Source organism: Halomonas sp. LMYGS-3, from assembly GCF_059509875.1.
In genome coordinates, this window is record NZ_JCAKFQ010000001.1 from 223,570 (window position 1) to 337,390 (window position 113,821).

Below are 113,821 nucleotides of genomic sequence, written 5' to 3' on the forward strand. Positions count from 1 at the left end.
TGGCGCTGATGGACGGCTTCCGGCTGCTGTTCGGGACCCGCCACCCGGCGCTGACCCTGGCCCGCAACCTGGGCATGTCCGGCGTCGACCGGCTAGGGCCGCTCAAGCGCCTGCTGATGCAGCAGGCGACCGGCCATCGGGGCAGGTTGCCGGCCTCCTGCCGGTAACCCGCCTGCGGTGCGGCGCTACCGGTCCCGCTGGCCGAGCACGTTCAACGCCTTGAGCAGGTTGAGCGCCTCGCCGAGCTGGTAGTCCTCGCGCAGGCGGTCGGCCAGCTCGCTGCGGGCGCGGGGCTCGTCGCGTGAGCGCAGGTGGCCCTCGAGGTCGGCTTCGCGCACCTGGCGGCCGCTCTCGGTCACCTCGACCCGGCCGCGAACGACCTGCACGTCGGGCTCGATGCCCTGGGCCTGGATCGAGCGTCCGCTCGGCGTGAAGTAGAGGGCCGTCGTCAGCTTGAGCCCCTCGCCGTTGCCCAGCGGCATGATCTGCTGCACCGAGCCCTTGCCGAAGCTCTCGGTGCCCATCACCACGCCGCGGCGCTGGTCCTGCAGGGCGCCGGCGACGATCTCCGCCGCCGAGGCGCTGCCACCGTTGATCAGCACCACCAGGGGCACGTCCGGGGCGGCCGTCTCGGTGCCGGCCGAGAAGCGCATCGCGGTGTCCGGCAGGCGGCCCTCGGTGTAGACGACCAGGCCGCTGTCGAGGAAGACATCGGCCACCGCCACCGCCGCCTGCAGCACGCCACCGGGGTTGTTGCGCAGGTCGAGCACCAGGCCGTCGAGGGCCCCGTCGCGCTCCAGGGAGGCGATGGCACTGCGCACCTGGTCGCCGGTGCGGGTCTGGAACTGGCTGACCCGCAGGTAGCCGTAGCCGGGCTCGAGGAGTTCGCTGCGCACGCTCTCGGTGCGGATCACCTCGCGGGTCAGGGTGACGGTACGCGGCGCGTCATCGCCCTGGCTCATGATGGTCAGGTCGATCTCGGTCCCCGGTTCCCCACGCATCAGGTTGACCGCCTCCTGGAGCGAGAGGCGGTCGGTGGGGGTGTCGTCGATGCGCAGGATGACGTCACGGGACTGCAGGCCGGCCCGCGAGGCCGGGGTGTCATCGATGGGGGTGATCACCGTCAGCTGGCCATCCTGCAGGCCGACCTCGATGCCCACGCCACCGAACTCGCCCTCGGTGGACTCGCGCAGGCTCTGGAACTCCTCGCGATCGAGATAAGCCGAGTGGGGGTCGAGTTCGCTGAGCATCCCGCGCATGGCGTTGCGCAGCAGGGTGCTGTCGTCGACCTCCTCGACATAGGCACGCTTGATGCGCTCGAACACCTCGGCGAAGGTCTGGATGTCCTCCACCGGCAGGTCGTTGGCCGAGGGAGTGGCGATGGCCGGCAGGGGCAGGGCCAGCAGGGCGACGGGCAGAAGCATCGCCATCAGACGCCGTGGCGAGACGGCAAGGCCGGCGAGACGTGGATGCATGCGATCTCCGCTGTTCCATGACGGGCAGGTCAGCATAGCCCGTGGGTGACGCTGTGGGAAAGGGGCCGGGCTCATCGCGAGGCCATCCAGGCCTGCGGGTCGATCGGCTCGCCGCCGCGGCGGACCTCGAAATAGAGCGCCGGACTGCCGTGGCCACCGCTCGCCCCCACGGCGCCCAGGGTGTCGCCGCGGGAGACGGCCTGGCCGACGTCGACGCCGAAGTGCTGCAGGTGGGCGTGGAGGGTCATCACCTGGTCGCCGTGGTCGACGATCAGCAGGTTGCCGAAGCCGCGCATCCAGTCGGCGAACACCACCCGGCCGGCGTGGACGGCTCGCACCGGGGTGCCTTCGGCGGCACGGATCAGCATGCCGTTGCGGTGTACGCCGTCGCCGCGCCGGAAGCGCGAGGCGACCTGCCCCTGCACCGGCCAGGGCAGGTCGCCCCGGGTCTGTTCGATGGCCGTGGACGGCGGCGGGCGCTGCAGCCGGGCGAGCTCCTCCTGCACCTCGCGCAGCACTCGCTCGGCGTGGGCACGATCCTGGTTGAGGTCCTCCATGCGTGCCTGTTCGCTGGCGTAGCGATTGTCGAGTTCGGCGACCAGGGCGGCACGCTCCGCCATGCGCCGGGCCAGCTCGGCGCTGCGGTCGGCGAGCTCCGCGGCCAGGGCCTCGAGGCGCGCACCGCGGGCCTCGAGCTCGCGATGGTTGTCGGCCAGCGCCGCGTCGAGGCGCGAGAGTTCGTCGAGGCGCTCGTTGCGGGCCCTGGCCAGGTGGTTGAGGTAGTGCTGCAGGCGGTCGAGCCGGGCCGGGTCGTCCTGGTTGAGCAGTAGCTTGAGCTGGGGGGTGAGGCCGAGGCGGTAGAGAGCGTCGAGCTGGGCGTTAAGCGCCTCGACCTGGTCGGCGCGTTCGGCCTCGAGGCCGCCACGCCGGCTCTCGAGGGCATCGATCTCGCCGGTGAGCTCGCGGCGCTCGGCCTGCAGGGCGTCGAGGCGACGATGGGTCTCGGCCAGCGCCGTTTCCACCTCGCGCAACGCGCGACCGGCGTCGTCACGAGCCTCGCGGGTGGTGGTCAGGCGCCGGGAGAGGCCCTGGATCTCCTCGCCGATGGCGTCGAGCCGCTCCCGGGCGGCTTGCTCGCTGGGCCGGGCGGCCAACGGCGAGGCCAGGCAGAGCGCCAGCAGCAGTACGCCGAGTGTCGCGACACCTCTTGCCATCCGCTGGCCTCCCGTCGCGTGGTATCAGCCGAAGTCGATCAGCACCCGGCCGGTCATCTCCTCGGGAATCGGCTGGTCCATCAGGGTCAGCAGGGTGGGGGCGATGTCGCACAGGCGGCCGTCGTCATGGAGCCGCGCCGGACGGGGGCCGACATAGATCAGCGGCACGTCGAAGGTGGTATGGGCGGTCTGGGCGACGCCGGTCTCGGGGTTGACCATCTGCTCGGCGTTGCCGTGGTCGGCGGTGACCAGGCAGGCGCCGCCGGCACGCTGGATCGCCTCCACCACCCGGCCGACGCAGGCATCGACGGCCTCGATGGCGGCCACCGCGGCGTCGAACTTGCCGGTATGGCCGACCATGTCACCGTTGGCATAGTTGCAGACGATCAGGTCGTAGGCGCCCGAGTCGATCGCCTCGACCAGGCGGTCGGTCACCTCGACGGCGCTCATCTCCGGCTTCTCGTCGTAGGTCTTCACCTCCTGGGGCGAGGGCACCAGCACCCGGGTCTCGCCATCGTACTCGGCCTCGCGGCCGCCGGAGAAGAAGAAGGTGACGTGGGCGTACTTCTCGGTCTCGGCAATGCGCAGCTGGGTCAGGCCGCGCTTCTCCATCACCTCGCCCAGGGTGTTGGTCAACTCGGCCGGGGGGAAGGCGGACGGGGCGGGGATGTCGGCGGCGTACTGGGTCAGCGTCACCAGGCCATCGGCGGCGAGGCGTGGGCGGGCCCGGCGCTCGAAGCCGCTGAAGTCGTCCTCGACGAAGGCCCGTGTCAACTCGCGGGCGCGGTCGGCGCGGAAGTTCATGAAGATGGCGGCGTCACCGTCCTCCATCGCCACCGGCACGCCGTTCGGGCGGATGCTGGTGGCGGTGACGAACTCGTCGGTCTCGTCCCGCTCGTAGGCGGCGCGCAGGCCGACCTCGGCGCTCATCGCCTCGAACTCGCCGGTGCCTTCGGTGATCAGGCGGTAGGCCTTCTCGACGCGGTCCCAACGGTTGTCGCGGTCCATGGCGAAGTAGCGGCCGATGAGCGAGGCGACAAAGCCGTTGTCGGCGCCGACCAGTTCGGCGAGGCGCTCGTTGACGCGCTCGATGGAGGCCAGGGCGCTCTTGGGCGGCATGTCGCGGCCGTCGAGGAAGCCGTGGACGACGATGCGCCGGGCGCCGCGGCGGGCGGCCAGCTCGGCCATGGCGAGGAAGTGCTCCTCGTGGCTGTGCACGCCGCCCGGCGAGAGCAGGCCCAGCAGGTGCACTGCCTTGCCGGCCGCCACGGCGGCATCGATGGGCGAGGTGAGGGCCTCGATGGCGTCCAGCTCGCCGTCCTCGATCGCCTTGGTGATACGGGTGAAGTCCTGATAGACGATGCGTCCGGCGCCCAGGTTCATGTGACCGACTTCCGAGTTGCCCATCTGGCCGTCCGGGAGCCCCACGTAGCGGCCGTCGGTGTGGATCAGGGTGGCGGGGTGCTCCTGCTGCAGGCGGTCCATCACCGGAGTGCGGGCGGCCAGCACGGCGTTGTGCTCGGCGTCGGGGTTGTGGCCGTAGCCGTCGAGGATGATCAGCGCCACCGGGCGGGGAGCGGAGGTCGAAGCGTCGGTCATGGGGGGAGGGCCTCTTGTTGGATGGCGACGCCGCGACGATCGCGGAGGCAATCATCGGGGTCGCGACTTGGTTCTGCTTGCGGCATCATATCGTACGGCGGCGCCGGACGTCATGGTCGCCGCCCGCCGGCCGCGGCTTCGTGTATACTGGGCGCCGCCCGACGGCAGGCCCGCGCGCCATGCCGGTTTCCACCCCATCATGCACCGAGAAAGAGTGTTCCGGACCCATGATCGATCAGCTGTTCGAATTCGTGCAGAATCACCCGCTGCTGGTGGGTGCCTTCCTGCTGGTGTTGACCGCCTGGATCGCCTACGAGGTCCGCAACAGCGCCGCCAGCGGCGTGACCTCCAGCCAGGCCACCCAGCTGATCAACCGTGAGGATGCGGTGGTGCTCGACATCCGTGAAGCGGGTGATTTCAAGGCCGGCCATATCGCCGGCGCGCGCAACATTCCCCAGAGCAAGCTCGACAACCGCCTGGGCGAGCTCGACAAGTTCAAGGACAAGCCGATCATCGTGGCCTGCAAGCATGGCCAGAGTTCCGGCATCGCCCTGGCCAAGCTGACCAAGGCCGGTTTCGAGCGGGCGGTCAAACTCAAGGGTGGCATGGCGCAGTGGCAGGCCGACGGCCTCCCCGTGGTCAAGAAGTAACCACGCCACCCACCTTTCTTCCTTCGTTCACCGTTTCAGAGGACCTTTCCCATGGCGGAAGAGAACAACCAGAACGCCGGCGCGGCCGCCGGCCAGCAGGACAAGCCGCAGCTGCAGTTCGCCCTGCAGCGCATCTATGTCAAGGACATCTCCTTCGAGGCCCCCAATTCACCGACGGTGTTCCAGCAGCCGTTCAAACCCAAGGTCGGCCTCGACCTGAACACCTCCAGCCAGCAGGTCGGTGACGGCCTCTACGAGGTGGTGGTCAAGGTCACTGCGCAGGTGACCCACAGCGAGGAGGGTACCACCTCCTTCCTGGCCGAGATCGAACAGGCCGGCCTGTTCCGCATTTCCGGCATCGAGGGAGCGCAGCTCGACCACACCCTGGGCGCCTTCTGCCCCAACGTGCTCTTCCCGTATGCCCGCGAGTGCATCGACAACCTGGTCAACCGCGGTGGCTTCCCGCCGCTGATGCTGGCGCCGGTCAACTTCGAGGCGATCTACGCTCAGAAGAAGAAGCGCGAGGCCGAGCAGGCCCAGCAGTCGGGTGAGCAGGCGACCCAGTAAGGGCAAGGGCGGCTGTCGATGAAGAGCGAGGCCAAGGCCTTGGCAAGAGCCCCGCGCATCCATGTCGCCGCCGACCTCATCGTCGACGGCGACGTGGTCCTGCCCGATGGTCCCGCCCATCACGTGGCCCGGGTGCTGCGGCTGGGCGAGGGCGCGCCGCTGGTGCTCTTCGATGGCCGCGGCCGCGAGGCCAGGGCGGTGCTGGTCGAAGCCGGGCGCAAGCGGGTGGTGGCGCGCGTCGAGGCCATCGAGGCCGGTCGCGGCGAGTCGCCGCTGACGGTGCACCTGGGCCAGGCGATCTCCAAGGGCGATCGCATGGACTACGCCATCCAGAAGGCCGTGGAGCTGGGCGTGGCAGGGATCACCCCGCTCTACACCGAGCACGGTGACGTACGCCTCAAGGGCGTGCGCGAGACGAAGAAGCTCGCCCACTGGCAGGCGGTGGCCGCCAGCGCCTGCGAGCAGTGCGGTCGCGCCACCCTGCCGCCGGTCCACCCCCCCCTCGTCCTGACCGACTGGCTCGCCGATCGCGCCGAGGCCCTGCGCCTGGTGCTGCACCCCGGTACCGCCGGCGCCCTGGAGCGCGCCGACACCCCCACCAGCGCCGCCCTGCTGATCGGCCCCGAGGGCGGCCTGTCCGCTGCCGAGGTCGAGGCCGCCCTGGCCACCGGCTTCTCCCCCCTCTCGCTGGGCCCGCGCATCCTGCGCACCGAAACCGCCCCGGTGGTGGCGCTCTCGCTGCTGCAGCATCGCTTCGGGGATCTGTGACAGTCAGAAGGTGATGAACTCACCGGGCGGCTTTCCGATGCGGTTGCAACCGCCGGAGCAAGGCGTGAGCGGTGGGTCAACTCCGGGACGGCTCCATCGCGGCCTCGTCGAAGCGGTCGACCCGCCGCAGCGGGGCGAAGACCCGCAGCCACACGCCGACCACCGCCAGGGTGCCGAGCCCGCCGATCACCGCCGCCGGCACCACGCCGACCCAGGCCGCCATGCTGCCGGCGCGAAACTCGCCGAGCTCGTTGGAGGAGCCGATGAACAGCATGTTGACGGCGTTGACCCGGCCGCGCATCTCGTCCGGGGTGGCCAGCTGGATCAGGGTCATGCGCACGTAGACGCTGATCATGTCGGCGGCGCCGGCGACCAGCATCGCGGCCAGCGACACCCAGAACAGCGTCGATAGGGCGAACACCAGGTTGGCGACGCCGAACACCGCCACCGCAGCGAACATCACCGCCCCGGCGTGGCGCCGGATGCCACGCACCCCCAGGTAGAGCCCCATCAGCAGGGCGCCGACGGCGATGGCGCTGCGCAGCGCGCCCAGGCCCTCGGGGCCCACGTGCAGCACCTCCTGAGCGTAGATCGGCAGCAGCGCCACCACGCCGCCGAGCAGCACCGCGAACAGGTCCAGCGAGATGGCGCCGAGGATGATCGGCTGGTGGCGGATATAGCCGATGCCGGCGGTGAAGCGTCGCCAGGCGGTGGCCTCGAGCGTTCTGGCGGCCTCGACATGGTGGATCGGCACCGCTACCAGCAGCGCCAGGGCCGCCACGAAGCCCCCCAGGCACACTCCATAGGCCAGGCTGCCGCCCACCGCGTAGAGAATGCCCCCGAGCAGCGGGCCGCCGATCACCGCGATCTTCATGATCGAGCTGTTGAGCGCGATGGCCTGGGCGAGCTGCGCGCGGGGTACGATGTTCGGCAGCAGGCTCTGCAGGGTCGGCCCGGTGAAGGCCCGGGCGCAGCCGAACAGCGCCAGCACGGCATAGTAGAGTGTCACCTCGCCGCAGGCGGCCGAGAGTGCCAGCAGCAGGGCGCTGCACAGCCCCTGCACGGCCCAACTGAGCTGCAGGATACGCCGGCGCGGGAAGCGGTCGACCAGATCGCCGGCGGGCAGCAGCAACAGCACCATGGGCAGGAACTGCGCCAGGCCCACATAGGCCAGCGACATGGGATCGCGGGTGATGGCGTAGACCTGCCAGGCCACCACCACGGCCTGGATCTGCATGGCGAAGACCGCCGCCAGCCGCGACAGCAGGAAGCTCAGGAAGCCGGGCTGGCGGTGCAGCGGGACGAGGCCGTTGGCGGAGCCTTGGGAGGTGGCGTCGGATCGCATGGGCCTGCCGGATGACGAATCGAAGTTCGATTCTAGCCGCTCGGCATGCCATCTTCATTCGGCTAATGAGTAGCCCGCTAAAAAAATCGCTCCGCGGGCGTTGCGGTCATTGCTCGGCGAGGACCTTGGCCTTGGTGGTGCGGTAGACGCTGTCGAGGTGGGCGAGCATGGCGCGCTCGGCGGCATCGGGGTCACCGCGTTTCAATGCCTCGACGATATGTCGATGCTCCTGATAGCTGCGCTCGATGGCGCCCTCCTCCACCATGACCTGGCGACGGATGTTCAGGCCATAGGCGTAGAGCTCCTCGGCATAGCGCAGCAGGATCTCGTTGCCGGCGTACTCCGAGATCAGCTTGTGGAAGTTCTGGTCGGAGAGCTGGAAGTGCACCGGTGAGTCGAACAGCCGACTCTGCGCCTCGAGCAGGCGCTCCAGTCCGTCGATGCCCTTGGCGTCGATGTTGATAGCGGCGCGCCGGGCAATGGCCGCCTCCACCACGATGCGACTCTCGAAGACGCTGTCCACGTCGAAGCGATTCATCTCGCGAGTGGCGCCTTCCGAATGAGCGGAACGAAACCGCGTCAGCGCCGCTTCGTCAGCGCGGATGCGCGTCTTGCTGCCATGCGACACGCTGATCAGTCCATAGGCAGTGAGCTGGGAGAGTGCCCCACGCACGGTCTCCCGGCTGACCCCGAACAGCTGGGCCAGCTCACGCTCGCTGGGCAGCTCATCTCCGTCCCGCAGCAGTCCGGTAAGGATCATATCGGTCAGCTTGTCGGACAAGATGTCCTTCTTGGTCCGGTTCTTGAGCGTCTTCTCGAAGGCGAATGCCGGGTTGTTCATGGCCCACTCCTTTGCTACTGGTCTAGATAATAGACCAAAACAGCGCCAGACTCCATATACGGCACCGGCCGCTTACGACAAAGGTCTAGCCTGCCCAGTTCTGACTTGACGCCGCGTCTCAGTGGAGACTAAGTTCTGACTCTACTGGTACGGTTAACCAACCACCAGACCAGTGAACCACCACCGATTACAATCAAGGAGTGCATCATGCTCAAGAAGCTGCTCGGCCTTTCCGCCCTCTCACTGGCCATCGCCAGCACCCATGCGCAAGCGGACAAGATCGTCTTCGCGATCGGCGGCACACCCAACAGCCTGCAGGGGCAGACCGCCCAGGAGTTTAGTGATCGCCTTCAGGAACGCCTCGGCGATGCACATCAGGTGGAGTACTACCACAGTGGCCAGCTGGGTGACGAGCGGCAGCTCATCCAGAAGCTGCGACTGGGGACCGTAGACCTCGCCGCCATCTCCTCGATCATGTCCTCCGTCTCCCCCGAATTCGCCCTGTTCGATATGCCGTTCCTGGTCAAGGATCGTGACCACCTGAAGCGCATTGATCGCGAGATCATCATGCAGGACCTCGCCCAGAGCGCCGATGAGAAAGGGTTGAACATCATTTCCACCTGGGAGAATGGCTTTCGCCATATCACCAACAGCAAGAGACCGATCAGTGTGCCGGCCGACCTGGAAGGCCTGAAGCTCCGCACGCCGCAGAGCGAGTGGCGCACACTGATGTTCGAGACCTGGGGCGCCAACCCGACGCCCATGGCCTTCTCCGAGGTCTTCGTCGGCCTGCAGACCGGCGTGGTCGATGGCCAGGAGAACCCGCTCAGCAATATCAACGGGGCCAAGTTCCAGGAAGTCCAGGACTACCTCTCGCTGTCCAACCACGTCTATTCGCCGATCTGGCTGACCGCCGGCAAGAGCGGCTGGGGGAAACTGCCCGAAGAGGTCCGTACCGCCATCGCCGAGGTCGCCGCGGAGACCCAGGACTGGGCACTGGCCAAGGGCGCGGAACTCGATGACTCGCTCCTCGAAACCATGCGCGGGGAAGGCATGGAGGTCAATCGGGTGGATCGAGATGCCTTCGTCGAGGCCAGCAACCCCGTCTACGCAGAATTCGCCGAAAAGGTAGAGGGAGGCCAGGAACTCGTCGACCGCGCCATGGCACTGGCCGAGGAGTAACACAAGATGTCATCCCGTTCGGGCGCCGTCGAGGCGCCCTTCCCCACGAAATCGCAGGAGGACCACGCCATGAGCTCACTGGCTCGTGTCAATCTGCTGCTGGAACGGCTGTTGGAGGTGCTGACCGTGTTCCTCCTGCTGGCGTTGACCACCATCGTCATCTCCGCGGTGGGCTTTCGCATGGTGGGCAACTCGTTCTCCTGGTACGACGAGGTCGCCTCCATCGGCCTGGCTTGGCTGAGTTTCTATGGAGCGAACCTGGCCGCCCTCAAACGGAACCACATGGGCTTTCCCGGCCTGGTCAGCCGCGCGCCGGCTGTCCTTCGCACCACCTTGTTTATCTTCTCGGAAGTCATTGTGATCGGCTTCTTCCTGGTCATCGCCTACTACGGCTACCTCGTCCTCGACATCCTGGCCTGGGACAGTCTGGTTTCCCTGCCTTGGATCGGACTCGAAGTGACCCAGTCGGTGATCCCGATCAGTGCCGTGCTGTTCATCCTCTGTGAACTGCTCAGCATGCCCATGGCCTGGCGCAAGATGCGCGGCGGTGTGAACAGCGAAGCGGAAGAGATCGAAGCCGCCATCCGGCAAGCCGAGGCAGACCTCAAGGAGCACCGCGCATGACTCTCCTGATCATCATCGCCGCTCTCTTCGCCCTGGTATTGATCAACGTCCCGATCGCCGTTGCTATCGGCGTGGTGGGCGTGGTCGGCGTCTACCTGAACATGGGCCCCGACGCCTTGGTCAATGTGCCGCTGACGCTGTTCAACGGTGCCACCAAGTTTCCCCTGATCGCCATTCCGCTCTTTATCTTCGCCGGGGCGCTGATGAACACCTCGGGCATCTCCATTCGCCTGATCAATCTGGTCACCGCTATCGTCGGCTTCGTGCGGGGCGGGTTGGCAATGGTCAATGTCGGGGTCTCGCTGTTCTTCGCCGAGATCTCCGGCTCGGCCGTCGCCGACGTGGCGGCTACTGGCTCGGTGCTGATCCCGGAGATGAAGCGCCGCAAGTACAACCCGAACTTCACTGCCGCCATCACCTCTTCCTCGGCGTCGCTGGCGATCATCATCCCGCCGTCGCTGTCGATGATCCTGTACGGCGCCATCGCCGACACGTCCATCGTCAAGCTGTTCGTCGCCGGCATCGTGCCCGGGCTGATCGGCGCTGCCGGTCTGGCCGGCGCCTGCTACTACTACGCGGTGAAGTATGACCTGCCCCGTGAGGATTCCTTCTCGCTCAGCACCCTGCGCAAGGCATTCAGGGAAGCCTTCTGGGCACTGCTGCTGCCGGTGATCATCCTAGGCGGGATCTTCGGTGGCTTCGTCACCGCCACCGAAGGTGCGGGTATCGCGGTACTGGCCGCCCTGCTGATCGGGGGCCTCGTCTACCGCGAACTGAACGTCAAGATCCTCTATCGTGCGGTGATCGAGGGTGTCATCCAGACCGCGGTGGTGATGCTGCTCGTGGCCACCTCTGCAGTACTCGGTCTCTTCCTGACCGAGATGCAACTTCCCCAGCAGCTGGCCAGCGAAATCACCGCCATCACCGAGGATCCGGTCCTGGTGCTGGCCCTGCTCAACGTCCTGCTGCTGCTGCTGGGCATGTTCCTGCACGGGGCCGCGGCCATCATCCTGGTCGTCCCCATCGTCATGCCCCTGGTGCACCAGATCGGCATCGACCCGATCCACTTCGGCCTGATCCTGACCCTCAACCTGGCCATCGGCCAGCAGACGCCGCCGGTCGCCTCGGTGCTGGCCACCTCCTGCTCCATCGCCAAGACCGACATGTGGGAAACCACCAAGACCAACCTGCCGATGATCCTGGTGCTGTTCGTGGTGCTGATGCTGGTCACCTATGTCCCGGCCATTCCCATGACCCTCGTCAACCTCTTCTACTGATATGGAGCCCGAGATGACAGATTCACGCCCCCTGGTCGCCGTCACTCTGGGAGACCCCGCCGGTATCGGCCCGGAGCTGATCGCCAAACTGTTCGCCGAGCCCGCGCTGTTCGATGGCGTCCATACCGTGCTGGTGGGCGACCCCTGGCTGTGGCAGGAAGGTCAACGCGTGGCCGGCCAGTCCCACGACCTGCCCGAAGTCGAGAGCTTTGCCGACGCACGTCAGCATGACGGACCGGTCTTCCTGCCGGTCGACAGCGTGGCCGAAGGCGCCGTCGGCTATGCCGAGGAGACCGCCGCCGCCGGCGCCTCCGTGCTCTCGGTCCTGTCGCGCTGCCTGGACGCTGCCCAGGCCGGCGAGGTCGATGCCATCTGCTTCGCCCCGCTCAACAAGTTCTCGATGAAGAAGGGCGGCCTGGCCCACGAGGACGAGCTGCACTTCTTCGCCGAGCGGCTCGGCGTGACGGGGTACTTCTGCGAGTTCAACACCCTGGGCAACCTCTGGACCTCGCGGATCTCCTCGCATATTCCGCTCAAGGACGCCGCGAGCTACGTGACCCAGGAGCGTATCGTCGCCGCCAGCCGGCTCATTCACGACTCGCTGCAGCTCGCCGGAAATGCCTCGCCGCGGGTCGCGGTGGCGGCCTTCAACCCCCACGGCGGCGAGGGCGGTACCTGCGGCCGCGAGGAGATCGACGTCATCGAGCCCGCCGTGGCGGCCTGCCGGGAGCAGGGCTATCCCATCGACGGGCCCTTCCCCGCCGACACCATCTTCCTCAAGGCCCGCGACGGCGAGTACGACGCCATCGTCACCATGTACCACGACCAGGGCCAGATCGCCATCAAGCTGCTCGGCTTCAAGGAGGGCGTCACCGTCCAGGGTGGCCTGCCGATCCCCATGACCACCCCGGCCCACGGCACCGCCTTCGATATCGCCGGCCAGGGCAAGGCCGACGTCGGCCCGACCCGCAACGCCTTCACCATCGCCCGTCGCATGGGCGAGACCCTCCGCCGACAGCGCCTCGACGCCACCTCTTGACCGACAGTCATTGCAAGGAATCGAACATGAAAATCACCAATGTCCGCACCCGCGTCTTCGAATGGAAGGGCCACACCGTGCCCGCCCAGCCCCACTTCTGCTCCAATGCCATGGACGAGCTGTGGGACAAGAGCGACTCCATGGGCACCTTCCGCTTCCATGGCTGGACCACCGTCGAAATCGAAACCGATAGCGGCCTCGTCGGCCTCGGTAACGTGGCCCTGGCCCCGCGCATCGCCAAGGTGATCATCGACCAGTACCTGGCACCGCTGGTGATCGGACAGGATCCCTTCGACTACGAGTACCTGTGGCAGCGCATGTACCGCGCCACCCACGCCTGGGGCCGCAAGGGCATCGGCATGGCGGCGATCTCCGGCGTCGATATCGCGATCTGGGACGTCATGGGCAAGGCGGTGGGCAAGCCGGTCTTCAAGCTGCTCGGTGGACGTACCAAGGAGAAGATCCCCTGCTACGCCTCCAAGCTGTATCGCACCGACCTGAAATCCATGCAGGAAGAGGCCCAGTCCTACCTCGACCAGGGCTTCACGGCGATGAAGATGCGCTTCGGCTATGGCCCCAAGGACGGCCCGGCCGGCATGCGCGAGAACCTCGACAGCGTCGCCGCGGTGCGCGAGGTGATCGGCGACGACATCGACCTGATGCTCGAGTGCTACATGGGTTGGAACCTGGAGTACGCCAAGCGCATGCTGCCCCGCCTGGAACACTTCCAGCCGCGCTGGCTGGAGGAGCCGGTGCTCGCCGACGACATCGACGGCTACGCCGAGCTCAACCGGCTGACCAGCATCCCGATCTCCGGCGGCGAGCACGAGTTCACCCACTACGGCTTCCGCCAACTGCTGGAGAAGCGCGCCGTGTCGGTGGTGCAGTACGACACCAACCGGGTCGGCGGTATCACCGCCGCGCGCAAGATCAACGCCATCGCCGAATCGTTCAGCGTCCCCGTCATTCCCCATGCCGGCCAGATGCACAACTACCACCTGACCATGTCGACCCTGGCCTCGCCGATGTCGGAATTCTTCCCGGTCCACGACGTGGAGATCGGCAACGAGCTCTTCTACTACCTGTTCAAGGGCGACCCCGAGCCGGAGAACGGCTTCCTCGATCTGGATGATGAGGTGCCGGGGCTCGGCCTGTCGCTCAACGAAGACTACTTCGACCAGTTCCATATCATCGAGTGAGGCCGGACATGCGACTGATCCAGTATCTCGAGGAGGGGCAGCCGCGCGCTGCCCTGGTGGAGAGCGATGTGGCCGTGCGGCCGATTCGCCTCGATGGCGGCATCTACGCCCTGGCGCGCCTGGCCATCGCCAGTGGCCAGACGCTCTCGGCGGTGATCGAGGTTCGCCTCGACGACGTCCCGATCGGCTACCAGTCGCTGATCGACGAACGCCGCCTGCTGCCGCCCTTGACCCACCCCGATCCGGCCCACTGCCGGGTCACCGGTACCGGCCTGACCCACCTGGGCAGTGCCGATACCCGCGACGCCATGCATCAGCAGCAGGCCGCCGCCGAGGAGAGCGAGCTCACCGATTCCATGCGCATGTTCCGGCTCGGCATGGAGGGCGGCAAGCCCGCCCAAGGCCAGGTCGGCGCCCAGCCGGAGTGGTTCTACAAGGGCGACGGCGACTGCGTGGTCGCCCCCGAGGCGGAGATTCCCGTGCCCCATTTCGCCGAGGATGCCGGCGAGGAGCCCGAGCTCGCCGGCCTCTACGTGATCGGTGACGACGGCACTCCCTGGCGGGTCGGTTACGCCATCGGCAACGAGTTCTCCGACCACCTCACCGAGCGCTTCAACTACCTGTGGCTGGCCCACTCCAAGCTGCGCGCCTGCAGCTTCGGCCCGGAGCTGCTCATCGGCGAGCTGCCCGCGCACCTGGAAGGCACCAGCCGTATCGTGCGCGACGGCGAGACGCTGTGGGAGAAGCCCTTCCTCACCGGCGAGGCCAACATGGCCCATAGCCTGGCCAACCTGGAGCACCACCACTTCAAGTATTCGGGTTTCCGTCGCCCCGGCGACGTGCATGTGCACTTCTTCGGCACCGCGACGCTGAGCTTCGCCGACGGCATCCAGACCCGCCACGGCGACCGCTTCGAGATCGCCTTGCCCGCCTTCGGCCGGCCCCTGCGCAATCCGCTGTGTTTCGAAACGAACGAGCCCTCCCCCCGGGTCGAGGCCCTCTGACAGGAGACACCGATGACACTGCAAGGCACTTCCCTGATCGGCCAAGCCGCCGTCACCGGCACCCAGGCCGAGATCCGTGCCATCAATCCCGCGACGGGAGAGCCCCTGCCCCCCGTCTATCGCGGCCTCGGTGAGGCCGAGGTCGCCCAGGCCTGCCAGCTCGCCGAGGAAGCTTATGCCACCTACCGCGAGACCTCGCTGGAGGTGCGCGCCGCTTTCCTCGAGGCCATCGCCGCCGAGATCGAGGCGCTCGGCGATGACCTGATCGAGCGCGCCATGGCCGAGACCGGCCTGCCCCGGGCGCGCCTGGAGGGCGAGCGCGGCCGCACCTGCGGCCAACTGCGCCTGTTCGCCAGCGTGGTGCGCGCCGGCGAGTGGCTCGACGTGCGCCTCGACCCGGCGCTGCCCGAGCGTCAGCCGCTGCCGCGGGTCGACCTGCGCCAGCGCCACGTGGCCCTGGGGCCCGTCGCCGTGTTCGGCGCCTCGAACTTCCCGCTGGCCTTCAGCGTGGCCGGCGGTGATAGCGCCTCGGCGCTGGCCGCCGGCTGCCCGGTGGTGGTCAAGGCCCACTCCGCCCACCCCGGTACCTCCGAGCTGGTGGGCCGCGCCGTGCAGGCCGCGGTGGCCGACTGCGGCCTGGCCGAGGGCGTCTTCTCGGTGCTGTTCGGCTCGGGCAACGAGATCGGCCAGGCGCTGGTCGCCGACCCGCGCATCCAGGCGGTGGGCTTCACCGGCTCGCGGCGCGGCGGCACCGCGCTGATGCAGACGGCGCAGGCCCGTCCCCAGCCGATCCCGGTGTACGCCGAGATGAGCTCCATCAACCCGGTATTTCTGCTGCCGGAAGCCTTGGCAACGCGAGGTGCCGACATCGCCGAGGGCTTCGTCGCCTCGCTCACCCTGGGCGCCGGGCAGTTCTGCACCAACCCGGGCCTGGTGATCGGCGTCAAGGGCGCGACGCTGGACGCCTTCCTCAAAGCCGCCGGCGAGGCGGTCCAGGGCAGTGCCGCCCAGACCATGCTCACCCCGGGCATCCACGCCGCCTATCAGGACGGCGTCGGCGCCCTGGCGGCCAACGCCCACGTCAGGGAGATCGCCCGTGGCCCGGCCGGCGACGGCCCGCACACCTGCCAGGCGGCGCTGTTCGCCGCCGCGGCCAGCGACTTCCTGCGGGATGAGGCGCTGCAGGCCGAAGTGTTCGGCGCCAGCGCCCTGGTGGTCGAATGCGCCGACCTCGACCAGGTCAAGGCCGTGGCCGAGCACCTGGAGGGCCAGCTCACCGCCACCCTGCAGCTCGACGACGGCGACCTCGAGGCCGCGCGCACCCTGCTCCCGGTGCTCGAGCGCCAGGCGGGGCGGGTGCTGGCCAACGGCTGGCCCACCGGCGTCGAGGTGTGCCACGCCATGGTCCATGGCGGGCCCTTCCCGGCCACCTCGGACGCGCGCAGCACCTCGGTGGGCAGCGCCGCCATCCAGCGCTTCCTGCGCCCGGTGTGCTACCAGGCCCTGCCCGCGGGCCTGTTGCCCGAGGCGCTGCGGGACGGCAACCCGCTGGGGGTGACCCGGCTGGTGGACGGCAAGCGCGAGCCCTGAGGCATTGTCGCCCGGTTGAGACAAGCAAGCAGTACCCTTCGGCGGCCCGCGTGGCCGCCATTTTTGTCATAATGGCCGCACACTTCTGCCGGAAATCGCGCCATGCCTGACTCTCGAGACCGCCGAGCCGCCCCGTCCCGCGCCATCCCGCGTCCCGAGCGTCGTTACCGCGCACCGAAGACGGCGATGGGCGAGGTCGCCTACCTGGAGGTGATCACGGTCAACGACACCGGCGCTTTTCTCGACTGGGGGCAGCCGAAGGACCTGCTGCTGCCCTACGGCGAGCAGCGCTTTCGTCCCACGCCCGGCAAGCGGGTGCTGGTGAGGATCTACGAGGATCAGCAGGGGCGCCCGGTGGCCTCGCAGAAGCTCGATCGCTTCCTCGAGGACGGGGCCACGGGCCTGGCGCCGGGCGACGAGGTCACGCTGGTGATCGCCGACCAGACCGACCTCGGTTACAAGGCGGTGGTGAACCACCGCTTCTGGGGGCTGCTCTACCGTGACGACGTGACCCGCCCGCTGCGCCGCGGGCAGCGCGTTACCGGTTATATCAAACGCCTGCGCGACGATGGCCGGCTCGACCTGTCGCTGCTGCCCCCGGGGGCGGCGCGTCTCGACGTGGTGGGGGAGCGGGTGCTCGAGGCGCTGCGTGTGAGCGGCGGCTACCTGCCGCTCTCCGACAAGAGTCCGGCGGCCGAGGTCAAGGGCCGGCTGGGAGTGAGCAAGAACGCCTTCAAGCAGGCGATCGGGCGGCTCTACAAGCGGCGGCTGATCGCCATCGAGGCGGGCGGTATCCGGCTGGTGCCTGGCGGGGGAGCGGGCACGGAGCCGGCCGGGAAGTGAGCGCCTTGGTGTTGCCGGTGGCCCTGCGGCATACTGGCTCCATTCGATTCCTCCCATGTGGAAGCCTCAGCTTTTATGAACAAGCCGACGCGTGAACGCGCCCTCAAGGTGGGTGTGGTGATGGATACCATCGCCGACATCGCCTACAAGAAGGACACCACCATGGCCATGCTGTGGGCGGCCCGGGACCGTGGCTGGTTGCTTTACTACCTGGAGCAGGAGGATCTCTTCCTGCGTGACGGTCGCGCCTTCGGCCGGCTGCGCGACCTCGAGGTGTACCGCGACCCGACCCACTGGTTCGATCTGGGGCAGCCCGAGGCGCGGCCGCTGGCGGAGCTCGACGTGATCCTGATGCGCAAGGATCCGCCGGTGGACGCCCATTTCCTCAATGCCGTGCATCTGCTGGGCTTCGCCGAGCGCGAGGGCGTGCTGGTGGTCAATCCCACCCGGGCGCTGCTCGAGTGCAACGAGAAGCTGTTCGCCCAGCAGTTCCCGCAGTGCTGCACGCCGACCCTGGTCTCCTGCAGCGAGCCGGTGCTGCGCGCCTTCCACGCCGAGCACCGGGACGTGATCTTCAAGCCGCTGGACGGCATGGGTGGCAGCGGGATCTTCCACGTGCAGCCGGAGGGCCGCAACCTCGGCGCCATCATCGAGACCCTCACCGAGCGCGGCCGGCGCCAGATCATGGCCCAGCGCTACATTCCCGAGATCAGCGACGGCGACACCCGTATCCTGCTGGTCGACGGCGAGCCGGTGCCCTTCGGCCTCGCCCGGCTGCCCATGGCCGGCGAGACCCGCGGCAACCTGGCCGCCGGCGGCACCGGCATCAGCCGCGAGCTCACCGCGCGCGACCACTGGCTGGTCGAGCAGGTGCAGCCGATGATCCGCGAGAAGGGGCTGATGTTCGTCGGCCTCGACGTGATCGGCGACTACATCACCGAGATCAACGTGACGAGCCCCACCTGCGTGCGTGAGATCGACGACCAGCGTGGCACCGACATCGCCGGCCTGCTGTTGGACGCCATCGAGCGCCGCCTGGGGTAAGCCATGTCGGTTCCTGTCAGCGACCCCATCCAGTACGCTCCGGTCACCCGGCCGCATCGCCGCTGGCTGGCCTGGTCGCTGGCGCTGCTGCTGCACCTGGCGGTGATCGGCATCGTGGCGAGCTGGCAGTTCGCGCCGGCCCCGAGTGAGCGCAGAAGCCTCGATGTGGTGCTGGTGACCCGCTCCACGGAGAAGCCCGTCGATGCCGAGGCGATCGCCGAGGCCGACCAACAGGCGCGGGGCGAGCAGCAGGAGGAGGCGCCCGCGGAGTCCCGTGCCGCACCCATGGATGACCTGCCGGTACTCCAGGAGACGGAGAGTGCGGTGGACCCGGCCACGCCTGCCGAGCCCGAGGTGTCGGCTCGGATCGAACCCGAGGCGGTGCCCGACGCGGCCGCGCCGCCGACAGCCGAGGCACCGAGCGAGGCCGAGACCCCGCCCGAGCCGCGCGAAAGCGCTCCCCGGGCGGCGGAGGCGCCGGCGGTGCCCTCCGCGGCGGCCCCCTCGGCCTCCGGTCGCGACCTGCTGGCCCAGGCCACCACCAGCATCCGCGAGCAGGGCTTCGCTCCCGAGACGAGAGGGCCCGAGGGCGATGCCAGCCAGCAGGCCGCGCGGCGTGCCGCCGAGGCCCGCTACATCGACGACTGGACCCGCCGGGTCGAGGACTACGGCAACCGGGTGCACCCGGCGCCGCGCCACCTGCATGGCCAGTTGCGTATCCGGGTGGTGATCGGCCGTGATGGTCAGCTACTTCAGGCAGAGGTGGTACAATCCTCGGGACACGCCGAACTCGACCGGGCGGCACTGGAGACCGTGCACGGCGCGGCGCCCTACCGGCCCTTCGATGGGGGCATGGGTGAGCTCGACAGCCTGTCCATCACCCGCGTCTGGCGGTTCGGCCAAGGCAATCATTACGGCGTGCGTTAGGACCGCCGGGGAGTCCCATGCAAAGCTTGAAGAATCACTTCCTGATGGCGATGCCGCACCTGGAAGATCCCAACTTCGCGGGCAGCCTCAGTTATCTCTGCGACCATGACGACAACGGCACCATGGGCGTGATCGTCAACCGGCCGCTGGAGTTGACCCTGGACGCCCTGTTCGAGCAGCTGGAGCTGGGTGGCGAGGCGAGCCCGCATCGCAATGCCCCGGTCTACTACGGTGGCCCGGTGCACAAGGATCGGGGCTTCATCCTGCACCGCGGCACGAGCGATGCCTGGGATTCCAGCATCCAGGTGGCCGAGGAGATCGCCCTGACCACCTCCATGGACATGCTCCAGGCGCTGGCGGCCGGCGAGGGGCCGGAGCAGTTCCTCGTCTGTCTCGGCTGCGCCGGATGGGAGTCCGGCCAGCTCGAGGCCGAGCTGATGGACAACGCCTGGCTCACCGTGGAGGGGCGTGCCGACATCCTCTTCGAGGTGCCGCCGGAGCAGCGCCTCTCCGCCGCCGCCGGCATCCTCGGCATCGACCTGAACCTGATGACTCGCGAAGCCGGGCACTCGTGATGGCCAGGGAGTGAGCAAGATGACCGGCCAACGGCTGATCCTGGCCTTCGATTTCGGCACCCGGCGTATCGGCGTGGCGGTGGGCAACGAACTGCTCGCCAGCGCCCGGCCGCTCGACCCGCTGCCGGCCCGCGACGGTATTCCCGACTGGGAGGTGGTCACGCGGCTGGTGGACGAGTGGCGGCCCGGTCTCTTCGTGGTGGGACTGCCGCTGGAAGTGGACGGCAGCGAGGCGGAGATGTGCATCCGCGCCCGCAAGTTCGGCAAGCGCCTGTTCGGCCGCTACGGTATCCCCTGCGAGATGGTCGATGAGCGCGGCTCGACCCGCGAGGCCAAGACCATCGCCCGGGCGGCGGGCCATCGCGGCAACTATCGCGACGAGGGCGTCGATGGCATCAGCGCGGTGCTGATCCTCGAGAGCTGGTTCGCCCGCGGTGAAGGCCTGCCGTCGCGTTGAGGCCAGCGGCGTCCGAGCCTAGGTCGGGCTGGCGCCATTGCTGGAGTACTTGTCGGCGAAGTCGCGCACCGAGATACAGGTGAACTTCTCGATGAAGAACGCCAGGGTCGCCGGGCAGCGGAAGCGCTCCTCGAACCTTTCCACTTCCGCGTCGTACTGGCGTACGACGCTGGCGCGGTATTCGTTGCCGGCCTTCTGCACCCTGACGGTCGCCTGGCGGTCCTCGTCCTGCTTCTCCACCGTCAGCTCGCGCTGTGCCTCCAGCAGCTCGCCCAGCAGCTTGCCGCCTTCGAGCTCCTCGGGCGAGGCCCAGAGCGCCTGGTCCCGGTTGCCGTACTGGAACAGCATGACCACCAGCAGCAGCGAGAAGATGGCGCTGGTCAATAGCCAGGTGATCTCGACGCCGGACGGCGACGCGGCGAAGACCAGAAACAGCTGCACGACCGCCGCGACGCCCAGCAGGCAGGCGAAGGGGCGCCACATGCGCGGGTTCATGAACCCCTTCTGCAGGATATAGCCCCATAGCCCGATCACCCCCAGGGCGCCCAGGACGAGGAGCGGCAGGGCCAGCAGGGTGCCGCCGCCGGCGAGCAGGGCGATCACTCCGATCAGGATCAGCAGGCTATAGAAAGCCGCCAGCAGAACATAGGCGCGATGCAGGGTCATGGGGGTAGTGCCTCCCTTCATTGTCGGTCGCCGGGGTCGGCAACACGTCTTGTTGTCAGCGGGGTCGGCGGCCCTGTCGTGGGCCGCCTGCTCAGCTTCGCATATTCCTCGGCGCACATCAGCATAGGCGATGGACGACACCCCCAGCGTGATTACAGGGAGGGATCGTCAACGCCCAGCCTGTCGGGCACGAACCAGCGTACCGGACGCCGGTCCTTGTCGATCAGCTCGTCCACCTTCAGCAGGCTGGCGAAGATCGCCATGCGTACCGGGATGCCGTTGTCGGTCTGGCGGAAGATCGCCAGGCGTGGATCCCCGTTGAGGTCCACGTCCAGGTCGTTGGCGTCGGGGCGACTGTCCCGGGGCAGGGGATGCATGACGATGGTCGAGCGACTGCAGTGCTCGTCGAGGAAGGCCTTGTGCACGGTGAAGTCCCGGGACAGGTTGAAGCCCTCGCTCATCTCGGCGGTGAAGCGCTCCTTCTGGATCCGCGTGGTGTAGACCACGTCCACGTCGGAGAAATCGCCGCCGAGACTCTCGCGGATCTCCACGTCGAGGCCTTGTTTGCCGACCCGCTCGATCAGGTGCTGGGGCATCTCCAGGCCGGGCGGTGCCACCAGGGTGATGCGCATCGGCGCATAGAGCGACAGCAGCTTGATCAGCGAGTGCACGGTGCGGCCGTACTTGAGATCGCCGGTCATCAGCACATGGGCACCCTCGAGCGACTTGCCCTGGCGGGCGAACTCCTTGTCGATGGTGTAGAAGTCCAGCAGGGCCTGGCTGGGGTGCTCCCCGGGGCCGTCGCCGGCGTTGATCACCGGTACCTTGGTGGCGCTGGCGAATTCCGCCACCGAGCCCTGGTCGGGATGGCGCATGACGATGGCGTCGCAATAGCCACTCATCACCCGACTGGTGTCATAGAGCGATTCGCCCTTGGCCATGGAGGAGAAGGTGAAGCCGGTGGTGTCGCAGACGCTGCCCCCGAGCCGACAGAAGGCCGCATGGAAGCTGACCCGGGTTCGGGTACTGGCCTCGAAGAAGAGGTTGCCGAGCACCGCGCCCTCCAGCACCCGGGTGACCTGGCGGCGTTGTGCGATGGGCTCCATGCGCGCGGCGAGGCGCATCAGGTGGTCGACGTGGTCGCGGGACAGGGAATCGATGGAGAGCAGGTGGGGGCTCATCACGGGCCTCGGCTGGCAGCGGGAACTGGGCGCTAGTGTAACTCCCCGGGACGCTCGCTTCACGGCCTACCCGTGGCCAGGCCGGTCGCGACAATGGGGTGCCGTCATTTGGTTTCATGTGAAACAAATTTGACGCGGGTCAAGGCGGCATCCCTCCCGGTGGACGACACTCTGGTCAAATCACCATCAAGGGAGATCGACTCATGGCCCGCACCGACATTACCCAAAGCCGCACGTCCTGGTGGGAGCGCTTTGGTGAGCACTGCTACCGGGTGTCGACCCCCCAGCTGGTAAGGGACATGCAGAACGAAGCGTCCCTGACGTTCGGGGAGTTGATCGACGACCTCGAAGCGCCGCTGGATGCCACTTTCGAGCGTGAAGTGGCCCGGCAGATGAACCAGGGCGCCTACCTTGCCTTCGTGCCAGCCGAGACGTTGATGCCGGTGATGATGCAGCGCTTCGGCCTCGAGGCCTCGCGCGTTGCCGAGGAGAGCGACTACAGGGCAATGCGCCGGACCTGCAACGCCTGCCCGGTGGCCGGCCACTGCTGGCGCGCCATGCGCCGCGATGCCGGCGTCGAGGAGTGTCGAGGCTTCTGCCCCAACGCCGAGGCGTTCGACCGGGCGGCCGTGGCCTGAGCCGCCAGGACCTCGAGCCCTGGCTTGCGCGAGCCGAAGCGGTGTCGATGACGCCGCTCGTTCAGCGGATCACCACCCGCGTGCCGACATCGAGCCAGCGTTCCAGCATCAGGATTTCCGTGTTGGTGACGGCGATGCAGCCCTCGGTCCAGTCGCGCAGCTGGTGGAGGTTGGCGGGACGATGGCCGAGACCGTGGATACCGATGTGGCCGCCCAGCGGGGTGTGGGCCGGGGTGCGACCGTTGCGGCGCCGGTAGCTGCGGTAATCGTGGTAGTCCCGATCGCTGAGGATACCGCTCTGCCAGGCCTCGTGGGCGATTTCCGGGGTCGGGTAATCGATCCCGAAGAACAGCCGGAAGCGACTCTGGCGGTTGATCCTGTCGATGCGAAAGTCACCGATGGGCGTCTGGCTGCTGCCTTGCAGGCGGATGCGGTTGGCCCCGGCCGTGCCGAACGCCAGGTAAGGAATCGTCAGCATGCGTTGCTCGCCCCGGAGCACCGCCAGCTCGCGCCGCGTCAGGTCGATGCTCACCCAGACCTCGTCGGGGGCCACCGCGGGGAGTTCGATGGCGGCCAGCTCGGACCATAGCGAGACCGATCTCTCGGTCGTCGTAGTCACGTTCGCGACCCAAGGGGCATGGCTAGGCAGGCCGGCCTGCGTGCTCGTCGCGATCAGCAGAAGGGCGGCGGCCAGCACCACCCGCAGGGACTTGGGCATGAGTGACCCCCGAGGCTTGTCATCGACTCGCCTCGATTGTCACGGATTCCCGAGTGTCGCCATCGCGACGGTTGCGCAATTTTTAACCGCCAATTCCTCGCTTTGGTGCCGCGCCCTGACCGACCCCCGGCAGGCGGCCGGTCGGCGCCGACCGCCGCTCCCGCCAGCCCGGGAGACGATCAGTGACCCAGGGCCTCGAGCACCGCCGCCCGGGAAGCCCGCTCGCGTTCGGCGTAGAGGGCCAGTTCGTCGGTGACGCTGCCGATCGCGCGCCCTGCCTCGGTCAACCGGTAGTCGAAGAAGGCCAGCCCTTCGCGACGCAGCACCTCATCGTTATCGGGGAAGTCCTTGAAGGCTTCGGCCAGTACGCGCTGATGCCCGGTATTGTCCAGGCCGGAGGAACGACGGCGCGCCTCGCCGAGCAGGTCGTCGTAGAGGGCCCGGCCCCTGGCGGTCAGCGCCATGCCGCGCTGCTCGATCTCGCCGAAGCGTGCGGTGTGGGTGCCCTGCCGCTCGCCGGCGAAGCGGATCCCCTCCTCCAGGGCCCTGAAGCTGGTCTGGCGCAGCAGGATCGGGCAGGCACGGCGGGGTGGGCCCTCGATCACCGCCTTGGGGGTCATGCCGGCCGCCGCCATGCGCCGCTGCACCTCGTCGATGTCCAGGGTGCGTGGGGTCAGGTGGTTGATATGCGGGCCGCGGAAGCAGACCACGTCGGCGATCAGGCGGTGCTCGGCGTGCAGCGCCTCGTAGGTCGCCAGGTCCACCGTGGCGTCGCGGTGCCAGCGGAAGGTCTCCAGGGCCTCGGCCACGAAACGTTCCGCCTGCGCCTCGGTGAGCCCCCCCCTGGGCTTCATGGCGTGCGATCGAGTCGCGACAGCCGTCGGTGAAGATGTCGCGCCGGGTCAGAATGGCCTCGGCGCGTTGCCGCAGCGCCTCGCTCTCGATCAGCTCGAGGCGCAGCAGCGAGGTGAAGATACGGAAGGGGTTGCGTGCCAGGGCCCCGTCGCCGACGGGGCGGAAGGCGGTGGAATGCACCGGTACGCCGGCCCGGGAGAGGTCGTAGTAGCCCACCGGCTGCATGCCCATGACGGCGAACAGGCGGCGCAGCATGGCCAGCTCGCCGGCGGTGCCCACCCGGATGGCGCCGTGACGCTCGACGCCGAGGCGCTCCAGCTCGCCCTGGGCGGCGAGGCGCCTGGCCAGCGCCGGATCGCGTTCCAGGGTCTCGCGGTTCACCCGGTCGACCAGCTCGAGCAGCGTCGTGTACTGGGGGACCTCGGCCTGGTACATGGCCGACATGGCCCGGGAGAAGCGGTCACGGATCTCGTCGGAGGAGAGATAGCGGGGCTTGGTCATCGAATCGGTTCTCGCTAGTGTCGAGTGAATGAGGCTGGGTCGGATTCATCCAGGGGCGTCTGCCCTCGGGCCGGGCGCTCAGGAACGCAGCGTCCCCAGGGCCCGTTCGAGCCTGACGAACCCTTCCCGCATCACCTCGGGTTCCGCGGTCAGCGGCGGCAACAGGCGCAGCACATTGCGACGGCGGCCGCTGGGCATGAGCAGCACGCCCGCTTCCCGGCCGGCGGTCAGCAGCGCCGCCAGGTGCTCGCCGCCGCCGGCCTCGGGGGTGTCGTCGAAGACGATGCCGCGCATGGCACCGACGCCGGTCAGCTCCCCGAGCATCGGGAAGCGGCCGCTGGCATGCCAGGCGCGGTGGGCCTCGAGGATCAGCGTCTCTTGCTGCTCACCCCACCGGCGCAGGTTGGTCTCGCTCATCAGCGCCATGACGGCCCTGGCCGCCGCACAGGCCACGGCGTTGCCCGAATAGGTGCCGCCCAAGCCCCCCTTGGGCAGGGCATCCATGAGTTCGGCCCTGCCGGCCACCGCCGCCAGCGGCAGCCCCGCCGCCATGCTCTTGCCCATCAGCAGCAGGTCGGGCTCGACGCCGAGGTGGGAGAAGGCGAAACGGCGGCCCGTGCGGCCGAAACCGGACTGGATCTCGTCGAAGATCAGCACGATGCCGTGCTCATCGCACAGCGACCGGAGGCGTGCCGCGAAGTCGGCGCAGAGCAGCCGGAAGCCGCCCTCGCCCTGGACCGGCTCGACGACGATGCAGGCCACTTCGTCGGCGGGGATCTCGACCTCGAAGAGCCGCTCCAGGGCCGCCATGGCCCGGTCGGCGTCGACGTCGCTATCGCGGCTCGGGAAAGGCAGGTGGTGGACCGGTCCCGGCAGGGCGGCGAGCCGGTTCTTGTAGGGCTTGACCTTGCCGTTGAGGTTGAGCGCGGCGAGCGTACGGCCATGGAAGCCGTCGTCGAAGGCGATCGCCGCCTGACGGCCCGTGGCGGCACGCGCCACCTTGAGGGCGTTCTCGGTCGCCTCGGCCCCGCTGTTGGTCAGCATGCAGGAGAGCGGATAGGAGACCGGTACGAAGGCATCCAGGGCCTTGGCCACCTCGAGGTAGCCACGATGCGGCAAGGCGTTGAAGGCGGAGTGCATCAGCGTCTCGAGCTGGCCCCTGACGGCTTCGACCACGACCGGGTGGCCATGGCCCAGATTGAGCACGCCGATGCCGCCGATGAAGTCGACGTAATGCCTGCCCTGTTCGTCCCAGACCTCGGCGTTGCGCCCCCGCTCGATGCAGATGGGGTGAACGATACCCAGCGAGCCGCTGACGTGCGGAAGCTCCATGTCGCGTACCTGTCACTCGTCGTTCGAGAATGTGCGAGCATCAGAACAGAGCCGGGCGCGCCCCTTCAAACGAAAAAAACCGGGCTATACATTCCAAAAAGTATTGGACCGGCCGGCAGGTCCGCAGGGCGGGACGAGAGGGGGCGGGCAACAGGGCCGGGATCGCGGCATCGCAGGAAGGCGCGTCAAGCGCGGTGCTCGAGGATCCACTCGATGAACCCCTTCACCTTGGCCTGCTCGGCCTTGTACTCGGGGTAGGCCAGGTAGTAGGCATCGCGACTGGTCAGCGAGAACGCCCAGGGAATGATCAGCTGGCCCGCCGCCAGCTCCTCCTCGGCGAGGAAGCGTGGCACCAGCGCCACGCCGCAGCCCGCCCGGGCGGCGCGCAGCGTCATGGAGTAGGTGTCGAAGCGTGGGCCGTGATAGCTGTGCTCGGTGTAGAGGTCCTGGGCCTCGAACCAGTCGTGCCAGGCCTCCGGGCGTGTCGCGCTCTGCAGCAGCACCAGTGCGGTCAGCGCAAGGGGGTCCTGGATGCCGCCCTCCGGCACCACCGTGGGCGCACAGACCGCCACCACTTCCTCGTCGAGCAGCTTGATGCACTCGGCCCCGGGCCAGGCGCCGTGGCCGAAGAAGAAGGCCACGTCGACGCGCTCCTCCTCGAGGTCGAAGGGCTCGACGCGGTTGCTGATGTTCAGGTAGACGTTGGGGTGGCGGAAGCGGAAGCCATTGAGCCGGGGGATCAGCCAGCGAGCACCGAAGGTCGGCAGGGTGGTGACGTTGAGCACCTCGCTCTGGCCGCCGTAGGAGCGCATGTAGCGGGTGGACATCTCGACCTGGGCGAGGATCTTGCGCACCTCGGTCAGGTACAGCGACCCCTCCGGCGTGACCTGGAGGCGCTTGCGGACCCGTCGGAACAGTGGGTGCTCGAGCACCGACTCGAGCTGGGCCACCTGCTTGCTGACCGCGCTCTGGGTCAGGTTCAGTTCGTCGGCGGCGCGCGTGAAACTGAGATGGCGGGCCGAGGCCTCGAAGCACTGCATGGCGCTCAGGGTCGGCAGGTGGCGGCGGTTCACGTCTGGCCTCGATTCAAGAAAAAATAGAATGACCTCCGTATAAATCATCGTTTGAGGCAGGTCAATCCCGACGGCAATACTGCCCGTGATCTTCATGTTCAAAACAAGTAGCAGGAGGAGGAAGAATGATCGATGACGTCATGAGGCGCCTCGGTGTGCCCGAGGCCCTGTACCGCCAGGGCGACTTCCCCGTCACCTCTCCCACCGATGGCGCCGAGATCGGCCGCATCGCGCTCGAGGGCGCGGATGCGGTCGAGTCCCGTATCGCCCGCGCCCGGCAGGCCTTCGAACAGTGGAGCCGGGTGCCGGCGCCCCGCCGCGGCGAGCTGGTCCGCCTGTTCGGCGAGCAGCTGCGTCGCCACAAGGAAGACCTCGGTACCCTGGTGACCCTGGAGTGCGGCAAGATCCTCCAGGAAGGCCTCGGCGAGGTGCAGGAGATGATCGACATCTGCGACCTGGCGGTCGGTCAGTCGCGTCAGCTCTACGGCTTGACCATTGCCTCCGAGCGCCCGGGCCACCATATGCGTGAGACCTGGCATCCGCTGGGGCCGGTCGGCCTGATCACCGCCTTCAACTTCCCGGTCGCCCCCTGGGCCTGGAACGCCGCCCTGGCCCTGGTGTGCGGCGACAGCCTGCTGTGGAAGCCCTCCGAGAAGACCCCGCTCAGCGCGCTGGCCTGCCAGGCCCTGCTCGAGCGCGCCATGGCCGAGTTCGGCGACGAGGCCCCGGCGGACCTCAGCCAGGTCATCCTCGGCGACCGCGAGGCCGGTGAGCGCCTGGCCGACGACCCCCGCGTACCGCTGATCAGCGCCACCGGCAGCACCCGCATGGGGCGTGACGTGGCGCCGCGCGTCGCCGCCCGCTTCGGTCGCAGCATCCTCGAGCTCGGCGGCAACAACGCCATGATCCTGGCGCCCAGCGCCGATCTGGACATGGCGGTGCGTGCCATCCTGTTCTCGGCGGTGGGTACCGCCGGCCAGCGCTGCACCACCCTGCGCCGCCTGATCGTCCATGAGTCCATTCGCGACGAGGTACTCGAGCGGGTGAAGACGGCCTACACGGGCATCAGCATCGGCGACCCCATGGCGGGGCACCTCGTCGGTCCGCTGATCGACGCCCAGGCCTATGACCAGATGCAGTCCGCCCTGGATCGGGCCCGCCAGCAGGGTGCCCGGGTGTTCGGCGGCGAACGCCGGCTGGCCGAGACCTACCCCAACGGCTACTACGTCGCCCCGGCCATCGTCGAGGTCGAACGCCAGGACGAGCTGGTCAGGAACGAGACCTTCGCCCCGATTCTCTACGTCATGAGCTACCGCGACCTGGACGAGGCGCTGGCGCTGAACAACGACGTGCCCCAGGGCCTGTCGTCGTGCATCTTCACCACCGACGTGCGCGAGGCCGAGACCTTCGTCTCCGACCAGGGCAGCGACTGCGGGATCGCCAACGTCAACATCGGGCCGAGCGGTGCCGAGATCGGTGGCGCCTTCGGCGGCGAGAAGGAGACCGGCGGCGGCCGCGAGTCCGGCTCGGACGTCTGGAAGAGCTACATGCGCCGTCAGACCAACACCGTGAACTACTCCCGCGAGCTGCCCCTGGCGCAGGGTATCCGCTTCGACTGACCCCGGCGGCGTCCACCCGGCCTCGGCACGGCGGCTCGCCGAGGCCTTCACACTCGGTCCCAGCACGGGAGGCACCATGAAGGAGCGTTGTCTCTGGCACGACACGTCGCCGGAACCGTCCTTGAACCTGGATGCGCTGCAGGGCGACCACGGCGCCGATGTGGTGGTCGTCGGTGGGGGTATCACCGGACTCAGCACCGCTCTGCACCTCGCCGAGGCCGGCGTCGGCGTGACCCTGATCGAGGCGGGCGACGTGCCCAGCGGCGGTTCGGGGCGCAATGTCGGCCTGGTCAACGCGGGGCTGTGGATCCCGCCGGATGACATTCTCGAGGTCCTGGGCGAGGAGGTCGGTGAGCGTGCCAACGAGATCCTCGGTGGCGCCCCCACGGTGGTCTTTTCGCTGATCGAGCGTCACGGCATCGAGTGTCAGGCGGCCCGCACCGGGACCCTGCACCTGGCCCACAATGGCCGGGGCGAGCAGGAACTGGCGCGGCGCGCGGAACAGTTTCAACGCCGCGGAGCCCCCGTGGAACTCCTCGAGGCAGACGCCTGCCGACAGCACCTGGGCACCCGGCGCATCCGCCGCGCCCTGCTCGACCGTCGCGCCGGCACTCTGAACCCCACCGCCTATACCCGGGGCCTGGCGCGTGCCGCCAAGGCGGCCGGCGCACGGCTGCACACCCACAGCGCCGCCACCGGCGTCGCCAGAGTGAAGGGCGACTGGCGGGTGACGACCCACCGCGGCAGCGTCACGGCCCCGCGGCTGGTGCTCGCCACCAACGCCTACACCGAGGATCGCTGGAACGAGGTCCGGCGCCACTTCTTTCCCGGCCACTTCTTCCAGGTCGCCTCCCGGCCGCTGCCCGCAGCACTCGCCGGCGACATCCTGCCCGAGCGCCAGGGCGCCTGGGATACCCGCCTGGTGTTGAGCAGCATGCGCCGCGACGCAGAGGGCCGGCTGATCCTCGGCAGCCTGGGCAAAGGGGAGGGCAGGCCTGCGGCGTACCTGCGCTGCTGGGCCAACCGCATACAGCGTCATTACTTTCCCCAGTTGGGCCGCGTCGAGTGGGAGTGCACCTGGACGGGACGCATCGCCTTCACACCCGATCACACGCTGCGCCTGTTCGAGGTCGCGCCCGGCGTCCTGGGGGTATCCGGCTACAACGGACGCGGCGTCACCACCGGTACCGTGGTGGGCAAGGGCTTTGCCAGATACCTGATCACCGGCGATGACGCCTCCTTGCCCCTGCCGATCCGCTCCCCCAGACCGATCCGGGCCAGGTCCCTGCGCAGCTCAGGCTACGAAGGGGGCTTCACCCTCTACCACACGGGGCAGTGCCTGCGGGTCTTGAGCTGAGACTGGCCCATGGCATCTCGAGATCTGGATGAGCGGGCTCGATCAGGGGAGGGGATCGATGGGAACCGGCACCGTCACTTCGTCTTTCACGAGCTCCATCACGACGAAGGAGTGCGTCTGGTGGACATTCGGCAGCCGGCCGATCTGCTGGACGAGCACGGCACGATAGTGCGAGATATCGTGAGTCCTTACCTTGAGCAGGTAATCGAAGTTCCCCGCCACCATGTAGCAGCCCTGCACTTCGGGAATAAGCCGCACGGCCTCGTTGAATCGATCCAGGGCGTCCTCGCTCGTCTTCTCCATCGTCACCAGCACCACCAGGACATGACCCGCACCGAGTTGCCCCGGGTCCAGGTCGGCACGGTAGCCGCGGATGATGCCGGCCTGCTCGAGTCGGCGTACGCGCTGGGCACAGGGCGTCTTGGTGAGGTTCACCCGACTCGCCAACTCCACGATGGGGAGGCGCCCATGCTCCTGCAGCTGGTGCAGGATGCGGCGGTCTATGCGATCTAACTTATTAGCCATAATGACTACCTGTGATCTTTTATAAGGACAAAGGTAAATGAATTCAGCGTTATTTGGAGCCAATTCCTAGACAAATTGGCTAACAATGAGTCTAGAGGGCTGGTGAATAAAACACTATGGCCAGATCTGGCAATGCGGCTGTCCTCGGCACACCGATCACGGTGATGTTGCAGCCCTCCGGGCAGGTCTTGCGATTTCTGGCGCCAACAGGACGGGGAGGAATACCTGACAACAGCTATCAAGCGAACCCAGCTGCCGACCTCTATCGATCGGTTCTTGGTCGATAAGGCTCGGAATGCTGCGTATTGCTTAATAAGACAAAGCAAGAACAACACACATCAACCCCAAGGTAATCGACATGACAAGTCCAAAGGATTCAATAGCCTATAAACGGCCGAGTCTGATGCTGGCGCTCACCCCCGTCGTCCTGACGTTGCTGGTATTGGGCGTGCAGCTGTTCTATTTCGGCGATTTCACGCCCCATATCCCCCTCGCCATCGGCCTGGCGATCACGGCGCTGGTGGGGGTCAAGCTCGGCTTCCGCTGGAAACAGATCGAGGAAGGCATCTTCCACGTCATCCACGTGTCGCTGCCCTCCGTCTCGGTATTGATCTGCGTCGGCATGATCATCGGGGTGTGGATCGCCAGCGGCACCGTGCCGACCTTGATCTACTACGGCCTGACGATCCTCTCGCCGGGCATCTTCCTGGCGGCGGCCATGCTGCTCTGCTCGATCGTCTCGCTGGCGTTGGGCACCTCCTGGGGCACGGTCGGCACGGTGGGCCTGGCACTGATGGGCATCGGCGCGGGCTTCGATATTCCCATGTACTGGACCGCCGGCGCAGTGGTCTCGGGCGCCTTCTTCGGCGACAAGGTCTCGCCGCTGTCGGATACCACGAACCTCGCCCCGGCGGTCACCGGCACGGACGTCTTCTCGCATATCAAGAACATGATGCCGACGACGATCCCGGCGATGCTGATCGCTTTCGTCATCTACCTGGTGGCAGGCTTCACCCTGATCGAGGACGGCAACGCCTCCTTCGAGCGGATCGAGGCCATCACCGCCGCGCTGCAGGCCAACTTCACCATCTCGGCCTGGCTGCTGCTGCCGGCGGTGCTGGTCATCGCGCTCGCGGTCAAGCGCATGCCGCCCATTCCCTCGCTGTTCGCCGGCGCCCTGGCCGGGGCGGTCACCGCCATGCTCGTGCAGGGGGTCGGCGTGCATGACGTGCTGACCTATGCCAACAGCGGCTATTCGATCGACACCGGCGTCGCCGCCATCGACAGCCTGCTCAACCGCGGCGGCATCCAGTCGATGATGTGGACCATCTCGCTGGTGCTGATCGCGCTGGGCTTCGGCGGCGCGCTGGAGAAGACCGGCTGCCTGCAGGCGATCATCAGCGCGATCATGACCAAGGTGCGCAGCTTCAAGGGGGTACAGACCTCGGCGGTGTTGACCTCGGTGTCCACCAACCTGGTCGCCGGCGACCCCTACCTCTCCATCGCCTTGCCCGGTCGCATGTACGCCCCCACCTACCGCGGCATGGGGTACTCGACCCTGAACCTGTCGCGGGCCATCGAGGAGGGTGGGACGCTCATCTCGCCCCTCATTCCCTGGAACGCCGGCGGCGCCTTCGTGATCAGCGCCCTGGCGCTCGGGATCGCCGACGGCAATGTCGAGAACCTGCTCTATATCCCGCTGGCCTTCGCCTGTTGGCTGTCGCCGGTGATCGGCCTGCTCTATGCCCAGACCGGCCTGTTCTCCCCGCGGGCCACCGAGGAGGAACGGCAACTCTGGCAGGAACAGGGCGAAGCCATCGCCACCGACCTCGGTGCCGCCGGCCCGGCCGCCGAAGCGCCCGCCGTCAGTCCGCGACCATCGAGCTGACAGCCTCGCCTGACCTCCCCGCCCCGTCATGCGACGGGGCCTCGAGAGTACGCCCCGCCCGGCACCTGCCGGGCGGGGCGTCGATCTTATGCCTCCACCCGATGCCTGAGTTCCTCGCGGTGGCTCTCCCGCACCCGATCCGGCTGCTGTCGACTGCCTTGCATGTCTCTAGAGAGCGGGTATGGGTGGCCGGTAACGTTTTCACCGCCGCCGGCAAAGCGCCACCAGGCGCGCCTTGGACGGCACGCCGAGCTTGGCGTAGGCGCGCTTGCGGTAGGTCTCGGCGGTGGACAGGGCGATATCGAGCTCGGCGGCGGCGGTCTTGAGGGTATGGCCACGTAGCAGGAAGAGGCAGAGCTGGCGTTCGCGCTCGGAGAGCGGGGCGAGCACCGCGTTTTCCTCGGCGCTAGGCCGCTGGGATGCCGGGCGGGCGTCGCCCTGGTGGGGAATATGGTGGCGATAGTGGCGGCGTATCAGACTGGCGAGCAGCGGTGCCAGGCTGTCCAGGCAGGCCAGGTCATCCTCGGTGAAAGGCCCCGCGGCCACGCCACAATAGAGGTTGAGGTAATAGATGCTGTCCTGCCCCGGGATGGTCAGGGAGACCTTGTCGACCAGGTCGGGAAAGGCGAACAGATGGCTCTGATAGGCCGGCGACATGGCCTCAGGCTGCATCGTCGTCAGCTCGGCGGCGGCGAGCTTGCCCTCATCGTCGATCAGCTGCCGCAGGCGCTGGTAGTTGGGGTCCTGGCGGAACAGGCCACCGGCGTAGAGCTCGGCCAGGCGATTGGCGACCCGCGGCTGGCGCTCGTTGGCGGCCAGCAGGCAGTCGATCTCGTCGCTGCTGTCGTAGGCGAAGATCATGCACTGCTCGATACGCACCGCGCGGCGCAGCAGCTCGAGCAGCGCCTCATCGAAGCCTTCGCTGCCCATGGCATCGACGCAGGCGGCCATCGCCGGAACCAGCGATGGCCAACTGGATGCGTGCCTGTCTTCGCGCTTATCTGCCATGCTGGCCTCGATCATGGATATCGCCTGTCCCCTCTTTTGCAGGACAGTGGCCCTGCCTGCTTCAGGATAGGCTGTCGTCAGGCTCGACAATAACCCTGACAGGAGAGTGCCCCATGCGACCCGCCGGCAAGGGCGAGCACGACTCGCTCTACTTCGAGTATCCCCGTTTCCCCTTCGTGCGTCCCCCCGAACTCGCGGGCGAGGCGGTGCGCCACCGGGTGGCCATCGTCGGCGCCGGCCCGGTCGGCACGACCGCCGCCCTGGAGCTGGCTCGCCACGGTGTCGCCTCGGTGGTGCTCGACGACAAGGCCACCGTCAACGACGGCTCGCGGGCGATCTGCATCTCCCGCCACAGCCTCGAGATCCTCCAGCAGCTCGGCGTCGACGAACGCTTCACGGCGAAGGGGCTGGGCTGGACCCGGGGCCGTACCTATTTCCGCGACCGCGAGATCTATCGCTTCGAGATGCCGCATTCCGACCAGGAGCGCTTCTACCCGATGGTCAACCTGCAGCAGCAGTATATCGAGCAGTTCTTGATCGACAAGGCCGCCGAGAGCGACCTCGTCGAGCTGCGCTGGCAGAGCGCGGTGACCGGTGTAAGCCAGGACGACCGGGGCGTGACCCTGGAGGTGGCCACGCCGGAGGGCGACTACCGGCTCGAGGCCGACTACCTGCTGGCCGCCGACGGGGCGCGCAGCGTGGTGCGCAAGGCCTTCGACCTGTCGCTGCACGGCGAGGCCTACGAGGGACGCTACGTGATCGCCGACGTGCGAATGAAATCGGACTTCCCCACCGAGCGCCGCGCCTTCTTCCACTCCTCGGCGCTGCCCGACTCCACCCTGCTGGTGCACAAGCAACCCGACGACATCTGGCGCATCGACTACCAGCTCGGCCCCGACGAGGATCCCGAGCAGGCGGTGGAGGAGGCCAGCATCCGCGAGCGGGTCGCCACCATCATCGCCATGCTCGGCGAAGAGGGCGACTGGGAGCTGGAGTGGTGGAGCCTCTACAAGGCCCACACCCTGGCGCTCGACGACTATCGCCATGGCCGGGTGCTGTTCATCGGTGACAGCGCCCATCTGGTGCCGATCTTCGGCGTGCGCGGGCTCAACAACGGCCTGGCCGATGCGGCCAACGCCGGCTGGAAGCTGGCCCGGGTGCTCCAGGGGCTGGCCCCCGAGCGGCTGCTCGATAGCTACAGCCCCGAGCGGCGCGGCGCCACCCTGGACGTGTTCGCCAATGCCGGCAGGAGCACCCGCTTCATGACGCCGCCGAGCCGCGGTTACCGGCTGATGCGCGATGCCGCCCTGTCGCTGGCCGTGCACCACGACTACGCCAGCCCCTTCGCCGACCCGCGCCAGGTCACCCCCTATACCTATGCCGAGAGCCCCCTGACCCTGGCCGACAGCGACACCTTCGCTGCCGGCCCCGTGCCCGGTGCCCCGCTGATCAACCGCCGGCTGGGCGAAGACGACTTCCTGCTCGACCATCTCGGCCGCGGCTTCACGCTGCTGCTGTTCAGCGAGGACGGCCGCCTGCCGGACGACCTGGACGAGCGTCTGGTGGATCTGCGGGCCCGCGACCCCGAGTTCACGGTCGTGATCCTCAGCCGCCAGGCGGCTGAGGAGGGCCCGGGTTCCATCCTGCCGGACCCCGACGGCGATCACTTCGCCGCCTATGGGGCCACGAACGGTACGGCCTATCTGGTACGCCCCGACCGCCATGTGGCGGCGCGCTGGACGACCCTCGACCCCGCCGCCCTCGAGGCGGCCCTGGTGACCGCCCTGGGAGGAGAATGATCATGACCACACCGACACTGCCCTTCGCCGACCTGGAGAGGGTCTACGAGCAACTGGCCACCACCCTGGATGCCCTGCCCGAGGCGCAGGAGCGCCTGTTCCTCGCCCAGCTGGCGCTGGCCCTGGCGCACCGGGTGCCCGATGTCGCTCAGGTGATGGCCGCCATCGAGGAGGCGCGGCGCGGCACCGAGACCGCCACCGGCTGACGCCCGGCACGTCGCGCCGCTGGCAGGGGCCTCGCGGGCACCCGCCCGGGCGAGTGCTCGCTTCGCCTGCGTCCGGCATGATATCGGTCAAGGCGGAGGTGGAACGGGAGGGCGATACTGAGGAATGAATCGGCAGAGGAGAGCGCTGATGACCTCCCCCGTGCACCTCATCGACCCCACGTCCCCGTCCGCCGGCAAGGAGCGCATCAGCGACTACCTCGAGGGCCAGCGTGCCCTGCTCGAGCTCAAGTGCTGTGCCCCGAGAGCGCTGAGTGTGCTGATCCATGACCTGTCACAGCCGATGAGCCGCTCCCTGGAGCAGGCGCTGGCGCGCAGCCTGGTTGCCGGCGAGATCCCGGGCTTTCGGCCTACCGATACCCTGATGCCGCCGATGATGGAGCGCTTCGGGCTCCCCCCGGCGGCCCTCGCCAAGGACCCGGCCATCCACGCCCTGCGCACCACCTGCAATACCTGTGCGAGGGTGGGAACCTGCTGGCTGGCCCTGCGTCACGGGGCGTCGCGGGAGGAGTGCCGCGCTTTCTGCCCCAATGCCGAGGCCTTCGAGCGCCGGTCGCCACCCGCCGTGAGCGACGAGTCCGGGTAGGTCCGTGCCGGCATGCATGGGCGCTAATGCACGATTGCGGTTAGACTGGCACTCCCATGTCCAGGCCAAGGCGTCGCCGTGTTGACCCTGCTCGCCGAGCGTGTCGCCCGACATCTCGAAGACTCGCCCCGTACCCCCAAGTACCTCTGTCTGCGCGATGCCCTGATCGAGCTGATCGTCGAGGGTGAATTGGCCGAGGGCACCCGCCTGCCCACCGAGCAGGAGCTGGCCGCGGCCCTGCCGCTGAGCCTGGGCACCGTGCAGAAGGCGCTGCGCGACCTGGTCGAGAGCGGTGAGTTGTATCGCCGGAGGCGGCTCGGCACCTTCGTCGCCGACGGCAACCACCGTCGCGAGATCGCTACCCCCGCCTTTGGCTTCCTGCGTCCGGATGGCACCCGTGTCCGGATGGTCTTCATCCGCCTGATCAAGCGCGAAATGTTGCAGCGCCGAGGGGCCTGGATCGAGGTGCTCGGTGAGTGCGCGGCGGGGTATGTGCACCTGGTGCGCCAGGATCGTATCGATGGCGCCTTCGACTGCTACACCGAGATCTACCTGCGCGCCGACGTGGCCAGCGAACTGCTCGACCTGCCCGCCGAGGCCCTGGAGCACGAGAGCGTGCTGCCGCTGCTGGCGGCCCAGGGCCATGAGGTCAGCACGGCGGAGAACCGGATCAGCCTGGGGCGCCTGCCCCGGGCCGCGGCCCGGGCCATCGTGCCGGACCTCGCCGAGGCCCCGCCACCGGGCATTCGCCTGGAGACCCGCTATCTGGATGCCGAGGCCGGGGTGCTGGCCTGGCAGATCATGTACATCCCGCCCAGTGACTACCGGCTCACCCTGATCACCGAGCCGCGCTGATCCCCTCTGGTCAGCGTCCTGCCTCCTAGACCCTGCCTTGCCCTGCCGATGGTGTACCTCGGCCGGAACCTCCGAGCACCGGCGCGATCAATACTATATAGTATTGACAGGTGAGATGGCTTGGCTATACTCGCCATAGGATCAAATAATAAATCATGTTTCAAATATGATTCGATTCATGGATGACCCCCATACCCCGTGATGAGGACCGCCCCTATGAGTTGGACCACCGTCTGCAAGACCGACCAGGTACAGGAAGACTTTCCCTACTCCGCCAAGCTGGGCGACAAGGAGATCGGCGTCTATGTGCTGGACGGCGAGTACTACGCCCTCGAGGACGTCTGCCCCCACGCCTACGCGTTGCTCTCCCAGGGGTTCGTCGAGGATGGCCAGGTGGAGTGCCCGCTCCACGAGGCGGTCTTCGACATCAGGACCGGCAAGTGCCTGCGCGAACCCGCCGACCGCGACCTGCACGTCTACCCGGTACGCATCATCGACGACACCATCCAGCTGAACGTCACCGAGGAGGCCTGAGCACCATGTCCGCATCCGATTTCCCCATCGATCACAACCCCGAGCTCAAGACCTGGGCTCGCATCATTCCCTCCTCCGAGCCGGGTCAGGGCCGCATCGAGCGCCCCGGGGGCTTCGACAACCGGGTCTGGCAGAACCGTCAGCGGGCACCGGAGCCCTTCGAGCTCGACCTGGTGGCGGCCCTGGAAGCGGTCTTCGCGGAGGGTGCCACCGCGCTCGACGAGGTGGTGGCCGGGCTCAACGCCCGCCACAGCCAGGATCGCCAGGGCCAGCCCTGGAGCGAAGCCTCCTTCCTGCAAGAGATGGCGGTGCTGGGCCAGTAAGGCCCGGGCCACGCAACGAACAACGACGAGGTCGAGAGAGATGACGACAGCAGCTTCCGTGGACGGCACCGTTCAGGACTACCTGGACACCGGCCTGCGCTCCCTCTGGTACCCGGTGGTGGCCTGCTGGGAGGTGGGCAGCAACCCCCTGGGCATCACCCGGCTGGGCGAGAACCTGGCCCTGTGGCGCGACCATGACGGCGTGGTACACGCCATCGAGGACCGCTGCCCCCATCGTGGCGCGCGCCTCTCCAAGGGCTGGAACCTGGGCAACCGCCTGGCCTGCTGGTACCACGGCGTCGAGGTCGACGGCCAGGGCACGGTGTGCGACGTGCCGGCGATCAGCAACAGCCCGCTGGTGGGTACCGCCTGCGTGCGCCACTACCCGGTGCAGGAGGCCCACGGCGCCATCTTCGTCTTCTTCGGCACCACCGCCGACGAAGCGCCGCCGGCCCTGGAGCTGCCCGAGCAGCTCACCGACGAGGCCACTTATGGTCACTTCCTGTGCACCGCCACCTGGCAGTGCAACTACCAGTATGCGGTGGACAACGTCATGGACCCCATGCACGGCACCTACCTGCATGCCGACTCCCACTCCATGGCCGAGGGCGACCGCCAGGCCGAGATGGTGCTGGAGCCCACCGAGACCGGTTTCATCTTCAAGAAGACCGGCCAGACCGGGGTCAACTTCGACTGGGTGGAGTACGGCAACAGCGGCGCCCTCTGGCTGCGTCTGTCGATCCCCTACCAGAAGCGCTTCGGGCCGGGCGGTCCCTTCTGGATCGTCGGCATGGCGGTGCCCGAGGACCAGGACAACTGCCGCGTCTTCTTCTGGCGGGTGCGCAAGGTGGACGGCTGGCAGCGCCAGGTGTGGCGCTTCTTCTATCGCACCAAGCTCGAGGGGCTGCACTGGGACGTGCTGGAGCAGGACCGGATCATCCTCGAGAACCTGGCCCCGGACGCCCGCCACCACGAGAACCTCTACCAACACGACGTCGGTCTCTCGCGGCTGCGCCGGGTGATGCTGAAGATGGCCAAGGCGCAGCTGGCCAAGCGCCAGGAGGCGGCCTGAGATGGCCGCTCATGGCCTGGCCGGCAAGCGGCTGATGATCACCGGGGCGGCCCGTGGCCTGGGCCGCAGCATCGCCGAGGCCGCCGCCGCCGAGGGTGCCCGCCTGGTGATCAGCGACATCCTCGAGGCGGAGCTGGAGCAGACCGCCGCGGCGCTGCGCGATGCCGGTGCCGAGGTGGAGGCGCTAGTGATCGACCAGGCCGACGCCGTGGCCATCGAGGCGGGGATGGCGCGGGTCGCCGAGGGTGGCCATCTGGATGGCCTGGTCAATAACGCCGCCATCGCCACCAATGTGGGCGGCAAGACCCTGGACGAGTACGACCCCGAGCTGTGGGACCGGGTGATGGCGGTGAACGTGCGCGGGGTCTGGCAGATGACCCGGGCGGCGCGGCCGCTGCTGGCCGAGGCCGAGCACGGCAAGGTGGTCAATGTGGCCTCTGACACCGCCCTCTGGGGGGCGCCGCGGCTGATGGCCTATGTGGCCAGCAAGGGCGCGGTGATCTCGATGACCCGGGCCATGGCCCGGGAGCTGGGCGAGCAGGGCATCTGCATCAATGCCATCGCCCCAGGATTGACCCACTGCGAGGCCACCGAGTACGTGCCAGCGGAGCGTTACGCCTTCTATGCCGCCGGGCGCGCCCTCAAGGAGGAGCAGCATCCCCGGGACATTGATGGCACCGTGCTCTACCTGCTCTCGGACTGGTCGAACTACGTCACCGGCCAGCTGATCCCCATCAACGGCGGTTTCGTCTTCAACTAGGGGGAAGGATCATGTCCAGCGAAGAGATTTCCCGCATCGTGGTGATCGGCGGCGGCCAGGCCGGCGGCTACGCCTGCAAGGCGCTGCGCGGCGAGGGTTATACCGGCCGTCTCACCGTGGTGGCCGATGAGCCCCACGACTTCTACGAGCGCCCGCCGCTCTCCAAGGGGGTGGTTACCGCGGGCGAGCCGCTGCCGCGACTCTTCCCCGAGGCGAGCCTCGCCGCCCTGGCGCTCGACTGGCAACGGCCCAAGCGGGCCACCGCCATCGACCGCCAGGCCCGGGAGGTGGTGCTCGACGATGGCCAGCGCCTGCCCTACGATCGCCTGCTGATCGCCACCGGCAGCCGACCCCGCATGCCGGTGCCCGAGTGGGCGGCGATCAGCAATGTCATGACTCTGCGGACCTGGGACGATGCCTCTCGGCTCAAGGAACAGCTCGAGAAGAGCCGTCGCATCGGCATCATCGGTGGGGGCTGGATCGGCCTCGAGGTGGCCTCCAGCGCCCGCAAGCTGGGCCTCGAGGTGGCGGTCTTCGAGCGCGCCCCGGCACTGTGCGGCCGCAGCGTGGGGCCGGAGGTGGCCGAGGCCATCCGCGAGCTCCACGAGCGCAACGGCGTGGGCCTGGAGCTGAACCGCCAGGATATCCGGCTGAGCGAGGAGGTCGACGGCCGGGTGTCGATCACCGTCGATGGCGAGTCCCACGAGCCCGTCGACCTGGTGGTGGTCGGTACCGGGGTCGAGTTCAATCTGGAACTGGCCCGGGACGCCGGCCTGGCCATCGAGCAGGGCATCGTGGTGGACGCCGGCGGGCGCACCTCCGACCCCCATGTCTTCGCCGCCGGCGACGTGGCTCAGCATCCCCAACTGGGGCTCTGCCTGCAGTCCTGGGCCTATGCCCAGAATCAGGCGCGGGTGGTGGCCGAGACGATGCTGGGCCTGGAGGCCCACTACGACGAGCCCGCCTGGCTCTGGTCCGACCAGCACGGGGTCAATATCCAGATCCTCGGCGTGCCGAGCGGCGAGCTCCACTGCGTGGTGCGCCGGGAAGCCCAGGGCCCGGTGTTCTTCTACCTGGACGATGCTCGGCGCCTGGTGCAGATGGTGGCCTTCGACCAGCCCCGGGCCATCAAGCTGGGCAAGCGCTGGATCGCCGCCGAGCGGGTGCTGGACGCGGCGCAACTGGCCGACCCCGACTTCAACCTGATGTCGCTGCGCTGAGGCATCGCGCCCGCCGCGGTCATTCCGGCCGGGCCCCGGCGCTGCCGTGGTGGGGCCCGCGAGTCCGTTTCGGAGTCCTCCATGCTCTTTCCTCCACGCTATGCCCCCCTGGTGGTCTCGGTGTTGATGACCACCTATATGGCCGGCCTGATGACCCTGGCCATCACCCTGGTGAACACCGGCCTGGATGCCGGCTTCCCGTGGCGCTGGGCGCGCGCCTTCCTGATCTCTTGGCCGATCGCCTTCGCCCTGATCACGGTGGGGCGACCGCTGGTGCTGCGCCTGGCGGCCAAGCTGATCCGGGCTTCCTGAATCCCGCCGCTTCGTCGCTTTCCCGGCGTTTCCCTCGGCCATGGCTGCCTGCCGGGCCTGCGGTCGTGATGGCACGCGCCTGCGGGAGGACTGCCATGCGGCTTTCGGGGGCGTCGCACTTTTCGACTTTCGAGGGGTTTGACAAAGCCCGGCGCTCGACCTACAGTCTGGCTATCAAATAATAAACTCTGTTTCATATGTTAAAACAACAGCACGAGCCGAGAGACGGGTGGGGTATGACAAGACTCAAGATTGGTATCTGTGGTGGTGGTGTGGGCGGCCTCTGTGCGGCCATCGCCTTGCGTGAGGCCGGCCACGAGGCGATCGTCTTCGAGCAGGCCAGGCAGTTCCTGCGCATCGGCGCCGACGTGAATCTCACTCCCAACGCGGTGCGTGCCCTGGACCGCCTGGGCGTCGGCGAGGCGCTGCGCCGTACCGCCGCGCGACCCACCCATCGCCTGAGCCGGACCTGGGACAGCGGCGAGATCACCTCCAGGCTGCCCATGAGCGATGCCGCCGAAGAGAAGTATGGCGCCCCTCAGCTGACCATCCACCGCGGCGACCTGCTCAAGGCCCTGGAGGCGAAGCTGCCGGAAGCGGCGATCCGCCTGGGCAGCAAGGTGGCTCGTGTCGAAGCCGAGGGGGAGCGCCCCGTCATCCATTTCGAGGACGGTAGCCAGGAGAGCGTCGATGTGGTGATCGGTGCCGATGGCATCCACTCCGCGGTGCGCCGTTCGCTGTTCGGCGACGACCACCCCGAGTTCACCGGCCTGGTCTCCTACCGGGCGGTGGTGCCGCGCTCGGCGGTACCGGAGGTGGAGAACCTCGACGCCTTCACCAAGTGGTGGGGGGCTACCGCCGACAGCCAGGTGGTGGTCTTCCCGCTGACCCGCGGCGAGGAGGTGTTCATCTTCGCCACCACGCCCCAGGAGGGCTGGCGCGAGGAGTCCTGGACCCTGCCCGGCGACGTCGAGGAGCTGCGCGAGGTCTACCAGGCGTTTCATCCCGACGTGCGCGCCCTGCTGGCCGCCTGCGACAGCGTCACCAAGTCGGCCCTCTACGTGCGCGAGCCCATGACCCAGTGGTCGCAGGGGCAGGTGACCATCCTCGGTGATGCCGCCCACCCCATGGTGCCCTTCATGGCCCAGGGGGCCTGCATGGCCATCGAGGATGCCGTGGTGCTGTCGCGCTGTCTGGCCGACGCCGATCATGACCGGATCCCGGCGGCCCTGGCTCGCTACGAGAATGCCCGCCAGGAGCGCACCGCCAAGGTGCAGCGCGGCTCCCGCGCCAACGACTGGCTGAAGGGCGAAGGCAATGCCGACTGGGTCTACGGCTACGATGCCTGGGGCGTGGCCCTGGGCTGATGTTCCCTGGATCCCGACCAGAACTTCACAACCACAAGAGCTAGATAAGCCATGAAAACCTCCATCCTGACGAAACTCGCCGTCGGCCTGTCGCTGGCCGGTCTCTCCTTCACCGCCGCCGCCGATGAGGTGAACCTCAACGTGGTGACCTTCACCCCCAAGACCGCCGCGGTCTCCGCCGGCTTCGAGAAGTTCATCGAGGCGGTCAACGAGGAGTTCGAGGGACGCCTGTCGCTCAACTGGCGCGGTGGGCCCGAGGTGCTGCCGCCGTTCCGCCTGGCCGACGCGGTGCGCAACAACGCCATCGACATGGCACTGCTCAGCCCCAGCTACTACTCCGGGCTGGTGCCGTCCTCCACCACCTCCAACCTGTCGTTCAAGAACTACGAGGAGATCCTCGCGAGCGGCTACTACGATCGCATGAGCGAGATCCACGCCGAGCGTGGCCTGGTCTATCTGGGCGAGATCCCCGCCACCGACGTCAAGTTCTACCTCTTCTTCAAGGACGCCGTGGCGGACCTCGATGACCTCAAGGGCAAGCGCATCCGGGTCTTTCCCACCGGCCTGCCGTTCATCGAGGCGCTGGAGGCCAATGGCGTGGTGCTGCCCATCGGCGAGATCTACACCGCTATGGAGCGCGGCGCCATCGACGGCTTCATGCAGGGCAACCTGGGCTGGGCGGAGCAGTACGAGGACGTGGTCAACTACTACATCACCCCGCCCTTCTATCGCGCCGGTTTCAGCGTCCTGGTCAGCCAGCGGGCCTGGGGTCGTCTTCCCGAGGAACTGCGCGAGGAGCTGCAGGCGTACGTGCGCGACACCCTGGGGCCCGAGCTCGACCAGAGCTGGGGTGACGTCATCGCCGCCGGCAATGCCGAGGTGCAGGCCGCCGGCTTCCAGGAGATCGCCCTCAACGGCGAGGAGGCCGACCAGTACCTGCAGACCGCCATCGACGCCGCCTGGGAGCATATGGCAAGCCAGATCGAGGATGACGACCTGACCGCCGAGCTGCGCGGCATGCTGGTCGACTGATCCGCCGCCGATGGCCGCGCGCCTCGCCCGAGCCGGGCGGGCGCGCCGAACTTCCTCTTCCGGGTAGCGCATCATGCAATCGTCAGACTCCCGAGGCTCGCCGCGCCCGGCGCGCCCCACTCCTCTCAGGTGGTTCGACATGCGACAACCACACTCCCGCGGCACCTCTCTCCCGGCACTCTTGATGCAGGGCGTGAGCCGCCTGAACCTGCTGCTGGCGGCATTCAGCGCGGTGGTGCTGCTCGCCGCCACCGGCGCCGTCTTCGCCGAGATCCTGTCGCGTTTCTTCTTCGGCAAGTCGCTGGTCTGGGTGGTCGAGCTCAGCGGCTATGCGTTGCTCTACATGACCTTCCTGGGGGCGCCCTATCTGCTGGAGAAGAACCGGCACGTGGCCATCGATATCGTCACCGAGCACCTGCGGCCGCGCTGGAAGGCCCCGCTGGCCTTCGCGGTGGCGCTGTTCGGTGCCGCCGTCTGCCTCTATGCCGCCTGGTACGGCCTGGCGGTGACCATCGACCAGTACCAGTTCGGCAGCCGCGAGACCACCGTGCTGGCGCCGCGCAGCTACCTGCTCACCTGGGTCTTTCCGCTGGGCATGTTCCTGCTCGCCATTCAGTTCGTCGCCCAGGCCGTGGCTTCCCTGAAGCGCTGACCCGGGTCCCCCTGGAGGTATGTTATGGATTGGTGGCTGACGCTATCGCTCATTCTCGGTGCCCTGCTGGTGTTGATGATGCTGGGGCTGCCGGTGGCCTTCTCGTTCCTGGCGGTCAACCTGGTGGGCGCCTTCCTCTTTCTCGGCGGTACCTCGGGCATCGAACAGCTGGTGATCAACACCACCGATGCCCTGACCAGCTTCACCCTGGTGCCCATCGCCATGTTCATGATCATGGGCGAGGTGATGTTCCGCTCCGGCATCGCCAACGACCTGATGGACACCCTGGACAAGTGGTTCGGGAAACTTCGGGGACGGCTGGCCTTCATGGCGGTGGGCGGCGGCGTGCTCTTCTCCACCCTCACCGGCAACAGCATGGGCTCCATCGCCCTGCTGGGCTCCAGCCTGACCCCGGAGATGGAGCGCCGCGGCTACAAGAAGCCCATGTCGCTGGGGCCCATCATCGGTTCCGCGGGGCTGGCCATCATGATTCCGCCCAGTGCCCTGGCGGTGGTGCTCGGCGTGGTGGCCGAGCTCTCCATCGGCCGGCTGCTGATTGCCATCATCCTGCCGGGCCTGCTGATGGCGGTGCTCTACGCCCTCTACATCTGGGGCCGCTGCGTCCTGCAGCCCGACGTGGCGCCCTCCTTCGACGTGCCGTCCACGCCGCTCAAGACCAAGGTCACGGCGGGCATCCGCAATATCCTGCCCATCGGCTTCATTGTCTTCGCCGTGGTGGGGGTGATCTTCCTGGGGCTCGCCACGCCCACCGAGGCGGCGGCCTCCGGGGCGGTGGCGACCATCCTGCTGGCGCTGTTCAAGGGGCGGCTGACGGTGGATAACTTCTCCCGCTCGATGTTCGAGAGCGCCAACATCTCGGTGATGGTGCTGCTGATCGTCGCCGGCGCCGTGGCGTTCAGCCAGCTGCTGGCCTTCACCGGCACCACCTTCGGCATGATGGACGCGGTGCTGGGGCTGCCGGTCAACGACCACATGATCGTGCTGGCCATGGTGTTCACCGTGGTGCTGCTCGGGATGTTCATGGGGCCGTTGCCGATCATGCTGATCACCCTGCCGATCTTCGTGCCGGTGGTGGATCAGTTGGGCTTCGACACCATCTGGTTCGCGGTGCTCTTCCTGCTGGCCATCGAGACCGGCTCCACCTCGCCCCCTCTGGGCGCGGCGCTGTTCGTGATGAAGGCGGTGGCGCCCCAGGGCACCACCATGGGCAGCATCTACAAGGCCGCCATCCCCTTCCTGATCTGCGACTTCCTGGCCATCGGCATCATCTTCGCCTTCCCGCAGATCGTCACCGTGCCGGTCGGCTGGATGTTCGGCTGAGCGCCGGTGAAGGAGGCCCGAGAACATGCGACGTCCCAACTTCGTGATCTTCATCACCGACCAGCAGCGCGCCGACCACCTCGGCTGCTATGGCAACCCGACGGTGAAGACACCCCATCTCGACGGCCTGGCCGCGCGCGGGGTGCGCTTCACGCGCTTCCACGTGGCCACGCCGATCTGCCAGCCCAACCGGGCGGCGCTGGTCACCGGCCAGATGCCCTCGGTCAACGGGGTGCGCCAGAACGGCATTCCCCTGGGGCTCGACAGCCTCACCTTCGCCGAGGTACTGCGCCAGGCCGGCTACCGCACCGGCTATATCGGCAAGGCGCATTTCCAGAATGTCACCGATATCCCGGCGCCGCCGCGGGCCCTCGGCGGCGAGGGGGAGGCGCCCCCGGCCGGCGCGAGCCTGTCCCGCCGCCGCCAGCGCGACGGGCCCGACTACGGCTGGGAGGTGCGCCGCCGCTGGGCCGAGCAGCCCGGCCTCGACCTGCCCACGCCCTACTACGGTTTCGAGCATGCCCGGCTGTGCATCGGTCATGGCGACCTGGTGGACGGCCACTACACCGCCTGGCTGCGCGAGCGTCATCCCGACCCGGCCTCGCTGCGCGGGCCCGCCAACGCCCTGCCGTCGGCCGTCACCGCGCCCCAGTGCTGGCGCACGGCGGTGCCCGAGGCGCTCTATCCGACCACCTACGTGAAGGAGCAGGCCTGCGACTTCCTGGCCGGGCAGGACACCGCGACGCCCTTCGTGCTGGTGGTCTCCTTTCCCGACCCGCATCACCCCTTCACCCCGCCGGGGCGCTACTGGTCGCTCTACGACCCCGACGACGTTGAGTTGCCGGCCTCCTTCCACCACCCGGTGGAGGCGATCCGCGGCCCTCCCGCGGTCGCCCTGGAGGCCTACCGCTGGGGCGCCGAGGATCCCGACAGCCACTGGCCCTTCGCGGTCAGCGAGCGCCAGGCGCGGGAGATCATTGCCCTGAACTACGGCAGTATCAGCATGGTGGACGACGCCGTGGGCGAGGTCCTGGCCACTCTCGCGGCACAGGGCCTGGCGGACGATACCGTGGTCGCCTTCACCTCCGATCACGGCGACTACATGGGCGATCACGGCTGCGTGCTCAAGATGGGCCTGCACTTCCAGAGCGTGCTGCGGGTGCCGCTGCTCTGGCACGACCCCCGGGCACCGGGGGGAGGACGGCTGTCATCGCGGCTGGGCAGCGCCATCGACCTGGCGCCGACCCTGCTGCAGCGCGCCGGCTTCCAGGTGCCGGTGGGCATGCACGGGCAGGACCTGTTCGGCCGCGAACCGGCGGCGGACGTGCTGGTGGAGGATCCGGGTATCCAGGTGTTCCGCGACAGCGAGGCCCGCTCGAGCATCCTCAGCCTGGTCACCGAGCGCTGGCGGTTGAGCCTCTTCGAGGGCCGCGAGGGCGGCGAGCTCTACGACCTGGAGGCCGATCCCCATGAGCTTGACAACCGCTGGGACGACCCAGCCTGCCGCGAGGTGCGCCTCGAGCTGCAGCAGCGGCTCAGCCATCGGCTGGTGGCCTTGCGCGACCGCAGCCTGATCGCCACCGCCCGGGCCTGAGCCAGAGCGTCCCCGTGTGCTCGCTGGTGTCGCCGAGGCCTCGGTGGCATCGGAGATTATTCATGAAAAACAGTGGGTTAAATATCATTTCGAAAGGCGGATTCGGTCTTGACAAGGGTCTTGTGACCCCCTATCTTGATCGTATCAAATAAGAAATAAGTTTTAATATTTGAAACGATGAGAAGAGAAACCTCAGCGGCCCTCCACCACGGCCAGGGATGCCTCGGGACGCGAGTCGCACACCAGGACACCGGCGACGGCATCATCTGCCGCGGACCCCAGGGCAAGGGTATGCTGGTGCCTGGAACGGCCATCACCGGAGAGGACGCCTTATGAGTGACAAAGACGCGCGCAAATACCTGATCCCCGGCCTGGAGCGTGGCCTGACGATCCTGATGGAGCTGAGCCGCAACCATCGCGAGATGAGCTTCGCCGAGATCGCCAAGCGGGTGGACATTCCCAAGGCGACTGCCTATCGAGCGATCCAGACCCTGGAGTACATGGGCTTCCTGCGCCGCCATCCGACCACCGGGCTCTACTCCCTGGGGGTCAATGTCCTGCGGCTCGGCTTCGAGTACGTCGCCTCCCTGGACGTGGTGCAGGTGGGCCAGCCGGTGATCGAATCGCTGCGCGACGCCACCGGCTGCTCGAGCCATATCGCCATCCGCGATGGTCGGGACGTCATCTACGTGGCGCGGGTCAGTGCCGCCAATGCCACCATCCGCCGGGTCAGCGTGGGTACCCGGTTACCGGTGCACCGCACCTCGTTGGGGCGGATGCTGCTGACCGGCCTGAGCCGGGCGGAGTTCGAGGCGCTCTATCCCGACGAGACGCTGCCCGATGCCCAGCCGGGGGCCCCGGCCAGCCGGGAGGCGCTGTGGGAGCTGATCCAGGAGGATCGCCAGCGCGGCTACGTGATCGCCGAGTCCTTCTTCCAGCTCGGCATCTCCTCCATCGTCTACCCCGTCTTCAATGCCGATGGCGAGGTCGAGGCGGTGGTCAGCATCATGGTGCCGGTACACGAGATTCCCGCCGAGGAGCGCGAGCGGCTGCGCAGCCCGGTGGAAGAGGCCGCGGCGACGATCTCCGGGCTGCTCGGCTACCGCAGCGTCGCCGAGCGCCGGGGCACCTAGCCCAGGCATGGAGCCGGCCCGGTCGGCCAGCAAACGCCCGACGCCCAGGCGCGGGCCACACAGACGACAACCGCGTCGAGCGACGCAGGAGTAAGAGCATGAGCATCGTTGGCATCGAAGCGTTGGAGTTCGGCGTGGAGGACCTGGAGGTCGGCAAGCGGTTCGTGGCCGATTTCGGGCTCTCCCCGGTGGACGAGACGACCTTTGAAACCCTCAATGGTGCGCGCCTGAGCCTGGCGCCGGTGGACGACCCTCGGCTTCCGCCGGCCTTCGAGTCCGGCTCGACCCTGCGGCGCATGACCTGGGGGGCGGCCGACGCGACCGCCCTGGCCGAACTGAAGGCGCGTCTGGCCGACCAGCCGGGCTTCGTGGATCGGGGCGACACCCTCGAGTGTCGCGACCCCAACGGCATGACCGTGGCCGTCCGCGTCAGCACATTGCGCGAGGTGGAGCTCGAGGTCACCCCGATCAACCAGTACGGCGACATGCGCCGCGTTGACCAGCCGAGCCCGGTCTACGAGCGGGCCACCCCCGTGGGCATCGGCCATGCGGTGTTCTTCGTCGATGATCTCGAGGCCACAGAGGCCTTCTATCGCGACAGGCTGGGCTTCGCCATCTCCGACCGCTACACCGACCGGGCCGTCTTCCTGCGCATGCAGGCGCGCGGCGGCCACCACAACCTCTTCCTGCTCAAGCTGCCCCACCGCGGCGCCGGCCTCAACCACGTGGCCTTCACCGTGCGCGACATCCACGAGGTGATCGGCGGCGGCCTGGCCATGAACCGCAAGCAGTGGAGCACCTTCCTGGGCCCGGGACGCCATCCGATCTCCTCGGCCTACTTCTGGTACGTCAACAGTCCCCTGGGTGGTGCCTTCGAGTACTACACCAACGAGGACTACCTCACCGAGGCCTGGCAGCCCCGCGAGATGCAGCACTCCCTGGAGTCTTTCACCGAGTGGGCCGTGGAGGGCGGTATCGACGCCGAGACCCGCCGGCAGAAGAAGGCCGAAGCCTGACCCGAGTGTCGATGATTGACGCCTGACGAACCGAGCAAGAGTCAACAAGGAACATCAATCACCCGAGATAACAGCGACCACTTCCCGAAATAACGAGACCGTAATAGACGGAATCGATACCGATGGAAAAGTCCGGACTGCGATGCCCTAGTTGGCGTCCAGGGGATCGCTTTGTCTCGATTCATGCAAATGAGTTGTCTTGGCACCGAAAGCGAAGTGACCTAAGTAGAGAGGAAACGACGATGTCAGAGATGCTGGAAACCTGGAAAAAACCCGAAGGCGCCACTTTCGAAGAGTGGATGCAGACCCGGATCGCGCGCTTCAAGGGCCGCAAGTACGACTGGAACGCCCTGAAGTTTCAGGCCGATTACGATCCCAAGTATCGCCGTGCCCAGATGCGCTATATCGGCACCGGCGCCACCGGCGTTGCGGATGACGCCAATACCATCCCCGCCGAGAACTTCACCTTCTCCACCATGGTGCTGCCGGCCAAGTGCGAAGGCCCGCTGCACGTGCACGACGATGTGGAAGAGGTGTTCTTCGTGCTCAAGGGCACCATCACTCTGTTCCTCAAGGATGGCGACGACACTATGGAGACCGTGCTCGAGGAGCGCGACGTCATTTCCATCCCGCCGCGCATCTACCGCGGCTTGTTCAACCACGGCGAGGAAGAGGCGTTGATGTGCGTGATGCTGGGCACGCCCAAGCCACAGATCCCCACCTATCCGGAGGATCACCCGCTTTCCAAGGTCAAGCGCAACTGAGGAGGTCGGCCGTGGATGCCAAACGTCTGAAGCTGGATGGCGGTGTGCAGTGCTATCGGGAAGGGGGCCAGAGGTTGCCAGACAAGACCCCGACCCTGGTGCTGCTGCATGGCATCAGCTCCAGCGCCGGCTCCTGGGCGAAGCTCGCCGAGCGGCTGCCCGGCTACCGCCTGCTGGCCTGGGATGCCCCGGGCTACGGCGACAGTCGGCCCCTGGCGAATCAGGCGCCCACGGCCGCCGACTATGCCGCGCGCCTGGAGGCCTGGCTCGCCGGGCTCGGCGTCGAGCGGTGCGTGCTGGTGGGCCACTCCCTGGGCGCCATGATGGCCGGCGCCTACCTGGCGGCGTACCCGGGACGAGTGGCCGGGGTGGTGCTGGCGGACCCGGCCCAGGGCTACGGCGATGCCGATGAGGCCAAGCGTGACGAGGTCTACCGCAGCCGCTGGACCCAACTGAAGGAGCAGGGCCATGGCGCCTATGCCCGAGCCCGGGCGCCACGGCTGCTGCGCGAGGGCGCCGATCCGGCGGAGATCACCCGGGTCGAGGCGGAGATGCACAGGCTGCATGTCGAAGGCTTCGCCCAGGCGAGCTGGATGCTCGGCAATGACACCCTGGCGCGCTACCTGCCGGCGACGCCGGTGGTGCCGACCCTGGTGGTGTGCGGCGACGAGGATCGCATCACCCCGCCCGAGGACGCCCGGGCTCTGGCCCGCCGCCTGGCGGTGCTCTACCGGGACATTCCGCGGGCCGGCCATGCCAGCTACATCGACGCCCCGGCGGCCTTCGCCCGGGCCCTGGACGACTTCGCCCGCCCGCTGCTCGGCGCGGCCGACGCTCCCGAGACCCCCTAGGAGATCCCCATGAGCTTTCTGATCGAACGACGCGTCGCCGTGGTCACCGGCGGCTCCTCCGGCATCGGCCTGGAGACCGTGCGCCTGCTGCTGGCGGAGGGGGCCCGGGTGGCCTTCTGCGGTCGCAATGCCGAGCGCCTCGCGGCGGCCGAGACCACCCTGCGCGAGGCGTTTCCCGACGCCGAGTTGCTGGCGATGGCCTGCGACGTGCTCGACGAGGCTTCCTGTGCCGATTTCGCCGCCGCGGTGGCCGAGCGCTTCGGTGGCGCCGACATGCTGATCGCCAACGCCGGCCAGGGCTACGTGGCCCACTACGACGACACCCCCCGGGAGGCCTGGCTCGCCGAGGCCAACCTCAAGCTGTTCGGGGTGATCAACCCGCTGAACGCCTTCCGGGGCCAGCTCGCCGCCTCCGACATCGGCTCGCTGACCTGCGTCAACTCCCTGCTGGCGCTGCAGCCGGAGCCCCACATGATCGCCACCTCGGCGGCCCGGGCGGCGCTGCTCAACCTGACCCACTCGCTGGCCCATGAGCTGGTCGACGAGGGCATCCGGGTCAATTCCATCCTGCTCGGCATGGTGGAGTCGGGCCAGTGGCGGCGGCGCTTCGAGGCCCTCGACGACCAGTCGCTGGGCTGGGAGGCGTGGATCGCCGGCATCGCCGCCAAGCGCGGCATTCCCATGAAGCGCCTGGGGCGCCCCGAGGAGCCGGCCCGCGCGCTGGTGTTCCTGGCCTCGCCGCTGGCCTCCTTCACCACCGGCGCCGCCCTGGACGTGTCCGGCGGCTTCAACCACCACCTCTGACCCGCGAGGACGCCCCCGCAATGACGACCAAACGCTTGATGATCATCGGCTACGGGGCCATGGCCCAGGAAGTGCACCGCCTGCTGCCGGCGGGCCTGGAACTGGCCTGGGTGGTGGTGCCCGACGCCCAGGTGGCCCCTACCCGCGAGCGGCTGGGCGCCGGGATCGAGGTGCTGACCGCGATCGCCCAGTGCGAGGGGCGTCCCGACCTGGTGGTGGAGTGCGCCGGCCAGCCGGGGCTCGCCGAGCACGGTGAGGCGGTGCTCGCCCGCGGCCTGACCCTGGCCATCGTGGCCACCGGCGCCCTGGCCGACGAGGGGCTCTACGGCCGCCTGCGCCAGGCCGCCGAGGCCGGCGGCGGGCGCATGCTGGTGCTCTCCGGCGCCGTGGCCGGCATGGACGGCCTGGCCGCCGCCCGCGAGGGGGGGCTCGAGAGCGTCACCTACGAGGCCTGCAAGGCGCCGCGCAGCTGGAAGGGCAGCCACGCCGAGCAACTGGTGGACCTCGACGCCCTCTCCGAGGCGACGGTCTTCTACGAGGGCACCGCCGGCGAGGCGGCACGGCTCTTCCCGGCCAACGCCAACGTGGCGGCCACCGTGGCCCTGGCCGGCATCGGCATGCAGGCTACCACCGTGCGCCTCACCGCCGACCCGGCGGCCACGCGTAACACCCATCGCATTCACGTCCAGGGGCGCTTCGGCGAGTTCCGTATCGAGCTCAACGGCCGGCCCCTGGAGCACAACCCCAAGACCTCGATGCTCGCCGCCCTGTCGGTGGTCCGCACCTGTCGCCAGGTGCTGGACCCGGTGACGGTGTGAGCGAAAGGAGCGCGACCATGACCCAACCGATCTTCATCGCCGGCGAATGGCGAGTCGGCCGCGGCGACCCCCTGGCCTCGGTCTTCCCCGCCGACGGCTCGGTGACCGCCCGGCTCAACGCCGCGAGCCTCGAGGACGTGGAGGAGGCCATCGCGGCCGCCGACGCCGCCTGGCGCCGCCCCGAGTGGCGCGACCTGGTGCCCCACCAGCGGGCCACCATCCTCTACCGGGTCAGCCAGCTGATCGAGTCGCGTCTCGAGGAACTCGCTGCCCTGCAGACCCGCGACAACGGCAAGCCCCTGGCCGAGACCCGCGCCCTGGTGGCCAGCGCCGCCGGCACTGCCCGCTACTTCGCCGCCGCCTGCGAGACCCTGGAGGGCGAGCTGCCCACCCAGCGCAGCAATGAGCTGATGACCCTGAGCACCTACGAGCCGCTCGGCGTGATCGCCGCCATCACGCCCTGGAACTCGCCCATCGCCAGCGAGATGCAGAAGATCGCCCCGGCCTTGGCCGGCGGCAACGCCGTGGTGCTCAAGCCCGCCGAGGCCACCCCACTGCTGGCGCTGAAGCTCGCCGAGCTGTTCGAGGAGGCGGGCCTGCCCAAGGGGCTGCTCAGCGTGCTGCCGGGCCGCGGCCGGGTGATCGGCGAGGCCATCGTGCGCCACCCCCGGGTGCGCAAGATCTCCTTCACCGGCGGCACCAACACCGGCCGCCACCTGGCCCATATCGCCGCCGACAAGCTGATCGGCACCTCGCTGGAGCTGGGCGGCAAGTCGCCCACCATCGTCTGCGAGGATGCCGACCTCGAGGAGGCCACCCGGGGCATCGCCTACGGCATCTTCAGCTCCGCGGGCCAGGCCTGCATCGCCGGTTCGCGGCTGTTCGTGCCGCGTCGCCGCTACGACGAGGTGATGAGCCGCCTGCTGGAGATCACCCGCGGCCTGCGCGTCGGTCACCCCGAGACCCCGGGCACCCATCTGGGCCCGCTGATCAGCGAGGCCCATCGCGACGGCGTGGCCGCCTACGTGGAGCAGGCCCGCGCCGAGGGTGGCCGGGTGCTGTGCGGCGGCGCCGCACCGGAGGCTCCCGAGCTGGCCCGGGGCAGCTACTACCTGCCCACCCTCATCGAGAGGCTGCCCCACGACAGCGCGGTATGCCAGGAGGAGATCTTCGGCCCGGTGCTGGTGGCGCTGCCCTATGACGACGAGGACGAGCTGGTGGGGCTGGCCAACGACAACGTCTTCGGCCTGGCCGCGGGGATCTGGACCGCCGACTACCGGCGCGCCCTGCGCCTGGCCGCGCGGCTGGAGGCCGGCACGGTGTGGATCAACACCTACAAGAAGTTCGCCATCTCCACCCCCTTCGGCGGCTTCAAGGAGAGCGGCCTGGGGCGCGAGAAGGGCCGTCAGGGCATCCAGGCCTACATGCAGCAGAAGAGCCTCTATCTGGGCCTGGGCAGCGAGCCCATGGGCTGGTCGAACTGAGCCGCTCCGCACGCCGATCACACAACGACAGGAATTCACCATGAGCACCATCACCGTAGGCGAAGCGATCGCCCGTACCCTCGAAGCCTATGCGGTCTCCGCCGTCTACGGCGTCATCTCCATCCACAACCTGCCGATCGCCGATGCCATCGGCCGCCGCGACAGGATCCGCTTCGTGCCCGCCCGCGGCGAGGCCGGGTCGGTGACCATGGCCGACGCCCACACCCGGGTGGGCAGCCTGGGCGTGGCCCTGACCAGCACCGGTGCCGGTGCCGGCAACGCCATCGGTGCCATGCTCGAGGCCCTCAACGCCGGCACGCCCCTGCTGCACATCACCGGCCAGGTGGAGAAGGCCTACCTGGACCGCGACGCGGGCTTCATCCACGAGACCAAGGACCAGCTGACCTTCCTCAAGGCCAGCGCCAAGGCCGCCTACCGGGTCGGCACCCCGGAGCAGGCGGTGCCGCTGCTGCATCGCGCCATCCGCGAGGCGATGACCCTGCCGCGGGGCCCGGTGAGCATCGAGATCCCCATCGACATCCAGGCCGCCCAGGTCGCCTGGGTGGAGACCGCCTCGGTGGCCCCGGCCACCCCGGCCCCGGTGAGCGAGGCCGAGATCGATGCCCTGGCCGCGCGCCTGGCGGCGGCCAAGCGCCCGCTGCTGTGGATCGGCGGCGGCACCCTGGCGGCCGGCGAGGCGGTCAGGCGCCTGGCGGACGCCGGCATCCCGGTGGTCTCCAGCACCCATGCCCGGGGCGTGCTGCCCGACAGCCATCCGCGCAGCCTGCGCGCCTTCCACAGCGCCGCCCCGGTGGAGGCGCTGTTCGCCGAGAGCGACCTGATGGTGGTGGCCGGCTCCCGGCTGCGCAGCAACGAGACCCGGACCTACTCCGTCGCGCTGCCGCGGCCGCTGGTGCAGATCGACATCGATCCCGCCGCCGCCCATCGCAACTACCGGGCCGACGCCTTCCTGTGCGGCGACTGCGCCGAGGTGCTGGGCCGCCTGGCCGACCGCCTGGCGGGGCGTCGCCCGGATCCCGCCTACGACGCCGCCGTGGCCGAGGCGGTGGCGAGCGCCGAGCGGGCCCTGCGCACCCAGGTGGGCGAATACGCCAAGCTCAGCGATGCGGTGCGCGCCGCCCTGCCCGAGGACGGCATCTTCGTGCGCGACATCACCGTCTCCGGCAGCACCTGGGGCAGTCGATTGCTGCCCATCGAGCGCCCGCTCACCAATATCCACTCACTGGCCGGGGCCATCGGCCTGGGCCTCGCCCACGGCATCGGCTGCGCCGTGGCCCGGCCCGAGCGCAAGGTGGTCACCCTGGTCGGCGACGGCGGCCTGGCGCTGGGGCTGGGCGAGCTCGCCACCCTGGCCCAGGAGCAGCTCGACATGACCCTGATCGTGATGAACGACGGCGGCTACGGGGTGATGCGCGGCATCCAGGAGAAGTATTTCGAGGGGCGCCAGTACTTCAACGAACTGCACACCCCCGATTTCCAGCGGCTGGCCGATGCCATGGGCATCAGGCGCTGGAAGGTCTGCCACGGCGACGACTTCGCCGCGGTGCTGGCCGAGGCGGTGGGCCATCCCGGCCCGGCGCTGGTGGAGGTGGACATGCCCAGCGTCGGCGAACTCAAGTTCTCCGGACCGCCCCAGAAGACCCTCTACTGAGCCACACCTGACGACCCGACCTCCGGTTCGCCGGGGGTAGGGGAAGTCTTGTCCTGAAATCGATACCCAGGAGGTGATCACCACGACAACCGCGCAGTGGAACCGACAACAACAGACCTGACATTCGCGTTCAAGAGGAACCTTTCCAATGAAGTACAACAGGGTTATTACGCTGGCCATCATGCTGCCGGCGGGGGCAGGTATTGCCGCAACATCCCAGGCCTTCGATGTGGTGCCCGCCGGAGAGCCGGTCGTTACGGGTGAGCCGAGTCGCGTCGGCGCGCCCTGGAACCATCGCTCCACCTTCAATATTCCCGGCACCAATACCGACGTGGCCTTCGGCGGCTATGTGAAGCTGGATGCCTTCTACGACTTCGATGTCGACCAGGGGGACAGCACCGACCCGCTGGCGCTGCTCAATCCTGCCAACCGGACCGATGGGCGCACCACCTTCACCGCCAAGGAGTCGCGGCTCAACTTCCGTACCCAGACGCGGACCGATCACGGCACAGTGAGCACCTATCTGGAGGGCCACTTCTTGCCCGACGGCAAGTTCAACCTGCGTCACGCCTACGGGGAATTCGGTGGCTTCCTGGCGGGCCAGAGCTGGACCAACTTCATGCATTTCCTTGGCACGCCGCGGAGCCTCAAGCTGGGCGGTCCCATCGGCTATGCCACCGGCCGCCCCTCCCAGGTCCGCTACACCCACCGCAGCGGCCCCAACGCCTTCGCGGTCTCCCTGGAGGAGCCCTCCTTTGCCCTGTCGCCCATCGGCAGCGCCGGGGTCGATACCGAGAATCGCCTGCCGACCCTGACCGCCCGTTACCAGTATGGTCGCAACTTCGGTATCTCCGCCCTGGCCAAGGAGATCTCCACCAACGAGGCTACCAGCGGCGTCGACGAGAGCACCACCGCGTATGGCGTGGCCGCCCAGCTCGCCCTGCCGCTGGGCAGCGCCACCACCTTCAAGGCCAATGCCACCCTGGGCAGCGGCCTGGGCAGCTACCTGAGCTATGTGCCGGATCCCGTGGCCGGTGGCCGCACCCCCGACGCCTATATCGACGCCGACGGTACCCTGAAGAGCGTCGACGCCCAGGCCTACGGGATCTCCCTGGAGCACCAGTGGAACGCCGACTGGTCGAGCGCCATCGGGGCCTCGCGCTTCAGCCAGGACCTGCCCGAGGAGATCGCCGGCTTCCAGGCCGGGATGGACCGGGTGCAATACTCCTTCGTCAACCTGATCTGGGACGTCAACCAGCGCCTCTCCACCGGCCTCGAGTACCAGCACTCCGATATCAAGCGGGTCAACGGCGAGTCGGACGACGCCCACCGCATCCAGGCCAGCGTGCAGTTCCACTTCTGACGCGCCCCCGGGGTGCGGGCACCGCTCGCCCAGGCCTCGCGCCCCGGTATCTTCCTTGACGCTTACCGTTCGTGCCGATGGCCCCGCCATCGGCACTTTTTTATGGTGAGGGTGCCGAGCACCCTCAGGGCGACGATGGCGCGGGAGACTCGAGCTCGGCGTGGCGCCACTGCCGCAGCTGATGGGCGAAGGCGAGCCCCAGCAGGAGCAGCCACACTCCGGCACCCGCGAGCATCCAGCCGCTGCCCGCCAGACGCAGCACCAGCCCGCCGAGCCCGACCCCCACCGACTGGCCGAGGAACAGGCAGCCGGCGAACACCGCCATGGCGGTGCCACGGGCGGCCGGAGCCATCTGGGTGGCGTTGGTCTGCAGGGTGCTGTGCATCATGTAGAAGCCGAGCCCCGTGGCGAAGGCCGCGGGCATGGCCAGGCCGAGCTGCGGCGCCAGGGCCAGGCCGAGAAAGCCGAGTCCCATCAGCAGGCCGCCGCCCCCGGCCAGGCGCCCGACCAGGCGGCGCGCCAGAGCGGCGAACAGCAGGCCGCCGACACCGAACAGGGCGATCGTCAACCCGGCCAGCGTCAGGGAGATGGCGAGGCGCTCGTAGAGGTGACTGGCGGCGAAGGCCAGGGCGCCGAAGGCGGCCAGCCCCTCGAGGAACACCAGCAGCAGGATGCGCCGGGCACGGGGAATCGCCAGGATGCCGGCCAGCCGCGCCCCGAAGGCCACGGGCTCCCCTCGCCCCTGGGGGGCCAGCGCCGGCCGGCGCCGCAGGGCGGCCAGCAGCAGGGAACCGGCCACCAGGAAGAGGCCGGTGAGCAGCAGGAAGGCCGTCCGCCAGCCGAGGGTGTCGGCCAGCAGGCCGCCGGCCACCTGGCCGCAGATCAGCCCCAGCACCGCCCCCGACAGCATGTGCACCAGGGTGACCTGGCGCTCCTCGTAGGCCACGTTGTCGCCCACCCAGGCCATGGAGAGCGGGATGATCGCCGCGGCGGTGGCGCCGCCGAGCACCCGGAACAGCAGCAGGGTCGGCAGCGAGCCGGCGAGTGCCGCGCCCAGGGTGCCCAGCGCGCAGGCCAGGCTCGCCAGGCCGATCACCCGCAGGGCGCCGTGCCGGTCGCCCAGGGGGCCGTAGACCAGCTGCATCAGCCCGTAGGCGATGGCGAAGACGGTGATGTTCTGGGCCACGTCGGCCACCGGCCGCTGGAAGGCGGCCGAGAGCGCCGGCAGCATGGCGTCGGTGACGCGCATCGAGGCCATGCTGGCGAAGCCGGCCAGGGCCAGCAGCGGGATCACCCGTGGCGAGGCGCTCATGGGCTCACCCCTGCCCTTCCGGCGTCTCGGTGGCCAGCGCCGCCGTGCGCTCGGTGGAGGCGACCAGCCCGCGATAGGCCAGCAGCGCCAGCACGCCGCCGAGGCCGATGGCGATGGCCATGGTGCGCGAGGTGCCGTCGTGGAACTGGCCGACCAGGCCACCGACCACCGCGGCGATGGTCATCTGCAGGAAGCCGAACAGCGAGGAGGCGGCGCCGGCGCGCTCCGGGTTGGGCGCCAGGGCTCCGGCCATGCTCTGGGGCATGACGATGCCGAAGCCCACCATGTAGAGCATATGGGGGGCGATCACCGCCCAGGGCGAGAAGACGCCGAGCAGTGCCAGGGCCGCCATGGTGCCGCCGCCCAGGGCACACATCCGGGTGCCCAGATGGATCAGGCGGTCGTGGCCCAGGCGACGGCTGTAGCGCCCGCTGAGCAGGGTGCCGGCGAAGAAGCCGCCGACGATCAACGCGAAGAGCGCCCCGTAGAGGCCGGGCGCCACGCCCATGAACTCGATCAGCACAAAGGAGGAGCCGGAGAGGAAGGCGAACATCCCGGCGAAGGCGGCGGCGTTGGTCAGGGTATAGCCGACGAAGGCGCGCTGACCGAGCAGCAGGTGGTAGCTGGTAAGTATCGCGCGCGGCGCGATGGACTGGCGGCGCTCCTTGGGCAGCGGCTCCGGCATCAGCCACGCCAGCACCGCCAGCATCACCACCGCATAGGCGGCCAGCAGCAGGAAGATCGACTCCCAGCCGAAGAACAGCAGCAGGCCGGCGCCCACCACCGGCGCCAGGGCAGGGGCCAGGGCCATGGTGCTGGCCATGTAGGAGAGCACCCGGCCGGCCTCCAGGGGGCCGTAGATATCGCGCACCGCGGCGCGCCCCAGCACCGGGCCTGCGGCGCCGCCCAGGGCCTGCAGGAAGCGCCCGGCCAGCAGCCACTCGACGCTGGGGGCGAAGGCGCACAGCAGGCTGGCCACCAGGAAGAGGGCGAAGCCGGCGATCATCACCGGCTTGCGGCCGAAGCGGTCGGAGAGCGGGCCGCAGAACAGCTGGGCGAGGGCGAAGCCGGCCATGTAGAGGCTCAGGGTCAGCTGGACCCGGTCGGGGCCGGTGTTCAGCGCCTCGGCCATGGCCGGCATGGCCGGCAGGTACATGTCGGTGGCCAGCGGGCCCAGGGCGGTCAAGGCCGCCAGGACCGCCACGGTGGCGGGGGAGGTCAATCTCAGCAACCCGGCTCTCCTTGGGCACAGGCCAGGCTCGGTGCGCCCTGCAGTGAGGAAATGGCGAGGGAACCAGCAGCGGACGCGACTTCCCGATGGGAGGCGGCGCCCACCCTTGTTAGCCTGCTTATGATAACGCAGTTCGCGTCGGGTTGCTGCCGCTAGTCGAAGCGATCCCAGTAGGGGGGATCGCCGAAATAGCCGTTCAGGAAGTCGACAAAACAGCGCACCTTGCTCGCCAACAACTGGCGATGGGCGTACACCGCATAGAGTGCCATCGGCTCGGGCTCGTGCTCCGCCAGGATGACCTGCAGTTTTCCTTCCTTGATCGCGGCACCCGAAATGAAGGTGGGCTGCAAGACGAGGCCAGCGCCGGCGATGGCCGCTTCGACCAGGACATCGCCGTTGTTGCTGACAAAATCGCTGCTGACCAAATCGCCGTGGCGGTGTTGGCCACGCCCCGGCAACCAGCGGAATATCGAATCCCCGGCCTCCTGCTCCATGTAGCTGTAACGCAGATAGCGATGCGCCTTGAGGTCTTCCGGGCACCGGGGCGTACCGTGCCGTTCCAGATACTCGGGGGACGCGCACATCACCAGGCGGATCGGCACGATCCGCTTGGCGATCAGCGAGGAGCTCTTCAGGTGGCCGATGCGCAGGGCGATATCGAAGCCCTCTTCGACGATATCCACCTTGCGGTCGTTCAGCTGCAGGTCGATGCCGACGCCGGGATGGGCGCGCTGAAAGTCGCTCAGCAACGGGGCCAGGTGGCGGATGGCGAAGGAGACCGGGGCACTGATCAGCAGCCGGCCCCGGGCCTGGGTCTGCAGATCGCCAAGCTGGTGCTCCATGTCGTCTAGGTCGTTGAGCAGCTGCTGGGCGCGCGGGTGGTAGCGAGCGCCGGCTTCGGTCAGATGGCTCTTGCGGGTGGTGCGATTGAGCAGGCGCACCCCCAGGTGCTGCTCGAGCTGGGAGACGTATTTACTGACGAGCTGAGGGGAGGTCTCCAGCCGCTCGGCGGCGCGGGTAAAGCTGCCTTCGCTGACCACCGTGACGAAGGCGCGCATGGCATCGATACGGTCCATCGGTCACTCCAGGGGGGGGGAGGTCGACTCATATTATCAACATTCTGTTGTTAATAATCCAATGATCACCCTCTTAGTCTGTTTGTTTGGTGATAGTAGAGTGGCGTCATCGCTCGGGGGGCAGGCCCCCGGGACACAACCACAGAGAAAGTTTCGAGGTGACGATCATGAACACGCAATTCGCACAGGCCCTCTTCCAATCCCGCGGCGGTGTGGCCGCCCTGGTCCTGCGGGTCCCGGTGGGGTTGATCCTCGCCGCCCACGGCGCGCAGAAGCTGTTCGGCTGGTTCGGTGGCTACGGCCTGGAAGGCACCGGGCAGTGGCTGGCGAGCATCGGCCTGGCGCCGGGCACCCTGATGGCGCTGCTGGCCGGTGGCGCCGAGTTCTTCGGCGGGCTGGCGCTGGTGCTGGGCCTGCTGACCCGGCCGGCGGCTTTGGTGTCGGCCTTCACCATGCTGGTGGCGATCTTCGCCGTGCATATCGGCAATGGCCTGTTCATGTCCAACAACGGCTACGAGTACGCCCTGACCCTGTTCGCCGCCACCCTGGCCCTGGCCATTCAGGGCGGCGGACGCTTCGCGCTGGACAACCTGCTGGTGCAGCGCTTCGCGGGTGCCCAGCGGCGCGCAGTCACCGGGCTGTGAGAGGCTGATCGCAGCGCGAGTGTCATCGTCCATCCGCCCCTTCCCCCCTGAGAGGAAGGGGCTCGTCACAGGAGAAGATCATGTTGGTCAAGGGTGTCTGGCAAGAGAATTGGCAACCGGTGCAAGCACAAGATGAACAGGGGCGCTTCATACGCCAGACCTCGTCGTTTCGCCACTGGATCACCCCGGACGGAGCACCGGGCCCCACCGGTACGGGGGGCTTCAAGGCCGAGAAGGGGCGTTATCGGCTCTATGTCGCCTACATCTGCCCCTGGGCGTCACGGACGCTGATGGTCCGGGCGCTGAAAGGGCTCGAGGAGGTGATCGACGTCACCGTCGTCGACCCCCGGTTGACCGATCAGGGCTGGCAGTTCGGCGGCTACCCCGGCGCCGATGAGGACAGGCTCAATGGCGCGCGTTACCTGCATGAGGTGTACACCCGCGCCGATCCGCTGATCTCCGGGCGTGCCACCGTGCCGGTACTGTGGGACAAGCAGACCGGGACCATCGTCAACAATGAGTCCGCCGATATCGTGCGGATGCTGAACGGCGCCTTCGCCGGCATCCTGGACCAGGGGCCTGACCTCTATCCGGACGATCTGGCCGCCGAGATCGAGGCCCTGAACGCCTATCTGTACACGGACCTGAACAATGGCGTCTACCAGGCCGGCTTCGCCTCCAGCCAGCAGGCCTATGAGGAGGCCTACGGCAAGGTCTTCGCCGCGCTGGACGAGCTGGAGTCGCGCCTGGCCGATGGGCGTCCCTATCTGTTCGGCGAGCGCCTGACGGAAACCGATCTGCGCCTGTTCGTGACCCTGGTGCGCTTCGATGCCGCCTATCACGGCTTGTTCAAGTGCAACCGCAACACCCTGCGCGCCATGCCGGGCCTGCACGCCTACATGCACAGGATTCTGGCCCTCGACGGCATCGCCGATACCGTGCGCCTCGACCATATCAAGGCGGGGTATTATTCCATCAAGGCGCTGAATCCCGGCGGGATCGTGCCGGCAGGGCCCGGCGCGATCTGATGAGCACCGATCACGTCACGACCATGAACGAGCAGGAGAAGCGGCAGCCATGAGCACTACGACCGATGTTCTGTTCATCTCCCACGGTGGTGGCCCGCTGCCGCTGCTGGGAGATCCGGGCCACCGTGAAATGGTGGAGCGGCTCACCGAGATGGCCGGTCAGCTGCGCCGGCCCTCCGCCATCCTGGTCATCAGCGCCCACTGGGAAGAAGCGGTCCCGACCATCACCTCGGGGACCCATCCAGCACTGATCTATGACTACTACGGCTTTCCGCCGGAATCCTACGAGATCGAGTACCCCTGCCCCGGTGAGCCAGCGCTGGCGCGGCAGATCCACCAGGCGCTGACGCAGGCCGGGTTGCCGGCACGGCTCGATGACCGGCGGGGCTTCGATCATGGGCTGTTCGTCCCGCTCAAGCTGATGTACCCGGAGGCGGATATTCCCTGCGTGCAGCTGTCACTGGTCGACAGCCTGGATGCCGCGACGCACCTGGCCATCGGCAGGGCGCTGCAGGGGCTGGACGTCGACGACCTGCTGGTGATCGGGTCCGGTTTTTCCTTCCATAACATGCAGGCGTTCTTCGCGCCCAATACCCCGGAGATCGAGGCCCGCAACCAGGCCTTCGAAGACTGGCTCGAGGAGACCTGTGCCGATACACGGATCGAGGAAGCGCAGCGTGCCGAGCGTCTGCTGCACTGGGAGCGCGCACCGCATGCCCGGTTCTGCCATCCTCGCGAGGAGCATCTGCTGCCGCTGCACGTGTGCTATGGCCTGGCGGGCCAGCCCAGCGAGACCCATCTCTCGGCCACGATCCTCGGGAAACAGGCGGGGATGTTCTACTGGCGGGTAAGTCGCTGAGTGGCAGGCGGCGAAGACCCTTGAACAAGCGCGGGCACGCTGCCTGGAGAGGCAGCGTGCCCGCTTTCGTCAGCATCGGGGTGGACGCTCAACCGGCGTCGGGCTGCTCGTCCGGGGCCGCTCGCCGGAAGGCATCCAGCCCCCGGCAGTTGGCGACGATGCGCCGGATCCGCGGGTAGGCGGAGAGGTCGCACTCGAAGCGCTCGGCGTTATACACCTGGGGCACCAGGCAGACGTCTGCCAGGCCCGGAGAGTCGCCGTGGCAGAAGTCGCCGCTGCCGGCCTCGCGGGAGAGCATCGCCTCCAGGGCGTCGAAGCCGGTGGTCACCCAGTGGCGGTACCAGGCCTGCTTGGCGTCGTCGTCCAGCTTCAGTTCATGGACCAGGTACTTGAGTACCCGCAGGTTATTGAGTGGATGGATCTCGCAGGCCACCAGCTGGGCCAGTGCTCGTACCCGGGCGCGATCCGTGGGCTCGAGCGGCAGCAGCGGTGGCTCGGGGTAGCGCTCCTCGAGGTACTCGCAGATCGCCAGCGACTGGGTCAGGGTGGTGCCGTCGTTGGCAACCAGCGCCGGCACCAGCCCCTGGGGGTTATGGGCGCGGAAGGTCTCGCTGCGCTGCTCGCCCTTCACCAGGTTGACCGGGGCCTGGTCGTACTCCAGGCCCTTGAGGTTGAGCGCGATACGCACCCGGTAGGCGGCCGACGAGCGGTAATAGCCGTAGAGCGTCGTCATATGCCTGCATCCTTTCGTTGCTGGGGTCTCGGGCTCAGTGTGGCTGATATTTCACCACCTGCTGATCGATGGTGCCGAAGATGCTCCGGCCCTCGCGGTCGAACATCTCGATGCGCACCCGATCGCCGAAGCGCAGGAAGGGGGTCTTCGCCGCCCCGTGCAGGATCTGCTCGACCATGCGCACCTCGGCCAGGCAGCTGTAGCCCACCCCGCCCTCACCGATCGGCTTGCCGGGGCCGCCGTCGGCGTCGGGATTGGAGACGGTGCCGGAGCCGACGATGGCGCCGGCGCCCAGGTAGCGGGTCCTGGCCGCATGGGCCACCAGCTCGGGGAAGCCGAAGATCATGTCGGGGCCGGCCTCGGGCTCGCCGAACTTCTCGCCGTTCAGGTGCACGGTGAGCGGCAGGTGGACGCGGCCGTCCTGCCAGGCGTCGCCGAGTTCATCGGGGGTCACGCAGATCGGCGAGAAGCTGGAGGCGGGCTTGGCCTGGAAGAAGCCGAAGCCCTTGGCCAGCTCGCCGGGGATCAGGCCACGCAGGCTGACGTCGTTGACCAGCATCACCAGCTTGATGTGGCCGGCGGCCTGCTCGGGGGTGACGCCCATGGGCACGTCGTCGGTGATCACCGCGAGCTCGCCCTCGAAGTCGATGCCGTGCTCCTCGCTGATTGCCTCGATGTCCTCGGTGGGGGCCAGGAACTTGTCGCCGCCGCCTTGGTACATCAGCGGGTCGGTCCAGAAGGTCTCGGGCATCTCGGCGCCCCGCGCCTGGCGCACCAGCTTGACGTGGTTGAGGTAGGCGGAGCCGTCGGCCCAGTGGTAGCTGCGCGGCAGCGGCGAGTGCAGCTCGCCCGGGTCGAGGGCGAAGGCACCCTCGGCGCTGCCATCGTTGAGCTCGGCATAGCGGGCCTCGAGCTGCGGGGCGAGCGTATCCCAGCTCTCGATGGCCTGCTGCAGGGTGGCGGCGATGTCGGTGGCGCGCACGGCGCACGTCAGGTCGCGGGAGACGACGAGCAGTTCGCCGTCGCGGCCGTGCTTGAGGGTGGCGAGTTTCATCTTGTCTCGATCCTTGTCGTCAGGGGCGAGGCCCGCCGGGCGGGTCTCGCGATTATCGTCTGTCGTATCGATCAGGGCCCGTTCGTCAGGGCTGGGTCGGGTCGAAGTGCGAACGCAGAGTCGACCAGACGTCGACGTAGTCGCGCTGGCGGAAGTCGGCCTCCAGCGCTGCCTCGGTGGGATGGTAGACGTAGCGGCTCTCGAACATGAAGGCCAGGGTATCGCCCTGATACTGCGGGGTCAGCTCGGCATTCGAGGCCTTCTCGAAGGTGTCGGCGTCGGGACCGTGGGGCGACATGCAGTTGTGCAGGCTGGCGCCGCCGGGGAGGAAACCCTCGGCCTTGGCGTCGTACTCGCCGTGGATCAGGCCCATGAACTCGCTCATCAGGTTGCGATGGAAGTAGGGCGGACGGAAGGTCTGTTCGGCGACCATCCAGCGCGGCGGGAAGATCACGAAGTCGAGGTTGGCCATCCCCGGGGTGTCCGAGGCCGAGGTCAGCACGGTGAAGATCGAGGGGTCGGGGTGATCGAAGCTCACCGTGTTGATGGTGTTGAAGCGCGACAGGGCGTACTTGTAGGGCGCGACGTTGCCGTGCCAGGCCACCACGTCGAGCGGCGAGTGGTCGAGGCGGGTGGCCCAGAAGCGCCCGGAGAACTTGGCGACGAGCTCGAAGTCGCCCTGGCGGTCCTCGTAGGCGGCCACCGGGCTCAGGAAGTCGCGCGGGTTGGCCAGGCCGTTGGCGCCGATGGGGCCGAGGCCGGGCAGCTCCAGCGGGTTGCCGTAATTCTCGCAGACGTAGCCGCGGGCGGCATCGGTGCCGGCCTCCAGGTGCACCTGGAACTTGATGCCGCGGGGAATCACCGCGATCTCGCCGTTGCCCACTTCCAGCTCGCCGAGCTCGGTGCGCAGGCGCAAGGTGCCGAGCTGGGGCACGACCAGGAGCTCGCCGTCGGCGTTGTAGAAGAAGCGCTCGGTCATGTCGCGGTTGCAGGCGTAGACATGGACGCCGCAGCCGGTCTGGGCGCCGGCATCGCCGTTGACGGCGATGGTCAGCAGGCCGTCGACGAAGTCGGTGGGCGCGTCGGGCACCGGCACCGGGTCCCAGCGCATCTGGTTGGGGTCGGCGGCGGGCCGGGCCAGCGGCGCGGTGGCCACCGCCGTGTCGCCCAGTGGCCGGTAGGCGCTCTGCAGCACCGAGGGGCGGATGCGGTAGAGCCAGGAGCGCAGGTTCTGGTGGCGCGGGGCGGTGAAGGCCGAACCGGTGTACTGCTCGGCGTAGAGGCCGTAGGCGCAGCGCTGGGGCGAGTTCTGCCCCTCGGGCAGGGCGCCGGGCAGGGCCTCGGTGGCGAAGTGGTTACGAAAACCGCTCTGGTACTGAAGCGTCTCGGTGGTCATGGAGCTATCCTCTCTCAGCGCTGTTCTTGTCGGGCTGACTGACGTGGGGGCGTCGGTTCGGCGGCCTGGCCGGCGATGGCCAGGGCCTCCTCGAGCACCTGCTGGTCGCCGACATGGTTGGCCAGCAGCAGGATCAAGCGGGCGTTGATGCGCTCGCTCTCCGCCTCGCTGCGCTCGCGATGCACCTCGGTCAGCGCCGCGTAGAAGGCGTCCGGGTCGGTGAAGTTGGGGTTCAGCTCAAGCCGTGGCATGGCGGCCTCCCTGGTTGTCACGAGGAGTGTCGAGACGAGCGTCGAGGTAAACGCCCAGGGCGCGATCGAGGGCGTCGCCGACGGCGGCGGCGGTGACCGCGGCCCAGCGGGCGGTGACGTGCTGGTCGGGGCGGATCAGGTAGCCGGCGCCGGCGGTGAGACCGTAGCGCTCGCCGACCAGGTTCTCGGCATCCTCGATCACGACGCTGCGCGGCAGGCCGGTCAGGGCGTGGGGCGCCGGCCCGACGATCAGCAGGTCGAGGTCGGCCCGGTTCTTCAGCAGCCCCTCGAGGTCGGTGCGCAGGCCCTCGGCCACTCCGGTGCTGACACGGCCGTCGAGCAGCAGCACGAAGCGGTCGCCCAACTGGTTGAGCAGCCAGGCGTCCTCGCCGTCCCGGCGAATCGGGGCATCCTTGGCCGGGCTGCCGGGGCGCAGCTCGAGCGGGAAGCTCTCGGCGTCGGGGCCGTTGAGCGGCGAGCCGTCGTAATGGCAGGGCATCGACAGCCGGCCGCTGTTCACCAGGCGGCGGGCAAAGGGGTAGTGCTCCGCCAGCTCCAGCACGCTATCGCGGAACAGCCGGCTGATGCGGCTCTTGGGGGTGATGAAGTCGGTCGCCCGGGTCGAGTTGAGGATGTTTTCCGCCGCCCCGTGCTGGCGCTCGTCGTTGTAGGTGGCGAGCAGCGCCTCGGGGGCCTGCCCCTTGAGCACCCGGGCCAGCTTCCAGGCCAGATTGTCGGTGCCCTGGATGGCGCCGTTGGCGCCGCGGGCGCCGAAGGGCGAGACCTGGTGGGCGGCGTCGCCCATGAAGAACACCCGCTGATGGATGAAGTCGTCCATCTTGCGGCAGCGGAAGGTGTAGACGCTGGCCCACTCCAGCTCGAACTCCACGTCCTCGCCGAGCATCGCCTGCACCCGCGGGCGGATGTTCTCCTCCTTCTTCTCTTCCTCGGGGTCGGCGTCCCAGCCCAGCTGGAAGTCGATGCGCCAGACGTTGTCCGGCTGCTTGTGCAGCAGCACCGACTGGCCCGGGTGGAAGGGCGGGTCGAACCAGAACCAGCGCTCGGTGGGGAAGTCGGCCTTCATGATGACGTCGGCGATCAGGAAATGGTCCTGGAAGATCTGGCCCTTGCTCTCCAGGCCCAGCATGTCGCGGATCTTGCTGCCCGCGCCGTCGGCCACCAGCAGGTAGTCGCAGGTCAGGCGGTAGTCGCCGTCCTCGGTGGTCACCGCGACCAGCGTACGGTCCGGCTGGCTGTCCACCGAGGTGACCCGGTGCTTCCAGCGCAGGTCGATGCGCTCACTGAGCTCGCCGGCGCGGTCGACCAGGTACTCCTCGAAGTAGTACTGCTGCAGGTTGATGAAGGCGGGCACGCGGTGGCCCTCTTCCGGCAGCAGGTTGAAGTCGTAGACCTGGCGCTCCTGGAAGAAGACGCGGCCGTGCTGCCAGGTCACGCCCTTGTCGAGCATGGGCTGGGCGCACCCCAGGCGGTCGAGGATCTCCAGGGTGCGCTTGGCGAAGCAGATGGCCCGAGAGCCGACGCTGACGGTGTTGTTGTCGTCCAGCACGATGCTGTCGATGCCCTGCTGGGCCAGGTCGACGGCCATGGCCAGGCCGGTGGGTCCGGCGCCGACGATCACCACCGGGCAGTGGCGGACGTCCTGCCGGTCCAGCTCGGGGGGGCGGCGATACGGGTAGACGGGATTCTTGTAAGTAGTAGGCATGGCTCCTCCGACGGCGGCTATCCCGGCGGCAGGCCACCGCGAGGGCGCTGAGCCCCCCCTCCCTGGGCGCTCCTTTTTCCTTCTTTGGAAAAAGCCCCTCGTGGCGACCTGCTCCCGACGCCGCTCGCCAAGCATGGCGTGGAAACGGCGTCTTACTGGTTCTCGACGACGTCCTGCAGTGAGTGCCACATGGCGGTGTCACGCTCGGCGGTCCAGATGCGCGGGTCGGGGTGCTCGCCGCCCGCCTCGTCGTAGCAGCGGGTGATGTCGAAGGGCAGGCAGTGGTCGAAGATCACCCAGTGGCCATACTTGGGCTTGAGCCTGGCGTAGGTCTCGGCGTAGCACTCGGAGAGCGACTTGCCGGCGGCCTTGCCCGCCTTGACGCTTCCGTACATGTCGGCGAGGAAGTCGCGGGTGCCCTGGATCGCCTCCTGGCACTGCTCGGGGGTCGTGAGCGCCTCGCCGCGGCCCGGCACCAGTTTCTGCGGGCCCATGGCCTGCAGGCGATCGAGGGTGGCGGGCCAGTGCTCGTGGTAGGCGTCGCCGGTATAGGGGGTGGCGCCGTACTCGACCAGGTCGCCGGAGAACATCACCCGCTCCTCGGGTAGCCAGACGATGGTGTCGCCCTTGGTGTGGCCGCGGCCCAGGTGGATGATGCGCACCTCGCGCTTGCCCATGAACACCGTCAGCTCCTGCTGGAAGACGATGTTCGGCCAGGTCAGGCCGGGCACCGAGTCCACCCCCTGGAACAGGCGCGGGAAGCGGCCGACCTCAGACTCGTAGTCCTGCTGGCCGCGCTCATTGATCAGGTCATAGGTGTGCTGGCTGGCGTAGATATTCTCGGCGTCGTAGGCGGAGGCCCCCAGCACGCGGACGGCGTGGTAGTGGGTCAGCACCACGTGTTTGATCGGCAGGTCGGTGATCTCGCGGATGCGGCGGATCACGTCCTGGGCCATGATCGGGGTGGCCTGGGTGTCGATGACCATCACGCTGTCGTCGCCGATGACGATGCCGGTGTTGGGGTCGCCCTCGGCGGTGTAGGCATAGAGCCCCTCGGCCAGCTGGGTGAAGCTGATCTGCTTCTCTTCGGTATCGGCGTGGGACGCGAATTTCTTGCTCATGGTTCCTCCGGTGTCGTCGGGGCGTCGGGCTTGGCCCGGTCGTCGTTGTCTCTGCCGTTGACTCGGCCAGTGGCAAGATAATAGTTGCTGATGAAACTTGTTGTCCAGCCTCTCACAGGCCATCTGGTGATGGAATGAAGCGTCTAAAGCGATAAGTCACTGTAGCTGTAGGGTTTGTCTTTTGGGCTAGACTTAAGTTCAACCCGTTTGGGTATCATTATAGTTGCAGAGGAGACTAATTGGCAGGCAAGGTGTGCACAAATGACGCTGGTTTCGCGGCCCCGGTCGCCGCAGACCGAGGAGAGCCCCGCTAGGCTCTCGCCATTCACGACGATCTCATTACAAGAAGGGGCGGCACCCCTGCCGCCATCCCGTGACGACGGAGGACACCATGAACAAGACCATCGGATTGATGTTGGGCGCCCTGGCCGCGGCGACCCTCAGCTCGCAGGCGTTGGCCCAGACCACGATCAACGTCAGCAGTTGGGGTGGGCCCAACCACGGTATCAATACCATCGTCTGGCCGACCTGGAAGGCATGGATCGAGGAGGCCACCGAGGGGCGTGTGACGCTCCAGGTCACCGAGGACCTCGGGCCGCCCGCGTCCCAGATGGCCCTGGTGGCCGACGGCGTCGCCGATGCCAGCTGGATCTTCCATGGTCACATGGCCGGGCGCTTCGAACTGACGCAGCTGCCCGAATTTCCCACCTTCGAGACCTTCTCCTCCGAGGTGGCCTCGGCGGCCTACTGGCGTACCCATCAGGAGCACCTGGCCCAGGCCAATGAGCACCGGGGGTTGGAAGTCATGGCCGTGGGCGTGCATGGCCCTGGCCAGATTTTCACCGGTGAGCATGTCGAGAGCCTCGATGAACTGACCGGCAAGCGCCTGCGCGTGGGCGGCGGCGTGATGACCGAGCTGGCCAACGCCATGCAGGTGACCGGCGTGGCGCTGCCGCCCACCGGGGTCTACGAGGCGGCTTCCCAGGGCGTCATCGACGGCGCCATGCTGACCCTCGAGGGGCTGCGCAGCTTCCGCGTGGCCGAAGTGCTGCCCAATACCCTTCAGGTCGACGGCGGCTTCTATCGCGGCAGTTTCGCCATCGTCATGAATCCCATGGTCTGGGACCGGGTCTCCGCCGAGGATCGCGAGGCCATCGAGTCGGTCTCGGGGGAGTCTCTCTCGCGGCTGTTCGGCTACATGATGGACGTCTCCGACGAGCGCGGCGTCGAGTTTGCCGAGGAACTGGGCAATACCTTCACCCAGGCCTCGGAGGCGGATATCGCCATGCTCCGGGACGTCAGCGACGAGTTGATCGAGGCCTGGGCCGATCGGGTCAGCCGTGGCGATCTGGATGCCCGGGAGGCGCTGAGCTTCTTCCGCGAGCAGCTGTCCGTGGCGGCAGACGGCGATGGCATCGAATCGCGTGTGGCGCAGGAATGACCCCCGCCAGGAGCTGACCATGACTAGCATGTCGACCCGCTGGTCGCGCGTCGGCCGGGTCCTGCAGCTGGGGCTGGAGGGGGTGGCGGGCGCCACCCTCTTCGCCATGATGCTGTTGACCACGGCGGACGTGACCGGCCGCTACTTCTTCAATGCGCCGATTCTCGGTGCCGTCGAGCTGACCCAGCTGATGCTGGCGGCGGTGATCTTCCTGTCGCTGCCGGTGGTGTGCTGGCGCGAGGAGCACATCAGCGTCGACCTGCTCGATGCGATCTTCCCGGGGCGCTGGATCTGGCTGCGCCAGGTGATCGTCAACCTGATCGTCACCGCGGCCCTGTGGGTGATGGCCGGACGGGTCTGGGCGCTGGGCGTGCGGGCCTTCGACTGGGGTGACGTGACCGAGTTCCTGCGCATTCCCGTGGGCTACCTGATCACCCTGATGGCGATCATGCTGGCGGTCTCCGCCCTGCTCACCCTGGGTCGCGCGCTGGGCTACCTGCTCGAGGGCGTAGGCGTGGTCACACGCGGTGGGCCGCTGAGCCCGGGAGGCGATCAATGATCGAGTCATTCTATGGATTCGCCGCCCTGCTGCTGCTGGCCTTCCTGCGGGTGCCGCTGGCGTTCGCCATGGGCATCGTCGGCTTCGTCGGCTTCTATTACCTGACCGGCAACTGGAGCGCCGCCGAGGCGATGGCCGCACGGCGGGTGGTCGACACCGGCATGGACTACGGGCTGTCGGTGATCCCGCTGTTCATCCTGATGGGCAACTTCGTCTCCCATGCCGGGCTGTCGGATGCGCTGTTCCGGGCCTCCAACGGCTTCCTCGGCCACCGCAAGGGCGGCCAGGCCATGGCCACCATCGTCGCCTGCGGCGGCTTCAGCGCGATCTGCGGTTCGAGCCTGGCCACGGCGGCGACCATGGGGCGTGTGGCGATGCCGCAGATGCGCAAGTACGGCTACAAGGACTCGCTGGCCGCGGCGTCGATCGCCGCCGGCGGCACCCTGGGCATCCTGATCCCGCCCAGCGTGATGCTGGTGATCTACGGCATCCTCACCGAGACGAGCATCCGCGAGCTGTTCGCCGCGGGCTTCATTCCCGGGATGCTGGGCATCGTCATGTATCTCGCGGCGGTGAAGTGGGTGCTGTGGCGCGACCCCGCGGCCGGCCCGGCCGGCGAGCGGGTGGCCTGGCCTGAGCGGATCGCCGCGCTGAAGAGCGTGGGCAGCACCCTGGCGCTGTTCGTGCTGGTGATCGGCGGCATCTACCTGGGGGTGTTCACGCCCACCGAGGCCGCCGGGATCGGCGCCATGGGGGCCTTCGTGATCGCCCTGTTGCGTCGCGCGCTGACCCCGCGGGTGCTCATGAACGTGCTGATGGACACGGTGCGCACCACCGCGATGCTGTTCGCGGTGGTGCTCACGGCGCTGATCTTCGCCAACTTCATCAACCGCGCCGGGCTGCCGAATGACCTGCTGGCCGTCGTCAACGGGCTCGACGTGGCGCCCTTCGTGGTGATCCTGGTGATCCTGGCGATCTACGTGCTGCTGGGCTGCGTGTTCGAGAGCATGTCGATGCTGCTGCTGACGGTGCCGGTGTTCTTCCCGGTGGTGGCGGGGCTGGGCTATGACCTGGTGTGGTTCGGGATCCTGGTGGTGATCGTGATCGAGATCAGCCTGATCACGCCGCCGGTGGGGATGAACGTCTTCGTGCTGCGGGCGGTGCTGCCGGACGTGTCGACGGGGACGATCTTCCGCGGGGTGACGCCGTTCTGGGTGGCGGGCACGGCGCGCGCGTTGCTGGTGCTGGTGTTCCCGGGTATCGTGCTGTTCCTGCCGCAACTGCTCTACTGACGACCTCCGCCAGCCGGCAGGGCTTGGCGTATCGAGATGGACTGGGAGAACGCTGATGGACCGCAAGCCAGACTCGCGGGCGCAACAGGGTGAGCGGCAAGACAACGAACGCGAAGGCTTGCCCTCCAAGCATGAGCTGGACCTCGACCAGTTCCTGCCCTATCGGCTCAACAGCCTGGCCGATCGCATCAGCGACGAACTGGCGAGAATGTACGAGGAGCGCTACGCGCTCAACGTGGCCCAGTGGCGGGTGCTGGCCTGGCTCAGCCATCGTGACGTGCTCAACGCCAAGCAGATCTGCGAGGCGACGCGCATGGACAAGGCGCGGGTCTCGCGGGCGGTACAGGCGCTGGTGGATCGCGGCCTGATCAGCCGCAGCCCCTCGAGCCGCGACCAGCGGCTGCACGACCTGCGCCTCACCGAGGCGGGTCAGGCACTGCTCGCCGAGCTGATTCCCGAGGCCCAGGCCTGGGAGGCCGAACTGGTGGCGACCCTGACGGCGGGCGAGTATCGCGACCTGCTGCATGCGATGCGCAAGCTCGAACGCCAACTCGAGCGTATTGGCTGATGCGTCATGTGGACTTGTGTCGCAGAAGCCCGGCCAGTGGCCGGGCTTCTGCGTGACCGGGGGGCTACCAGGGCTCGGGGATCTTGCCCCCCAGCCGGGCGGTGATCTCGGCGGCGGTCCCGCGCACCAGCTCGCCGAGCTCGCCCAGCCGGGGCTCGGGAATGCGGGCCACTGGCCCCGAGACCGAGATGGCGGCGAGCGGGATGCCGTGTTCGTCGTGGATACAGGCGGCCACGCAGTGCAGGCCGATGGCGTGCTCCTCGCGATCGCAGGCGTAGCCGAGCCGGCGCACCTCGGCGAGGCCCCGGCGCAGCGCCTCGGGGGTGTGCAGGGTGTTCTCGGTGACCCGGGCCAGGCCGCGCTCGTCGAGGACGCGCTCGAACTCGTCGTCGGGCAGCCAGGCCATCAGCGCCTTGCCTACCCCGGAGGCGTGCAGCGGCGCCCGGGAGCCGAGGCGGGTGATCATGCGCATCATCTGCGGCGATTCGCTCTGGGCGAGGAACACCGCGGTACTCCCGTCGCGGATGCCGAGGTTGGCGGTCTCGCCGGTCTCGGCGGTGAGGCGCCGCAGGAAGGGGCGGCTGGTGGCCACGAAGTCGCGGGCCTCGAGGAAACTGTTGCCGATGCGGAAGGTCTTGACATCGATCTTCCAGAGCCCGAGCTCGTTGTCCTGGGTCACGAAGCCCTGGCCCTGCAACGCCTGGAGCAGGCGATGGGTGGTGGAGGGCGCCAGGTCGGCCTGTTCGGCGATCTCCGAGAGTGCCAGGCCGCCGGGGCTGGCCGCCAGGAGCTCGAGCATGTTGAGCCCGCGGACCAGCGACTGGCTGTGACCGCTGGTGCTCTTGCCCGACCCGGCGGGTCGCCCCGCCGTTCTGCGCTTGCCTTCACTCACCTGCTGATCTCCCTCGTCCCGCGACAAAAGCCACAGCATACCCCGTCGAGGCGAGGCTGTCTCGGTTACGGAAATGGCTTCCATTCGAAGCTCGTGACGCCCGTTTGGCGATGTCGCCGGTCAGCGATACCGTCATCGGGGTACGCTTCTCGCTGAGCTCGGGAGAGGCGCATCGCCAAGGGCCGTGTGCCACGCCTGCGACCAACGATGGCCCCCGCTGCCTACTCCGGGGCGCGCAGGGCGATCGCCTCGGCCTTGAGCCTGGCCAGGCGGTCGCCGAACAGGTAGGCGCCGAGGGCCACCAGGATCAGGGCGGCACCGACGAGCATCGAGGCAGAGGGCTGCTCCCGGTTGAGGGTCATGCCCAGCGTCAGGGCCAGCACCGGGGTGATCAGGGTCACCAGCGCCACGGTGGCGGCGGGGAGCCGCGAGAGGATCAGGAAGTAGCACAGGAAGCCCAGCAGTGAGCCGAACAGCGCCAGGTAGAGCACCGACCAGAGCCCGCGGGAGCTGAGCGGGATGGTCAGGGATTCGCCGCTGGTCAGCCACAGGGCGAGGAAGCAGGGCAGGCTGAAGGCCAGGGCGCCCAGGGTCTGCTCCAACGGGCCGAGCCCGGCGGCGACCCGCTGCACGGCGATACCGCTGCCGCTGAAGAGGGTCACCGCGGCCAGCATCATGGCGAGTGCGGCGAGCTGGTCGCGCCCCAGCGCCAGGCTGTCGGCGAACACCACCGCCAGGCCCAGCACGCCGAGGCCGCAGCCGATCCAGTGCCAGCGGCGCAGCTTGGTGGCTCCGGGGAGCGCCTGCAAGATCAGTCCCGAGATCAGCGGCGCCATGCCGAACATCACCGACATCATGCCCGAGGGCAGGCTCAGGGAGGCGTGATAGCTCAGTGCCATGGCACCGAACACCCCGGGTACCGCGGCGGCATAGCTCGCCAGCGCCCGGCGGTCGCGGCGCAGCCGGCGACGCAGGGCGAACAGGATCACCAGGCCGACGAGGAAGGCGATCAGCATGCGCAGCATCACGCTGCCCACCGGAGCGCCGGCCTCGGCGCTCCACTTGATGGCCAGCGGTGTGGAGGCCCACACCAGCACCACGATCAGATAGGCCGGTCCGGTCGGCATGTCGGAAGTCCTGTGAGGAAAAGCCGCCGCGTCGATGCGACGCGGCGGCTTGCTGTCACGGCCGGGGCGAGGGGGTCACCCCTCGTAGTTGGTCTCGGAGTAGAGCACCCGCACGCGCAGGGTGTGTTCGACATGGCGCAAGGCGTCGAGGGCCTGGGGGCCGTAGGCCTTGTCCACGTCGATGACCACGTAACCGACCTTCTCGTTGGTCTGCAGGTACTGGCCCGAGATGTTGATATCGTTCTCGGAGAGCACCCGGTTGATCTCGGAGAGCACCCCCGGCACGTTGTCGTGAATGTGCAGCAGGCGGTGCTTGTCCGGGTGGGCCGGCAGGGCGACCTCCGGGAAGTTGACCGAGGTGACGGTGGTGCCGTTGTCGGAGTAGGTGATCAGCTTCTCGGAGACCTCGATGCCGATGTTCTCCTGGGCCTCCAGGGTGGAGCCGCCGACGTGCGGGGTGAGGATGACGTTGTCCAGGCCGCGCAGCGGGCTGACGAACTCCTCGTTGTTGCCCTTGGGCTCCACCGGGAAGACGTCGATGGCGGCGCCATTGAGCTTGCCGGCGGAGAGTGCCTCGGCCAGCGCCTCGATCACCACCACGCTGCCGCGGGAGGCGTTGATCAGGATCCCGCCCTGCTTCATCAGGGCGATCTGCTCCTGGCCGATCATCCACTTGGTGGAGGGCACCTCGGGCACGTGCAGACTGACCACGTCGGCCCGGGCCAGCAGTTCCTCGAGGCTGGCCACCTGGCGCGCGTTGCCCATGGCCAGCTTGGCCACCACGTCGTAGTAGATGACGTCGAAGCCCAGCGACTCGGCGAGCACCGAGAGCTGCGAGCCGATGCTGCCATAGCCGATGATCCCCAGGGTCTTGCCGCGCGCCTCGTGGGAGTTCTTCGCCGACTTCAGCCAACCGCCCTGGTGGGCACGGGCGCTCTTCTCGGGAATCCCGCGCAGCAGCATGATCGCCTCGGCCAGTACCAGCTCGGCCACCGAGCGGGTATTGGAGTAGGGGGCGTTGAACACCGGGATGCCGCGGATGAGGGCGGCGGTCAGGTCGACCTGGTTGGTGCCGATGCAGAAGCAGCCCACGGCGACCAGTTTCTCGGCCGCGGCGAAGACGCGCTCGGTGAGCTGGGTACGGGAGCGGATGCCGAGGAAGTGGACATCGCGGATCTTCTCGATCAGCGTCTCCTCGTCGAGCGAGGTCGGCAGATGCTCGATGTTGGTGTAGCCGGCGTTCAGGAAATTGTCCACCGCGCTCTGGTGGACGCCCTCGAGCAGCAGGATCTTGATCTTGCTCTTGTCCAGGGACGTTTTGGCCATGGTCGAATCAACCCCTTCTTCGGTGCGAGCCGCATGCTGTGTCGTGACGGTGAGAGCCTGGTGGCCAGCCGATCAGGAACGGCCGCGGGCTAGGGCAGGCTCGAAACAGGGCGCCTATGATAGCACAGTGGGCATGAGCGAAGATGAAAATGCTGCGCTGCTCCAATGAGCCGACCGCATGTTGTCTCACTCCGTACCGGGGCAGACGACCCCCCGGGGAGAGCGTGTATACTGTCGCCTTCCTGGATTCGTGACTGGCAAGAGGTTCCATGGCAGAGCGTGACGAGCGGTCGCCCGACCTGGCGGAAGGCGAGGAAGCCCGGATGGATTTCGCCGCCACCGTCGAGCGGCTCGAGCAGTTGGTGGAACGGCTGGAGTCCGGCGAGCTGTCGCTGGAGGGCTCGCTGTCCGCCTTCGAGCAGGGCGTACGCCTGGCCCGCGATGCCCAGCGCCGCCTGGACGAGGCGGAGCTCAAGGTGCGCACCCTGATCGAGGGGCCCGAGGGGAGCATCGAGCTCGAGCCCTTCGCCGCCCCGCCTGCGGAGGACGCCGGTGAACGCTGATCACCTGGCGGCCCGCCTGGCCGCCGACCGGGCACGGGTCGATGCGCGTCTCGAGGCGCTTTTCGTGGAGCGCGCGGTGCCGGCGCCGCGGCTCGAGGCCGCCATGCGTCACGGCGTGCTGGTGGGCGGCAAGCGCCTGCGGCCGGTGCTGGTCTATGCCGCCGGCCGGGCCCTGGGGGCCCGGCCGGCCGACCTGGATGCCCCGGCCATGGCACTGGAACTGATCCACGCCTATTCGCTGGTCCACGACGACCTGCCGGCCATGGACGACGATGACCTGCGACGCGGCCAGCCCACGGTGCATCGTGCCTATGACGAGGCCACGGCGATACTGGCCGGCGACGCCCTGCAGACCCTGGCGTTCGAGGTGCTGGCCCGGTCCGCCCACCCGCGGTTGCCGGCGCTGATGCTGACGCTGGCCGTGGCCGCCGGTCGCGACGGCATGGCCGCCGGCCAGGCGCTGGACCTCGCCGCCGTCGGTGGCCATCCGGATGTCGAGGCCCTGGCCACCATGCATGGCCACAAGACCGGTGCGCTGATCCGTGCCGCGGTGCGCCTGGGTGGCCTGGTCGCGGTGGACGAGGCCGACCCGCGCCTCGCGGCCCTGGAGGCCTATGCCGAGGCCATCGGCCTGGCCTTCCAGATCCACGACGACGTGCTCGACGTGACCGGCGACACCGCGACCCTGGGCAAGGCGTCCGGGGCCGATGCCGCCCGCGACAAGCCGACCTATCCGGTCCTGCTGGGACTCGACGGGGCTCGGGCGCGGGCTGATGCGCTGGTCGAGGAAGCCATTGCCGCCCTCGCGCCGTTGGGCGAGCACGCCACGCCGCTGGCCGAACTGGCCCGCTACATGATCGAGCGTGACCACTGACGACGACAGATGACCCCATGAAGCTGTTCGATGACATTCCCGTCGAGCGTCCGGCCACGCCGCTGCTCGATACCCTGGAGACGCCGGCGGCCCTGCGCGCCATGTCCATGTCCCAGCTGCTGCAGGTCGCCGACGAGCTGCGCGCCTACCTGCTCTACAGCGTGGGCGTGAGTGGCGGCCACTTCGGTGCGGGCCTCGGCGTGGTGGAGCTCACCGTGGCCCTGCACCAGGCGCTGGAGACGCCCCACGACCGCCTGGTATGGGACGTGGGCCACCAGGCCTATCCCCACAAGATTCTCACCGGGCGTCGCGAGGCGATGTTGAGCATTCGCCGCTATGGGGGCCTCGCCGCCTTCCCGCGGCGCGCCGAGTCGAAATACGACACCTTCGGCGTGGGCCACTCCAGCACCTCGGTCTCGGCGGCGCTGGGCATGGCCCTGGCCGCCCGCACCCGTGGCGAGAAGCGTCGGGTCTGCGCGGTGATCGGTGACGGCGCCCTGACCGCCGGCATGGCCTTCGAGGCGCTGGCCCATGCCGGCCATGTCGATGCCAACCTGCTGGTGGTGCTCAACGACAACGAGATGTCGATCTCCGAGAACGTCGGCGGCATCGCCAGCTACCTGGCGCGGATCCTGGCCAGCAAGCCCTATACCACCATGCGTGAGGGCGGCAAGAAGGTGCTCTCGCACCTGCCCGGAGCGCTGGAGCTGGCGCGGCGCACCGAGGAGCACATGAAGGGCATGGTCAGCCCGGCGACGCTGTTCGAGGAGATGGGCTTCAACTATATCGGCCCCATCGACGGCCACGATCTGCCGCTGCTGGTGGAGACCCTGCACAACATGCGCGACCTGGAAGGTCCCCAGTTCCTGCACGTGAAGACCCGCAAGGGCCGCGGTTTCCTGCCCGCCGAGGCCGACCCCATCGGCTACCACGCCATCACCAAGCTCGAGAAGAACGACGAGGCGCCGCCACTGGCCCCGGTCGCGCCGCCGCCGGTCGAGAAAAAGAAAAAGCGCAAGTACTGCAACGTCTTCGGCGACTGGATCTGCGACATGGCGGCGGCCGACGAGCGGCTGATCGGCATCACCCCGGCGATGCGCGAGGGCTCGGACCTGATCCGCTTCTCCCAGGAGTATCCCGAGCGCTACTACGATGTGGCGATCGCCGAGCAGCATGCGGTGACACTGGCTGCCGGCCTGGCCTGCGAGGCAATGAAGCCGGTGGTGGCGATCTATTCCACTTTCCTGCAGCGCGGCTACGATCAGCTGATCCACGACGTGGCGGTACAGGAGCTCGACGTCACCTTCGCCATCGACCGCGCCGGGCTGGTGGGCGAGGACGGGCCGACTCATCACGGCGCCCTGGATTTCTCCTTCCTGCGCTGCGTGCCCGGCATGGTGGTGCTGGCGCCTGCCGACGAGGCCGAGTGCCGTGCCATGCTCAGCGCCGCCTATCACCATCCCGGCCCCGCCGCGGTGCGCTATCCCCGGGGCACCGGCCCGGGCGTCGAGATTCCCGCCCATCTGGAGCCCGTCGAGATCGGCAAGGCCGAGCGGCGTCGCCAGGGGCGTGCAGTGGCGCTGCTGGCCTTCGGCAGCCTCAACACCGCCGCCGCCGAGGTGGCCGAGCGCCTCGATGCCACGCACCTCAACATGCGCTCCATCAAGCCGCTGGACCGCGACGCGGTGCTCACCGCGGCCGACGAGCACGACCTGCTGGTGACGCTCGAGGAGAACGTGGTGGCCGGCGGTGCCGGGAGTGCGGTCAACGAGCTGCTGGTCGCCGAGGGCGTGCAGGTGGAGGTCCTCAACCTCGGCCTGCCCGACGCCTTCGTCGAGCACGGCAAGCCCGCCGAGCTGCTCACCGAGTGCGGCCTGGATGCCGACGGCGTCGAGGCGGCGGTTCGCACCCGGCTGCCCTGATCCCTTTTTCTCTCCTTTCCCGGGCCCGGGGCGGCAAATGGCGCCTCCGGGGCCGCTCCGTCGTCGTTGGCGACTGCTGGCAGGCCCGTGCCCCGCTCACCGAGCCGCCTGGCCGCCCCCGAGCGTCCCGACGCCTCTTCGGGTGGCCAGTGATGGCCTCAGGCCAGTGGCTGACCGTCGTCATCGCTGAGATTAAGTGGCGTTAATTTCTTATATTCTTGTAGAAGATCTCCTACAAGGCGTGTAAGTCAGCGGTTTCTGCTTTGCTTCAGAGTGGGGGCGTTGGTGGCAATAGGTGGCCTTTTGCCACACGTTGTTGACGATTTCCTGCAAGTTGAGCCGTTTCGGTCCAGTCGGATGTGCCTCGTTTCAGCGCCATTCTCCCGTTTGGCACTCGCCTCCTGTACGACTAACCTCACGCCTCATTACAGCGATATCGACGATGCCCCGCGCATGGGCCGGTTGGCGGCGTGCGCCTCTGCCGTTCGTGGCTGTCGCGACATCGGGCTCCACCGGTCGTGGCATCGTTCAAGTGAACAGTGGTACGTCAGGGAGCTCCACCATGGCAAAGGAAGGGACCGTTGCGCCGAAAGAGCGCATCAACATCAAGTATGTGCCGGCCACCGGCGATCAGCAGGCGGAAACCGAGCTGCCGCTCAAGCTGCTGGTGGTGGGGGACTTCAAGGGAGGGGCCGAAGCGACGCCGATCGAGGAGCGCGACAAGGTCTCGGTGGACAAGAACAACTTCCAGTCGGTGATGCGTGAGGCGGGGCTCGGCCTGCAGGCGTCGGTGCCCAATCGCCTCGCCGACGGCGACGAGCCCGCCGACCTCCCGGTCGACCTGGCGTTCCAGTCGCTCGGCGATTTCGCCCCCGACAGCGTGGCGCGACAGGTGCCGGAATTGCGCAAGCTGGTCGAGCTGCGCGAGGCGCTGGTCGCCCTCAAGGGGCCGCTGGGCAATGTGCCGGCCTTCCGCGATCGGCTGCAGAAACTGCTGGAGAGCGACGACGCGCGTCAGCAGTTGCTCGCGGAGCTCGAGTTGCTCGATACGAACGACAAGGGTGATGCCTGATACCGCATCGAGCGGGTGATGGCAGGCGACGCAAGCCAGGCATAAGGACGCGAGGCAATTTCATGAGCGATACGGCACAAACGCAGGACCAGGCCGCCGAGGCGCGGGCCACCGACTCCCTTCTCGACCAGGTGATGGCACAGACGCGCCTGGCACCGACCGAGGAAGGCTACGACATCGCCAGGCAGGGCGTGGCGGCGTTCATCGCCGAGCTGCTGCAGAGCGGCAACGAGGCTCTCCAGGTCAACAAGGCGGTGGTCGACCGCATGATCGTCGAGCTGGACCGCAAGATCGGCAGCCAGGTGGACGAGATCCTCCACGATCCGGGCTTCCAGCAGCTCGAGTCGGCCTGGCGCGGGCTCAAGCTGCTGGTCGATCGCACCGACTTCCGCGAGAACATCAAGCTCGACCTGCTGCATGCCACCAAGGGCGAACTGCTCGAGGACTTCGAGTTCGCGCCCGAGCTCAGCCAGAGCGGGCTCTACCAGCACGTCTATGCGGCGGAGTACGGCCAGTTCGGCGGTGAGCCGGTGGCCGGCATCATCGGTCACTACGACTTCTCGCCGTCGACCCCGGACATCAAGCTGCTGCAGTACACCTCGGCGGTGGGGGCCATGGCCCATGCCCCCTTCCTCTCCTCGGTGGCGCCGAGCTTCTTCGGCATCGACAGCTTCGAGGAGCTGCCCAACATCAAGGACTTCAAGGCCATCTTCGAGGGCCCGAAGTACGCCCGCTGGCGCAGCCTGCGCGAGTCCGAGGATGCCCGCTACCTGGGGCTGACCGCGCCGCGCTTCCTGCTGCGCATGCCCTACGACCCGGTCGAGAACCCGGTCAAGAGCTTCAATTATTGTGAAACGGTGAGCGAGGACCACGAGCACTACCTGTGGGGCAACACCGCCTACCTGCTCGCCGAGCGGCTCACCGACAGCTTCGCCAAGTACCGCTGGTGCCCCAACATCATCGGGCCGCAGAGCGGCGGCGCCGTCGAGAACCTGCCGGTGCACACCTACGAGGCGCTGGGTCAGCTGCAGGCCAAGATCCCCACCGAGGTGCTGGTCACCGACCGCCGCGAGTTCGAGATGGCCGAGGAGGGCTTCATCTCGCTGACCATGCGCAAGGGCAGCGACAACGCCGCCTTCTTCTCCGCCAACTCGGTGCAGAAGCCCAAGGTCTTCGCCAACACCGCCGAGGGCAAGGCCGCCGAGACCAACTTCAAGCTCGGCACCCAGCTGCCCTACATGTTCATCATCAATCGCCTGGCGCACTACATCAAGGTACTGCAGCGCGAGCAGATCGGCTCCTGGAAGGAGCGCCAGGACCTCGAGCGCGAGCTCAACGCCTGGATTCGCCAGTACGTCGCCGACCAGGAGAACCCGCCGGCCGAGGTACGCAGCCGTCGTCCGCTGCGGGCCGCCTCGATCCAGGTCTCGGACGTCGAGGGTGACCCGGGCTGGTATCAGGTCTCCATGGCGGTACGCCCGCACTTCAAGTACATGGGCGCCAATTTCGAGCTGTCGCTGGTGGGACGCCTCGACAAGGAGTAGGGAGTGCCGCTGCCATGACCCTTCACCGTGGTGGCGTGCTCGGCAACCGGTTGTTCGAGCGCCTGGCCGGACAGCCGGCCGAGCCAGGTGGCGAGGCGAGCCTTGCCGACACCGTCGCGTCCATCAAGCGTCATCTCGTCGACCTGCTCAACAGCCACCCGGGGCACAGCGAGTGCGCGCCGGCGCTGGGGCTGCTGGACTTCAACGACGCCACCATCGGCGTGCTCGATCTGGAACTCAACATCCAGCGCGCCATCCGCCAGTGCATCGAACGTTTCGAACCGCGCGTACAGCGGGTGGAGGTCGAGTCGTTGCCCCATGGCGGCGACCCCCTGCAACTGCGCTTCCAGGTTCACGCGACCCTGGATCTTGGCCGGGACAACGCTCAGACCACCATCGATCTGTTGCTCAACGACAAACGCTACCAGTGCCTGAACTGAGCACCTAAGCACCCAGGGAACGAGGCGCGCATGCTCAATCGCTACTACCGGGACGAGCTCGACTTTCTGAAGCGGCAGGGGCGGGAGTTCGCCGACGCCGATCCCGGCCTCAGCCGCTTCCTCTCCGAGCGCAGCACCGATCCGGATGTCGAGCGCCTGCTGGAGGGCTTTGCCTTCCTGACCGGTCGCATGCGCGAGAAGGTCGAGGACGAGTTCCCCGAGCTGACCCACTCGCTGATCGGCATGCTGTGGCCCAACTACCTGCGCCCGGTACCGAGCATGACGGTGGTGCAGTTCACGCCGAAATGGCATGCCCTGAGCGCCTGCCAGCGTGTCGCGGCGGGCACCTCGCTGGGGTGCCGGCCGGTGGACGGCACGGCCTGCCGCTTCCGTACCTGCCACGAGGTGGCGCTCTACCCCCTCGAGCACGCCGGCGTCGAGGCGCGCCACTCCCGCGAGGCCTCGGTCGTCGAGCTGAATCTCGACGTGCACAGCGACCAGCCGCTCGATGCCCTGGGCATCGACGACCTGCGCCTGCACCTGGGCGGCAACGGCTACACGGCCCGCAGCCTCTACCTGTGGATGAGCCATTACCTGTCGCGCCTCGAGCTCGAGGTCGACGGCGAGCGCGTGCCGCTGCCGGGCAGCCTGCTGCAGCCGGTGGGCTTCGAGCGCGAGCACGCCCTGCTGCCCTATCCGCGCAACGCCTACCAGGGCTACCGCATCCTGCAGGAGTACCTCTGTTTCCCCGAGGCCTTCCACTTCATCGACCTGGCCTCGCTGGGACGCCACCTGCCCGCGCGTCAGGCGCGACGGTTGACGCTGCGCTTCGTCTTCTCGCGCACCCTGCCGGCCGATGCCCGGGTGCGCGACGAGCACCTGGCGCTCTACTGCACGCCGGCCATCAACCTGTTCTCCCACGACGCCGATCCCATCGACCTGAGCGGCGAGCGCAGCGAGTACCGCATTCGCCCCAGCAGTCGCGTCCCGTCGCACTACGAGGTGTTCAGCGTCGATGCGGTCAACGGCTGGCTGGAGAGCGAGTCCGGCAAGGTGCGCGGCGAGCCGCGCACCTATGTGCCGTTCGAAAGCTTCCAGCATCAGATCGAGCGCGATCGCGACCGCCAGGCGCTCTACTACCGGGTGCGGGTGCGCGACAGCCTGCGCGGCGACGGCTTCGATCACGACATCGCCTTCGTGCGCGGCGACGAACGGGCGTGCCTCGGCATGCGCGAGACCATCTCGCTGCGGCTGACCTGCAGCAACCGCGAGCTGCCCGAGCGGCTGACCGTGGGCGATGTCTGCGTGTCCACCGAGAGCAGCCCCGTGCACGCCGACTTTCGCAACATCACCCGGCCGACACCGGCCCTGCGGCCGACCCTCGACGGCAGCCTGCTGTGGACGCTGATCTCCAACCTGTCGCTCAACTACCTGTCGCTGCTCGAGCGGGACGCGCTGTGCTCGGTGCTGCGCGCCTACGACTTCCGGGCGCTGGTCGACCGCCAGGCGGAGCGCGTCTCCCAGATGCGCCTGGCGGGCATCACCGCCATCGAGACGCAATCCATCGACCGGCTCAAGCGTGGCCTGCCGATACGGGGCCTGCGCTCGGTCATGACCCTCGATCAGGAGGCCTTCGGCGACGAGGGCAGCCTCTACCTGTTCGGCAGCGTGCTGGCACGGTTCTTCTCGCTCTACGCCAGCATCAACTCGTTCCACGAACTGCACGTCATCAATCGACACAACCGTGAGCGTTACACATGGACCTTGCAGTCGGGCCAGCAGCCTCTGATGTAGCGCCGGCGGCCCTGCTCGAGGGGGCCCGACGCTACGACTTCTACCAGCTCGTCGAGCTGCTGCATCGCCACCACGACGATGATCTCGAAGGTGGTGGTGGCGGTAGCGTGCCCGAACGGGTGCGTTACAAGGCGTCGGCGTCGCTGGGCTTCCCCGGCAGCGACGTGGTGGCCCTGGCCCCCGGTGACGACGGTGGCTACGAGCTGGAAGTCAGTTTCCTCGGGCTGCAGGGCGCCCAGTCGCCGCTGCCCGGCTATTACCTCGAGAGCCTGGCCCACGACGCCGCGCACCACGAGGGCGCCGCCGGCGACTTCCTCGATTTCTTCAATCATCGCCTGCTGACCCTGGTCCATCGCGCCTGGCGCAAGTATCGCCACTATGTGCGCTACCAGGATGGCGCCAGCGACGGCTTCTCCGCCGCCATCTTCGCCCTGGTGGGGCTGGCCGACAGCGAGCTGCGCGGCGAGACGCCGATCAACTGGAGCAAGATGCTCGCCTACGCCGGCCTGCTGGCGGGGCGGTCGCGCTCGCCAGAGGTGGTGTGCAGCATCGTCGGCCACTGCTTCGACCTCGACGACGTCCACCTCGAGGAGTGGGTCCACCGCTGGGTCGACATTCCCGAGGACCAGCGCAGCCGTTCCGGCAGGTCGGCGATGACGCTGGGTGAGGACATGATCGCCGGTGAACGCGTCGCCGACATCGGCGGCAAGTTCGCGCTCTGCCTGAGGGGCCTGAGCCTCGAGCGCTTCCGCGACTTCCTGCCTGACGGGGGCGAACACGCGCCGCTCAGGACCCTGGTGGACTTCGTGCTGCGCGAGCCGCTGGCCTACGACCTGGAGCTCGAGCTGCTGCCCAGTGCCGTGCGACCGATGCGCCTGGGCGAAGCCGGCAGCTGCCAGCTCGGCTGGACCACCTTCGTCGACCCCGAGTCCGGTGATGCCTCCAGGCGTCGCCGGGTACGCATCCAGATGACAGGCTGAACGCCCCATGCAAGCCGCTTACCCTCATGCCACCGAGCGCCATGCCACTGCCCACACGGCCATCACCCTGGTGGTCATCAACAGCGAGCGCCTGGAAGGCCGCTCCACCAGCAGCCACGTCTTTCACGAGGCCGGGGGCTCCCTGGGCAGCGGGGCGGGCGACGACTGGTTGCTGCAGGACCATGCCGGGCGCATCCGCCCCGGTCACGCCCAGATCCAGCGCCAGGACGGCCGCTTCTGCCTGATCGACCGCAGCGGCCATACCTTCATCAACCACGCCACCCTGCCGCTCGGCCGTGACCGGCGGGTCGCCCTGCGCGACGGCGACGAGCTGCGCCTCGGCGAGTATCACCTGCGGGTGCACCTCGGCGACCGCCAGGCCAGTCAGCCCGGGGCTCAGCCGCTGACGGCGCTGATCAATGAGGAGCAGGAGGCGCTGGCCGGGCAGGGCATGCCGCTGGTCCAGGCCTCGTCGGCGGCGGGCATGGTGCCGCCGCGGCACGACGACCCCCTGGCGGCGCTCGGCGAAGCGACGCCCGGCGCCAGCCATCGCGACCCGCTCACCGCCCTGGAGCACCCTGACGAGGACGCGATCGACGTCACCGATCCCCTGCTCGACGAGCTGGAAGGCGCGAGCACGGCCGGCATGGAATACGGCTCACGGGAGCGGCACGACGCGCTACGGACCAAGCCGACGATTCGACGACACGAGGACACCATGGAGATGAACAGGGAAATGGACGAACGGCTGCTGAACGACCTGGAGCGCTCGGTCGGCGAGCAACTCGAGGACCGCTGGCAGGAGGCGACGCCGGTCGCCACCGGGCATGTCGGCGCGGATCCCCTGCTGCGCGCCCTGGGGGCCGACCTGCGCTTCCGCGACAGCGCGGAGCAGCAGGCCTTCCTCGAGGAGGCCGGCAATACCCTGCGTGCCACCATCGACGGCCTGCAGGCGCTGCACCGGGCCCAGGACGACAGCCGCTATCCGCTGCGCGATCGGCGCTTGCAGCCCATCGAGGACAACCCCCTGCGCCTGGGGCAGCCCTTCGGCGAGACCGTGGAGACCCTGTTCTCCGCCCGGCGCAGCCCGGTGCACCTCTCGGCACCGGCGGCCGTGGCCGAATGCCTGGCCCACCAGGGGCAGCACCAGGCGGCGGTCGAGGAGGCCATCGGCCAGGCGCTGCAGTCGATTCTCGACGCCTTCGCTCCCGACGCCCTGCTCAAGCGCTTCCATGCCTATCGGGGTGCCGGTAACCGCCTCGAGGACGAGGGGGGCTGGGCCTGGGAGATGTATCGCCACTACTACCAGGAGCTGAACTCCGGCCGACAGCAGGGCTTCGCCAAGCTGTTCTGGGAGGTCTTCGAGCAGGCCTACGACCAGTCGGTGCGCCGCCAGCAGCGGGAGGGCGCATGAGCAGGGCTCGACAGCTGGCCTGGCTGTGGGTGGTCGTGGCGGCGCTGCTGCTCGGCGGCTGTGCTTCGACCCGTGAAGCGGCCGGCAAGACCTGGCAGGTCATGAAGGATCCCGCGATCCCGGTGGGCTATCCCGAGGCACGGCCGACCCGGGTCGACCTCGCCATGGTCGCCGAGCCCGGGGTCAACCCCAACGTCGACGGCGACGGCACGCCGCTGCGCTTCCAGCTCCTGCAGCTCAAGGACGACTCCATGCTGATGGCCGCCGACCATGACCAACTGCGCAACGACCTCGAGGAGGCCCTGGGCACCAACTACCTGACCCATGACGACTTCACCCTGCTGCCCGGGCAGTGGAAGTTCTATGAACCCTTCGAGGTCGACGAACAGACGCGCTACATCGGCATCATCGCCTTCTACAGCGCCCCCGACCAGGCCCAGTGGAAGAAGGTGGTCAAGATCGATGCCCAGGGCGGTGACTACCACCTGCTGGTGCACCTGCGTGAGCTCGAGGCCGAGCTGAGGAAGGAAGAGTAATGGCCAGCCGCAACCGAGTGGTATGGAGCGAAGGGCTGTTCATCAAGCCGCAGCACTTCCAGCAGCAGCAGCGCAGCCTGGAGGGGCTGCTCGATGCCCGCCTGCGTGGCGTCAGCCACTACCTCCACGGCTTTTTGATGCTGGAGCTCAACGCCGAATTCCTGAGCTTCGGGCGCATCGCCATCAGCCGTGCCAGCGGGGTGATGCCGGACGGCACCGCCTTCCAGCTGCCCGACGACGACATCGAACCGCAGCCGCTGGAGATCGACGACCCGGGGATCACCAACCAGATCGTCTACCTGGGCCTGCCGCTGGCCACCGATGCGGTGGGCGAGGTGCGCTGGCCCGGCGACGACCTGCCGGCGCGCTATCGGCTCTCCCAGCGCGGCGTGCGCGACCTGCACTCCCGCGACGGCGACAGCACCGAGCTCGACGTGGCGCGGGTCGCCCCCCGCCTGCTGCTCGAGCGCGACGACCGCAGTGCCTACGCCTGCCTGGCGGTGGCGCGCATCGTCGAGCGGCGCCCCGACGGCAGCCTGGTGCTCGACGAGCAGTTCCTGCCGACCCTGCTCAACGTCCAGGCGGCGCCCTCCCTGCAACGCTTCGTCGGCGAGATGGCCGGCCTGATGCGCGAGCGGGCGCGCAACATCGCCCAGCGTCTCTCGACGCCTCACCAGACCGGGGTGGCCGACGTCTCCGACTTCATGCTGCTGCAGCTGCTCAACCGGGCCCAGCCACGCTTCCAGCACCTGGCGCGCCTCGGGCAGCTGCACCCGGAGCGGCTCTTCGACACCATGCTCGAGACCGCCAGCGAGCTGGTCACCTTCACCGACGAGTCGCGGTTGCCGCCGGAGTACCCGGCCTACGACCACGACCACCCCGAGCGTGCCTTCCGCATGCTGATGCAGGGCCTGCGCCAGGCGCTGTCGACGGTGCTCGAGCCACGGGCCCTGGCGATCCAGCTGCAGGCGCGACGCTATGGCCTGCTGGTCGCGCCGCTGTCGGATGCGGGGCTGCTCGACGACGCCGACTTCATCCTTGCGGTACGCGCCGACATGCCCAACGAGCGGCTGCGCAAGCTGTTCCTGCAGCAGACCAAGGTGGCCAGCGTCGAGCGCATCCGCGACCTCATCAGCCTGCAACTGCCGGGGGTGCCGCTGGAGCCTCTGCCGGTGGCGCCGCGCGAGCTGCCCTATCACGCCGGTTACAGCTACTTCCGGCTCGACCGTCAGAGCCAGGCCTGGAGCATGCTCGACGGCGCCAGTGGTTTCGCCTTCCACGTGGCGGGCGAATTTCCCGGCCTGGAAATGCAGTTCTGGGCGATCAGGAGCTAAGCCATGCAAGATCTTGCCACGCCATTCGACCCCGATGCCGGCGCCATCGACCGCTACTCCCCCTCCCGCCACGAGGATCGCATCAACGAGCGGGGGCTGGAGCGGCTGATCCATAGCCATGCCGAGCACCTGGACGCCGACGAGGACTACTGGTTCCGCCTGCGCGGCCACAACCTCAACCCGCTGGTGGATGCCGCCAGCTCGCTGCTGGGCATGGTGGTGCGGGTACGCCAGCTCGACACCGTGAGCGACATCGAGCGGCTCTACCGCCAGGTGGTCGACGAGATCTCGGCGATCGAGATCGAGCTCACCGAACAGGGCTACGACCGCCCCACGCTGCTGGCCTACCGCTATGTGCTCTGCTCGTTCATCGATGAAGCCGTGATGGGCACCGAATGGGGACAGCAGAGCAAGTGGGCGGAGCACTCGCTGCTGACCCGCTTCCACAACGAGACCTGGGGCGGCGAGAAGGTCTTCTCGATCCTCTCCCGGTTGCAGCAGGAGCCGCAGCGCTATCGCGACATGCTGGCCTTCATCTACCTCTGCCTGTGCCTGGGCTTCGAGGGCCGCTACCGGGTCATGACCCATGGCCGCGAGGAGTACGAGCACGTGGTGCGCGCCCTCGGCGACCAGCTCGCGGCGCTCGGCGAGACCCCCGACGACATGCTGACCCGGCCGCTCGACAACGTGGTGCCGGGCCGCCGGCGCCACGGCCGGGGCCTGCCGGTGTGGTCGGTCTTCGCGCTGTTCGGCGCGGCCATGGTGGGGGCCTATCTGGGGTTCTCGTGGTCGCTGGACCAGCAGGCGGCCCAGGTCGGCGCCCTGCTCGATCAGATTTACCGTTAGGAGAGACCATGCTCAGGGTCGCGCTTCCGGCACTCATCGGCCGACTCAACGCCATCTCCCGCCAGGGGCTCGAACAGGCCGCGCTGCTGTGCGCCGAGCAGCAGGCCCCGGAAGTCACCGCCGGCCACCTGCTCCAGGCGCTGATCGACCAGCCGCTGTGCGACCTGCGCTGCCTGCTCGACGGGCAGGGCATCGAGGCCCTCGACCTGCGCGCCCGGCTCGCCGAGGAGTCGCGGCCGCCGCGCGACCTCGAGGTGGCCACGCCGAGTTTCTCGCCGCTGCTGGTGGAGCTGCTCCAGGACGCCTGGCTGCTGGCGACCACCGAGTTCGCTCACGATTCGCTGCGTAGCGGGATGATCTTCACCGCCCTGCTGCACAACGTCGGCCGTTACCTGGGGCCGAAGAGCACCGCGCTGCTGGCCGAGATCAACCGCGAGAGCCTGCGCCGCGACTTCGAGCGGCTGACCCGGGACTCCGCCGAGGCGCCCCGGGACCAGGAGCCGAGCTCGGGTCGCCGCCAGCCCGGCGCGAGCCAGGGCGACAGTGCCCTGGCCCGCTTCGCCACCTCGCTGACCGATCAGGCGCGGCGCGGCGAACTCGACCCGGTGCTGTGCCGCGACCCGGAGATCGACCAGATGCTCGACATCCTCGGCCGCCGGCGCAAGAACAACCCCATCGTCATCGGCGACGCCGGAGTCGGCAAGAGCGCGGTGGTCGAGGGGCTCGCCGCGCGCATCGTGGCCGGCGAGGTGCCGGCGGCGCTGGCCGACGTCGAGCTGCTGGCGCTCGACCTCGGCGCCCTGCAGGCCGGTGCCGCAGTCAAGGGCGAGTTCGAGAAGCGCCTCAAGGCGGTGATCGACGAAGTCAAGAGCGCCCCGCGGCCGACCCTGCTGTTCATCGACGAGGCCCATACCCTGATCGGCGCCGGCAACGCGGAAGGCGGCGGCGACGCCGCCAATCTGCTCAAGCCGGCCCTGGCGCGGGGCGAGCTGCGCACCATCGCCGCCACCACCTGGCGCGAGTACAAGAAGTACGTCGAGAAGGACCCGGCGCTGTCGCGGCGTTTCCAGCCGGTGGCACTGTCCGAGCCCAGCGTCGAGCAGGCGCTGGTGATCCTGCGCGGCCTGCGCGACGTCTACGAGCGCGCCCACGGGGTGCTGGTCGGCGACAGCGGGCTGCGTGCCGCCGCCGAACTCTCGGCCCGCTACCTGGCCGGCCGCAAGCTACCCGACAAGGGCATCGACGTGCTCGATACCGCCTGCGCACGGCTCTCCCAGGCGCTGGACACTCCGCCGCGCCGGCTCAGCCACCTCAAGAGCGAGCACCTGGCCGCCCGGCGCGAGCGCGACCAGCTAGATCGCGAGCGGCTGCTGGGCCGCGAGCCCGACGCCGAGCGCAGCGCCGAGCTGGAGGAGCGGCTGGCCCGCCTCGACGACGAGCTGGTGACGCTGGAGACGGCCTGGGCCGCCCAGCGCGAGTGCGTCGACGCCATTCTCGTCCTGCACCGCCGGCTGCTCGATGACGAGGCCGATGATGCCGACCACGACGGCCTGCGCGCGGCCCTGGTCGAGCAGGAGGCGCGCCTGGCCGCGCTGCAGCAGGAGTTCGCGCTGGTCAACGCCAGCGTCGAGGAGGCGCAGATCGCCCAGGTCATCGGCGACTGGACCGGCGTGCCGGTGGAGCGCATGACCAGCGACGAGCTGACCCGCCTCACCGAGCTACCCGGCTACCTGGGCCAGCTGGTGCAGGGCCAGGACCTTGCCATCGAGCGGGTTCACCGCCACCTGCTCACCGCCCGTGCCGATTTGCGCCGCCCCGGCCGGCCGCTGGGGGCCTTCCTGCTGGTCGGGCCCAGCGGGGTGGGCAAGACCGAGACCGTGGTGCAGATCGCCGAGCGGCTTTACGGCGGTCGCCAGTTCCTCACCACCATCAACATGTCCGAATACCAGGAGAAGCACACCGTCTCGCGGCTGATCGGCTCGCCGCCGGGCTACGTGGGCTTCGGCGAGGGCGGCCTGCTGACCGAGGCGATCCGTCAGCGGCCCTACTCGGTGGTGCTGCTCGACGAAGTGGAAAAGGCCCACCCGGACGTGCTCAACCTCTTCTACCAGGCCTTCGACAAGGGCGAGCTGGCCGACGGGGAAGGGCGGCTGATCGACTGCAAGAACGTGGTCTTCTTCCTCACCTCGAACCTCGGCTATGAAGCCATCGTCGCCCACGCCGACGACCCTGCGGCCCTGGACGAGGCGCTCTACCCGGTGCTGGCGGACTTCTTCAAGCCGGCGCTGCTGGCGCGCATGGAGGTGGTGCCCTATGTCCCGCTGGGCGCCGACACCCTGCGCGACATCGTGCTCGCCAAGCTCGACACCCTGGGCCAGCGCATTCGCGAGCGCCACCGCCAGGCCGAGGTGATCCTCGCCCCGGCGCTGGCCGACGCCATCTGTGCCCGCGCCACGCGCAGCGAGAACGGCGCGCGCATGCTCGAGTCGGTGATCGATGGCGAACTGCTGCCGCCGGTCTCCCGGGCCCTGCTCGACCGCATGGCGCGCCGCGAGCCGGTGACGCGCGTGGCGCTGGGCGTCGAGGCCGACAGCGGCGCCTTTACCGCGGAGGTGGGGTAAGGCCATGGGCGTGAGGGCGATCGACCGGCGTCGTAACGAGGGCGGCCAGCCGACGGGGCAGGGCCTCGCCGGCATGGCCAGGGCCCTGGCGCTGGTCGAGAGCGCCACCCCCGCCGAGCTGCGCGAGCGCGGCGGCGGGCTGCTGCGCGACGGCCATGGGCTCGCCTGGGTGGCCTGCATCTACCTCGAGGAGAGCGGTCGCTGGCTGGGCAGCGACCGCGACGGCGCCCGCCTGGCCTGCGACGACTTCCGCCACCCCTATGCCCACGCCATCCGCCAGGGCAAGCCGTTGCGGCTGGGCCTGGCGGAGGCCCGCACGCGGCTCGACCACCCGGACTTCCAGGCCCAGGTGGCCGCGCTGCCCGGCAGCCTGCAGCTCGAGGTCCGCCCGCTGCGCGCCCTGGACGGCGAGCGGGAGTGGCTCGGTGCCCTGGCCATGGCCGGCGATGACACCGTGCTGGCGGGCCTCGCGGAGGATGCCGAGTTCGCCGCCTTCGAATCGCTGCTGTGCCGGCTGTGGGCCCGGCTGTCGCGCCACCAGGGGGAGCGCCACCGCGAGGCGCGGCTGCGCCAGTCTTTGGCCCAGCTCAACGACGGCGCACGCCGCCAGGCGCTCGCCGAACGCCTGGCCGGTGACCTGCTGGGCACGTCGGCCGCCATGCAGGCCCTGCGCCGCCAGGTCGTGCGCGCCGCCGAGACCAATCTCGCGGTGCTGCTGCAGGGCGAGACCGGCACCGGCAAGGACCGGGTGGCGCGAGCCATTCATCGGCTGTCGGCCCGTCACGCCGGGCCCTTTATGGCGATCAACTGTGCGGCGATTCCCGAAGCGCTGCTCGAGTCGGAGCTGTTCGGCCACGCCAGGGGCGCCTTCTCCGGGGCCGACCAGGCCCGCGAGGGCCTGATCAGCCAGGCCGACGGCGGCACCCTGTTCCTCGACGAGATCGGTGACATGCCGCTGCCCCTGCAGGCCAAGTTGCTGCGGGTGCTGGAGAGCGGGCGCTACCGCCCGCTGGGCGCCAGCGAGGAGCGCCAGGCCGACCTGCGCCTGGTGTCGGCGACGCACCAGCCGCTGCGCGAGCGGATTCGCGACCAGCGCTTCCGTGCCGACCTCTACTACCGGCTCGGGCAGTTTCCGCTGACCCTGCCGCCGCTGCGCGAGCGGCGCGAGGACATCGCGGCGCTGGCCGAGGCCTTCGCCGCCGATTCCAGTGCCCGGGAGGGGCGCGACGAGCTCGGCATCACCCCGGCCGCCCTGCGTCAGCTGCGCGAACGCGACTACCCCGGCAACGTGCGCGAACTGAAGAACCTGATCGACTACGCCTGTGCCATGACCCGGCCGGGGGACGATATCGAGCCCCAGGCCCTGCCCGGCCAGCCGGAGCCCGAGGACACCCCCCCGGGCAGCGGCACCGACGGTGAGGACAACGCGGCCGAGGCCGCGAGCAAGGTGCACGATCTGCGCCGTGCCCTGCGTGACTACGAGGCCGACCTGATTCGCCAGCGCCTGCTGCTGTTCGGCGGCAATCGCGCCCTGGCCGCCGAGAGTCTCGGCCTGCCCAAGCGGACCCTGGCACACAAGTGCCGACAGCTGGAACTGGATGCCAAATGAGAGTGAGCTTCACGATGCGCCCGGCGCTGTGGCTGGGACTGGCCATGGCGCTGTTCCACAGCGCCGGCGCGCTGGCCGCCGAGGAACTGCTGGAGAGCGCCCACGAGTGCGCGGCGTTGGACTCGCGGCTGGAACGGCTGGGGTGCTACGACGCCCTGTTCCAGGCCGTCGACGACGCATTGGCTAACGGTGATCCCCGGCCGGCCCTCTGGCATGCGATCAACGCCCAGGAGGCGGCGCGGGACGGTGACGACATGGGGCTGCTGGTGCGCGAGACGCCGGACGAGGTGCTGATGAGCGTGCCGGCCCTGGGCAGCGTGCCGCCGCGCCCGCAACTGGTCATCGCCTGCGAGAAATCGATCACCCGTTTCCAGCTGCATCTGCCGACGGCCGTGAGCGAGCCACGTACCCAACTGCGCCTGATGGCCGCCGGCCGCGAACAGCGCCAGGAGTGGCGGGTACGCGACGGCGGCTACGTGGTCAGTGGTGGCCGCGGACTGCCGGCCATCGCCACCCTGCGTCAGCTGCTCGACGCCGACGAGCTGGTGCTGGGCAGCGACCTCGGCGTGCTGGATGGCCTGCGCTTCGAGATAGCGGGGCTGCGTCAGCACATTCAACCGCTGCGCGACGCCTGTCGCTGGTAAGGAGTCTGGCATGCGAATCACCAGTGAAGCGCATCTGGCCCCCCTGCTGGCGCCCCTGGAACCCGACGGAGTGGGCCGGCCCCTCGATGAGAGCAGCGACTATGCCTGGCTCGACGAGGAGATGATGAAGATCGGCTCGCTGCAACATGGCGAGGTCGACTGGGAAGGCGCCGAGGCGCGGGCGGCGAAACTGCTCGGCCAGGCCGGCAAGGACCTCAAGGTGCTCGGCCACCTGCTGCACTGCCTGCAGCGCGAGGGCGACGGCGTGCGCTTCGCCCTGTCGCTGCATCTGCTGGCGGGCAGTCTCGAGCAGTGGTGGGACCGCGCCTACCCCTTCCAGGGGCCGAAGGGCGCGCGGCTGCGGCCCCGCCTGTTCCGTCAGTTCACCCAGCGGGCGGCGGCGCTCGCCGAACCGCTCGACTTCAGCAATGCGGAAGACGAGCACCAGGTGTGCCAGGCCGCCCTCGATGCGCTGCTGGCCGGCGCGCGGGATCGACAGTTGCCGGACGACGCCTTGGTGGAGCTGCGCCGTCAGCTGCAGCAGGCACGGCCCCGTCAGGCATCGTCGGCGCCGGCGGCCACCAGGCGCGGCGCCGCCGGCGAGGCGCCCGTCACCACGCGTGGTCGCGACGAGGCGCCGCCGGCGGCGAAGATGCCGGAGGTGCGCCTGGAAGCCGGCAACGAGCGCGCCAACCGCCAGGCGCTGCTCAAGATGGCCGATTTCCTCGGCGAGCAGTCGCCCGGGGAGGCGCTGTGCTATCGGCTGCGGCGTCACGCCATCTGGGGCGCCATCCAGGCGCTGCCGGCCTCCCGCGACGGCGGGCGTACCGAGCTGGCGCCGGTGGCCGCCGACCGCGTGGCGGACTACCGCGATGCCCTGATCCGCGGCGGCGACGCCGAGTTGTGGCGGCGCATCGAGAACAGCCTGGCGGTCAGCCCCTACTGGCTCGAGGGTCACCGGCTGAGCGCGACCCTGGCCGAGCGGCTCGGCCATCCGCGCTGCGCCGAGGCGATTCGCGACGAGGCGTCGCGCTTCGTGTCCCGGCTGCCCGGCCTGGAGGCGCTGAGGTTCAACGACGGCAGCCCCTTCGTCGACGACGAGACACGGCATTGGCTGCAGAGCGCGCCGGCCGGTGGGACAGCGTCCGCGACGGGCGATGGCGGCGGCGACCCCTGGCAGGCGGGGCTGGCACAGGCCCGTGACGCCCTCGCCGTGGAGGGGCTGGAGGCCGCCCTGGCGGTCCTGGATCGGGGGCTGGCCGAGGCGCGATCGCCCCGCGAGACCGCCTACTGGCGGCTGGCCAGCGCCGACCTGCTGCACGAGGCGGGGCTGGCCGCGCTGGCCGCCCAGCACTACCGGGCGGTGCAGCACTCCGTGGCGGGCCTCGACCTGGAGCAGTGGGAGCCGGGGCTGCTGTCGCGGCTCGAGGCCTCGCTGGCGACATGACGGCATTCACGAACGGCATCCGGCGGATGAACCACTTCATGCACGACAACGTGCTCGACGGCACCATCGACAGGGACGAGGGATAAGGCTCATGTGGAAAGGGTTGAAGTCAGGGCTGAGTCGCTGGGTACCCGGCGCCTCACGCGCGCAAGGCAACGCCAATCTGGCCAAGGGGCATGGCAACAAGGCCCGGGGGATCGGCAAGAAGGCGAGCAGGCTCTCGGCCCTGCTCTGGTGCCTGCTGCTGGCCGCCCTGGTCGTGGCGATCTGGTGGTTGGGACCGATGTGGGAAGTGCGCGGCAGCCAGCCGCTGGGGCCCTGGCTCAACCGGCTGCTGGCGACCCTGGCACTGGTCACCCTGGTGGCGCTGGTGTGGAGCATTCGCCTGGCGCGGCGGCTGCGCGAGCTGGATGCCGAGCGGCGCCACGCCGAGCGCCTGCAGCTCGACCCGGCCCAGGTGCAGGTCGAGCAGCAGGAGGAGTCCCTCGACGCCACCCTGAATGAGCTGGTCGATAACCTGGGGGGTGGCCCGGGGGCGCGTTACCGGCTGCCCTGGTACCTGGTGATGGGCGTCGAGAACGCAGGCAAGACCAGCCTGATCAACCGCTCCGGCCAGAACTTCGCCCTGACCCATGTGATGAAGGCGTCCGGCCAGGGCCGCAAGGGCCAGTTCGGCTTCGACTGGTGGATCGGCGACAAGGCAGTGCTGATCGACCCGGACGGCGAGCTGCTGACCCAGGGGGCGCTGGAGGGCGGCGAGCCCCAGGAGCTGCAGAGCCGACTGTGGGATCACTTCGTCGACTGGCTGGAGCGCAACCGCCCCCAGCGCCCCCTCGATGGCGTGGTGCTGGTGCTCGACCTGGCTCGGCTGAGCGATGCCCGGGTGGCGGTGCGCAAGGCCTACGCCTCGCTGCTGCGGGCTCGCCTGCGCGAGCTGATGGAGCGTCACGGCGCGCGGCTGCCGGTCTACGTGACCTTCAGCAAGATGGACCTGCTGCACGGCTTCGACGACTTCTTTCGCCACTACTCCCGGGCCGCGCGGCGTGCGCCCCTGGGCTTCACCTTCAGCCCCGCCAGCCTCGACAGGCCCGATCGGTGGGAGGAGGAGTTCGCCACCGCCTACGACGACATGCTCGACCGGCTCAACCGCAGCCTGCCGTCGCTGCTCGCCGAGTGCCGCGACCGCGAGGAGCGCGAGTCGGTGTTCCGCTTCGTGCGCCAGTTCGCCGGCCTGCGCGACGTGCTGCTCGGCTTCCTGCGCGAGGCGCTCTCCAGCGATCGTTTCTCCACCGCGGCCATGGTGCGCGGTACCTATTTCACCTCGGTCTACCAGCAGGGGGTGCCCGAGGACCCCTTCGTCGACGCCGCCGCGCGCCGCTACGGCATGGCCGACAGCGTGCAGCCAGCCCATCGCGCGGCGCGCAGCGCGCTCTACTTCACCGAGGAGCTGTTCGACAAGGTGATCTACCCCGAGGCGGGGCTCGCCGGCGACAACGCTCGCGCCGCACGCCGGCGCCGGCGTCTGCGGCGGACCAGCGTACTGGCCTGCCTGCTCGGGGGCCTGGTTCTGGTCGGCGGCTGGAGCCACTTCTACCAGAAGAACGCCGCCGCACTCGCGTCCGTGGAAGAGAAGGCCCGGGACTTCCTGGCCGCCCAGCCGGGCGAGCTGCGTGGCGACGACCCCACCGGCCATGCCCTGCTCGAGCCGCTGGACCGGTTGCGCAGCGCCACCCTCGAGTTCGGCGACTACCGTGAGCAGCTGCCGTGGCTGGCCGACATGGGACTCTACCAGGGGCGCTCGGTGGGCCGCGAGGTGGAAGGCGCCTATCTGGCCATGCTCGAGTACCATTTCCTGCCCGCCTTGATGGTCGGGATCATGGATGACATGAACCGCACCGAAGCGGGCAGCAACGAGAAGCTGGCGCTGCTGCGCATCCTGCGCATGATGTCCGATGCCAGCGGTCGCCACCCCGAGCGGGTGCACGACTTCATGGCCCGGCGCTGGCAGCGCGAGTTTCCCCAGCGTGGCAGCGTGCAGGAGCGCCTGCTCGACCACCTCGACTACGCCCTGGTCCATACCGACCTGGAGGGACACGCGGCCGCGGGCGACCGGCACGCCGAGCTGGTCATGACCCCGCTGCGCGGCAGCCTCCAGGCCGCCCAGGAGGAGCTGTCGCGCCAGCCCATGGACGAGCGGGTCTACGCCACCCTCAAGGCGAACAGCGACCGGCGCAGCGGCGCGGTGCTGGACCTTCGCCAGGGCGTGGGGCCGGCCTTCAGCGCGGTGTTCATGGCACGCAACGACGACCCGGACAAGCTGCGCCTGCCCAGCCTGGTGACCCGTGACGGCTTCGAGGGCTATTTCCTCAAGGAGATCGAACAGGCCACCGAGCTGGCGCTGATCGACCTCTGGGTGCTGGGGAGACGTGACGACATCGCCTTCAGCGAGGCCGACCAGCGTCAGCTGCGCGACGCCCTGCGCGAGCGCTATATCGGCGACTATCACGTGACCTGGCGCCAGGTGCTGGACGACATCGACCTGGTGCCGATTCCCGATATCGACCAGGCCGTGGTGGTGGCGGATACCCTGCTCGGCGCCAGTCGGCCACTGGATCGCCTGCTCGACGAGATCGCCCACCATACCCGCCTCTACCCCGAATTGCCGGTCGACGACGAGGCGGCCCGCCAGGCGCTGGAGCGCTCGCCGCGCTACCGCCTGGCCGGCGAGATCGAGCGGAACTTCGGCGACCTCAACGGTCTGCTCGACGCCCGGGGGGACAACCCGTCCGCTATCGCCGAGATCAAGACGGCCATCGCCGAGCTGCGCGACACCCTGCGTCAGGTGCAGGGGGCCAGCGATCCGGGGCGTGCGGCCTTCGTCAGCGCCCGTGACCGCCTGGCGCTGCGCGGCGGCGACCCCATTCACGACCTGAGGCGCATCGCCGAGGACACCCCCGCCCCGGTGGACCGGATGCTCGAGAGCCTGGCCGACCAGAGCTGGCAACTGCTGATGGCCAGCGCCATTCGGCATCTCGAGCACCAGTGGCTCGACGAGGTGGTCGCGCCGTACCAGGATCGACTGGTCGGCCGCTATCCACTGGCCCGCGAGGCCTCGCGGGAGGTGGCCCTGAGCGACTTCGAGGCCTTCTTCGCCGCCGGTGGCACCCTCGACAGCTTCTATCAGGACAACCTGCGGCCCTTCATCGAGCAAGCGCCGGAGCAGCTGCTCGATGCCGAGGGCAACTCGCTGCTGCGTGACAGCGTGCTCATCGCCATCGAGCGTGCCGAGCACATCCGCCAGGCCTACTTCGGCCGCGACGGCGTGCTCGACGTGGAGTTCTCGCTGGAGCCGCTCAGCCTCAGTCCCGACAAGCGGCGCAGCGTGATCAACGTCGATGGCCAGTTGATCGAGTACGCCCACAGCGCCAGCAACCGGGTCTCGATGATCTGGCCCAATGCCCTGCGTGGCGGCAACGAGAGCCGTGTGACCCTGGTGCCGAGTCAGGTCAACCGCTCGCCGCGCAGCCTGACCCGCGACGGCGCCTGGGCCTGGTTCCGGCTGCTCGACGAGGCCGAGATCACCAGCGCCAGCGAGCGCGACCTGGAACTGCGCTTCCACGTGGACGGCGGTTCGATGCGCTATCGGCTGCACGCCAACGGCTCGCGCAACCCCTTCACGCGCCCGCTGGTCGCCGACTACCAGCTGCCCACCGCCCTGTACGCCGAGGGAGGCTTCGATGCTGGCGATAGTTAAGCGGCTGCTCCCCGGCAAGCGCAAGGAGAAGGCGCCGAGCGCCCCGGCGACGGACAATACCGCGACCGCGGATGGCCTGGAGTCGGCCGGGGAAGAGGATATCGAGCGCTTCCTCGCGGCGGCGCAGCGTGCCGATGCCCGGGGGCACTCCCCCTGGGTGCTGCGCGACGAGACACGCCTGGCGACGCTCCGGCGGGCCCTCGAGTTCACCGCCCACCGCGGCCTGTGGCTGCAGCGTGACGGTAGCCACGTGGCCCACTGGCAGGGCCGGCTGCTGGTGCTCAAACACGGCGAGGGGCCGCCGCTGGGCATGCTGCTGGCCTGCCGGCCGGATGACGAGGCGGCCTGGCAGCTGCGCTTCTTCTTCATCGAGCCGGAGTGGCAGGGCAGTGGCCACGGGGCGCGGCTGCTGCTGGCGGCGCGGCGCAGCCTGGGCGGCACCCCACTACGAACCCGGTTGCCGTTGGCCTGCGAGGCGGCGATCCGCAGCCTGGAGAAGGCCGGCTTCCAGCGCATGCACGTCAACGCCTCGAACGTGGCCAGTTTCGAGGCGCCGGCCGAGTGGGACTAGGTCCTGCCTGCAAGGCAACACGACACAGGAGAACGACAGATGGGACGCAAGCTCGTACTCGTGGGGGACATCGGTACCGACCACGATGGCTTCCCCCCCACGCCGGTGACTGCCGGCAGCCCCACGGTGACGATCGACGGCAAGCCGGTGGCGCGCCAGGGCGACCCCCTGGCGCCGCACGACAAGTCCAAGCACTCGACGCATCCGCGTACCATCGCCGAGGGCTCGGGCAGCATCCTGATCGACGGCAAGCCGGCGGCGCTCACCGGCCATGCCGTGAGCTGCGGCGGGGTGGTGATCGGCTCGGCCACCGGGGAGGGCAGCTGAGATGGCCAACGCAACCGGACTGCAGTTCACCCTGGCGCTCGCCGGCGCTGAGAACGTCGACCTGGCGGTGGTCGACTTCACGCTGACCGAAACCCTCTCGGCGCCCTTCGCGCTGGTCGTCAACCTCGCCAGCCGCGACGGCGACCTCTCGCCCGAGACCTTCCTCGACCGCGAGCTGACCCTGACGATCTGGCAGGACGGCGCGCCGTTGCGCCGCATCCATGGTATCGCCACCGAGTTCGGCCGCGGCGACCGCGGCCACCGCCGCACCCGCTACACGCTGACCCTCCAGCCGGCACTGTGGCGCCTCGGCCTGCGCCACAACTCGCGCATCTTCCAGAAGGTCTCGCCGCTGACCATCATCAACACCCTGTGCGAGGAGCGCGGCCTGCGTGATGTGGCCTTCGCGGTGACCCGCGAGCCCGCCGAGCGCGAGTACTGCGTGCAGTACCGCGAGACCGACCTGGCCTTTATCCAGCGCCTGGCCGCCGAGGAGGGGCTGTTCTACTTCCACGAGTTCGAGAACGAGGCCGGCGGCGTCCACCGGCTGGTGTTCGCCGACGACCCCCAGGTGCTGGCCGGCCTCGGCGAGCGCACCTACCACGCCCGCGCCGGCGGCACGCCGCCGCGGCGCCATGTGCGCAAGCTCCGCCAGGTGTCGCGGGTCCGGCCGGCCTCGGCGACCCTCAAGGACTACTCGTTCAAGCAACCGGCGTATGCGCAACTTCATGAGCACATGGCCGAGGGCCTGGAACAACATGCCCAGCGGGCCGACTACGAGCACTACGACTACCCCGGGCGCTACAAGGCCGACGCCTCCGGCGAGGCCTTCACCCGCCTGCGCCTGGAGCACCTGCGCCACGATGCGCTGACTGCCGAGGCCGAGAGCGACCTGCCCGAGCTGGCCCCCGGCACCCGCTTCACCCTCGCGGGCCACGACGCCGACAGCCTCAACCGCGACTGGCAGGTGGTGACGGTCGAGCACCACGGCGAGCAACCCCAGGCGCTGGAGGAGGACGGCATAGCCCTGGGAGAGAGTCAGGGCGATGCGGCCGGGATGACGAAATACCACAACGACCTGGTACTGACCCCCGCCGATACCGCCTGGCGCCCCGCGCCCGACCCCAAGCCCCGCGTCGACGGCCCCCAGGTCGCCTTCGTGGTCGGCCCGGAAGGTGAGGAGATCCACTGCGACGCGCACGGCCGGGTCAAGGTGCAGTTCCCCTGGGACCGCTATGCCGAGCCCAACGAAACGGCGAGTGCCTGGCTTCGCGTCAGCCAGGGCTGGGCCGGCGGCGGCTATGGCAGCATCGCGATTCCCCGGATCGGGCACGAGGTGATCGTGTCCTTCCTCGAGGGCGACCCCGATCAGCCGCTGATCACCGGGCGCACCTACCACGCGGTGAACACGCCGCCGTACTCCCTGCCCGAACACAAGACCCGCACGGTGCTGCGCACCCAGAGCCACCAGGGCGACGGCTTCAACGAACTGCGCTTCGAGGACCAGGCCGAGCGCGAGCAGATCTGGCTGCACGCCCAGAAGGACCTGGAGCTGCTGACCCACCACGACCGCACCGAGGAGATCGGCCACGACAGCCACCTCACCGTGCACCACGACCGCGTGAGCGAGATCCACGGCGATGATCACCTCACCGTGCACGGCCAGCGCCACACCCAGGTCGACGGCGACGACCACCTGATCGTCGACGCCAGCCGCCACGAGAAGGTCGGCCGCGCCCAACTGGTCGAGGCCGGCCAGGAGATCCACCACCAGGCGGGCATGAAGGTCGTGATCGAGGCCGGTGCCGAGATCACCCTCCAGGCCGGCGGCAGCTTCATCAAGCTCGACCCCAGCGGCGTGACCATCGTCGGTACCAGCGTCAAGATCAACTCCGGCGGCAGCCCCGGCTCCGGCTCCGGCCAGGCGGCCCAGGCGCCGGTGTTGCCACGGGAGGTGGAGGCGGCGCCCCAGTTCACCCCGGTGCAGGCGCCACAGCACGCGGCACTGTTGCAGCAGCAGGCCTTGTGTCCAGTGTGTGAATCGGGCAACAGCGGTTGAAGACCATGATGGAACTCTGGCCGTTGACGTCGGGACTATCGGGGGGTGGATGGGCCTGGCCCGTCGAGAAGCAGGTTTATCTGCTCCTCGATGGCGTACGAGTGCCGGAACTGCCACGCCGGCTCTATGAATGGTCCGCAGGCAGGCTGGAGGCAGACCTGCTCTACGCCGGCACCCCTTGGGCCGAGGTGAAAGACGTATCCCCCTGGTTGGTGCAGCTGAAGGGATTGGATGATCCGGTGCTCCAGGCTTTCCTCGCCGATGGCCTGGAGCCGGAGTGGGGCTATCTGGTCGAGAGCGGAGCCAGCCTCACCGAGCTGGGCGATCATCTGCGCGGCTTGATCCAGGTCGTGCACCCCAGCGGTATTCCGATGCTGCTGCGGCTGGCCGACCCGGCGGTCATCGCTGCTCTGTTGCAGGAGGGTAGTACGCCGGCCTTGGTGCCGTGGGGGCCCAACGAGCGCCTGGTGCTGCCGGATGCCGTGGCCGAGGCGTGGCATAGCTGGGTGCCGGCTGAGGACGAAGCGCCCCCACTGGCGCCTACCCCGGCAGGCTATCGCCTATCCGAGGCTCAACTTCAACGGCTGCAGGCCTGCGACCTGCGCCGGCATGCCCGGCAGTTAATGGGTTTTGTCGACCAGCACTGCGCTGGCTGGCTGATGGAGACGAGCCGGCCGCAGCGTCATGTCCAGCTCCTCGAGATCGTGCGTGAAGCCCGTGACATGGGCTTCACCTCGCCGCGGGAATGGGCGCTGCTATGCACCCTGATGGCCCGTCTCGGCATCACTACCTGGAGCGATCGCGCCACCGATACCCCCGCCTACCGCTGGCTCACGGCGAAGCATCTCAGCAGCCTCGAGCGTCTCGAGGCCGCCCTGAAAGCGGCCAACACACATCAATCCCCCATCATGACATAGGGAGCATGTCATATGTCCGCATTCGAGCGACCCAATGATGACCGCGGTGATGGAGCACTGGCGGCGTATGAACTGCCGTGCCGCGACAGCGACGAGGGCGCCACCTGCCCACTGCTCAACGGCAAGGTTCAACTGCTGCCGCTGCGTTACGGTCTGGTCGAGGAGCTGGTGCCCGGGTGCTCGACTCCCTACATCTTGAGTGCGCGGCCTCTCGGCATTCGCCTGCTGCGTAACGGCTATCTTTATGTGCTCGATGGTGAAACCAACGACCTCGCCGAATACGAGTTTCGTGATCAAGGCGATACGATCACCGGCGGCAAACTCGAGTACGAGACGGATCGGACCCTCTACGTCTGCTTCTCCGAAGTGCAGTGGACCGACGCCAAGCGTGCCCAGGTGCAGCAGAGCGAAGCGGATCGCGACGCCTTCATGCAGGCCGTCGATCTCTCGGGAGCCAATCCCGTTTCCGGTGGCGGGGAACACCTGATCACCACGGCCCAGGCAGAAGAGTGGGTGGCCGAATTCGCCGAAGATGCCGAGCTGGAACAACCCGAAGGCGGCCACGAGCAGGAAGGCGAGGCCTACCACTGGGAGAACGATCACTACTATCACAAGTCCCGTCTTGGAAAACTGCTCAAGCAGCACAAGGTCGAGGATCGCGACGAATGCCTGTGCCTGGTCGTGCGGGACGATATCGGTGTCATGCGCGACCTGGCCATGTACCAGGACAACGTGGTGGGGTGGATCGAGGAATGGGCCGAGGAAGATGAAGAACGTACGCAGCGTAACTATCTGCTCGGCTGTTATATCGAGTCCATCACACAGTTGACGGCCGAGACATTGGAGTCACTGGCGCCCGGGGAAGAAGGGTCGTCGGAACGGGAGCTTTGGCAAGACCTGGAGGCATTGGAGGAGCCGAATAGAGAGGAAGCTCGGCAAACGGTACTGGACTATCTGAATGAAGATGAAGCGCTTCCGCAGTCCTACGATCCTGACTTGCCAGATGATCTTAGAGAGAGGTTGCTCGAGGTAAGCCCAAAACCGAGTCGAACCAATGCCTATGAGATCCAGCAAATCCAACAGCAGGAGATACGCCGCTACTATGCCAACGATGCCTTGGCAGAAGCCGATAATGGCTTTATCGAGAAGCATCTGGACACCTTGCTCGACCTCAAGCAAACCAATAACCGGCGCGTCCGCGATATTTTGGAAGGGGCTTCCTTTGGTCAGCGCGGGGTCAACGGCCTCATTCGCCGCGGCGACATGGATCAATTTCTGGAACAGCAGCGGCCCAAGCTAGCGCGCTGGCATGCCCTGCTGGCAAATATCAGCCAAGACCGGGCCGATATGCTGTGCTCCAGCTACTTCCACTTGGCAGCCTGGTATTTTGACGCCGATAACGAAGCGCAGGTAGAGAAAGCCTTCTCGGCGGAATACGCCTGCACGCGGGATATCTGTCGAGACGATGAGGTCATCGACAGAATAAAGCAGTGGTTGACGGAGCATCCCGAGTACGATCGCCCTCTTTTCCATACCCGCAGCTTGCAGGAGCAAGCGGCGCTGATCAAGGACTATACATCTCTCATCGCCGCGGGATACGGCATTCTGAATCATCTGGACAGCTGGGTAGTTAGGCTGAAAGGGGCCGAAAATGGAAAGCTACCCGACCTAGCGGAACTGCCTGAAAATATCCAATCCTTGGCGAATGGTGCCAGAACCAACCTGACACCTGCGGTAGGCGCCGGGCTAGCCAGGATCATGGAGCAACTGCAACAGGCCACCGGGCAGAGCGGTTTCACCATGCCCGATCTCGAGGACCTGTTTCGCCAGCTTGATCCCCCCGCTGTCTGGGCGCGCATAGTCGATGCCGCCAAGGAGAACAGCGCCCGCTTCGTTTTCTCGACGCAGAGTCTAGAAGAGCTGATGGATCTGGTGGAAGAGACCCTGGCCCTACGCCAGCGCCTCACCAGCTTGAACAACAGAAAGCGTCAGGCGACCGGAGCAGAGCGAGACCGGTTGAGTGCTGAGCGCCGTGGGGTACAGGCACAACTGGACGCCAACGAGCATCGCCTGGCGGCGGGCTTGAGTCCGGTTGGCGACGTGGGTGCCGACGACCTTACCTTGTCGGAAGGCGACAGTGGCCGAGCCGGCCTGGTGCTGGAGTTCGATGATGCCGGCAAGGCCGTGGCAGTCGGGCGGCTGACCAGCAACCTCCGTCAGGGAATCTACCGTGCCCCGCCGGCAGGACTATTAGGTGATGGTGTGGGGTTGCTGGTGTTTATTGGCCAGGCGGTGGGGCTGTGGGCAGCTTCAAAGGCGTTGAGCAATGTGGGGGATGATGCGACGAGAGAAGAAATAATTGAATTAAAGAGGAAGTTCTGGGCGGCAACATTTGCGACAGCAGCAGCAGGGTTTTTGGCAGCGCAAAGTATTGGCGATACTGCACTTCATGCCCAGGCGGGTGCCTTGTCGAGTGCTGCCAATGCCAGCCGCTCAAGTGGTGTATATTCTCAGTTGGGGCGAATGCACTACGGGTTAGGTATTGCAGGCTATTTTACTGGCATCCTGGCTTCCGCGTTTAGTTTATATGGGAATAGAGCTAACTGGCAGGATGCCGTGCGCAGTGGCAATGGCAATGCTCAGGGGGCCGCTGCGCTAGCGATGACGGGCGATGTCGGGTTAATGGGGGCGCACGGCTATGGCCTAGCTTCTAGTGGCAGGGCTGGTATTGCCGTAGCGCGCGGTATGATCACATGGGCGACAGCAGGGCCTCATCTGGCATCTGTATTTTGGCGTTTCAATGCCATTGGCCTGGCGTTTTCGGTGCTGCAGCTCGGTGGCACCTGGCTATATAATCGTCACAATATCAGTCAACATGACCAGTGGCTGTTGAACTCTCCCTGGGGAGTGGAAGCGGGCAATGAATCTCTTGAGCATTATCTGAGTGAGCTACAGCGTACTAGCCAAGCCGCCCATATCACCTTGGAAGAGATCTACACAGAGAGCTGGCGACCCAACTGGACACGCAGTCCCGATCACTACCGGGTCGCGCTGCATCTGCCTGGGCTATCGCCCGAGGCACTGCAGCCCCCGTTGGTAGGCCAGGCACCGGTACGCCTCGCGCTCAAGGCATGGCAGGTACAGCCTATACAGATATGGCAGCGTGAAGGCACGGTACGGGCACCCGAACACTGGCTGGAAGCGACATCAGAGCTGGCGGAAGCGCTAGTGATCAGTACCAATGACAAGGATGGGCATGTCACTCTATCAGGGCGCGCACCAGCACACCGGCCCACCCCCCATGGGTATGAGACCGAGCATTGGGTGGTCGGGGTGCGACTGGAGCACCTCGATGACGAAGGCAACTATCAGGCAAGTGATGCCTATATCTATATCGATCCGCGCGGCGGGGTTGGCAGCGACAAGCGTTATACCCCCTCGGCATTTCCCCGCCGAGGCGACCCCGGGAGCTGGTATGCTGTCGATCTTTGATCAGCAGGCTAATAAGAGACGAAAAGGAACTTGACTATGCGTAACAAGGCGCCGGACCTGCCGCAGCCTGAGCTATCTCAGCCTCATCGTGCGGGTGATACCCAGGCGATTCCCGGCGGGCGCATTACCTATCTGGCTCCCCTTCCCTTATCGACGGGCCAGCCGCCGCTGGATATGAGCAAGGCCGTAAGTGAGATTAACGACACCTGGCTGGACTTAGGAGGGGGGTGGCCGAATGTATTTGGTTGGCAGCTTATTACATCGGGATGGTGTGGTTTTGTGTTGCTATGTTTGCTAGGTCTTCCTGCGTTAAGTTTTTTATTATTGCCCGCAGCGATGGCGATGAGTGTATATGGCGGGTTCTTTTGGTCAGGCGTAGTAGGTGGGTTGGCTGGATTGTTTATTATGTATTTAGGCCGCTATATGGGCATGAAGGATTTGAAGCGTAGCATCCCCATCCGCTTTAATCGTCAGCGTCGTGAAGTCTGCTTTACCCTGACCGATACGCAGGAAACCGTCTTCGTGCCTTGGGAGTCGTTGATGGCCTGGGTGGTGGAGGCGCGTGGGGCGACCCAGTATGGCGTGCAGCAGCAGTATGGCATGGGCGTCGGCTATGCCCACCCGGAGACGGGCAAGTGGTTGAAGCTCGAATATATGACGGCGGGCTTGCCCCTGGCGATCAGCAATTGGGAAGCGCTGCGCGCCTATATGGAGTATGAAGTTCACTCCCTGCATGAAATCCAGGACCCTCACCTGCCGCGCGGCAAGGACGATCCGCCCTGGGAAGGCGTGCATACGCTGCGCAATGCGCGTCGCCGAATGCGCGAGCGCCGGGCCAAGGGCGAAGTCGGGCCGGTCTTCGCTTTCTTCTGGTATGCCTACCACGTCATCGAGCTATGGAACCTGCCCGGCTACCTGACCGAGTGGGAAGCCAAGCGCCTGATGAAGACGCGCCCCCAGCTGCGCCCGGCGGAGGCGGAGGAGTGGTCCAAACCACTGCCCAAGGAGCAGTGGGCCAAGCCCAGCGCGGAACTGGTTCGCCTGTCAGCCGAGGCGCGCCGACTGCGCGAGGAAAACCCGCATCGTTCCATCGAAGAGATCTTTGCCGACGCCTATCGTCGCCAGGGAGTCGAGGCGTAGCGCTCCCGGGTGTGGATAACCCAAGTGTCACGTTATCCACACCCCTTGGTGTCGTCCCGTTTCGGTGGAGCCAACCCCTTGAAGGGGAGCCCGCCATGCTCGAGTCCCGTGTCCCCTGTCAGGGCTCCTGCCGGCCCGGTTGGGGCCATGACCCCCGCGCCGGCTGCGGATGGGCGCGCAGCAGCCAGACGACGGCGGCGTTGAGCCAGCCGATGCCGCCGCCGTTGCCGGTGACCCGTGTGCCCAGCTCCAGCAGGTCGGCGGGTGCTGTGAGCCCGGCCCGCCCACCAGTGCAGCTGCCGATCGCCCTGCTCCAGTCGGCGCTGGGCACTGTCCGCACTCACCGCGGCCGAGACAAACACGAACAGCGGGACGACCTGGAGCACCCAGGTGAGCACGCCGGCGCCCGTCCAGACCAGCAGAAGGTGGTCGGTCGAGGTCATCAGCCCGTGCTCGAAGCGGGGCAGGGTGGCGATCCAGTGGCCGAACACCACCACCAGCAGCGCCCCGGCGCGCAGCGCATCGGGATAGCGGTCCCTGGTGCTCGTGTCGCTGCCGGCCCTGTCCTGGCGTGTCTGGCGGCTGGCGTTCCCGGGTGTACTGTTCATCTTCGATCGGCCCTTGCAAAAGCCCGGGGCTTGGCTAAGATAGTTTTCGAACACCGTTTCCTAACATCTTCCCTGAAATCCCGGGGCCATGCAAGACTGCCATCCCTCGTGGCGCTGGTCCGTTCCCCTCCGGGTGGTACGCTGCTAGCGTAACGGCAACCATGCTTTTCACGTCGAAGGAGTGACCGCGATGATCACGCTGTACGGATTCCCCTCGTCCCGCTCGCTGCGGGTGGCCTGGACCCTGGAAGAGCTGGGCCTTGCGTATGAGTATCGCCATGTCGACCTGATGGCCGGCGAGGGGCAGGGCGAGGCCCACCTGGGCCGTCACCCCGCTGGCAAGGTGCCGGTGCTGGAGGATGGCGAGCTGACCCTGTTCGAGTCGACGGCGATCTGCCGCTACCTGGCCGAGCGCTATGGCGAGTCGGATGGCCTGCTGCCGGCGTCGGTCGAAGGCCGGGCCCGGGTCGACCAGTGGATGAGCTTCGTGATCGGCGAGCTCGAACAGCCGCTCTGGACCCAGGGCAAGCACACGTTCGCCCTGCCCGAAGCGCAGCGGGTGCCGGCGGTGCTGCCCACCGCGGCCTGGGAGTTCCAGCGGGCCCTGGCGGCGCTGGCGCGGCGCTTCGCTGGCGAGGGCTGGCTGGTGGGGGAGCGGTTCACCCTGGCGGACCTGCTGATGGGCCATACCCTGAGCTGGGGCGTGAAGTTCAAGCACCGCCTGCCGGAGTCGCTGGAGGCCTACCGCCAGCGCTGCGTGTCGCGGCCCGCCCTGGCCAGGGCCGTCGAGCGCGAGCAGCAGGCCGCCGAGCCGGCCTGAGCGGCGGATCCTCAGGCCCCGAAGGGCAGCACGGCGGTATAGACCGCGAAGTAGTGGCAGGTGCTGCCGCCGAGGACGAACAGATGCCAGATGGCGTGGTTGAAGGGAATCGCCTGGATCGCATAGAAGACCACGCCGAGGGTATAGGTGATGCCGCCGGCGATCAGCAGGGTGATGCCGCTCGACGAGAGGCTGGCCGCCATCTCGCTGCCGGCGAAGACGATCATCCAGCCCATCACCAGGTAGATGGCCACGCGCAGCACGGCGAACCGGTGGGGCCAGACCAGCTTGCAGGCGATGCCGCCCAGGGCCAGGGACCAGACGATGGCGAACAGGGTCCAGCCGGTGAGGCCGCGCATGTTGACCAGCAGGAAGGGGGTGTAGGTGCCGGCGATCAACAGGTAGATGGCGCAGTGGTCGAGCAACTGGAACAGCCGCTTCAAGCGGGGATGGCGGACGCCGTGGTAGAGCGTCGAGGCGGTGTAGAGCAGTACCAGGGTGACGCCGTAGAGGCTGATGCCGACGAGTTTCCAGGGGTCGACCTCCGCAGCCAGGCTGGCCAGCACCAGCAGCACCGTGACCCCGCCCAGGCTGAGCACCGCGCCGACGCCGTGACTGACACTGTGCAGCAACTCCTCGATGACGCTGTAGTGGTGCTCGCCTGCCGGTGCAGAGTGAGTCATCGGGTCCTCTCCTTGATAGGAGTTGCCCCGACGCGGGGTAGCGTTCAGGGCTTGCGTTCGATATCCACATCGCTGGCCTGGGTGAAGTCGCCCAGCGCCATCATGTGGCCGAGCTTGCCGGCCTTGGTCGAAAGATACTGTTCGTTATGAGGATTGAGACCCGTGGTCAGCGGTACCCGTTCCGCCACGGTGACACCGGCCCTGGTCAGGGCGTCGACCTTGCGCGGGTTGTTGGTCATCAGCCGAAGGGCGCTGACACCGAGATGCTCGAGCATCGGAACGCAGAGGTCGTAGCGGCGCAGGTCGGCGCCGAAGCCCAGCTGCTCGTTGGCCTCCACGGTGTCCGCCCCCTGGTCCTGCAGGTGGTAGGCGCGGATCTTGTTGAGCAGGCCGATGCCCCGCCCCTCCTGACGCAGGTAGAGCAGCACGCCGCGCCCCTCGTCGGCGATGCGCTTGAGCGCCTCCTGGAGCTGGTAACCGCAGTCGCAGCGCATCGAGAACAGCGCGTCGCCCGTCAGGCACTCGGAGTGCACCCGTCCCAGCACCGGCTCGCCGTCGGCCAAGTCACCCAGCGTCAGGGCGATATGATCCTTGCCGGTGGCCTCATCCTCGAAGCCATGCATGGTGAAGGTGGCCCAGGGGGTGGGCAGCCGGGAGGCGGCGATGAATCGAATCGTCACGGGTTACCTCGGTGTCAGACCACGGCAATGCCGGCAAGTGGAGCGCCATTCTAGCAGGAAGGCGCGACGGGCTCACGGTTGTCGCCTCAAGTCGCGATGTTCGCGTGCGGATGTTCGGGTACAATGACGCCCACATTTTCCGTGGATGACCGCCCGCATGGAACTCAAGAACGATCGTTTTCTGCGCGCTCTGGCGCGGCAGCCGGTGGACCGCACGCCGGTGTGGATGATGCGCCAGGCCGGCCGTTACCTGCCGGAATACCGCGCCACCCGCGCCGAGGCCGGTAACTTCATGGACCTGTGCCGCAACCACGAGCTCGCCTGCGAGGTCACCCTGCAGCCGCTGGAGCGCTATCCCCTGGATGCAGCAATCCTGTTCTCGGACATCCTGACCATCCCCGATGCCATGGGACTGGGGCTCTACTTCGAGACCGGCGAGGGGCCGAAATTCCGCAAGCCGGTGCGTACCCCCGAGCAGGTTGCCGCCCTCGCGGCACCGGACGCCGAGCGCGACCTGGACTACGTAATGCGGGCGGTCTCCACCATCCGGCGTGAGCTGAACGGCCGCGTGCCGCTGATCGGCTTCTCCGGCAGCCCCTGGACCCTGGCCACCTACATGGTCGAGGGCAGTTCCAGCAAGGATTTCCGCCACGTCAAGACCATGCTCTATGACGCTCCGGACACCATGCACCGGCTGCTCGATACGCTGGCCGAAGCGGTCACCGACTACCTCAACGCCCAGATCCGGGCCGGCGCCCAGGCGGTGCAGATCTTCGATACCTGGGGTGGGGCACTCTCGACGCCGGCCTACCTGGAATTCTCGCTGCGTTACATGGAACAGATCGTCGCCGGCCTGATCCGCGAGCACGAGGGCAAGCGCGTGCCGGTGATCCTGTTCACCAAGAACGGCGGGCAGTGGCTCGAGGACATGGCCACCGCGGGTGCCGATGCCCTCGGCCTGGACTGGAGCACCGAGCTCGCCGACGCCCGTGCCCGGGTCGGCCACAAGGTGGCGCTGCAGGGCAACCTGGACCCCAACGTGCTGTTCGCCCGCCCCACGGCCATTCGGGCCGAGGTCGCGCGGGTCCTCGACAGCTACGGGACGGGGCCGGGTCACGTCTTCAACCTGGGCCATGGCATCAGCCAGTTCACCGACCCCGATCACGTCAGCGCCTTCATGGACGCCCTGCACGAGCTGAGCCCGGCCTATCATCGCCAGATCCAGCATGGCTGAGTGGTGGCGACGGCTGGCCTGGGGTGAGGATAGCAAGTGGCGCCGCCTGTGGGCGGTGCTGGCCGTTCTGGCGGCCCTTCTCATCGCCGTCGGCAGCCTCGTACCGGGCAGCGAGATGCCCGAGCGCCTGCCCTGGGACAAGGCCAACCACTTCGTCGGCTATGCCGGCCTCGCCGGATTGATGGGCCTGGCCGGCGTGCGGCTGCCGCTGGCCTTCGCCCTGGCCGTGCTCTACGGCATCGTGATCGAATACGTTCAGGTACTGGTGCCCGGTCGCAGCGGCGGCGATTGGGCCGACATTCTCGCCAACGGCCTGGGCGCGGCTGTTGCGGTGCTGGCGCTGCATGCCTTGCGTCGAGGGCTCCTGCACGGCCACGCCTAGGCGGCACGCCATCGGTTCAACCCTGGACGCTTCCCTGTCATCGTCATCAGGCGCCCCGCCTCCAGCTCGCCGAACCGGAACAGTCGGTGATCCTGCCCGAGACCATCCCCAAGGAGCCGTTGGGCCCGGCGATGCACTGACGGCTGCCCCGAGGCTCTACTGTGGTGCGCCCGGCCGAGCCGGATCCACTCCAGTTCGACCGTTGAATAAAGGTTTCGTCTGGCCTATCCCGTTGCTGAAATGTTCCTTGCTATGGTGCTGGCACATGCTTATGCATGCATCATCTAAATTGTCGACTACGATTCAAGGGAGCCTTCGATGCGCAACAACAAGAACAAGTGGCTGCTGCTGACTTCCGCGGCGGCGCTCGGCCTGGGTGCTGTCTCGGCGGCGTCTGCCGAGACACTCGATAATACCCGTGAGCGCGGAGCCGTGCAGTGCGGCGTCAGCGATGGCCTGCCCGGCTTCTCCTCCCCGGACGATCAGGGCGAGTGGCAGGGGCTGGACGTCGATGTCTGCCGCGCCGTGGCCGCCGCGGTGTTCGGCGACGCCGAGGCGGTGCGCTACATCTCGCTCAACGCCGTGGAGCGCTTCACCGCCCTGCAGTCCGGCGAAGTGGACGTGCTGTCGCGCAATACCACCTGGACCACGACACGCGATACCACGCTGGGCCTGAACTTCACCGGTGTGACTTTCTACGACGGTATCGGCTTCATGATCAACC

105 protein-coding genes and 1 pseudogene (2 of these 106 running past the window's edge) are annotated in these 113,821 nt (G+C 68.1%); 78 read left to right on the plus strand and 28 right to left on the minus strand.

The annotated features are described in order from the left end of the window. Positions 1-167, plus strand: the 3' end of a protein-coding gene (locus AC5W54_RS01070) for a UbiH/UbiF/VisC/COQ6 family ubiquinone biosynthesis hydroxylase (RefSeq protein ID WP_495960215.1). The gene continues 1,114 nt to the left of window position 1, outside the view; 167 of the gene's 1,281 nt are visible here — the last part of the coding sequence; its start codon lies beyond the left edge, outside the window; its stop codon occupies positions 165-167. A gap of 18 nt (positions 168-185) precedes the next feature. Here AC5W54_RS01070 and AC5W54_RS01075 read toward each other — a convergent pair whose 3' ends face one another. The 3 genes from AC5W54_RS01075 to gpmI form a co-directional block, all read right to left on the minus strand. After that, positions 186-1,475 (minus strand): S41 family peptidase, encoded by a 1,290-nt coding sequence (locus tag AC5W54_RS01075; RefSeq protein ID WP_495960216.1) that lies wholly within the window; start codon positions 1,473-1,475, stop codon positions 186-188. A 71-nt stretch (positions 1,476-1,546) separates the two neighbouring features. Beyond that, a complete protein-coding gene (locus tag AC5W54_RS01080; protein WP_495960217.1) occupies positions 1,547-2,689 on the minus strand; it encodes a murein hydrolase activator EnvC family protein in 1,143 nt (380 codons plus the stop codon). Between the two features lie 24 nt (positions 2,690-2,713). Continuing rightward, on the minus strand, positions 2,714-4,288 hold the full coding sequence (gene gpmI / locus AC5W54_RS01085; RefSeq protein WP_495960218.1) for a 2,3-bisphosphoglycerate-independent phosphoglycerate mutase: 1,575 nt from the start codon (positions 4,286-4,288) through the stop codon (positions 2,714-2,716). A gap of 227 nt (positions 4,289-4,515) precedes the next feature. Here gpmI and AC5W54_RS01090 point away from each other — a divergent pair, with 227 nt between their 5' ends. From AC5W54_RS01090 to AC5W54_RS01100, 3 genes are read left to right on the plus strand one after another with little or no spacing between them, the layout of a single operon-like run. Further along, a complete protein-coding gene (locus tag AC5W54_RS01090; RefSeq protein ID WP_495960219.1) occupies positions 4,516-4,938 on the plus strand; it encodes a rhodanese-like domain-containing protein in 423 nt (140 codons plus the stop codon). Between the two features lie 51 nt (positions 4,939-4,989). Further along, positions 4,990-5,505, plus strand: coding sequence for a protein-export chaperone SecB (secB, locus tag AC5W54_RS01095; RefSeq protein WP_495960220.1), 516 nt, complete (start codon positions 4,990-4,992; stop codon positions 5,503-5,505). A gap of 18 nt (positions 5,506-5,523) precedes the next feature. Further along, positions 5,524-6,273 (plus strand): 16S rRNA (uracil(1498)-N(3))-methyltransferase, encoded by a 750-nt coding sequence (locus AC5W54_RS01100; protein WP_495960221.1) that lies wholly within the window; start codon positions 5,524-5,526, stop codon positions 6,271-6,273. Between the two features lie 76 nt (positions 6,274-6,349). Here the strand turns inward: AC5W54_RS01100 and AC5W54_RS01105 are convergent, their stop codons facing one another. After that, on the minus strand, positions 6,350-7,618 hold the full coding sequence (locus AC5W54_RS01105; RefSeq protein WP_495960222.1) for an MFS transporter: 1,269 nt from the start codon (positions 7,616-7,618) through the stop codon (positions 6,350-6,352). A gap of 106 nt (positions 7,619-7,724) precedes the next feature. Then, positions 7,725-8,459, minus strand: coding sequence for a FadR/GntR family transcriptional regulator (locus AC5W54_RS01110; RefSeq protein ID WP_495960223.1), 735 nt, complete (start codon positions 8,457-8,459; stop codon positions 7,725-7,727). 207 nt (positions 8,460-8,666) lie between these two features. Between AC5W54_RS01110 and AC5W54_RS01115 the strand changes: the two genes are divergently transcribed. From AC5W54_RS01115 to ruvX, 12 genes are all read left to right on the plus strand, one after another. Continuing rightward, positions 8,667-9,641 carry a TRAP transporter substrate-binding protein gene (locus AC5W54_RS01115; protein ID WP_495960224.1) on the plus strand — a complete coding sequence of 325 codons (975 nt, stop codon included), beginning with the start codon at positions 8,667-8,669 and terminating at the stop codon, positions 9,639-9,641. Between the two features lie 69 nt (positions 9,642-9,710). Beyond that, entirely contained in the window at positions 9,711-10,265 is a 555-nt protein-coding gene (locus AC5W54_RS01120; RefSeq protein WP_495960225.1) for a TRAP transporter small permease, read from the plus strand. Beyond that, entirely contained in the window at positions 10,262-11,542 is a 1,281-nt protein-coding gene (locus AC5W54_RS01125; protein ID WP_495960226.1) for a TRAP transporter large permease, read from the plus strand. Before AC5W54_RS01120 ends, AC5W54_RS01125 begins: the two co-directional genes overlap by 4 nt. A 13-nt stretch (positions 11,543-11,555) precedes the next feature. Then, positions 11,556-12,581: a 4-hydroxythreonine-4-phosphate dehydrogenase PdxA gene (locus AC5W54_RS01130; RefSeq protein ID WP_495960227.1), complete on the plus strand. Its 1,026-nt coding sequence runs from the start codon at positions 11,556-11,558 to the stop codon at positions 12,579-12,581. Between the two features lie 26 nt (positions 12,582-12,607). Next, entirely contained in the window at positions 12,608-13,780 is a 1,173-nt protein-coding gene (locus AC5W54_RS01135) for an L-rhamnonate dehydratase (protein ID WP_495960228.1), read from the plus strand. Positions 13,781-13,788: 8 nt separating this feature from the next. Further along, a complete protein-coding gene (gene araD1 / locus AC5W54_RS01140) occupies positions 13,789-14,784 on the plus strand; it encodes an AraD1 family protein (RefSeq protein WP_495960229.1) in 996 nt (331 codons plus the stop codon). A gap of 12 nt (positions 14,785-14,796) precedes the next feature. Next, on the plus strand, positions 14,797-16,374 hold the full coding sequence (locus AC5W54_RS01145; protein ID WP_495960230.1) for an aldehyde dehydrogenase (NADP(+)): 1,578 nt from the start codon (positions 14,797-14,799) through the stop codon (positions 16,372-16,374). Positions 16,375-16,476: 102 nt separating this feature from the next. Further along, complete coding sequence (locus AC5W54_RS01150) at positions 16,477-17,217, plus strand: CvfB family protein (RefSeq protein ID WP_495960231.1); 741 nt, start codon at positions 16,477-16,479, stop codon at positions 17,215-17,217. A gap of 75 nt (positions 17,218-17,292) precedes the next feature. Beyond that, entirely contained in the window at positions 17,293-18,261 is a 969-nt protein-coding gene (gene gshB, locus AC5W54_RS01155; protein WP_495960232.1) for a glutathione synthase, read from the plus strand. A 3-nt stretch (positions 18,262-18,264) separates the two neighbouring features. Next, positions 18,265-19,188 carry an energy transducer TonB gene (locus AC5W54_RS01160; RefSeq protein ID WP_495960233.1) on the plus strand — a complete coding sequence of 308 codons (924 nt, stop codon included), beginning with the start codon at positions 18,265-18,267 and terminating at the stop codon, positions 19,186-19,188. A gap of 17 nt (positions 19,189-19,205) precedes the next feature. Then, entirely contained in the window at positions 19,206-19,763 is a 558-nt protein-coding gene (locus AC5W54_RS01165; RefSeq protein WP_495960234.1) for a YqgE/AlgH family protein, read from the plus strand. A 19-nt stretch (positions 19,764-19,782) separates the two neighbouring features. After that, positions 19,783-20,220, plus strand: a complete 438-nt coding sequence (gene ruvX, locus AC5W54_RS01170) for a Holliday junction resolvase RuvX (protein ID WP_495960235.1) — start codon at positions 19,783-19,785, stop codon at positions 20,218-20,220. An 18-nt stretch (positions 20,221-20,238) separates the two neighbouring features. On the opposite strand, the gene AC5W54_RS01175 is transcribed toward ruvX, so the two are convergent. Together AC5W54_RS01175 and pyrB are read right to left on the minus strand one after the other, a co-directional pair. Continuing rightward, the gene (locus AC5W54_RS01175) at positions 20,239-20,886 is read right to left on the minus strand and encodes a hypothetical protein (RefSeq protein WP_495960236.1); all 648 of its coding nucleotides are present in this window, start codon (positions 20,884-20,886) and stop codon (positions 20,239-20,241) included. 152 nt (positions 20,887-21,038) lie between these two features. Beyond that, on the minus strand, positions 21,039-22,067 hold the full coding sequence (pyrB, locus tag AC5W54_RS01180; protein WP_495960237.1) for an aspartate carbamoyltransferase: 1,029 nt from the start codon (positions 22,065-22,067) through the stop codon (positions 21,039-21,041). 203 nt (positions 22,068-22,270) lie between these two features. On the opposite strand from pyrB, the gene AC5W54_RS01185 reads away from it, so the two are divergent. After that, entirely contained in the window at positions 22,271-22,705 is a 435-nt protein-coding gene (locus AC5W54_RS01185) for a hypothetical protein (protein ID WP_495960238.1), read from the plus strand. Between the two features lie 61 nt (positions 22,706-22,766). Here the strand turns inward: AC5W54_RS01185 and AC5W54_RS01190 are convergent, their stop codons facing one another. From AC5W54_RS01190 to AC5W54_RS01205, 4 genes and pseudogenes are all read right to left on the minus strand, one after another. Further along, complete coding sequence (locus tag AC5W54_RS01190; RefSeq protein ID WP_495960239.1) at positions 22,767-23,423, minus strand: L,D-transpeptidase family protein; 657 nt, start codon at positions 23,421-23,423, stop codon at positions 22,767-22,769. 179 nt (positions 23,424-23,602) lie between these two features. Continuing rightward, positions 23,603-24,779: pseudogene (hglS, locus tag AC5W54_RS01195) on the minus strand (2-oxoadipate dioxygenase/decarboxylase HglS). Positions 24,780-24,857: 78 nt separating this feature from the next. Further along, complete coding sequence (locus AC5W54_RS01200; protein ID WP_495960240.1) at positions 24,858-26,111, minus strand: 2-aminoadipate transaminase; 1,254 nt, start codon at positions 26,109-26,111, stop codon at positions 24,858-24,860. A 185-nt stretch (positions 26,112-26,296) separates the two neighbouring features. After that, positions 26,297-27,184, minus strand: a complete 888-nt coding sequence (locus AC5W54_RS01205; protein ID WP_495960241.1) for a LysR family transcriptional regulator — start codon at positions 27,182-27,184, stop codon at positions 26,297-26,299. A gap of 125 nt (positions 27,185-27,309) precedes the next feature. Here AC5W54_RS01205 and amaB point away from each other — a divergent pair, with 125 nt between their 5' ends. Both amaB and amaA read left to right on the plus strand, forming a co-directional pair. Then, positions 27,310-28,803, plus strand: coding sequence for an L-piperidine-6-carboxylate dehydrogenase (gene amaB / locus AC5W54_RS01210; protein WP_495960242.1), 1,494 nt, complete (start codon positions 27,310-27,312; stop codon positions 28,801-28,803). Positions 28,804-28,879: 76 nt separating this feature from the next. Further along, entirely contained in the window at positions 28,880-30,160 is a 1,281-nt protein-coding gene (gene amaA / locus AC5W54_RS01215; RefSeq protein WP_495960243.1) for an L-pipecolate oxidase, read from the plus strand. A gap of 42 nt (positions 30,161-30,202) precedes the next feature. Here the strand turns inward: amaA and AC5W54_RS01220 are convergent, their stop codons facing one another. Then, positions 30,203-30,685, minus strand: coding sequence for an Lrp/AsnC family transcriptional regulator (locus tag AC5W54_RS01220; protein ID WP_495960244.1), 483 nt, complete (start codon positions 30,683-30,685; stop codon positions 30,203-30,205). Between the two features lie 403 nt (positions 30,686-31,088). On the opposite strand from AC5W54_RS01220, the gene nhaC reads away from it, so the two are divergent. Then, positions 31,089-32,573, plus strand: coding sequence for a Na+/H+ antiporter NhaC (gene nhaC / locus AC5W54_RS01225; protein ID WP_495960245.1), 1,485 nt, complete (start codon positions 31,089-31,091; stop codon positions 32,571-32,573). A gap of 201 nt (positions 32,574-32,774) precedes the next feature. On the opposite strand, the gene AC5W54_RS01230 is transcribed toward nhaC, so the two are convergent. Further along, positions 32,775-33,581 (minus strand): helix-turn-helix transcriptional regulator, encoded by an 807-nt coding sequence (locus tag AC5W54_RS01230; protein ID WP_495960246.1) that lies wholly within the window; start codon positions 33,579-33,581, stop codon positions 32,775-32,777. Between the two features lie 113 nt (positions 33,582-33,694). Here AC5W54_RS01230 and AC5W54_RS01235 point away from each other — a divergent pair, with 113 nt between their 5' ends. The 24 genes from AC5W54_RS01235 (at position 33,695) to AC5W54_RS01350 (ending at position 57,157) form a co-directional block, all read left to right on the plus strand. Then, positions 33,695-35,380, plus strand: coding sequence for an FAD-dependent monooxygenase (locus AC5W54_RS01235; RefSeq protein ID WP_495960247.1), 1,686 nt, complete (start codon positions 33,695-33,697; stop codon positions 35,378-35,380). 2 nt (positions 35,381-35,382) lie between these two features. Next, on the plus strand, positions 35,383-35,586 hold the full coding sequence (locus AC5W54_RS01240) for a hypothetical protein (protein WP_102627706.1): 204 nt from the start codon (positions 35,383-35,385) through the stop codon (positions 35,584-35,586). A 148-nt stretch (positions 35,587-35,734) separates the two neighbouring features. Beyond that, positions 35,735-36,190 carry a hypothetical protein gene (locus AC5W54_RS01245; protein WP_495960248.1) on the plus strand — a complete coding sequence of 152 codons (456 nt, stop codon included), beginning with the start codon at positions 35,735-35,737 and terminating at the stop codon, positions 36,188-36,190. Between the two features lie 78 nt (positions 36,191-36,268). Beyond that, entirely contained in the window at positions 36,269-37,045 is a 777-nt protein-coding gene (locus AC5W54_RS01250; RefSeq protein ID WP_495960249.1) for a GntR family transcriptional regulator, read from the plus strand. A gap of 216 nt (positions 37,046-37,261) precedes the next feature. Continuing rightward, positions 37,262-37,579, plus strand: coding sequence for a nitrite reductase small subunit NirD (gene nirD, locus AC5W54_RS01255; protein ID WP_495960250.1), 318 nt, complete (start codon positions 37,262-37,264; stop codon positions 37,577-37,579). A 5-nt stretch (positions 37,580-37,584) separates the two neighbouring features. After that, the gene (locus AC5W54_RS01260) at positions 37,585-37,902 is read left to right on the plus strand and encodes a recombinase-like helix-turn-helix domain-containing protein (RefSeq protein WP_495960251.1); all 318 of its coding nucleotides are present in this window, start codon (positions 37,585-37,587) and stop codon (positions 37,900-37,902) included. A gap of 40 nt (positions 37,903-37,942) precedes the next feature. After that, entirely contained in the window at positions 37,943-38,974 is a 1,032-nt protein-coding gene (locus AC5W54_RS01265; protein ID WP_495960252.1) for a Rieske 2Fe-2S domain-containing protein, read from the plus strand. Between the two features lies 1 nt (position 38,975). After that, positions 38,976-39,734: an SDR family oxidoreductase gene (locus AC5W54_RS01270; RefSeq protein ID WP_495960253.1), complete on the plus strand. Its 759-nt coding sequence runs from the start codon at positions 38,976-38,978 to the stop codon at positions 39,732-39,734. An 11-nt stretch (positions 39,735-39,745) separates the two neighbouring features. Continuing rightward, the gene (locus AC5W54_RS01275; RefSeq protein WP_495960254.1) at positions 39,746-40,954 is read left to right on the plus strand and encodes an NAD(P)/FAD-dependent oxidoreductase; all 1,209 of its coding nucleotides are present in this window, start codon (positions 39,746-39,748) and stop codon (positions 40,952-40,954) included. A gap of 81 nt (positions 40,955-41,035) precedes the next feature. Further along, positions 41,036-41,266, plus strand: a complete 231-nt coding sequence (locus AC5W54_RS01280; RefSeq protein WP_495960255.1) for a DUF2798 domain-containing protein — start codon at positions 41,036-41,038, stop codon at positions 41,264-41,266. 236 nt (positions 41,267-41,502) lie between these two features. After that, on the plus strand, positions 41,503-42,633 hold the full coding sequence (locus AC5W54_RS01285) for an FAD-dependent monooxygenase (RefSeq protein WP_495960256.1): 1,131 nt from the start codon (positions 41,503-41,505) through the stop codon (positions 42,631-42,633). A gap of 51 nt (positions 42,634-42,684) precedes the next feature. Further along, positions 42,685-43,665: a TRAP transporter substrate-binding protein DctP gene (gene dctP, locus AC5W54_RS01290; protein WP_495960257.1), complete on the plus strand. Its 981-nt coding sequence runs from the start codon at positions 42,685-42,687 to the stop codon at positions 43,663-43,665. Between the two features lie 139 nt (positions 43,666-43,804). Continuing rightward, positions 43,805-44,317 (plus strand): TRAP transporter small permease, encoded by a 513-nt coding sequence (locus AC5W54_RS01295; protein WP_495960258.1) that lies wholly within the window; start codon positions 43,805-43,807, stop codon positions 44,315-44,317. Between the two features lie 24 nt (positions 44,318-44,341). Then, the gene (locus tag AC5W54_RS01300) at positions 44,342-45,658 is read left to right on the plus strand and encodes a TRAP transporter large permease (protein ID WP_495960259.1); all 1,317 of its coding nucleotides are present in this window, start codon (positions 44,342-44,344) and stop codon (positions 45,656-45,658) included. Positions 45,659-45,683: 25 nt separating this feature from the next. Then, on the plus strand, positions 45,684-47,252 hold the full coding sequence (locus AC5W54_RS01305) for a sulfatase family protein (RefSeq protein ID WP_495960260.1): 1,569 nt from the start codon (positions 45,684-45,686) through the stop codon (positions 47,250-47,252). Between the two features lie 332 nt (positions 47,253-47,584). Next, the gene (locus tag AC5W54_RS01310) at positions 47,585-48,385 is read left to right on the plus strand and encodes an IclR family transcriptional regulator (RefSeq protein ID WP_495960261.1); all 801 of its coding nucleotides are present in this window, start codon (positions 47,585-47,587) and stop codon (positions 48,383-48,385) included. Between the two features lie 98 nt (positions 48,386-48,483). Then, positions 48,484-49,401: a VOC family protein gene (locus AC5W54_RS01315; protein WP_495960262.1), complete on the plus strand. Its 918-nt coding sequence runs from the start codon at positions 48,484-48,486 to the stop codon at positions 49,399-49,401. 242 nt (positions 49,402-49,643) lie between these two features. Beyond that, complete coding sequence (locus AC5W54_RS01320; RefSeq protein ID WP_495960263.1) at positions 49,644-50,165, plus strand: cupin domain-containing protein; 522 nt, start codon at positions 49,644-49,646, stop codon at positions 50,163-50,165. Positions 50,166-50,176: 11 nt separating this feature from the next. After that, positions 50,177-51,016, plus strand: a complete 840-nt coding sequence (locus tag AC5W54_RS01325) for an alpha/beta fold hydrolase (RefSeq protein ID WP_495960264.1) — start codon at positions 50,177-50,179, stop codon at positions 51,014-51,016. A gap of 9 nt (positions 51,017-51,025) precedes the next feature. Further along, complete coding sequence (locus AC5W54_RS01330) at positions 51,026-51,820, plus strand: SDR family oxidoreductase (RefSeq protein WP_495960265.1); 795 nt, start codon at positions 51,026-51,028, stop codon at positions 51,818-51,820. Between the two features lie 20 nt (positions 51,821-51,840). Then, the gene (locus tag AC5W54_RS01335; protein WP_495960266.1) at positions 51,841-52,638 is read left to right on the plus strand and encodes an aspartate dehydrogenase; all 798 of its coding nucleotides are present in this window, start codon (positions 51,841-51,843) and stop codon (positions 52,636-52,638) included. A 17-nt stretch (positions 52,639-52,655) separates the two neighbouring features. After that, positions 52,656-54,122 (plus strand): aldehyde dehydrogenase, encoded by a 1,467-nt coding sequence (locus tag AC5W54_RS01340; protein ID WP_495960267.1) that lies wholly within the window; start codon positions 52,656-52,658, stop codon positions 54,120-54,122. Between the two features lie 40 nt (positions 54,123-54,162). Further along, positions 54,163-55,794 (plus strand): thiamine pyrophosphate-binding protein, encoded by a 1,632-nt coding sequence (locus AC5W54_RS01345; RefSeq protein WP_495960268.1) that lies wholly within the window; start codon positions 54,163-54,165, stop codon positions 55,792-55,794. Positions 55,795-55,942: 148 nt separating this feature from the next. Next, positions 55,943-57,157, plus strand: coding sequence for a DcaP family trimeric outer membrane transporter (locus AC5W54_RS01350; protein WP_495960269.1), 1,215 nt, complete (start codon positions 55,943-55,945; stop codon positions 57,155-57,157). A gap of 124 nt (positions 57,158-57,281) precedes the next feature. On the opposite strand, the gene AC5W54_RS01355 is transcribed toward AC5W54_RS01350, so the two are convergent. From AC5W54_RS01355 to AC5W54_RS01365, 3 genes are all read right to left on the minus strand, one after another. Continuing rightward, complete coding sequence (locus AC5W54_RS01355) at positions 57,282-58,469, minus strand: MFS transporter (protein ID WP_495960270.1); 1,188 nt, start codon at positions 58,467-58,469, stop codon at positions 57,282-57,284. A gap of 4 nt (positions 58,470-58,473) precedes the next feature. After that, positions 58,474-59,700, minus strand: a complete 1,227-nt coding sequence (locus AC5W54_RS01360) for a multidrug effflux MFS transporter (protein WP_495960271.1) — start codon at positions 59,698-59,700, stop codon at positions 58,474-58,476. A 152-nt stretch (positions 59,701-59,852) separates the two neighbouring features. Beyond that, positions 59,853-60,776, minus strand: coding sequence for a LysR family transcriptional regulator (locus AC5W54_RS01365; RefSeq protein ID WP_495960272.1), 924 nt, complete (start codon positions 60,774-60,776; stop codon positions 59,853-59,855). Positions 60,777-60,943: 167 nt separating this feature from the next. On the opposite strand from AC5W54_RS01365, the gene AC5W54_RS01370 reads away from it, so the two are divergent. The 3 genes from AC5W54_RS01370 to AC5W54_RS01380 all read left to right on the plus strand — a co-directional run bounded on the left by AC5W54_RS01370 (position 60,944) and on the right by AC5W54_RS01380 (position 63,307). Beyond that, entirely contained in the window at positions 60,944-61,420 is a 477-nt protein-coding gene (locus tag AC5W54_RS01370; protein ID WP_495960273.1) for a DoxX family protein, read from the plus strand. An 80-nt stretch (positions 61,421-61,500) separates the two neighbouring features. Beyond that, complete coding sequence (locus AC5W54_RS01375; protein WP_495960274.1) at positions 61,501-62,448, plus strand: glutathione S-transferase family protein; 948 nt, start codon at positions 61,501-61,503, stop codon at positions 62,446-62,448. Positions 62,449-62,497: 49 nt separating this feature from the next. Then, positions 62,498-63,307 carry a DODA-type extradiol aromatic ring-opening family dioxygenase gene (locus AC5W54_RS01380; RefSeq protein WP_495960275.1) on the plus strand — a complete coding sequence of 270 codons (810 nt, stop codon included), beginning with the start codon at positions 62,498-62,500 and terminating at the stop codon, positions 63,305-63,307. Positions 63,308-63,395: 88 nt separating this feature from the next. Here the strand turns inward: AC5W54_RS01380 and maiA are convergent, their stop codons facing one another. The 6 genes from maiA to AC5W54_RS01410 form a co-directional block, all read right to left on the minus strand. Further along, positions 63,396-64,040 carry a maleylacetoacetate isomerase gene (gene maiA, locus AC5W54_RS01385; protein ID WP_495960276.1) on the minus strand — a complete coding sequence of 215 codons (645 nt, stop codon included), beginning with the start codon at positions 64,038-64,040 and terminating at the stop codon, positions 63,396-63,398. 34 nt (positions 64,041-64,074) lie between these two features. Further along, positions 64,075-65,094: a fumarylacetoacetate hydrolase family protein gene (locus AC5W54_RS01390; protein ID WP_495960277.1), complete on the minus strand. Its 1,020-nt coding sequence runs from the start codon at positions 65,092-65,094 to the stop codon at positions 64,075-64,077. Positions 65,095-65,179: 85 nt separating this feature from the next. Further along, positions 65,180-66,490 carry a homogentisate 1,2-dioxygenase gene (gene hmgA, locus AC5W54_RS01395; protein ID WP_495960278.1) on the minus strand — a complete coding sequence of 437 codons (1,311 nt, stop codon included), beginning with the start codon at positions 66,488-66,490 and terminating at the stop codon, positions 65,180-65,182. A 14-nt stretch (positions 66,491-66,504) separates the two neighbouring features. After that, complete coding sequence (locus AC5W54_RS01400) at positions 66,505-66,741, minus strand: DUF2783 domain-containing protein (protein ID WP_495960279.1); 237 nt, start codon at positions 66,739-66,741, stop codon at positions 66,505-66,507. After that, positions 66,728-68,464 carry an FAD-dependent oxidoreductase gene (locus AC5W54_RS01405; protein WP_495960280.1) on the minus strand — a complete coding sequence of 579 codons (1,737 nt, stop codon included), beginning with the start codon at positions 68,462-68,464 and terminating at the stop codon, positions 66,728-66,730. Before AC5W54_RS01405 ends, AC5W54_RS01400 begins: the two co-directional genes overlap by 14 nt. 152 nt (positions 68,465-68,616) lie before the next feature. After that, entirely contained in the window at positions 68,617-69,585 is a 969-nt protein-coding gene (locus AC5W54_RS01410) for an MBL fold metallo-hydrolase (protein ID WP_495960281.1), read from the minus strand. Positions 69,586-69,976: 391 nt separating this feature from the next. Between AC5W54_RS01410 and AC5W54_RS01415 the strand changes: the two genes are divergently transcribed. From AC5W54_RS01415 to AC5W54_RS01430, 4 genes are read left to right on the plus strand one after another with little or no spacing between them, the layout of a single operon-like run. After that, positions 69,977-71,026, plus strand: coding sequence for a TRAP transporter substrate-binding protein (locus AC5W54_RS01415; RefSeq protein WP_495960282.1), 1,050 nt, complete (start codon positions 69,977-69,979; stop codon positions 71,024-71,026). 19 nt (positions 71,027-71,045) lie between these two features. Then, complete coding sequence (locus AC5W54_RS01420) at positions 71,046-71,585, plus strand: TRAP transporter small permease (RefSeq protein WP_495960283.1); 540 nt, start codon at positions 71,046-71,048, stop codon at positions 71,583-71,585. Then, positions 71,582-72,877 (plus strand): TRAP transporter large permease, encoded by a 1,296-nt coding sequence (locus tag AC5W54_RS01425; protein WP_282722399.1) that lies wholly within the window; start codon positions 71,582-71,584, stop codon positions 72,875-72,877. The genes AC5W54_RS01420 and AC5W54_RS01425 overlap by 4 nt, the downstream gene beginning before the upstream one ends. Positions 72,878-72,932: 55 nt before the next feature. Further along, positions 72,933-73,445, plus strand: coding sequence for a MarR family winged helix-turn-helix transcriptional regulator (locus tag AC5W54_RS01430; RefSeq protein ID WP_495960284.1), 513 nt, complete (start codon positions 72,933-72,935; stop codon positions 73,443-73,445). A gap of 64 nt (positions 73,446-73,509) precedes the next feature. Here the strand turns inward: AC5W54_RS01430 and AC5W54_RS01435 are convergent, their stop codons facing one another. The 3 genes from AC5W54_RS01435 to serA form a co-directional block, all read right to left on the minus strand. Next, positions 73,510-74,337 carry an IclR family transcriptional regulator gene (locus AC5W54_RS01435; protein ID WP_495960285.1) on the minus strand — a complete coding sequence of 276 codons (828 nt, stop codon included), beginning with the start codon at positions 74,335-74,337 and terminating at the stop codon, positions 73,510-73,512. A gap of 221 nt (positions 74,338-74,558) precedes the next feature. Further along, entirely contained in the window at positions 74,559-75,464 is a 906-nt protein-coding gene (locus AC5W54_RS01440; protein WP_495960286.1) for a DMT family transporter, read from the minus strand. Between the two features lie 75 nt (positions 75,465-75,539). Beyond that, positions 75,540-76,790, minus strand: a complete 1,251-nt coding sequence (serA, locus tag AC5W54_RS01445) for a phosphoglycerate dehydrogenase (RefSeq protein WP_495960287.1) — start codon at positions 76,788-76,790, stop codon at positions 75,540-75,542. 269 nt (positions 76,791-77,059) lie between these two features. Between serA and AC5W54_RS01450 the strand changes: the two genes are divergently transcribed. From AC5W54_RS01450 to AC5W54_RS01560, 23 genes are all read left to right on the plus strand, one after another. Further along, positions 77,060-77,353, plus strand: a complete 294-nt coding sequence (locus AC5W54_RS01450; RefSeq protein ID WP_495960288.1) for an exodeoxyribonuclease VII small subunit — start codon at positions 77,060-77,062, stop codon at positions 77,351-77,353. Next, positions 77,343-78,227: a farnesyl diphosphate synthase gene (locus tag AC5W54_RS01455; protein WP_495960289.1), complete on the plus strand. Its 885-nt coding sequence runs from the start codon at positions 77,343-77,345 to the stop codon at positions 78,225-78,227. Before AC5W54_RS01450 ends, AC5W54_RS01455 begins: the two co-directional genes overlap by 11 nt. Positions 78,228-78,244: 17 nt before the next feature. Beyond that, positions 78,245-80,149: a 1-deoxy-D-xylulose-5-phosphate synthase gene (dxs, locus tag AC5W54_RS01460; protein ID WP_495960290.1), complete on the plus strand. Its 1,905-nt coding sequence runs from the start codon at positions 78,245-78,247 to the stop codon at positions 80,147-80,149. A 562-nt stretch (positions 80,150-80,711) separates the two neighbouring features. Then, positions 80,712-81,221: a type VI secretion system contractile sheath small subunit gene (gene tssB, locus AC5W54_RS01465; protein ID WP_495960291.1), complete on the plus strand. Its 510-nt coding sequence runs from the start codon at positions 80,712-80,714 to the stop codon at positions 81,219-81,221. A 62-nt stretch (positions 81,222-81,283) separates the two neighbouring features. After that, complete coding sequence (gene tssC / locus AC5W54_RS01470; RefSeq protein ID WP_495960292.1) at positions 81,284-82,765, plus strand: type VI secretion system contractile sheath large subunit; 1,482 nt, start codon at positions 81,284-81,286, stop codon at positions 82,763-82,765. Between the two features lie 14 nt (positions 82,766-82,779). Then, positions 82,780-83,205: a type VI secretion system baseplate subunit TssE gene (gene tssE / locus AC5W54_RS01475; protein ID WP_495960293.1), complete on the plus strand. Its 426-nt coding sequence runs from the start codon at positions 82,780-82,782 to the stop codon at positions 83,203-83,205. A gap of 30 nt (positions 83,206-83,235) precedes the next feature. Continuing rightward, complete coding sequence (tssF, locus tag AC5W54_RS01480) at positions 83,236-84,999, plus strand: type VI secretion system baseplate subunit TssF (RefSeq protein ID WP_495960294.1); 1,764 nt, start codon at positions 83,236-83,238, stop codon at positions 84,997-84,999. Beyond that, on the plus strand, positions 84,963-85,979 hold the full coding sequence (tssG, locus tag AC5W54_RS01485; RefSeq protein ID WP_495960295.1) for a type VI secretion system baseplate subunit TssG: 1,017 nt from the start codon (positions 84,963-84,965) through the stop codon (positions 85,977-85,979). The genes tssF and tssG overlap by 37 nt, the downstream gene beginning before the upstream one ends. A 7-nt stretch (positions 85,980-85,986) precedes the next feature. Beyond that, positions 85,987-87,393, plus strand: a complete 1,407-nt coding sequence (gene tagH, locus AC5W54_RS01490; RefSeq protein WP_495960296.1) for a type VI secretion system-associated FHA domain protein TagH — start codon at positions 85,987-85,989, stop codon at positions 87,391-87,393. Beyond that, the gene (gene tssJ / locus AC5W54_RS01495) at positions 87,390-87,929 is read left to right on the plus strand and encodes a type VI secretion system lipoprotein TssJ (RefSeq protein WP_495960297.1); all 540 of its coding nucleotides are present in this window, start codon (positions 87,390-87,392) and stop codon (positions 87,927-87,929) included. Before tagH ends, tssJ begins: the two co-directional genes overlap by 4 nt. Continuing rightward, on the plus strand, positions 87,929-89,263 hold the full coding sequence (gene tssK, locus AC5W54_RS01500) for a type VI secretion system baseplate subunit TssK (RefSeq protein WP_495960298.1): 1,335 nt from the start codon (positions 87,929-87,931) through the stop codon (positions 89,261-89,263). The genes tssJ and tssK overlap by 1 nt, the downstream gene beginning before the upstream one ends. Positions 89,264-89,266: 3 nt before the next feature. Further along, on the plus strand, positions 89,267-90,109 hold the full coding sequence (gene icmH, locus AC5W54_RS01505; protein ID WP_495960299.1) for a type IVB secretion system protein IcmH/DotU: 843 nt from the start codon (positions 89,267-89,269) through the stop codon (positions 90,107-90,109). 8 nt (positions 90,110-90,117) lie between these two features. After that, positions 90,118-92,730 (plus strand): type VI secretion system ATPase TssH, encoded by a 2,613-nt coding sequence (tssH, locus tag AC5W54_RS01510; protein ID WP_495960300.1) that lies wholly within the window; start codon positions 90,118-90,120, stop codon positions 92,728-92,730. A gap of 4 nt (positions 92,731-92,734) precedes the next feature. Next, on the plus strand, positions 92,735-94,339 hold the full coding sequence (locus tag AC5W54_RS01515; protein WP_495960301.1) for a sigma-54 interaction domain-containing protein: 1,605 nt from the start codon (positions 92,735-92,737) through the stop codon (positions 94,337-94,339). Beyond that, the gene (gene vasI / locus AC5W54_RS01520; RefSeq protein WP_495960302.1) at positions 94,336-94,983 is read left to right on the plus strand and encodes a type VI secretion system-associated protein VasI; all 648 of its coding nucleotides are present in this window, start codon (positions 94,336-94,338) and stop codon (positions 94,981-94,983) included. Before AC5W54_RS01515 ends, vasI begins: the two co-directional genes overlap by 4 nt. A 10-nt stretch (positions 94,984-94,993) precedes the next feature. Continuing rightward, positions 94,994-96,430, plus strand: a complete 1,437-nt coding sequence (gene tssA, locus AC5W54_RS01525; protein ID WP_495960303.1) for a type VI secretion system protein TssA — start codon at positions 94,994-94,996, stop codon at positions 96,428-96,430. A gap of 91 nt (positions 96,431-96,521) precedes the next feature. Next, positions 96,522-100,184, plus strand: a complete 3,663-nt coding sequence (gene tssM / locus AC5W54_RS01530; protein ID WP_495960304.1) for a type VI secretion system membrane subunit TssM — start codon at positions 96,522-96,524, stop codon at positions 100,182-100,184. After that, on the plus strand, positions 100,168-100,755 hold the full coding sequence (locus AC5W54_RS01535; protein WP_495960305.1) for a GNAT family N-acetyltransferase: 588 nt from the start codon (positions 100,168-100,170) through the stop codon (positions 100,753-100,755). Before tssM ends, AC5W54_RS01535 begins: the two co-directional genes overlap by 17 nt. Positions 100,756-100,794: 39 nt before the next feature. Further along, a complete protein-coding gene (locus AC5W54_RS01540) occupies positions 100,795-101,082 on the plus strand; it encodes a type VI secretion system PAAR protein (RefSeq protein ID WP_495960306.1) in 288 nt (95 codons plus the stop codon). A 1-nt stretch (position 101,083) separates the two neighbouring features. After that, positions 101,084-103,141 (plus strand): type VI secretion system Vgr family protein, encoded by a 2,058-nt coding sequence (locus AC5W54_RS01545; protein WP_495960307.1) that lies wholly within the window; start codon positions 101,084-101,086, stop codon positions 103,139-103,141. 5 nt (positions 103,142-103,146) lie between these two features. Continuing rightward, positions 103,147-104,058 carry a DUF4123 domain-containing protein gene (locus AC5W54_RS01550; RefSeq protein ID WP_495960308.1) on the plus strand — a complete coding sequence of 304 codons (912 nt, stop codon included), beginning with the start codon at positions 103,147-103,149 and terminating at the stop codon, positions 104,056-104,058. Between the two features lie 12 nt (positions 104,059-104,070). Then, positions 104,071-107,550, plus strand: coding sequence for a toxin VasX (locus tag AC5W54_RS01555; RefSeq protein ID WP_495960309.1), 3,480 nt, complete (start codon positions 104,071-104,073; stop codon positions 107,548-107,550). A 36-nt stretch (positions 107,551-107,586) separates the two neighbouring features. Beyond that, positions 107,587-108,690, plus strand: a complete 1,104-nt coding sequence (locus AC5W54_RS01560; protein ID WP_495960310.1) for a hypothetical protein — start codon at positions 107,587-107,589, stop codon at positions 108,688-108,690. Positions 108,691-108,722: 32 nt separating this feature from the next. On the opposite strand, the gene AC5W54_RS01565 is transcribed toward AC5W54_RS01560, so the two are convergent. Then, positions 108,723-109,298: a hypothetical protein gene (locus tag AC5W54_RS01565; RefSeq protein ID WP_495960311.1), complete on the minus strand. Its 576-nt coding sequence runs from the start codon at positions 109,296-109,298 to the stop codon at positions 108,723-108,725. Between the two features lie 190 nt (positions 109,299-109,488). On the opposite strand from AC5W54_RS01565, the gene AC5W54_RS01570 reads away from it, so the two are divergent. Beyond that, positions 109,489-110,118, plus strand: coding sequence for a glutathione S-transferase family protein (locus tag AC5W54_RS01570; protein ID WP_495960312.1), 630 nt, complete (start codon positions 109,489-109,491; stop codon positions 110,116-110,118). Between the two features lie 11 nt (positions 110,119-110,129). Here AC5W54_RS01570 and trhA read toward each other — a convergent pair whose 3' ends face one another. Then, a complete protein-coding gene (trhA, locus tag AC5W54_RS01575) occupies positions 110,130-110,801 on the minus strand; it encodes a PAQR family membrane homeostasis protein TrhA (protein ID WP_495960313.1) in 672 nt (223 codons plus the stop codon). A 44-nt stretch (positions 110,802-110,845) separates the two neighbouring features. Beyond that, positions 110,846-111,481, minus strand: coding sequence for a GTP cyclohydrolase II (gene ribA / locus AC5W54_RS01580; protein WP_495960314.1), 636 nt, complete (start codon positions 111,479-111,481; stop codon positions 110,846-110,848). Positions 111,482-111,638: 157 nt separating this feature from the next. Between ribA and hemE the strand changes: the two genes are divergently transcribed. The 3 genes from hemE to AC5W54_RS01595 form a co-directional block, all read left to right on the plus strand. Next, on the plus strand, positions 111,639-112,715 hold the full coding sequence (gene hemE, locus AC5W54_RS01585) for a uroporphyrinogen decarboxylase (protein WP_495960315.1): 1,077 nt from the start codon (positions 111,639-111,641) through the stop codon (positions 112,713-112,715). Then, on the plus strand, positions 112,708-113,097 hold the full coding sequence (locus tag AC5W54_RS01590) for a VanZ family protein (protein WP_495960316.1): 390 nt from the start codon (positions 112,708-112,710) through the stop codon (positions 113,095-113,097). The genes hemE and AC5W54_RS01590 overlap by 8 nt, the downstream gene beginning before the upstream one ends. 318 nt (positions 113,098-113,415) lie before the next feature. After that, on the plus strand, positions 113,416-113,821 hold the 5' portion of the coding sequence (locus AC5W54_RS01595) for an amino acid ABC transporter substrate-binding protein (protein WP_495960317.1). Its footprint extends 623 nt past the window's final position; the window shows 406 of its 1,029 coding nt (coding positions 1-406); its start codon is at positions 113,416-113,418; its stop codon lies off the right edge, out of view.

Coding starts and splice junctions, on each gene's coding strand:
- AC5W54_RS01185 (WP_495960238.1), top strand. CDS start 22,271: ATGGCCCGCACCGACATTACCCAAAGCCGCACGTCCTGGTGGGAGCGC.
- AC5W54_RS01425 (WP_282722399.1), top strand. CDS start 71,582: ATGATCGAGTCATTCTATGGATTCGCCGCCCTGCTGCTGCTGGCCTTC.
- AC5W54_RS01340 (WP_495960267.1), top strand. CDS start 52,656: ATGACCCAACCGATCTTCATCGCCGGCGAATGGCGAGTCGGCCGCGGC.
- gpmI (WP_495960218.1), bottom strand. CDS start 4,288: ATGACCGACGCTTCGACCTCCGCTCCCCGCCCGGTGGCGCTGATCATC.
- AC5W54_RS01380 (WP_495960275.1), top strand. CDS start 62,498: ATGAGCACTACGACCGATGTTCTGTTCATCTCCCACGGTGGTGGCCCG.
- tssG (WP_495960295.1), top strand. CDS start 84,963: ATGGACCTTGCAGTCGGGCCAGCAGCCTCTGATGTAGCGCCGGCGGCC.
- AC5W54_RS01295 (WP_495960258.1), top strand. CDS start 43,805: ATGCGACAACCACACTCCCGCGGCACCTCTCTCCCGGCACTCTTGATG.
- AC5W54_RS01105 (WP_495960222.1), bottom strand. CDS start 7,618: ATGCGATCCGACGCCACCTCCCAAGGCTCCGCCAACGGCCTCGTCCCG.
- AC5W54_RS01315 (WP_495960262.1), top strand. CDS start 48,484: ATGAGCATCGTTGGCATCGAAGCGTTGGAGTTCGGCGTGGAGGACCTG.
- dctP (WP_495960257.1), top strand. CDS start 42,685: ATGAAAACCTCCATCCTGACGAAACTCGCCGTCGGCCTGTCGCTGGCC.
- AC5W54_RS01080 (WP_495960217.1), bottom strand. CDS start 2,689: ATGGCAAGAGGTGTCGCGACACTCGGCGTACTGCTGCTGGCGCTCTGC.
- AC5W54_RS01320 (WP_495960263.1), top strand. CDS start 49,644: ATGTCAGAGATGCTGGAAACCTGGAAAAAACCCGAAGGCGCCACTTTC.
- AC5W54_RS01200 (WP_495960240.1), bottom strand. CDS start 26,111: ATGGAGCTTCCGCACGTCAGCGGCTCGCTGGGTATCGTTCACCCCATC.
- AC5W54_RS01345 (WP_495960268.1), top strand. CDS start 54,163: ATGAGCACCATCACCGTAGGCGAAGCGATCGCCCGTACCCTCGAAGCC.
- tssB (WP_495960291.1), top strand. CDS start 80,712: ATGGCAAAGGAAGGGACCGTTGCGCCGAAAGAGCGCATCAACATCAAG.
- tssC (WP_495960292.1), top strand. CDS start 81,284: ATGAGCGATACGGCACAAACGCAGGACCAGGCCGCCGAGGCGCGGGCC.
- AC5W54_RS01410 (WP_495960281.1), bottom strand. CDS start 69,585: ATGAGCAAGAAATTCGCGTCCCACGCCGATACCGAAGAGAAGCAGATC.
- AC5W54_RS01375 (WP_495960274.1), top strand. CDS start 61,501: ATGTTGGTCAAGGGTGTCTGGCAAGAGAATTGGCAACCGGTGCAAGCA.
- AC5W54_RS01310 (WP_495960261.1), top strand. CDS start 47,585: ATGAGTGACAAAGACGCGCGCAAATACCTGATCCCCGGCCTGGAGCGT.
- vasI (WP_495960302.1), top strand. CDS start 94,336: ATGAGAGTGAGCTTCACGATGCGCCCGGCGCTGTGGCTGGGACTGGCC.
- hmgA (WP_495960278.1), bottom strand. CDS start 66,490: ATGACCACCGAGACGCTTCAGTACCAGAGCGGTTTTCGTAACCACTTC.
- AC5W54_RS01145 (WP_495960230.1), top strand. CDS start 14,797: ATGACACTGCAAGGCACTTCCCTGATCGGCCAAGCCGCCGTCACCGGC.
- AC5W54_RS01280 (WP_495960255.1), top strand. CDS start 41,036: ATGCTCTTTCCTCCACGCTATGCCCCCCTGGTGGTCTCGGTGTTGATG.
- amaA (WP_495960243.1), top strand. CDS start 28,880: ATGAAGGAGCGTTGTCTCTGGCACGACACGTCGCCGGAACCGTCCTTG.
- AC5W54_RS01300 (WP_495960259.1), top strand. CDS start 44,342: ATGGATTGGTGGCTGACGCTATCGCTCATTCTCGGTGCCCTGCTGGTG.
- nhaC (WP_495960245.1), top strand. CDS start 31,089: ATGCTGGCGCTCACCCCCGTCGTCCTGACGTTGCTGGTATTGGGCGTG.
- AC5W54_RS01220 (WP_495960244.1), bottom strand. CDS start 30,685: ATGGCTAATAAGTTAGATCGCATAGACCGCCGCATCCTGCACCAGCTG.
- AC5W54_RS01075 (WP_495960216.1), bottom strand. CDS start 1,475: ATGCATCCACGTCTCGCCGGCCTTGCCGTCTCGCCACGGCGTCTGATG.
- AC5W54_RS01550 (WP_495960308.1), top strand. CDS start 103,147: ATGATGGAACTCTGGCCGTTGACGTCGGGACTATCGGGGGGTGGATGG.
- ruvX (WP_495960235.1), top strand. CDS start 19,783: ATGACCGGCCAACGGCTGATCCTGGCCTTCGATTTCGGCACCCGGCGT.
- AC5W54_RS01390 (WP_495960277.1), bottom strand. CDS start 65,094: ATGAAACTCGCCACCCTCAAGCACGGCCGCGACGGCGAACTGCTCGTC.
- AC5W54_RS01355 (WP_495960270.1), bottom strand. CDS start 58,469: ATGAGCGCCTCGCCACGGGTGATCCCGCTGCTGGCCCTGGCCGGCTTC.
- AC5W54_RS01440 (WP_495960286.1), bottom strand. CDS start 75,464: ATGCCGACCGGACCGGCCTATCTGATCGTGGTGCTGGTGTGGGCCTCC.
- AC5W54_RS01235 (WP_495960247.1), top strand. CDS start 33,695: ATGCGACCCGCCGGCAAGGGCGAGCACGACTCGCTCTACTTCGAGTAT.
- AC5W54_RS01190 (WP_495960239.1), bottom strand. CDS start 23,423: ATGCCCAAGTCCCTGCGGGTGGTGCTGGCCGCCGCCCTTCTGCTGATC.
- AC5W54_RS01285 (WP_495960256.1), top strand. CDS start 41,503: ATGACAAGACTCAAGATTGGTATCTGTGGTGGTGGTGTGGGCGGCCTC.
- AC5W54_RS01415 (WP_495960282.1), top strand. CDS start 69,977: ATGAACAAGACCATCGGATTGATGTTGGGCGCCCTGGCCGCGGCGACC.
- tssK (WP_495960298.1), top strand. CDS start 87,929: ATGGCCAGCCGCAACCGAGTGGTATGGAGCGAAGGGCTGTTCATCAAG.
- AC5W54_RS01335 (WP_495960266.1), top strand. CDS start 51,841: ATGACGACCAAACGCTTGATGATCATCGGCTACGGGGCCATGGCCCAG.
- AC5W54_RS01330 (WP_495960265.1), top strand. CDS start 51,026: ATGAGCTTTCTGATCGAACGACGCGTCGCCGTGGTCACCGGCGGCTCC.
- AC5W54_RS01430 (WP_495960284.1), top strand. CDS start 72,933: ATGGACCGCAAGCCAGACTCGCGGGCGCAACAGGGTGAGCGGCAAGAC.
- pyrB (WP_495960237.1), bottom strand. CDS start 22,067: ATGAGCCCCCACCTGCTCTCCATCGATTCCCTGTCCCGCGACCACGTC.
- AC5W54_RS01135 (WP_495960228.1), top strand. CDS start 12,608: ATGAAAATCACCAATGTCCGCACCCGCGTCTTCGAATGGAAGGGCCAC.
- AC5W54_RS01110 (WP_495960223.1), bottom strand. CDS start 8,459: ATGAACAACCCGGCATTCGCCTTCGAGAAGACGCTCAAGAACCGGACC.
- hemE (WP_495960315.1), top strand. CDS start 111,639: ATGGAACTCAAGAACGATCGTTTTCTGCGCGCTCTGGCGCGGCAGCCG.
- dxs (WP_495960290.1), top strand. CDS start 78,245: ATGAAGCTGTTCGATGACATTCCCGTCGAGCGTCCGGCCACGCCGCTG.
- AC5W54_RS01560 (WP_495960310.1), top strand. CDS start 107,587: ATGCGTAACAAGGCGCCGGACCTGCCGCAGCCTGAGCTATCTCAGCCT.
- araD1 (WP_495960229.1), top strand. CDS start 13,789: ATGCGACTGATCCAGTATCTCGAGGAGGGGCAGCCGCGCGCTGCCCTG.
- AC5W54_RS01515 (WP_495960301.1), top strand. CDS start 92,735: ATGGGCGTGAGGGCGATCGACCGGCGTCGTAACGAGGGCGGCCAGCCG.
- AC5W54_RS01545 (WP_495960307.1), top strand. CDS start 101,084: ATGGCCAACGCAACCGGACTGCAGTTCACCCTGGCGCTCGCCGGCGCT.
- tssE (WP_495960293.1), top strand. CDS start 82,780: ATGACCCTTCACCGTGGTGGCGTGCTCGGCAACCGGTTGTTCGAGCGC.
- tagH (WP_495960296.1), top strand. CDS start 85,987: ATGCAAGCCGCTTACCCTCATGCCACCGAGCGCCATGCCACTGCCCAC.
- amaB (WP_495960242.1), top strand. CDS start 27,310: ATGATCGATGACGTCATGAGGCGCCTCGGTGTGCCCGAGGCCCTGTAC.
- tssF (WP_495960294.1), top strand. CDS start 83,236: ATGCTCAATCGCTACTACCGGGACGAGCTCGACTTTCTGAAGCGGCAG.
- AC5W54_RS01450 (WP_495960288.1), top strand. CDS start 77,060: ATGGCAGAGCGTGACGAGCGGTCGCCCGACCTGGCGGAAGGCGAGGAA.
- AC5W54_RS01400 (WP_495960279.1), bottom strand. CDS start 66,741: ATGCCACGGCTTGAGCTGAACCCCAACTTCACCGACCCGGACGCCTTC.
- gshB (WP_495960232.1), top strand. CDS start 17,293: ATGAACAAGCCGACGCGTGAACGCGCCCTCAAGGTGGGTGTGGTGATG.
- AC5W54_RS01305 (WP_495960260.1), top strand. CDS start 45,684: ATGCGACGTCCCAACTTCGTGATCTTCATCACCGACCAGCAGCGCGCC.
- AC5W54_RS01420 (WP_495960283.1), top strand. CDS start 71,046: ATGACTAGCATGTCGACCCGCTGGTCGCGCGTCGGCCGGGTCCTGCAG.
- AC5W54_RS01245 (WP_495960248.1), top strand. CDS start 35,735: ATGACCTCCCCCGTGCACCTCATCGACCCCACGTCCCCGTCCGCCGGC.
- AC5W54_RS01350 (WP_495960269.1), top strand. CDS start 55,943: ATGAAGTACAACAGGGTTATTACGCTGGCCATCATGCTGCCGGCGGGG.
- AC5W54_RS01090 (WP_495960219.1), top strand. CDS start 4,516: ATGATCGATCAGCTGTTCGAATTCGTGCAGAATCACCCGCTGCTGGTG.
- AC5W54_RS01275 (WP_495960254.1), top strand. CDS start 39,746: ATGTCCAGCGAAGAGATTTCCCGCATCGTGGTGATCGGCGGCGGCCAG.
- AC5W54_RS01365 (WP_495960272.1), bottom strand. CDS start 60,776: ATGGACCGTATCGATGCCATGCGCGCCTTCGTCACGGTGGTCAGCGAA.
- tssH (WP_495960300.1), top strand. CDS start 90,118: ATGCTCAGGGTCGCGCTTCCGGCACTCATCGGCCGACTCAACGCCATC.
- AC5W54_RS01175 (WP_495960236.1), bottom strand. CDS start 20,886: ATGACCCTGCATCGCGCCTATGTTCTGCTGGCGGCTTTCTATAGCCTG.
- maiA (WP_495960276.1), bottom strand. CDS start 64,040: ATGACGACGCTCTACGGCTATTACCGCTCGTCGGCCGCCTACCGGGTG.
- AC5W54_RS01150 (WP_495960231.1), top strand. CDS start 16,477: ATGCCTGACTCTCGAGACCGCCGAGCCGCCCCGTCCCGCGCCATCCCG.
- serA (WP_495960287.1), bottom strand. CDS start 76,790: ATGGCCAAAACGTCCCTGGACAAGAGCAAGATCAAGATCCTGCTGCTC.
- AC5W54_RS01405 (WP_495960280.1), bottom strand. CDS start 68,464: ATGCCTACTACTTACAAGAATCCCGTCTACCCGTATCGCCGCCCCCCC.
- tssM (WP_495960304.1), top strand. CDS start 96,522: ATGTGGAAAGGGTTGAAGTCAGGGCTGAGTCGCTGGGTACCCGGCGCC.
- nirD (WP_495960250.1), top strand. CDS start 37,262: ATGAGTTGGACCACCGTCTGCAAGACCGACCAGGTACAGGAAGACTTT.
- AC5W54_RS01370 (WP_495960273.1), top strand. CDS start 60,944: ATGAACACGCAATTCGCACAGGCCCTCTTCCAATCCCGCGGCGGTGTG.
- AC5W54_RS01570 (WP_495960312.1), top strand. CDS start 109,489: ATGATCACGCTGTACGGATTCCCCTCGTCCCGCTCGCTGCGGGTGGCC.
- secB (WP_495960220.1), top strand. CDS start 4,990: ATGGCGGAAGAGAACAACCAGAACGCCGGCGCGGCCGCCGGCCAGCAG.
- AC5W54_RS01115 (WP_495960224.1), top strand. CDS start 8,667: ATGCTCAAGAAGCTGCTCGGCCTTTCCGCCCTCTCACTGGCCATCGCC.
- AC5W54_RS01590 (WP_495960316.1), top strand. CDS start 112,708: ATGGCTGAGTGGTGGCGACGGCTGGCCTGGGGTGAGGATAGCAAGTGG.
- tssJ (WP_495960297.1), top strand. CDS start 87,390: ATGAGCAGGGCTCGACAGCTGGCCTGGCTGTGGGTGGTCGTGGCGGCG.
- trhA (WP_495960313.1), bottom strand. CDS start 110,801: ATGACTCACTCTGCACCGGCAGGCGAGCACCACTACAGCGTCATCGAG.
- tssA (WP_495960303.1), top strand. CDS start 94,994: ATGCGAATCACCAGTGAAGCGCATCTGGCCCCCCTGCTGGCGCCCCTG.
- AC5W54_RS01260 (WP_495960251.1), top strand. CDS start 37,585: ATGTCCGCATCCGATTTCCCCATCGATCACAACCCCGAGCTCAAGACC.
- AC5W54_RS01230 (WP_495960246.1), bottom strand. CDS start 33,581: ATGGCAGATAAGCGCGAAGACAGGCACGCATCCAGTTGGCCATCGCTG.
- AC5W54_RS01535 (WP_495960305.1), top strand. CDS start 100,168: ATGCTGGCGATAGTTAAGCGGCTGCTCCCCGGCAAGCGCAAGGAGAAG.
- AC5W54_RS01240 (WP_102627706.1), top strand. CDS start 35,383: ATGACCACACCGACACTGCCCTTCGCCGACCTGGAGAGGGTCTACGAG.
- AC5W54_RS01265 (WP_495960252.1), top strand. CDS start 37,943: ATGACGACAGCAGCTTCCGTGGACGGCACCGTTCAGGACTACCTGGAC.
- AC5W54_RS01565 (WP_495960311.1), bottom strand. CDS start 109,298: ATGAACAGTACACCCGGGAACGCCAGCCGCCAGACACGCCAGGACAGG.
- AC5W54_RS01160 (WP_495960233.1), top strand. CDS start 18,265: ATGTCGGTTCCTGTCAGCGACCCCATCCAGTACGCTCCGGTCACCCGG.
- AC5W54_RS01165 (WP_495960234.1), top strand. CDS start 19,206: ATGCAAAGCTTGAAGAATCACTTCCTGATGGCGATGCCGCACCTGGAA.
- AC5W54_RS01540 (WP_495960306.1), top strand. CDS start 100,795: ATGGGACGCAAGCTCGTACTCGTGGGGGACATCGGTACCGACCACGAT.
- AC5W54_RS01270 (WP_495960253.1), top strand. CDS start 38,976: ATGGCCGCTCATGGCCTGGCCGGCAAGCGGCTGATGATCACCGGGGCG.
- AC5W54_RS01130 (WP_495960227.1), top strand. CDS start 11,556: ATGACAGATTCACGCCCCCTGGTCGCCGTCACTCTGGGAGACCCCGCC.
- AC5W54_RS01100 (WP_495960221.1), top strand. CDS start 5,524: ATGAAGAGCGAGGCCAAGGCCTTGGCAAGAGCCCCGCGCATCCATGTC.
- icmH (WP_495960299.1), top strand. CDS start 89,267: ATGCAAGATCTTGCCACGCCATTCGACCCCGATGCCGGCGCCATCGAC.
- AC5W54_RS01120 (WP_495960225.1), top strand. CDS start 9,711: ATGAGCTCACTGGCTCGTGTCAATCTGCTGCTGGAACGGCTGTTGGAG.
- AC5W54_RS01125 (WP_495960226.1), top strand. CDS start 10,262: ATGACTCTCCTGATCATCATCGCCGCTCTCTTCGCCCTGGTATTGATC.
- AC5W54_RS01555 (WP_495960309.1), top strand. CDS start 104,071: ATGTCCGCATTCGAGCGACCCAATGATGACCGCGGTGATGGAGCACTG.